This is a genomic window from Leptolyngbya sp. CCY15150 (assembly GCF_016888135.1).
Classification (GTDB): Bacteria; Cyanobacteriota; Cyanobacteriia; order RECH01; family RECH01; genus RECH01.
The window spans coordinates 346,028-430,339 of record NZ_JACSWB010000207.1 but is presented as its reverse complement, the minus strand read 5'-3'; the positions used below and the strand labels follow the sequence as shown (position 1 = coordinate 430,339).

Below are 84,312 nucleotides of genomic sequence, written 5' to 3'. Positions count from 1 at the left end.
CGTGGGACAGGTCATCTCAATGGTCATGGGTCTGACTCCCTTCTAATCGCAATGGCGTAGTCTGATTTTCCTCCGTCCCGTACATTAATGCACTACCATGTGATGGAACACCTGCAGGGTGAGAGCTTGAGTGAAGTGCTGAGTCATCAGCCGATTGTGTTGCCGCGCTTCTTAAGCTTGACGCGACAAATTTGCCTCGGCTTGCAGTGCGCTCATCAAGGGATCTTGGTTGATCAAAACGTATATCCGATTGTCCATCGTGATATCAAGCCAAGCAATATCATGATCACCCAAGACGAGAGTTTAGGTGAGTTAGCCAAAATTCTTGATTTCGGGATTGCTAAGCTACTGCAGGCAGATGTTGGTCAAACCAACTGTTTTATGGGCACTCTCGCCTATTCATCCCCCGAGCAGATGGAGGGACGTGAGCTGGATGCTCGATCTGACATCTACAGCCTAGGCGTGATGATGTTTCAGCTATTGACTGGCAAGATGCCATTGCAAGCTGATACGCATACGTTTGGTGGCTGGTATCAGGCCCACCAGTTTCAGCCTCCCCGAAGCTTTGAAATTGCCAACTCCAACATTAAGGTGCCCAAGGCACTAGAGTCATTGGTGATGAGCTGTCTGGCAAAGTCACCCAATGATCGCCCTCAAAATGTAGCAGAAATTCTCAAAGCGCTGGAACCCTTAGAACAGCGTTTTGGTGCTGGGCAACGTCTAGGGCGACGGATTAATGATGCCCTGGTGAAGCTGCCGGTGAAGGCATCACCCAAGGCAGGTAGCCACGTCACGATTGATGATCTGTGTAAACAGGCTTCTTGGCCGAAAAACATGCCCATCGCGGATATTGTTTTTCCCAAACCTATGCGGGCTAAGCAAGATATGTTACCAACGCTCTGGGTGATGTTGCCTGTATCAGAGATCAAAAAACGTCTTGTCTGTAGCCGCTATAATCGGTTTTTATTTCTAGAATCACCCCATCCGATGATGCTGTGGCTAACCGTGTTGTATAACCCGGATTATGGCCCTCGTTGGTTGCCCTGCTACCTGGATCTAAAGACCAGTCAGGGTAGCCAAATGTGTCGATTGTTAGGCAAGGTTCAGCAGTATCGCCTGCTGTTTTTCTCCCATGAAAATCCGCAGCACTGTATGACGGTGATGAACTCTACGATCGCTGAGGCCCAGTGCCGTATGTTTCAACAATGGGCTAGCATGGCGCAGTCGGTGCGATCGGCAGGACAATCGGCAACCAGCAAAAATATGCTGAAGACAGAGCTAGAAAACCTTAAGCCTAAGATTCTGACAAAGCTAGAGTCTTTATACAATAGTGGAAATACAGATATTTCTGGTTAGGATAAGAATCGCTGGTATCCTGTCAACTGACGTGCTCAAGGTGCTTTGAATTGAACTGCTTATAGCTAACTCAAAAGCACCTTAAGCCGTGATCTACTGCCACACTGAGCTGAGAGGTTACAACGTTAGTGCTGCTGTGCTGATTTCATCCAAGGCATCTATCGCTTTTCGGGTGGGAAATAGAGCACAGGGTGCCAACTGCGCCGAAGAATATCTTCAGCAAAGCTTGGGATAGACCAACCTACCAAGCGATTGGTGGGACTGGAAGAAATGGCGATCGCTGTGATATCTCGCTCTAGTGCTGCTTCCAGCAGTTCATTCATGGGGCTGCCTTCCCGCACCTCAACATCAATGTCTAGGCCAAGCTTCACCAGCTCGGCTTTAACGGTATTGAGCTTTTCTAGAGCGGAGTCTTTGTCGTAGTCTCTGGGCAAACTGCGGCGGTTTTGCTCCTCTAGTACCCAGCACAGCAGCCCTCGTTTGAGAGAGCCCTCGGGGTATTGTTGAGCGATCGCTTGCACCCTTTGTACTAAATAATCAGCCGAATCACTGCCATCGTAGGGAAGCAGCAAATCTTGGAAAAGATGACGACAGCGCAAATCCAGCTCTTCCGTTGTGTAGGTGGAAATGAGCTGGGGACGCAGGGTCATGATGGGCAAAGGAGTGCGCTGACAAAGCCCCATGGTGGTGCTGCCAAACAGCTTTTCGTTGAGCAGACCACGGCCTGCCATGCCAACCATGATCAGGTCTACGCCATTGCTCTTGCTCACCTGCAAGATGTTGTCAATCGGCTTGCCAGACTGAACCTCAATGTTCACCTCTACGCCAGCAGGCACATCGCCTAAACTAGCCGAGAGGCGATCGCGTATGGCTTGTAAGGATTCTTCATCGATCCGTGGAACTTCACGATCTTGCGAAATAGCAACCGTATGGAGAAACGTGATCTGCTGTAGACCACTAGCAGCTAGGCTTGGTACAAAGCGAACCAAGCGGTGTAAGCCATCGGAGAAGTCGGTGCAAATGAGGGAGTGCCGGAACATGGGTGAAAATGGTAAGCCTAGCTCAGTAATTATAGAGAAATGCCTCTATACTCTTCAAGCCTAACACTGCCCAGCCCTATTGCGGGGGCAGTAGAGAAAGAACAACTATAAGACGTTTGTTGGGTAGTGCTCAAAATTGGTAATGATAGGGGAATGAAACCTCTGATTCTTAAGGTTTCTAGTGATAGGCAGCATTACATCTTGAGCACCATCGTTTGTTGATGCTGTAACTGCATGGCTGCTAACATGACGCAGATTTTAAGTCATGCGCGGATATACTAGTCAGGTTACTCAACAAGCTTTTTAAGACCGTAGGCTGCCATCCCAACTATTACTCCGGCTCCAACAAGTGGAGCAGCGCCAATTGCAATACCACCAAAACCTCCAACCAAGCCCATATTCCCAACCATAGCTGCGATGCCAGCTCCTGCCACACCGCCACCAGCAGCAAACCCTGCTGCTTTCTTGAAATCCTTACCTTTGTCAGTCTTCATAATGCTGCTTTCAATGATTAAGCTTGTACAAGCTAGCCTAACCTTTTACCTACAGCAAAGTAAGTAGAAGTAGGGATAGCCGAACCTTATGGTGGTTAATCATAGTGGTGAGATGTACAGGCTAATAAGGTTTTGTGTTGAACGTTGTTTCATGTCATGCTGCTGGGTCTCATCGGGAATAAGATACATAGCCCGAATCAATTTTTTGCTGGATAATAATTAACGACATTAAGAGTTGTGAGACTCGATTTACTTGATATAAGGAAGAAATAGCTTTGAATCTAGAGTTGTAACGAAATAAGCTTAATCAGTCAAAAATTTACCAAGTACAAGTATTTGAGGTGATACCTAAACATAGTCAGCGAAGTTGACGTCCCAACACCACCAGCTCGGTTCTCCGTTAAGAACAAAGCAAGAGGAGGAGCTCGCCATCTCACTGAGGGCTTGAACCTAGAGGTCTGCTTTTTTCATCAGGTCTCGAATGACGTTATCTTTGATCATTAAGGTCTTCGAGACTTGAAGCAGTAAGTCAAGAGCTTGGTCGCGATCCATGTCCTGCACTTCTTGGCGAATGCGTTGAACTTCGAATTTTTGCTCCAAACTCAAATCAAATGACATAAAGTCCATATCTGTGTCCTCCAAAGTAGAGAAATGCGATCGCTAACCTTCAAAGCTAAAGCTTTTGAGCGGTGTGCGTTGCAGTAGATTGCGGATGACATTATCTTTGACCATCAGAAGCTGAGAAGCCTGCACCAGCAGATCTAGGGCTTGCTCTCGGCTCATCACGTTGGCTGATTCCTCCATCAACCGCATTTGAAACTGTTGCTCGATCGTTAGCTCGTAGGTGTTAGGGTCTACCATGGATCCTCCATGACTGAGAGTGCAATGTTGAATGCTGTAACCGGTTCTTGGTGTCGTCTGCTAGAGCTTGGATGGAAGCTGTCACGGGCTTCGACCTCTTGCAGGACTGGTATCTGGAGACGGTAGGCGTGAATCTAAGCTCTAATCCGAACGTTTGGGAGACGTTACGGGGGGGTAGATTCAGGTTTCCCTATTCGCCATACAAATCCGTCTGATATATATTACAAATTATAACAAGGGTTTGACAAGATGACACCAATTTCTCCTTGTGTGTTGTGAAATGATGAGCATTTTTGCGCATTGGATTAGGCTAGTTTTAGCAACACCGTCTTGAGTAGACTGCTCAAGATGAACGAATTCAGGTTGATTTTCGCTGGCGCTGGGGTAGAACGCGGGTATCCAGATGAGCGGCGGGGCGATCGCTTCTCCTGTCCTCCATTGTTTTGGAACGACAAAAGCCACCTGTGAAGATGCAGGTGGCTGGCCTCATGAGTTGGAGGGGTGCTTTAGGCGAGATAGGCGGCCCAGGTGGGGATGATGTCGGGGCTGCCATACCAGCGCTTGCCGGGTCGGGGCGAATGGACGACCTGATCCAAGATCAGGTTTTCGGCACCTTCTAGGTGGGCGGCGGAGATGGGGGTAATTTCGTCGCCCCAACAGGCTCCGTTGCCGCAGGTGAGTAGGTAGCTGTTGTAGGTGAACCAGCCTGCTAGGGAGCGATCGCCCAAGACGGCTTTGCCAGCCACGCAGACGTAGCGCACCGTGGGATGAAATGCGCCGGGATAGTTATCGTTAACGAAGTTGAGGTTGCGCAGCGTCCAGCGTTCTTGGCTAACGTGGGGGGTGCCTAGGGTCATCAGGGTGGCTACGGAAGGATGCGCTTTCCAGAGCATGGGCTTGCCGGTGTCTTTGGCGTGGATAGTGTAGGGAATTTCGCCGAGGTAAATCCGCGCAATCCAGCCGCCAGCGGAATGGCCGATGAGATTGATGCGATCGCTGCCTGTGGTTTCCATCACCTGGTTCACGGTTTGATCGAGTTTTTCGAGAATGCCTCCCATCGACCGTCCGCCCACCGTGGGTACCCAGTCCCAGCGAGACAGGGGCACGGTGACGCTGGGAAAGCCTAGCTCTGCCAAGGTTTTCTCCATGGTTTGGTAAGGGGCCGCACCGGCGAAGTAGCCTGGCAAAATCACGGTAGGGTATCCCATCGATGTCTCCTTGGTGCTTAGGTTTAGGAAAGGGTTAGAGGGTTGGCGGTAGCGGTTGCCGGCGAGGATAGGGATAGTCGCGGTAGGCGATGTTTGAAGCCACAAAGAATTTCCCAGGAGATCGTCCCGAGGGTGTCGGCCCAGTCGTCGGCGGAGATGCTGGCGTCCTGATCGTGCCCCAGTAGGGTAACCACATCACCCTCGTGGACTTCGGCAAGGTCGGTCACGTCGAGCATGAGCTGATCCATGGTGATCGCGCCAATTTGAGGAACGAACTGTCCTCGTAAGAGAACGTTCATGCGGTTGGACAGCAAGCGGGGCACGCCATCGGCATAGCCAATGCCAACAACGGCTAGCCGGGTTTCTCGCTGGGTGACAAATCGATGCCCATAGCTAACGCCGGTGTGGGGCGGCAGGGTTTTCACTTGGGTGACGCGGGCTTTCACTTGAAGCACGGGTTTGAGAGCGATGCTGTCCCGAAAATGGGGGGCGGGATAGAGCCCGTAGATGGCCAGCCCGACCCGGACTAGGTTGTAATGGAGGCTGGACTCAACTAGGGTGCCGGCGGAGTTGGCTAGGTGCAGCATGGGCGGAACAATGCCATGATCGCCTAGGGTTTGGATGACCTGCTGGAAGCGATCGCGTTGGCAATGAAGGGTTTGCAGATCAGAATCATCCGCTGTTGCAAAGTGGGAGTAGAGGCTGGCCAGGTGGAGATGGGGCGATCGCTGAATCTGCTGGGCAAGGGGCAGCGCTTGCTGCCAGGCAACTCCTAGGCGCGACATGCCAGTATCAACGTTGATGTGAACTGGGAGCGGCTGGGTTGCAGAGTCCATGACCTCGGCAAAGATCAGAGCCTGTTTTTCGGTGCAGAGCGTTGGCTGCAACTGCCAGTGAGCGATCGCCCGCACTTGCTCGACGGTATTGGTGGCCCCCAGCAGGAGGATGGGAGCCTGGATGCCTGCTTCCCGCAGTTCGATGCCTTCGGGAATGGTGGCCACGCCTAGCCAGGTGGCCCCAGCCTGGAGGGCGGTTTGGGCAATAGTCACCGCCCCATGACCATAGGCATCGGCTTTCACCACCGCCATTAGGTCTGTGCCTGGAGCCAAGAGAGCTTGAATGGCTTGGATGTTATGGGTTAGGTGGCTGTGGTTAATCTCAACCCACGCCCGCTCGCGGCCCATGGTAGACAACGTTGGCCGATGATCCCAACTCAACATGGCGTGACTCCTTTCCCCACGGGTTTATGCCAGACGTGATGTTCACTCCAGACTAGACCAGAGACTAAGGGTTGAAAAGGGCGATCGCCACCTTTCGGTCTCGGAGTCATGCTAGTGCAGATTCCGGGAAGCGATCGCGCTAGTCAGACTGCTCATTGGAGACAATCACGATGGTAATATTATCGCGGCCACCCTTGCCTTTGGCTGCATTGACCAGGGCGCTGGCGGCTTGGTCACAGGCGCGAATGGATTTGAGGTGAAAGGCAATCAGGTGATCGGATAATTCTTCCGTGAGACCATCACTACAGAGAATGAGGCGATCGTTGGGTTCTAGCTCAAAGGTCTGCACGTCGATTTGGCGCACATCATCTCGCCCTAGGCATTTCGACAAAATATGTCGCCAGGGATGGAGACGGGCTTGATCGGTGGTTAATTCTCCAGACTTCAGCGCTCGTCGTACCCAGGTGTGGTCTTCGGTAATTTGATCGAGCCGAGAACCTCGTAGACGATAGAGGCGTGAGTCGCCGACATGGGCGCAGGAGGGCTGGTCATCGCGAAAAAGCACTACCACTACAGTTGTGCCCATATCCGATCGCTCCGGATGGTCGCGCTGATCTTTCAAAATGGCGTGGTTAGCTTTCAGCAGCGCTTCTTCCAGCAACTGATGGGACTTGGCTGGAAAGCTCCAGTGGGTTTCTAAATACTCACGAATCGTATCCGTGGCTAAGCGACTGGCTTCCTGCCCGCCCGCATGGCCACCCATGCCATCGGCAACCAGGCAAAACCGACCGTCGGGGTCAATGTAGTACGCATCTTGATTGACAGAGCGCACTAGCCCTGTGTCTGTTAGCCCCGAGAAAATCCGTTTCATACAGCGTGGCGCTACCCAAGGAAAACATCAAAACATACGATCGTAGCGATCTAGACGCATTAACAGGCGGAGAAGAGCGATCGCTGCCGCTACGGCAAGAATTGCCATCACGATAGCCAAGACCACGTACTCGCTGACGAGCAAAATTGTGGCGGACAGGGTGAACGTGCCAGCCAAAATAGTATAGTTCATTCCCAGGTTTACGGTACTGATTCGCCGCAGGAGGCGATCGCTCTCAATGGAGCGCACCCGTACCCGAATATCTCCCCGCTCTAACTTGTCGATGGTATCGTCAATGCGTCGGGGTAAGCCGAGGGCTGTACTACTCATTTGCGCGGCCTGCCGGCCAATTTCCCCCAGCAGTCCGTCGGTTTCTAGGGATGAACGTCCGTCGGTCATAAGCTGCATTGCAAACGGTTTTGCAACCTCCATAAAGTTAAAGTCTGGATCGAGACCCTTGCCAACCCCTTCTAGGGTCGAAAATGCCCGCATCACAAAGGTGAAGGTGGCGGGAAATCGGAAGGGTTGATTATAGGCAATATCATATAGGTCATCGCTGATGGCTGCGACGGACTGGGTTTCAAAGGGCTGATCCATGAAGTTGTCCAGCATGTACTGCACCGATCGCCGCACCGGGCCCATATCCTCGGCAGGTGCTAGGGCTCCCAGTTCTACCAAGGATGCCACCACTTGTTCGGCGTCTTTTTGGGCAATCCCAAAGAAGGTGTTGAGCAGTTTCTCGCGGGTGATGGCTGGCACCTGACCCATCATGCCGAAGTCATAAAAGATCAGCGCTCCGTCTGAACTCACGGCAATGTTGCCGGGGTGGGGGTCGGCGTGGAAAAATCCATTGTTGAGCAGTTGGTGCAGATAGGCGCGGGCTCCCAGTTGGGCCAGGTTTTTGCGATCGAGCCCGGCTGCTTCAATGGCGTCGTAGTGGCTGATCTTGATGCCCGGTAAATATTCTAGGGTGAGTACTCGCGATGAGGCATAGCGCCAATACACCCGAGGTACGCGCACCCATCCTTCATTGCGAAAGTTCCGTCGGAAGGTGTCGGCATTCCGCCCTTCGCCCAGATAGTCAATTTCTTCCCAAAGAATTCGGCAGCATTCTTCATAGATGCCCATCCAATCGCGTCCCCGTCCCCAGTCGGGATGGTTTTGGAAGTAGCGGGCGATGCCTTTGAGGATGGCGAGGTCAATAGTGAACAGCTTTTTTAGACCCGGCCGCTGGATTTTTACCACCACTTCTTCGCCGCTGTGGAGCTGGGCCCGATGCACCTGCCCAAGGCTGGCGGCAGCTAGGGGGATGGGGTCGAAGCTTTGATACAGTTCAGGAATCGTTTTGCCAAGGTCTTGCTCGATGATGGCTTCAACCTGTTCGTAGTTGAAGGCTGGCACCTTGTCCTGTAGCTTCGACAGCTCTTCCACGTATTCGCTAGGAAAGAGGTCGGCCCGCGTGGAGAACAACTGCCCAACTTTGATAAAAGTGGGCCCCAAATCTAGCAGCGTTTCTCGAATCCATACTGCCAAGCGCCGCCGTCGCAGGGCCTGCTTTTCGTCGGTCATGCCGCCGGCATAGCTCCAGGACTTGCCATAAAGCCATTGGGATGCCAGTAGCCTGAGGACAAATGTCCAGATATCCACATAGCGACGTTGCCGAGAGTAGCGCTCACGGTTCCAGCGGTATTTTTTGCTTGTATGCAGTTTGGAGCGATCGCTCACGGTTATGCCCCGATGTTCTGACGGATTAGACAATAGACCAGAGGGCACAGACGACCCGACTGGAGACGGGATAGATTCAGATGCGGCAGCATCACGACTGGGACGATCAGGCAAGACGGTCACTCGCGCTTCAATCCAGGAGTTCTAAACAGCTTTTTCTATTATGGTTCCCTTTCTAGGGAGATCGGGCAACCCAGGGGCATGGATTTTTCCAAGCTGTTGAGAGCGAGGCAAGACCGGATGGCTTACGGGGCAGAGTTGCGGTGGCGCTGCAGGGTGGCGCGCAGGTGGGCAATTTCAGCGCGCAGTTCATCTAGCATGGTCTGCAAATCGGAGGTAGACCCGGCGGCCGGGGCATCCGCAGCGGGGCGATCGCCCATGGCAGAGTCTTCAGACTGCTTGGCTCGGTCTAGCACCTCTTCTGTAAACTGACGCAAGCGCTCGCGCTGCTCCGCATCAAATTTGCCTAGGTCGCTCAGGGTGTGGGTGACGGTGGATTCAAACTGCTCGCTCAGCAGTTCTGCTGCTGCTCGTCCCACGAAAAAAGCCTGGACTAGGGGATTACTCATTCGCAACGCCTACATACATACTCCGTCAAGATTATAACTTGCCTCCTTTTGGTCTGCGGCAGTGAACTAGAATTACTGCGATCCCTGGGGGCTTCGCCCAGCCCTCGGCTAGGATGGAGGCAAATCTGGAGAAGCGTGGATGCGACAAACAAAGGCATGGTCAGATTGGCTTGAAACTCGTTGGGTGTCTCCGTCCTATGGCGGCTGGCTGCTGCTGGGGTTGGCTGTATTTTTCTTTGCGGCGGCGACCAACACCATGGCTGGCTGGCTGTATGTGATCAGTGGCGGTATGTTGGCGATGCTGGCGATCGCTGCCCTCTTGCCGCCGCGATCGCTGAAGCATGTGCAGGTGAGCCGGATGCCCATCTATCCCATCAGCGCTGGCGATGCCCTGCAGGTGGAACTGCGGATTGATAATCCCACGCCCCAGGCTCGGGGACTGCTCGAACTTTCTGATCTACTGCCGTTTGTGGTGGGTGCGCCAGAACGGGCGGCCTTGGAGACCTTGCCGGCCCAAGGGCAATACCGCTGGGCCTATAGCCGAGTGATGGAACAGCGGGGGGTCTACCGTTGGCATACGGTGCATCTGCGGACGGCGGCTCCCTTTGGTCTCTTCTGGCGGCGGCAGGCGTTCACTCAGCCAGCGATCGCTGTGGTCTATCCCCAGGTATTGCCGCTGTCGTCCTGTCCCTTGGTGGATGAGCAGGGAGCCGATGAGCAGAAAGAGCTGCAAAGTATTCAACGTCCCGATAGCGCTAGCGAAGGCATGACCCGGGCCCTGCGGCCCTATCGCTGGGGGGATCCGATTCGCATGGTGCATTGGCGATCGAGCGCTCGTTATGGCGATCTGCGGGTGCGGGAGTTGGAGGTGATCACCGGCGGTCAGGCCTTGGTGATTGCCTTGGATAGCGGCATAGCTTGGCCGGCGGCAGCCTTTGAAGAAGCGGTGATTGTGGCAGCGTCGCTCTATTTCTATGCCTTGAAGCAAAAACTGCAGGTGAGCCTCTGGACAGCAGGGACGGGGACGGTGGACGGGCAGCAGCAGGTGCTTGAAGTTTTGGCGGCCACCCAGTCCGATGAAGATCCTCGGCCGATCGCGGGTCAGCGTCCGGATCTGCCCTTGGTTTGGTTGACCCCGAGGGGCGATCGCTTGGAAGATTTACCGGCGGGTAGTCGCTGGATGCTTTGGGATGAGACGGGGCGATCGCCCTCCACAACTCAGCGTTTGGGTGTGCTGCGCCAGCCCGAGGATCCGTTGCAGATTCAACTGCAGCGATCGCTCTAAGTTCACCGATGTTTTAAGGTTAGTGATGGATGCCGGTGATAACGCCTGCTCTCGCAGGTTGGCTTAATCCAGCCCCAGCTCTCGCTTCAAGACCTCGATGGAATCCATACCCACATAGTTATTGCTGGTAATTACTTGGGGTGGACGAATCAGATCATTGCGCGCTTCTTGGATCGCAGCTTTCACCCGAGGAACACTCACCAGATCGCAGACAATCACTTGGGTACTGCGCACAATCGAGCTGAGCTTGTAGGCATCATCTGTCTGAGCCGTCATCACCAGCAGATCCTCACCCCGCAGACTGTGGATAATCACCTCCGCTGCTCTGAGGATGCCGCTGCTGAGACTGACAATGCCCAAACAGCTACCCGTGGGCAGTTTGGTCAGCAACTGCATTTCTTGGGCGTAGTCGTAAATATCAACCGGAATCACGCGTACCGAACGCGGGGCAGCGATCGCCTCGGCTTCACCAATAAAGTAACGGCTGGTGACCACGGTGCCCGATCGCGCCTGATCCAGAACCTGCTCTAGTTCTTCCAGGGGTACCAACTGCACCGGAATCTTCAGCGCCTGTTCTAGCTCTTGCACCATCAACTGCCCTGCGCCAATGTCTTGGCTTGGTGAAGTGACCAACACGCGGGCGCTGCAGCGCAACCGCCAGTCAATTTCTGCTAGAAATAGTTCCCGCGCCTGACTGAGGCTACAGCCCTGGCTCAACAGCTTATCAACACTTTGCTGCACCAGTTTGTTGGCTTCGGGGTATTGGGCCAGGAGCGGGGAGCCGGTTTTGGCAACGCCTTCGTCGCCCTGAGCCCGCACAAAAATGCCAGCCCCAGCCCGAGCATCCACCACCCCAGCATCTTCGAGCTGGCGGTAGACTTTGCTAATCGTGTTGCGATGCAAACCCGTTTGCATAGCCAACTGCCGGGTGCTGGGCAGCCGATGCCCCGGTGGAAACTGCCGCGAAGCGATCGCAAAGCGTATTTGGTTGTAGAGCTGAGTAGACGCTGGGATCTCGCTATCGGGTTGAATGTGAAACTGAACCATAGACCAGAGCCTCCGCCATGCGCTCGATGAGAACTAACGACCAAGATAATCTTGAAGCCGTTAAAAAACCTGTGTTAAAACCCTAACTGGATGGCCCGTTGAGGGATGCTGAGACGCTAACCTGCGATGCCGGATTGAGGCGAATGCGATGGTATGGGCAATCATAGCTGACATGCTGGCACAAGGGTACATGCTCGCCCCCGCTAGTCTTCAGGATGGCTAGCACTATCTTCGCACGCTTAGGTATCCGGGCTCACTAGAGGAGTATGCGATCGCCACCATGCCCCACGGTCATCCATCATGTTCCGTACCCCCGTTGTCTTAGGAATCTACTTATGAGCCATTCGGATCTTCAAACAGGCCATGTCCAGATTAACCATGATGGCTTGGCGATCGATGCCTATATGGCCCAGCCCGCTGCCGACGGTCTGTATCCTCCCGTGGTCGTTGTGCAAGAAATCTTTGGGGTGAATGCCCACATTCGAGATATCACAGAACGCATTGCCCGAGAAGGTTACCTTGCGATCGCCCCGGCTCTCTACCAACGGTTAGCCCCCGGCTTTGAAGCTGGGTACACCCTAGACGATATCAAACTAGGGCGACAGTATAAAGACCAGACCCATGCGGATGAGCTATTGGGCGATGTGCAGGCGGCCATCGATTTTCTGAGCCAACAGCCGGCTAGTAAACCCGGTGGGGTGGGCTGTATTGGATTTTGTTTTGGTGGGCATGTGGCGTTCCTAGCTGCCACTCTGCCATCCGTCGCTGCGACCGCGTCGTTTTATGGGGCTGGATTGCCAACCTGGTGTCCGGGCGGTGGCGACCCCACCTTGAGCCGCACAGGAGATATTAACGGCACCCTCTACGCCTTTTTTGGCATGGAAGATCTGAGCATTCCCCCTGAGCATGTGGAGCAACTTGAAGCAGCCTTAACGGCGCATCACGTCCCCCACCAAATCTTTCGCTACCCCGAAGCCGACCATGGCTTTTTCTGCGATCGCCGCGCTAGCTATCATGAGGCCGCTGCCGCCGATGCTTGGGTGCAGGTAAAAGCTCTGTTTCAGCAAGTCCTCTAGGAGCATTCTGCCCTCCATCCCTAGGCTTGCGTCGGTCTGGGGATGGTCTGGGGATGGTCTGGGATGTCCCGCGAATGTCCCGTGAATGTTACGGAGCGTTACTCGTTGCCAGGAAACTTGAGGATTTAAGATAAATCCGTCTACGATTGGGCAAGGTTTAGTGTTGAGGGGCGATCGCTCCCTGCAAATCATAGATGTGCGTTCAAGGCCTTTTAAGATGGCTGCTTGTTGGGATGCATAGTTGGGATACATAGGGGTGGTGCGTCATGGCTCACGCCCAGCCCCTTTGGATACGATGGTGCGATAGATTGCTAGGCTGCCATGCCCCCTTAAGGCTCTAGCGATCGCTGGTTTTTGCTTCACAGAGCAAGTTCTCTGTTTAGGTCACCCTAGGTAGGCTATAACGTAGAGGTCATACCTGGGAGATGCTAGGTTGGCTTTACGCTTGGGCGTAAACCATTGGGTGGGTTGGGTAGTTCGCTGCATCAACTCATGGACTCTGATTTAGCGATCGCCCTGTTTTAACGTTCAGTAGTTGCCTAATGTCTCTGCACTTGCAACGATGAAATCTTTCCCAACCCCAGATCCTTTCCAATTAAAGTTTCCCAATGGGCATACGGCGGTGGCTATTCAACTGCACCGCTCTACAACTCGATCTAAGATTGCGCCGCTCCTGACCCAACTGGGGTTGCCCATGGCGCGGCCAACGCTGGTGGTGGTGGGAGGAGCTAGCGGTATTTCTGAGGAAAGCTTTTGTCAATTGCGATCGCTGTTTACGGAGGTGTTAGCACCGGTGATCCAATCCCTAGATGGGGTGGTGATTGATGGCGGCACGGACGCTGGTGTGATGAAGCTGATGGGCGAGGCCCGCCAAGCCACAGCCAGCACCTTTCCCTTGGTGGGCGTGGCAGCGATCGGCACCGTGATTTTGCCCCAGAGCCCCACCCAGCCTTCGGATGATCAGGCTCCTCTCGAACCCCACCATACCCATTTTGTGTTGGTGCCAGGAGGGCTTTGGGGGGATGAAGCACCGTGGATTGCTAACGTGGCGACGGTTTTGAATGTTGATGCACCATCGGTGACGGTGTTGGTGAATGGTGGTCGAATTGCCTGGCAAGATGCGTCCAATAGCGTACGGGTGGGGCGGCCGGTGTTGGTGATTGCCGGTAGTGGACGCACGGCGGATGAGCTAGCGGCGGCTGTTCGGGGAGAACTCAGCAGCGATCGCGCCACGGATTTAATAGATTCAGGGCTGGTTCACATTGTAGATTTGTCGAGTGACCTGCTGTTTGTCCGCAGCGTGGTGCAGTCGATGTTGTCCCATACCCATCAACCCAATGCCGTTTGATGGTGGTGTGTTGACGCTCATACCCAAGGGCTGGGCATTAGCGGAACGTGCTGCACTCTTGGCCAGATAGCGACACAGCAGACGAGTAGGTCATGACCTGCCTAAAAGGCGGAGGTCATGTCTTGCAGAATTTTACCGACGCTATTGAGATCACCCACCACCCGTTTCACCGGCTTGGGCCAGATGCGCACTAGGGTCGGCGTTGCCGTAATTTGATTGAGCTCGGCAATCTCTGGATGCTTTTTCACATCGACAATTTTTAGGGTGTAGGGGCGCTGCAGCGATCGCTCTAAGACCTGATGGAGGCTTTGCAAAACTTGCTCGGTGACTAGACTCTGTCCGCTGACAAACAGGCGAAACACATAGCCTTGGGGAGAACTGGGGGTGGGGTTGCTGGATAGCCAGGGTTCTGCCTGAGGGAAGCGCGATCGCCTTAGGGAATCATCGAGCTTGACGACTAGATCGTGGGATTGCCAAAGTTCTGGAAAGCGCGATCGATAGGTCATCAAAACAGCCGGATCACAGCCTGGCCCAGGATTCGGCAAAACCGACCATTGCAAATCCAAGCTGTAAAACAGCATATTCAGTAAGGGCTGGTATCGCTGCACCATGGGCGACATCTCTGCCGCTTGGCAGCGAGTTTGGCTTCTAGGATCCAGCCAGCAGTCAATGGTTGCCGTAAAACAAGGCACCAAGAAGTGAGGCGGCTCTGGCAACCCCAGCAGCTCCTGCAGCGCAGCACAAAGCTGCAAGTGCCACCGATCTTGCTTATGTTCATCGATGGCATAGATGACGTCTCCTCCGGGCGTAAACAGGACAATTCCCTTATACGACGAAGGAATAATGGACTCCTGCAACCCCACCAGCTTAGACTCGACCTCTGAGAATCTGGGCCATTTCGTTGGGCTTGGGCGACATTTCTAGGGCCGTTTCTTCCGTAATTCGCCCAGCTTCGTAGAGCTGATAGAGCGACTGGTTCATGGTACACATGCCGTCAAAGGTACAGCGCGGCACCATAGCTTCCACCTCGTCTAGATCGCCTCGACGCAGGTAGTCACGAATAGCATCGGTATTCAGCAAGATCTCATGGAAGGCAGCCCGCTTACCATCCGTGGTGCGGCATAGCCCTTGGGCAATCACCGCCACCAAGGCTTCTGCCACCGAGATTCTGACCGGCTCCTGCTCCGCTGGATCATAGAGGTTGAGAATCCGCTCAATGGTTTTCACGGCGCTGTTGGTGTGCAGGGTGCCGATGACCAAGTGTCCTGTCTGCGCTGCCTTGAGGGCGGTGCTGATGGTTTCCTTGTCACGCATTTCCCCCACCAGGATGATGTCTGGATCTTCCCGCAGGGAGGCTTTCAGGGCGTTGTCAAACTTCAAGGTGTGGATGCCTACTTCCCGCTGCTTGATCAAGGCTTTACGGCTTTGATGCACAAACTCCACCGGGTCTTCAATGGTGATGATGTGCTTGGGCATCTCCTTGTTGATGTAGTCAATCATGGCGGCCATGGTGGTCGATTTCCCGGAGCCTGTGGGCCCGGTCACCAAGATCAACCCTTTGTGATAGTGACAAATATCCTTGAAGACCGGCGGCAGATTGAGCTGCTCCATGGTCAAGATTTTCATGGGAATGAGTCGCATGACCATGCCTGGCCCGCGAATTGAATCAAAGATATTGATCCGCACCCGAGCGAAGTCGTACTGGGCAGCTCCATCAAAATCTAGGGTGTCTTTAAAGCGTTGAATCTCTTGATCCGAGAGAACTTCGCTCAGCCAACTGAAGAAAGTATTTTCGTCGGTGACCGGGTATTCCGTCGTGTCAATTTCGCCTCGGTTACGGAAGCGCGGCGTCTCTCCCACGCCCACGTGAATATCCGAGAACCCTTTATCGAAGGCCTCTTTCACCAACTGGGCCAGGGTCGGTGAACCGGGGCTGATGCGACTTTTCGCCGGCATACGCATGGGGGGTGGTGCAGCAGGGCGATGACCTGCCGGCGGAGCCGGTGGGGCGCTGGGCGGCTTGGGCGGTGCTCCAGTGCGAGGGGGCGCGCTGGGCGCAGATGGCATGACCATGGTCTGGGGCGAGATGGGTTGGGTGGCTTCACTCGCAGGCGCACCCGCTCGCGGTGGCGGTGGTGGTGCGGGTGGCATGGGCGGGCGGGGTGGGCGTTGGGCGTCGGTCATAAGCCACTTCCTGTCATTACAACGTCGAGATTAGGGGAAGGTGTTGGCGCTTGACCCCAGCGTGAGCCCTGAGGCTTGGGGAAGGGTTTCACGGGCAACACCTAGACCGGTCGATGGACGGGGCGATCGCAAAACGACCATCCCTAGACTAACTAATGTCTAGATTAACTGATGTCTATGAAATAGTGTCGAGTCATGAATTGTGACGTGATCGACGTGGCTGCAGAGGTGCAGGGCCGATGGTGTAACACTCTTGGTTCAGGTTGCCCAAAGTTTGTCCTATCGGTATCAGTACGTTTGCTCAACACAGGGGGCTGACGTATGTGGGGAGTTGCAGACGAATAGGGTTTATGAGCGCCTACCTGGTGCGATCGCTCTCCGTACTATTCATGTAGATATGAGGATAGGTCGCCGCTCCCATAGGAAAACCTGTTCATCAATATTAATTTAAGTAATACTAAATTAAAGAAAACGCTGCATTGGTTAACTATTAAGCTCACCATTAGGCTCAAATTTGATGCCTCTAAATGCCTAACGGTCATCTCCTGTCCTTTAAAGTCTGTTCAAAACAGACGTGGGGGCGAGGGTAGATCCCAAGGCGATCGCAGTCTCTTCTGCTCCCCACCACTCAAGATTTGCCGCTGGAACAGGTTTTGATAAGCAGGTTCAGGCGCGAGTTCTAAGCATTCCATGGGAGATTGACAAACGAACCTCCTGCTTCAGCGCTCACGCCCCCAGATTGCACTAGAGTGAAATAACCAAGGCTCCGTTTAAGAACTTAACAAGGTAAAGGTAAATTCCTATGCACCTCAGTGAATTGACCCACCCCAATCAACTGCATGGTCTGTCGATTCATCAATTGAATCAAATTGCGCGCCAGATTCGCGAAAAGCATTTAGAGACCATTGCAGCGAGTGGTGGGCATCTTGGGCCGGGGCTAGGCGTTGTTGAACTAACGCTGGGTCTCTACCAAACATTGGATCTGGATCATGACAAGGTGATTTGGGATGTGGGTCATCAGGCTTATCCCCACAAGCTGATCACCGGGCGTTATGGTGATTTTCATACGCTGCGCCAAAAGAATGGTGTGGCTGGATATCTCAAGCGTTGTGAAAGCTCGTTTGACCATTTTGGTGCCGGTCATGCCTCCACCAGTATCTCCGCTGCTCTGGGGATGGCCATGGCCCGCGATGCCAAGGGAGAAACCTTTAAGGTGGCGGCCGTGATTGGCGATGGGGCGTTGACTGGTGGCATGGCCCTAGAAGCCATCAACCATGCTGGACATTTGCCCAAGACCAACCTGATGGTGGTCTTGAACGACAACGAAATGTCAATTTCCCCTAACGTGGGTGCAATTCCTCGCTACCTCAACCGGATGCGTCTCAGTCCCCCGGTGCAGTTTCTGTCAGAAAATCTGGAGGAGCAATTTAAGCATCTGCCGTTTGTGGGCGATTCCCTCTCTCCAGAAATCCACCGCATCAAGGAAGGGATGAAGCGGCTAGCGGTACCCAAGGTGGGGGCGGTGTTTGAAGAGCTAGGATTTACCTACATGGGCCCGGTCGATGGTCATAACCTAGAAGAACTGATCGCCATCTTCCGTCAAGCCCATCAGCATCCGGGCCCTGTTTTAGTCCATGTGGCGACGGTTAAGGGCAAGGGGTATGCGATCGCTGAGGCCGATCAGGTGGGCTACCATGCCCAGTCGCCGTTTAACTTGACCACTGGCAAGGCGGTTCCTGCCAGTAAGCCCAAGCCTCCCAGCTACTCCAAGGTGTTTGCCCATACGTTGGTGAAGCTCGCGGAAAATAACCCCAAAATCATTGGCATCACCGCCGCTATGGCTACAGGCACCGGGCTCGACAAGCTCCAGGCCAAGTTGCCCAACCAGTATATCGATGTGGGGATTGCTGAACAGCATGCGGTGACTCTGTCGGCGGGGATGGCCTGCGAGGGGATGCGTCCGGTCGTTGCCATCTACTCCACCTTCCTGCAGCGCGCCTTCGACCAGATTGTCCACGATGTTTGTATTCAGAATCTGCCGGTGTTTTTCTGTCTCGACCGAGCTGGCATTGTTGGGGCAGATGGCCCCACCCACCAAGGGTTGTATGACATTGCCTATTTGCGCTGCATCCCCAACATGGTGTTGATGGCTCCTAAGGACGAGGCAGAACTCCAGCGGATGGTGGTGACCGGGGTGAACTACACCGATGGCCCGATCGCTATGCGCTATCCCCGAGGTAATGGGCTGGGCGTGCCGCTGATGGAAGAAGGTTGGGAACCGTTGCCCATCGGCAAGGGCGAGGTGCTGCGTCAGGGCGATGATCTGCTGCTACTGGGCTACGGCTCGATGGTGCAAACGGCTATGCAGGCAGCAGAAATTCTCAGCGAACATGGTGTGGAAGCCACTGTGGTCAATGCTCGCTTTGTGAAACCCTTGGACACCGAGCTGATTGTGCCCTTGGCGCAGAAGATTGGCCGAGTGGTGACCTTGGAGGAAGGCTGCACCATGGGTGGTTTTGGCTCCGCTGTAGCTGAAGCGTTGCTGGATCATGATGTAACCGTGCCGATCACTCGCATTGGGATTCCCGATGTATTGGTGGATCATGCGAAGCCGGATGAGTCTAAGACGGATCTGGGGATTACCGCGTCGCAAATCGCCGATCAGATCTTGGCAAAGGTGCGACCCCAGGTTGAGACGCTGAGTCAAACGCGCGCTTAGGGGCGATCGCTGCTGCTGGAGTTAAGAAGGGCAACTCAATGGGGTTGCCCTTTATAGTGGCGGCCTGTTTTGATAATGGATGCGGGGAATGGGTCACGCTCCCTTGGTTCCATCGTCAACGCCCATAGCTAGGCTATGGGGCAACGTCTCGGGCAACGTCTCGGGCAAGAAAGAGCGATCGCGTTGGATGGATACACAGCAGGGATTATTGTGCAGGATTTAGTCTTGATTGGGGGTGGTCATAGCCATGCGATCGCGCTGCGGCAGATGGGAATGCATCCCATGCCGGGGGTAAGGCTGACCCTGGTAACGGATGTATGGCATACGCCCTATTCAGGCATGTTGCCGGGGTATGTGGCAGGGCATTACGAGTTTGACCAATGTCATATTGACTTGCTGCCCCTAGCCAAGTTTGCCAACGCCCGCTTGATCAGCGATCGCGCCATCGGTCTTGATCTCGATAGGCAACAGGTTCACTGCGCCAACCATCCCCCCATCTCCTTTGACCGATTGTCGATCAACATCGGCAGTACCCCAGCAACCACCGTGCCGGGTGCGGCAGACCATGCCATTCCAGCGAAGCCCATTTCCCAGTTTTTACACCACTGGCACGCCATTCTGGATCAGGTGCGCCAACGACCGGAGCAACCCTTGAGCTTGGCCGTTGTGGGCGGGGGAGCCGGCGGGGTAGAGCTAGCATTGTCGATTCAGACTCACCTGAGTCGCCTCTATCGAGAGGCGGGACAGCCGCCGCAGGTGCAGGTGCATCTTGTCCATCGCGGGGCAGAGATTTTAGAAGGGCGCGATCGCTGGGTGCGACGACGGATGCTGCGGATCTTGCAGCAGCGGGGTATTCAGGTTCACTTGGGCGTGACGGTGGATCAGGTGTTGCCCGGACGGCTCGTCGGTTTAGGTGGCTTTGCGCTGAATTGCGATCGCATTCTCTGGGTGACCCAAGCGTCAGCGGCCTCCTGGCTAGCCCAGGCGGGCTTGACCACGGATGAACGAGGCTTCCTCCAGGTGAATGCTTATCTCCAGTCCTTGTCCCATCCCCATGTGTTTGCGGCGGGCGACATTGCCACCCAAATCGACCATCCGCGCCCCAAGGCAGGGGTGTTTGCGGTGCGTCAGGGGCCGCCCTTGGTGAACAATCTGCGGCGATCGCTGCTGGGGCAATCTCTCCAGGCCTACTATCCCCAGCGGGAATTTTTGATCTTGATTGGCACCGGAGATGGGCAAGCCGTGGCTTCTCGCGGGCGCTGGGGGCTGGGGCCATACCGCTGGCTGTGGCGCTGGAAAGATCACATTGATAGGACGTTCATGGAGCAGTTTGCCCAGTTTCCGGTTGCATCCATGGGGCGATCGCTGGATGCTGCAAGGGATGAGGATGACATGCGCTGCCTGGGCTGTGGCGCGAAGGTGGGGGGCGCAACCCTGGGGCGATCGCTGGCCCGCTTGCGCCAAACCTATTCCTTGACTAAGCCAGAGACGGTGCAGGTAGGTCTAGGAGCAGATGATGCAGCGGTGATCCAGATTCCTGCCGATCGCCTCCTGGTGCAAACGGTGGACTACCTGCCGGCGCTGGTGGATGACCCATTCCTCGCTGGCCAGATTACCGCTCACCACTGCCTCAATGACCTCTGGGCCATGGGAGCTACTCCTCAATCTGTGTTGGCGATCGCCACCCTACCGCCCCTGCCACCGCAACAGCAGGAAGAAACGCTCTATCATCTGCTAGCTGGGGTAGTGACGGTTCTCAATGGTGCTCAAGCGTCCTTGATCGGCGGTCATACTAGTGAGGGCGATCGCCTAGCGCTGGGATTGACCTGCAATGGCCTAGCGGTGCATCAAGATCTCTGGCGTCATCAAGGACTACAGCCAGGGCAAGCGTTGATTCTCACGAAGGCGCTGGGTACAGGCTTGCTGTTTGCGGCGGATATGCGCCGACAGGCTAAGGGGCGCTGGATTGAAGGGGCGATCGCCTCCATGCTGCAGTCCAACCAGAGTGCGATCGCGGTCTTCCGCCACCATAGCGTGACCGCCTGCACCGACGTCAGCGGTTTTGGTCTGGCGGGGCATCTGCTCAACCTTGTCCAAGCCTCTGAAGTGGCAGTGGAACTGAACCTTCACACCTTGCCCTGCTTGCTGGGGGTGGAAGACCTGCTGCTCACCCAAATTCGTAGCTCGTTAGATGCCCAAAACGTCTGGGCTGTCTTGCCCTACCTCCAAGTGCATGACATGGCTACGGACGATAGAATGCCTCTGTTGTTTGATCCCCAAACCTCAGGAGGGCTGCTGGCGGCATTGCCCGACCAGCAAGCGATCGCCTGCGTGGAGGCGTTGCAAGCCATGGGCTATGCTTCTCGCTGCATTGGTCGAGTCCTGCCCCGATCAGAGCAGCCGCCGATTACGGTACATCCCTAGGTTCAACGGTTGCCTTTGCCATGCCCCATTGTCTAGATGTCCATGCTTTTCTCCATGCGCCTGGGCCGATCCTGGATGTGCGTAGTCCCGCTGAGTATGCTCAGGGTCATATTCCCGGTGCTGCCAGCCTGCCATTGTTTTCCAATGAGGAGCGGGCCCAGGTGGGCATCTGCTATAAACACCAAGGTCGGGATGCTGCGGTGGAACTGGGGTTGGCGATCGCTGGCCCCAAGCTAGCGGCGTTGGTGGCCGCGGCCAAACAGCTCGCCCCCGATCGGGTAGTGCAGGTGCATTGCTGGCGGGGCGGAATGCGCAGTGGCTCCGTCGCTTGGCTGCTGGAAACGGCAGGTTTCCAGGTGGCGACCCTGGCCTTGGGCTATAAGGGATTTCGTCACTGGGCCCAGACCTACTGCGCTACAGCGCGACCCATCATTCTGCTGGGCGGCATGACCGGGACAGGAAAAACTGATAGTCTGCAGGCGATCGCCCGTCGAGGTGAACCGGTGCTGGATCTGGAGCATCTAGCCAGCCATCGGGGCAGCAGCTTCGGTTCCCTAGGGCTGCCAGCTCAACCGTCCAATGAACAGTTTGAAAATCGGTTGGCGATCGCCCTACAGCAGCTTCCCCTGGATCGCCCCATCTGGATTGAAGCCGAAAGCCGCCGGATTGGTCTCTGCCGTATTCCCAACGAGTTGTTTGAGCAAATGCTCCGGGCTCCAATGCTGCAGGTGGAGCGATCGCGGGATGAACGGGTGGCAATCTTGGTGGCGGTCTATCAGGTGGCTCCCATTACCGATCTGATTGCCGCGACTGAACGCCTGCATAAACGGCTGGGCGGTCAGCGTACTCAGGCTGCTGTTGCTCATCTCCAGAGCGATCGCTTGCCCGAAGCCTGTGAGGTGATCTTGGACTACTACGATCGCACCTATGCCCATGCGCTCAAGCGCCATCTCGGGCCAGTCTACACGGTAGATGTCACCGGACTGTCTGCGGATGATAGTGCTGCGCTGATGCTTGATGTTGCATCAAAGCTATAGCCAGCACAACTTCAGAAGCTATGCTGGCTGAGCCGTTTGTCCTGAGGACAGGCTACGCCAACGTGAAACGTCTTCCTTCGGGAGCAAGCCACAACCCACCCAGCCTTCCCTGAGCGAAGCCGTTGGCGTAGGGAACGCCAGAGCAGAAGTAACCCGCCTAGTTGCTAAAGCAGGAAACCTTGTGTGTTCTGAACTTCCTTTTCGTTCTTCTGTCTTCGTTCTTCTATCTTGCGGTACTAGCTAGCTGGCCCCACCAACACCTCACCTTTCAACATCCGCTGAGCTGCATCCAGCAGCGCTTCTTCTAGGTAAGGCTTGGTGAAGTAGCCCTTAGCTCCGAGGGTGATGGCCATCTGCCGGTGGCGATCGGCTCCTCGGGAGGTCAGCATGGCGATGGGCAGGTCTGTGAGGCTGGGGTCTTTCTGGATGCGGGAGAGAAGCTCTAGCCCATCCATGCGCGGCATTTCAATGTCGCAGAATACCAGGTCGCAGGGCAGCCCCGATCGCAGTTTTTCCCAGGCTTCTTGCCCATCGCGGGCTTGCTCAACCCGATAGCCCACCTTGTTAAAGGTCATGGACAGCAGCTCGCGGACGGTAATCGAGTCATCCACAATCAGCACCGTGGGCTCACTCTTACTCGGCGTTGTATCTGGCGTGGTGAGGTCGTCCTTCGTCCAGAGGGAGCTGCCCGAATCGCGGCGGATGCGTCCCATGGAGAGATCAATGAGTTCTAGCACATCGGCAATGGGCATAATCCGTCCATCCCCGAGCACTGTCGCCCCGGCAATCCCCACGGGCTTAGGCACCGGCCCTTCCAGTTGCTTGATTACAATTTCCTGTTCGCCTAGCACCTGATCAACCTGGAGGGCGAGGAAATTGCCAGAACTGCGCAGTACAATCACCGACACCATTTCATCTTCCTGACTACCGCCGTAAACACTGCCACGTCCTAAACTGCGGTTATGGCTGAGCAGTTCTGAGAGCGGCTGGAAAGGCAGCAGCATCTCCCGCCAGGTGATGCAGGAGCGGCCTTCGCTATCGGTTTGGATGCGATCGCGGGGTACATCCAGCATGTCTTCCACCCCGTCCATCGGGAAGGCAATGCGGGCGCGATTGCTAATGCAGCATAGGGCTTTCGAAATGCTGAGGGTGAGGGGCAGGCGGATGGTAAAGGTTGTGCCTTGGCCAAGGGTTGAGTCGGTGTTGATGGCTCCTCGAATTTCCGTGAGGTTGGTGCGCACCACATCCATCCCTACCCCGCGTCCAGCAAAGTCATCGGCCTTATCGCGGGTGCTAAACCCAGAATGGAAGAGCAGGTCATACACGTCCAGTCGGGTCATCTCCCTAGCTTCTTGAGGGGTGACTAAGCCTTTCTGCATGGCCTTGGCTTTCACCCGCTCCGAGTCAATGCCTGCCCCGTCATCACTAATCGAGATCACCGTTTGGTTGCCTTGGTGGAAGGAGCGAATGGTGATGCGTCCAACCGGAGGCTTGCCCGCTGCAACGCGTTCTGCCGGGGTTTCAATACCGTGGGTGATGGCATTGTTGACCAAGTGGGTCATGGGGTCATACAGCGACTCCAGGATCATCTTGTCGATTAACGTGTCTCGACCTTCCACCACCAGCTCTGCCTGCTTGCCACATTTCAGCGAAATATCCCGTACGGCGCGAGGCAGGCGATCAGCGGTTTGGGCAAAGGGCACCATGCGAGAGCGGGTTAGCCCTTCTTGCAGTTGGGTGGTGACTTGGCGGAAAGTGCGGGTAATTTGGTCGCTTTCATCCACCACAAAGTCAATATCTGACGCGGACTCCCGCACCCGGACAATCAGTTCGATCATTTCCTGGGAGAGGGTATGGAAGCCCGTGAAGCGATCCATTTCCAGGGCGTCAAAATTTGCCCCTGTGGCATGTTGAGCCTCATTTTGCGGTGCGGCTGCCCCGCCACCAAAATGTCCCTTGCGGCTGGAGAGGAGGGAGCTTTCGAGCAGCGATCGCTCGTAGAGATCCCGCATTCGTTGTCCCACGTCACTTAACTGCTGCACTTGGTAGAGCAGATTGTCGAGAAACTGCCGCAGCCGTTCTTGGGTTTGTTCTAGGCTGTTGCGGTTAACGACCAGTTCCCCGATGAGGTTATTGAGGTTATCGAGATTTCTGACCGAGACCCGCATGGTTTGGTCGCTCTGACCCCGACGCACGGTTCGGCGGCTGGTGGTTGCGGGAGACGAACGGCGAACGCCTTTGCTGGTGGGCGGCCCTCCTAGGGTGTTGTCTGCATCTTCGAGGAGTTTTTCGAGATCATCGAAGTCGCTGAAGTCATCATCACCGCTCTCGGTCGCGCTTTCGATGGATGGAGTATCGAGGGCGTCATCATTTAAGAGAGCATCCAGGTCAGCAAAGTCATCGGCAAAGTCGTCTTGGCTTGCTGCCGGAGCATCGGGGATGACTGTGGGCGTGTCATCTAGAAGGGCATCTAAATCGGCAAAGTCATCCTCATCGGTGGCCGATGTAAGAGGTTCGTCGTCCAGCAAACTGTCTAGGTCTGCAAAGCTGTCGTCTGGGATGTCGGTGAAGGCATCGGGTTCGTTGTCGTCTAAATCGAAGACATTGCTGAGATCAAGGTTATCTTCAGCGATCGCTTCTGGAGGGTTGGTATAGTCCTCTGGTTCTGATGCCTCGTCGTCTAAAAACTGATCTAGAGCATTGAGATCTAAGTCATCGTCCTCGGTGGATGCTGCTGCACCGGGCACGGTTGGCATCTCGAAGCTGAAGGGATCATTTTCCTCTGCTTCTGCCTCATCGCCAAAGGTGCCGAGATCAAAATCCAATTCTGCCAAATCGAGGTCGTTCTCTCCTGGGAAGGCACTCGTGTCCGTGGCGCTCAGGTCATCCTCATTGCTAAACAGATCGGCCACAAACGCATCAGGATCAGCGTTGACTGATTCCTCAAACCAGTCCATGCCTGCTGTCTCCTCGGCTGCCTCCTCAGGGGCGATCGCCTCTGAAGATAGGTCAACGTCTAGATCGAGACCGTCTAGATCGAGATCCAGTCCATCGGCCTCTGGTTCATGGGTATTGGTTAGCTCATCAGGCAGTTCATCATCAAGGTCAACCGCCAACCCGTGGTCACTGTCGTCTAACAAGCCTGCCAGGTTAGAGTCACCGTCTTCTGTGCCTGACTCAGTGAACCAGTCGTCAACCTCACTGGAGGGCTGATCACCTTGGGACGCCTCATCTGGGAAGGCATCACCTGGGAAGGCATCTACGCCTTGGTCGAGATCCAGTCCATTGTCGTCCTCCATCGAGGCAGGGGTAGCGTCGGAGGATTCTTCAGAGGGTGCTGTAATCCAGAAATCTGTCTCTGCTTCTGATGCAGACTCGTCGGTTTCGTCAAATAGGTTGTCTAGACCTTCTTCGGTCAGCTGATCGCCGGTGTCTGCGAAGCCTAGGTCATCAGGGAGGCGGTCACCGTCAAAAGATGGGCCTGCCCCTTCCGCGTCAGTTAGCGATGCGTCGGCACTCGCATCTTCGTCAAGGTTATCGTCAAGAAAATTGGCTAACAAGGCGTCATCGTCGTTGTCTGTATCGCCGTTCATGTCGCCCCACAAATCCGTTTCGAACGAGGGGGCGTCACCCTCTGATGAGGTTTCGTTGAAGATGGCGTTGAGATCACCCATCTCATCATCGAGCGTCGATAAAACTGGCGGCAGGGTGGAGGCGTCATCTTGACGATCCGGCTCTAGCGCATCAGGTTCGCTGGTGCCATCGTCGGCAAGCAGATCGTCTAAGCCCAGGTTGAGATCATCGCCTAGCTGGTCATCAAGCCCGTCAAGGAAGCCTAAGTCTGCCTCGCCAGATTCGTCAGAGTCTGCACTATCGGATGGGTTCGAGTCGCCAAATAAATCAACGTCAGACGAGCTGTCGGTATCAGACGTGCCAAATAAATCAAGGTCAAAGGATTCGTTATCCTCATCGTCAGTGAGGTCGCCGAAAAGGTTCATGGATGAGTCTGATGACGCATCATCAGCACTGCCGCCCATGCTCAGATCCTCGTCTTGAGCATCGCCTTGGATGAACGTAGCATCAAAATTAGGTAGGGCGTTAGAGGAGGAATCAGAGCTGTCATCTGCGATTGCCCCTAATTCTATGGAACTGGCATCCTCTGAGTCTGATTGATCAAATAACAGATCAGAAAAGTCGCTAGAGGGCTCTGGTTCTAGGGCATCTTCAAACCCCACATCTGTTGCCACAACCTCTTCCTGCCACCCGAGGTCAATGGATTCTCCTTCAAACAAGTCTGCCAGGGTGTTGAGTTCTGCCGCTCCCACCTCAGGGCCAGCCTGCTCAACAGGACGGAGAGCATCGGGATCGTCGTCTAGGGCATCAATCAGATCTAAGCCATCGCCAGGCTGCCCATCAGCGGTCAGCGATGCGGGGGGCTCGGCCGTCTCGCTCGGCTCGATAGTCTCTGTGAACCAGTCATCGTCCCCGCTGGTGTCTGTGGAGGATGAGTCTCCCAAATTCAGATCCGACATGTCATCAAAGGACAAGAATCCGGATGACGACGGTAGGGTATCTGTCGCAGTGAGGAAATCCAGGTCGGCCGATTCGGTAATATTGCCAGGCTCGTTGTCTGCAAAGAGGCTGTCAAGATCGGCGTCAATATCAATCTCTTCCCCAAAGTCTAGGTCTAGCTCTGGTAGGGTGGCCGGTATGAGATCGGCCAAAGCATCGCTGCAGGTGATCTGCTCCGCCCGTCCGGTGAGCACCAGCTCTTGGGCCTGCTTTAACTCTTTAATTAAGATGGGAGCTAGGGTTCTATAGGCGTTGTCTGTATGGGCGATCGCTCGTCTCGCATGATCCAGAAGCTGACACCAGGCATTCAGGTCAAACTGCTCACCAGCTTGGGAGAGCGTGCGACACATACCCTGGAGCGCTTGGCGACTGTCGGATTGATCCGGCTGCTTGAAGAGTTGCAGCATGGAGCGCAAATGAACCGGGATATCGCTTTGGAAGACCAGTTGTAGGGCGCTTTCCTCTTGCGGGGCCGCACTCCGTTGCGGGGCTGGAGCTGGGGCAGCAATGGCTCCGATGGATAGATCAACTTCCTCGGGAGGGGCTCCACCACTAGCACTCACCAGGGCGTTGAGATGTTCATTCAGAGCTGCGAACACCGGTTCAACATTGGCCATCACCTCATCGGACTTATCTTCCGTGAGACCAAAGGGGCCCTGCAGTTGGTCGATCAGCTCCTGTAGGTTGTCAAAAACTCGTAGGAACAGGCTTTCAAGTTTTTGGTCAACTTGAACGGGGCATTCCCGTAACACTTTGAAATAATCTTCTAGGCGGTGGGATGTCTTTTGGATACTGCCCAGCCCTAGCATGGCAGCTCCCCCCTTGACGGAGTGGGCAGCCCGAAACACTTCATTGACCATCTCGGAATCTGCGATGGTCGTTTGCAGATTCAGCAAACCCGTCTCAATCGTATTGAGGTGATCCTTGGCCTCCTCAATAAAGTAGCCCATGATCCGCTGCTGCTGTTCAGACTGCATACTCATAGCAGTATTCCTCTAGACTATCTGGCGGTGGTGACAAGAAAATCAGGGTGGCGATCGCTCAGCTTCCCCTCGTTGTTGACCGAGGTGGCCCGAGGAGAAAAAACTGAGTCAAATAAAACTTATTGGCTTTAATGTACCCGATCGCCCCTGAATCGACATCAGGGGGAGTCTTGTAGTACATGACATAGATGCCAAGAAACCTGTGCATCTACGGGGACGAGGTGAATGGGTCTAGGGCCCAGCCTCTGTCCTGCTATTCAACCCGGAATCGTTCAACAGAATTCAGGAGATCTCGCGCCACACTCAACTGGCTTTGCAGAGAGGCAGACACCCGCTGGGCTTCCTGAGACGTTTCCTGGGCCGTTAGCTCCACCGATTGCATCACCTGAGCCACGGCTCGGGAGGTTTCGGTTTGTTCCACCGTATCGGCGGTAATCGATCGCACGAGGACATCAATCCGGTTGGATACCTGAATAATGTCCTCAAGAGCCCGCTTGGCCTGTTCCGCCAAGCGCGTTCCTTCAATCACCTGCTGGGTGCCTTCCTCCATGGCGGTCATCACCGAGCCGGTTTCACTTTGAATTTGCAACACGATCTGTTCAATCTCTTTCGAGGCTTTGGCTGCCCGATCCGCCAACTGTCGCACTTCATCTGCCACAATCGCGAATCCACGACCCGCTTCCCCGGCTCGTGCCGCCTCAATACTGGCGTTCAATGCCAAGAGGTTGGTTCGCGAGGCGATCTGAGAAATCAACGCCACAATTTTGGAAATTTCCTGGGATGATTCTGCTAAGCGCTTCACTTTGCGGGTGGTTTCTGCTACGGTTTCCCGAATTTGCAAAATACCAGCCACCGTACGTTCCACCGCTTCCCCACCTTTCAAGGCGGTTGCCGATGCTGAGCGCGCCACTTCCTCCGCTTCTCGGGCGCTTTCTGCCACCCGCTGAATCGAGTCGGTCATCACCTGCACCGAGTTGAGGGTCACCGCCAGTTCCTCTGCCTGCCGTAAAGCATCGGAGGAGAGCGATCGCGCGAAAATTTCGTTTTCCGTCGATCCCTTGTTCACCTGTTTGGCGGCGGCCTTCACCTGCTGCACAATGTCTCGCAGGTTTTGAATCGTCAGGTTAAAGGAATCTGCCACTGCGCCGAGCACGTCTGCGGTCACCTCAGCTTGGACGGTCAGGTCACCCCGCGCCGCTCCTTCCACATCATCCAAGAGGCGAATCACCTGGCGTTGTAAATCTTCCTTGGCCTGTTCCTGCTCTTCCGCCTTGCGCTGCGCCTCACTCGTGGTGGTGAGAATCACCCGTGCCATTTGGTTGAAGCCGTTGGCCAACTGCCCAAATTCATCTTCGGAATAAACGGTTGCCCGCGCATTGAAGTTACCTTGGGACACGGAGTGAAATTGCTTGCGCAAGTCATCCACCGATCGCTCAATGGGTTTATTGGCCGCGCCCGATAACACCATCGATACACCGAATCCTGTGGCACCCCCCACCAGCGCCATCACAAGCCCGCTCATGCGCAAGCGCCCCGTGGCAGAGGAATCAGCGTCTTGGATAACGGTTGCGGTGATAAAGGTGGCGACTGCAACGGCAAAGGCAGAGGCGGCACCGGTCAACCCGGACACCAATAAGCGCTTACTGGGGATCGATGCATTTTCTAGGAAGGCGAAGGGCCCCTGCTCAACGCTGACTTCGGCCTCGTCGCCCTGGCTATCTCCCGTAAAGGTCGGCAGTTGCTCGGAGGTGCCAGCGATGCTAAAAATCTCGTCTTCTTGGATGAGGGACTGGTCTTCACCGCTGTCAAAGTCAAAGGCAGTACCGCTGATGGACGACGGGGTGCCACTGCTAGACAGACCAAAATCAGCACTACCGATCGATGGACTGGTGAGCCCGGCGGAGTTGTCGTCTAGGTCGAAGTCTGGAATGCTGCCCAGATCGTCAAACTCGTCAAACTCATCTAAAAAGTCAATGCCACCGCTCATGCTGCCAGAGGATCGCCCCGATGCTAGGGGATCATCGCTGGTGGGAAAGTCACTCCCCTCCATGTCGCCAATGGTAAACCCACCGGTTTCTGAGGACACAAAGGTGCGCTCATCGTCGTAGTCGGGGGTATTGCCATAGCCAGAGGGGGGAGCCTCATAGTCATAGGATGGTTCTACCCCAAAATCGTCGTTTAAGTCGTCTGCGGATCCCATAAACAGGGTTTCATCATCCGAGCTTTGGGGCAAGGGCATACCGCCGCTGGAGTCCATTCTGCCGCTAGAGTAGCTGTCTGAACTATCCACGTGGGGTGGAATAAAGGTGTCGTCTAGGCTGGGGTGGGTGTCGTCACTGCGATCGCCCATCTCGCCTCCAAAGGGATCGGCAAAATCCGATGCACTGCTGCCCACCCCAAAGGGATCGCCACCCGTGGCAAAGGGATCGGCAAAATCCTGTACTTCTCCAGGTTCAAACCCGCCTGACTCAAAGTCAGCGGCCCCCTCGTCGTCTAGTCCAGCATTGCCGAGGGAGTCAAAATCTACCGAATCAAAGCTGAAGCCTTCTTCTGAATCTGAGTCAGCATAGCTCGCACTGCCATTGGTTTCCGTTGCATAGGACAAGGGCTCTTGAACTGTGCCAGAAAAGTCGCTATCAATATCATCAAACCGTGGATCTGCTGCGCTGCTGCTCACCTCATCGACAAACTGGCTGGCATAGGCCAACCCGTCGTTTGCGTAGTCCATATACTGTTGGTCAGAGGTGAGACCTAAGACAGATTGATATTCCTGCTGAGCGACATCATAGCGCTGGAGCCCATAGCAATAAATATGGCCGCGCAGCAGCAGTACGTTTGGATCTTCGGGATAATCGACTGCCAGTTGATCGATAATATCGGCCGCATCTTGATAGCTACCCTGTAAGTATGCTCGCTCAGCGCGTTGATATGCCTGCGCGTAATCAGTACCTGATCCCATGTGCCTTCTCCTGCCCGTGCAAGTGTCAAATAATCGACTGGTTTATGCTGCCCATCGTGCTGATCGCAGAATTGCAATCTGATCGAGTAATCGAAGCAACCGGTTGCTATCCCCCTCCGTCATCCATTCCCCTCGCAGGAAGGGGGCCATGCTGTCAGGAACATTGGTTGGCATCTGTACTTCGTCAATGTCTAGCCAATCCATGCCAATGATTTTGTCAACCGCTAAGCCTAGCATAGTGTCTTGGTCTTCAACTGCAATGACATGAATTTCTGAGCGGTCAGTACTCAGGGGCGCAGAATCACCCAAAAACTGACCTAAGTCAGCAACCCAGATGACACGCCCTCGCACGTTGAGGGTACCTAATAGTAGGGGAGAAACGTTCGGAATGGGGGTAATGCGATCGGGAGACGTGGAAATCACCTCCCGAATGCCAATGGCGGGGAGGGCAAATTCGTCGCCGGATGTCACATAAAACTTAAGGTGAAGCTCACCTTCGGGGCTTTCCAGCTCCTGGAATTCAGGAACTTGGTCTTGATCTTGTCCTCTACCCGTTAAAAAGTCTGGGTTGCTGATCATTGCACTTGCCTAATGTTTCGCGTGACTTACCCTCGCAGCAATTGCTTCACCGTGCCAACCAACTCGGTCGGTTGAAAGGGTTTGGCAATGTATGCATCTGCTCCCTGTTTCATGCCCCAGTAGCGATCGAACTCTTCTCCTTTAGATGAGCACATCACAACGGGCACATCCTGTGTTTTTGGATCGGCTTTCAGACGGCGACAAACTTCGTACCCATTCATTCGCGGCATGACAATGTCTAGCACCACTAGATCCGGACGATGCCCCTGAATTTGTTCGAGTGCTTCCACGCCATCGCTTGCGATGGTGACGTTGAGACCGCTGCCTTTGAGAAGGTCAGTAATCATTTCTCGTTGGGTCACACTATCTTCCACCACCAAAACTGTACTCATTATGTTTCCCTATCGGCTAACCGCGAATGCTAAAGGGAGGGATTCCTTTAGTTATGATGTTTGCTACCTCGTAAGACTACGATAATGCAATTTTGATAATGATCATGCAAGTTTACGGGCGGGATGGTGCGGAGGCAGACTGAGTTAGGTCGATGTCTAGTTCATCTTCCACAGCTTCCGCTAGTAGTTCCTGAGGATCAGGGCGATCGGGTTGCCCAAATCCTACATATTTTTCGACGATGGTGGTTAGTTCGCTGGCCCCGAAGGGCTTGGTGAGGTAGTCGGTGGCCTCGACGATACGAGCTTTCACCCGATCAATGAAGCCATCTTTGCCGGTCAGCATGACAATGGGCGTTTGCCGGAAGGCGGTGGACTTGCGCAGCATGGCGCAGATCTCGTAACCATCCAGCTCTGGCATGGCAATGTCACACAAGATCAGATCGGGTTTCAGTTGAAACACTAAGCTCAGGGCCTTGATAGGATTACTGATCCCTGTTGCTTCGTAGCCTTGATGATTCAGGATAAATTCCACAGCTTTACGAATCGTAGCACTGTCATCAATGCAGACAATGCGGGGCACATGCCGATCGTCTGGCAGCGATAGCTCGCCCTGCTTGGTTTTGCCAGCAACGGGTGGGTTGATTTGCACAAACCCCCGTTTGACGTAGGGATAAATGGCGCGGGCTACATGGAGAATGTCGCGGTTGAGGTAGCGAGCCATTTGCCGAATCGAGGTTTTGCCATCAACCCAGGTGGTGAGCAAGCGGAGGGTTTGGGGCTTGAGGGCGGTGCGCAGTTGCTCTAGTTCGATAATGGCCGGGCATTGGTCGGGGGATTGAATATGGGGGCTAAACTGCTTCCATTCTTGGATTTGCTTGATGGTGTCGGCCAGGATGGAGCTGACTTCAATGGTGGTGAGCTGGGGGGAGAGCGGCGGGCTAATTTCGAAGGTGAACGAGCCTTGGTGGAGGCTCAGCAGATCGAACAAGGTTTCCCGAATCATGCTTTGGACGATGCTGCGCCCTTGGGCAGGGGTGAGGGCTTGGCGTTCGAGCAGGGCCCAGACATGGCCATATTCGGGAGCATTCAGGGTGGCGATCGCTGAAATGCCGATGGTGTCGATTAGGTGTTCGAGGTCGTAGCGACGCAGATAGTCTCGCAGGCGCGATCGCCCGGCGCTATCCCCGGCGTAGATAATTTGACCATTTTGGAAAAAGACAAACCAAGATTGCGCACAAATCTTTTTGGGAGATGGCTCAGACGTGCTCGACGTCGTTGTGCCGTAGGCCTCAACAAACAACTCACCGGTTCGCTGACCCAGTTCGATGAGTTGCATGATGCTGCGGATGTCAATTTCGTTTAGCTTGCCTTGCATGCAACTTGTGACGTGCCTGAAACAAAGTGAACAGGGAACAAAGGGAGCGATCGCCCGTGCTCAGCTAGCATACCCACGGCCGGTTTCAGAGTTTCGGCCAGCTTGCTGGGTTGAGCCGGTTTGTCGATGTCTGCTTGAATGTTAACCCATGATTGTTCATGTATTGTGCCCAAGGACGCGATCGCCCCAGGGAGTTCGTTACAAGATGTTGAAATGGGATTCTCTGGGGAGCTGTGAGATGCTGCTCTGTAAGAATGGGCACTTTTGGAGCTGACTGGGCTTCTAGGGATGGCAAGGGGGTATTGGTTAGCAAGCTGCTTGTGGATCCGTGGCGATCGCTTAAAAAGCATCCTATACTGACAACCCTGACCCATGATAGAAAAGCTATCTTGGCTAAGATCTGTATCCATTTCTGGTTAAGCTGAAAGATAGTCAGGTTGTGAGGTGGGTTGGCTCTGTTGGGAAGGCTCTGTCGGGAAGGGGTTGTTTGCAAGGGATGCTTAGGTCTACACCTGCCCTGATGATGGAGAACTCGTGATCGGGGCCTGTCAATTGATAGGTCACCGTTGCCATAATTGAGGATGACGGTCTTCACCTATGGTTCACCTCTAGGGCTTACATCTAGGGCTCCCATCTATGGGTTATCTGTGGATTGAGGGTGATTGATCCGGAAGCGATCGCCCGCGTCTCTTGTCTGAGCAGGAGATAACTAGATGTCCTATCGTCCTGTATGCAAGGGATTGGGCAGTCTAGATCACAGCAGGCTCAATGGGGATCCTTGTAGCCTATAGATTCTCGTAGCCCATCATTGGGGGACATGAACGGAGAGGCCATCAAGGATGGGTAAACGATTCACGTGGGAATGTGAGTTCCCTGATCGTGGGTAGCAAGCCTGAAACTAGAGACATGCGTTCAAGGGGAGCATTTTGACGCGACCTAGCATCGTTGAACAACCTAGAACAACCTAATCGAGTGGGTTGACACAAAAAAGCATACATTGGGTCACAGTAAAACCGTTGTCTGCATTGCGAAATCTCCATCGAAAGATTCGCTAGACTGTTAGCTAAAAGATTGGGTAGGATTTGGGGCATGGCTGCGCGTTCTTCCACGCACCGACAGAGATGATACAAGACCTATCCTGTATCACGCTGGCAGAAAGACACACAGTTCAAACCTTGGGATCGGGCACAAAAGAAGAGGATTATCGGCGTGCTGTATTTAGCTGAAGTACAGAAACAGAAAAGTGGCTTTATGGGCGGCGGCGGTAAGGCAGAGTTTAAGCTCATTGCCTGCCAGCGTTCTGAGCAAAGTTGGAGCGCCTATGATGAAACCATTGCTGCTCCAGATGACGTGACCTATAACGCCGGAGCCATCGTGATGGTGGAATTAACCGGTGCCAAGCAGGTGCGGCGACATTTTGAAGCGGGTCGTCAGCTTGTCAGCATTTTGCAAAACTTTTCTAAGCTCCAAGAAAAATCCAAGACCCAAGAAGAAGAGATTGAGCAGTGGAAGCAGTCGCTGACGTATCAAAGCCAAGAGCTGAATCGCCGGGAAATGGAAATGGAAGCCCGGCAAGAGCAACTCCAGCAGATGGAAGAAGACTTTGAACGGCTTGACCAACAGCGCCAAGACATTGAAGATACCCGCCAAGAGGTTGAAAACCTGCGCGAGGAGTTTGAGCGCAAAAGCCAAGAGCTAGAAGGGGCATGGGCCCATCTCAATGGGGAAGTGCGCCGTTTTGAGGAACGGCAGGCAGAACAGCAGCAGTCAGCAACGTTAGATGATGAAAAGGCGACGACGCTACGGGCGCTGCTCGATCAGATTTCTGGAGCCGTTGCACCTACAGAGTCTGTACGCGAACAGCTCCATCAGTCGTTTGAAATTTTAGACAGGCAGCAGCAGGCACTTCAGCATCACTGGCAGGGTTTGGAAGGCAGCCGCAGCTCAGCCCAGCAGCGACAGTCGGAGTTGGAACAGCAGGCCCAGACGATCCGTGATGCTTGGCAGGCTTGGTATGACGCCCAAGAAAACTTGGAACATCTCAAGGCGGAGTTGCGATCGCAACAACAAGCTCTCAGCCTCAAGCAAGACTACGTGAAAGCTCTAGAAGCTCAAATTAAAGCCCAAGCGGATCTGCATCGCAATGTGTGTTTTCTGGCTGATGGGTCGGATTCAATCACCATTGGCGTATCGATTGATCTGCAAGCTTTAGAGGCTATGCCGCTGGATGATTTGCAGCGGATTACCCAAGACTTGGAGTCGGAGCTGGAGAAAAACTCCAAGTTTGTGAATAGCCAAGAAGAAGAGCTGACCTACAAGCAAGAAGAAATTGATGAAATTCAGCGCCGCATTGATGAAGCCAATGACTTCGATCGCTTGCAGCTTGAAAACGAGTTAAAAGATGAGCAAGACGGCTATGAAATGCTCAACGAAACGCTCGTCGGGCAGCGTCGCAATCTACGGGAACGGGAAGCCATTCTCAAGCAGCACAAGTCCATCCTCGCTCGGCGACAAGGCCATGCGGTGGGTGAAGGTGAGCCAGGGGAAATTGACTTGAAGCCAGTGCTCAATCAAATTGAGGCCCATCGTCAGGCTATGCAGGATGAGCTTAGCCAGGTGCAGGCAACGATTCAAGACATCCATGGTCAACTTGAACAACTGCAGACCCAGGTAGATCAGCAAACCAGCCATCAAATCGCCCAGCGGGAAGAGGTACGGCAACTAGAAGCTAACCTCAGCGATCAGCGAGCGGCGGTGGCAGAACTCTGGGGCAAGGTCTACCTCTATGAAGAACTGCTCCAGCCGACCCAAGACGGCTACGATAGCCTCCGGCAGACGGTTCAGTCCATTGGTGATCTTATGTCTCAGTTCCAAGAGGCCAGCGACTATCAGCTCCAAGGCATTACGGAAATGCAGCAGATGATTGAGCAACTCACCAGCCAATCGGCAGAACTGGCGGCATCGTGAGCGGTGCTCTAGGGGGTCGCATCTCTCGATGTGATCACAATCCACGGATGCTCCACGCGGGCGATCGCCCCTCCAGGTAGGGGATCGGTCTGGCTGCGGTTGGGAGCCCAGATCAGCGCCACTAGTTTTTCAATCTGGTGGTAGCTGGGGGCCGGGATCGACAGAGCCTGTAAGTGTAAACGCATCACCCGTCGTTGCAGCGCTAGGGGAGATGCTTGCAGTGTCGTGCGATTTAGTCGAGCCGCTCGCCCCTGTTCATCTGCTTCCCGAGCCTGGTGCCAAAGCTGTTCAGCTAGATGGGATAGGTACTCTACATCGGCGCGCAGCAATTCTGCCGTTTGGGCTAGGTGACCTTCGGCTTGAGCATTGATCTGCTCTGTGAGTAGGGGCAGTAGGGTATGGCGGATGCGGTTGCGGGCGTAGTGGAGATCGCTGTTGCTGGAGTCTTGCCAGATCGGCAGATCTCGCTCGTGACAAAACCGGGCAGTTTCCTCACGGGTCATAGCCAGTAGGGGGCGTACCAGTTGGATGCGATCGCTGAGAGGACGACACCAGGTCAAGGCCTGCAGTCCATCCATGCCGGCCCCCCGCACCAGGTTATAGAGCAATGTTTCAGCGCGATCGCTGGCCGTATGTCCGGTCGCCACCTGGGTGTAGGCATGATCCTGGGCGATCGCAGTCAGTTGGTCATAGCGCCAGGTGCGTGCCGCTGCTTCGGTGGGCGGTAGGGTTTGGGTGGCAACCCCGTAGTAGGGAATCTGCCACTGATGGGCTAAAGCCTGCACATGGGCGGCATTTTCATCCGCATCGGTTCTCCAGCCATGGTTGCAGTGGGCTATGGCTATCTCCCAGCCCCACTTGGTCTGGAGATCCAGCAGCAGGCGAATCAGGCAAAGGGAGTCTTGCCCGCCAGATACGGCAACTAAACAGCGATCGCCCGCTGGCAACAGGGAGCGATCGCGCAGGGTTTGGTGCAGGCGAGCGTGGAGGATAGTCCAGGGTAGGTTGATCCCCATAGAGAGCGGGGGATGAAGCTAGAAGAACTAAAAGAACCAGCCGTAGCTATGCAGGCCTTTGCCGAGGATGTTTACCCCTAGGTAGCAGATCCACACGACGAGGAAGCCGGATGCCGCCAAAATAGCCGGGCGACGACCTTGCCAGCCCCGAGTAATGCGGGCATGGAGGTAGGCGGCAAACACCAGCCAGGTAATCAGGGCCCAGGTTTCCTTGGGATCCCAGCTCCAGTAGGAGCCCCAAGCTTCGTTGGCCCAGACGGCTCCGGCAATGATGCCGATGGTCAAGAGAGGAAAGCCTAGTCCAATAATTCGATAGCTGATGTTGTCGAGGGTGTCCGCTAGACTTAGGCGCTGAGGGGAGAGGGCAGCTTGGGCTTGGACAGGAGCTTCCAGCACAGCCGTACTGCCTGCGCTGTAGGCAGGGGTCGCTTCAGGTTCAGGACTGCTGCTTGAGCGGCGAATGCGAAACTTGGCATCCCGATAGGCCCCGGTGCCCACCGAACTACCGCGTAGCTCCACGGCTTGTCCGCGGGTGACCACCAAGAAGGCGATCGCCATCAAGGCTCCTACCATCAGGGCCGAGTAGCTAATCAGCATGACGCTCACATGCATCATCAGCCAATTGGATTTCAGGGCTGGCACTAGGGGTTCGGAAACCTGCATTTGGGAGGGGAGAGACAGGGCCGCGAAGGCGGCAATGCCCATGGCTACAGGCGCGGTTACCGTACCGACTAGGCGACTGCGGCTCATATGTTCGGCAAACAGGTGAACAGCCGTGATCCCCCAAGCCAGGAAAAACAAGGATTCGTATAGGTTGCTGAGGGGAAAGTAGCCCGCATCAACCCATCGAGCCGTCAGCAGGGCCGCCATGCTCAGGTTGGCGATCGCCATGCCTAGGGTGCCGAGCCCCGCTAGGTAGGGGATGGTTGGAAATGCTGCGCCACACCAGTACAGCAGCATGGTCAAAAACAGAATGGCAAACGACCCATTGTCTAGCCAACCCTGAAGAGTCACCAAATCCATTTCAGACCTCTCCCAACAAATAGATAACAGGTATACCAGAGGACAAATCGAGGTCAATCTTGTCGTGCTGCAGCCATTCCGGAACGGAATGGAGATCTGCCTAGCGATTTAGACCCGTGCTTGACCGATTCCTCTGGGAGCTGCTGGGTTCACCAAGACCCTGGGGATCGCCGCCAGCGATCGCTTCCGGATGAGCCACCCAGGTAACCAGCTCCACCCTCTATCCTAGCGAGTCTTGGGGATCCCGCGACCGTTTACGGTAAAAATCTTTGGGTGGGCCTACGGGGTTGCGCCGTCTTGGTCGTCTGCTGGGGATGTTTCCTTGGGGGTGTCAGGATCGGTGGCAGCGGGTGAGGCAGATGCATCCACCTCAGGTAATGGGCCTGGGGTTCTGCCTTGTTTCAGCATGACGTAGATGTCGTACAGCGTGCTTTGTGGGGTTTGCGATCGCGTGGTGACGCCAATAGCCTGAAGTGCCGAGACATATGGGGTGTAGCGATCGGGCGTGGGCGGAATGGGAAGACCTGCTTGAGGGTTGAGCAATTGCTCAACATTCACAAAAAATTGTCCGTTGGTGCGGGCGTCGTTGGAGGTCAGGGTTTGGTAGAGGCTGCTGTCGGCGAGGGTGCTTTGGGGCTGGGGCACTACGGTGTCGGCTACCGCCCCGCGAATGGCTAGAAAGGCGCGATCGCCCTCCAACCATCCCCGCACAATCGTCAGCCCGGAAAAGGGCTGAGTCCATGTGGTTACGGTCTCGCCGCTTACGTTGGCCTCGCTCACGTCAAAACGGTAGCGGCGGTTCATCACGTCATCTAGGGATGCCAGGGTTTGTTCGGCGGCTGAGCGATCGCTAGCCTTGGCAATCACGAGCACCCCGGCGCTGGTTTGATCAGGGGCTGTGGGATTGGCAATGGGGATGACACCCAGGGCAAATTCTCCGGTCATCCAGCTCATGAAGTCTTGATCGAGATCTAAACCCACAGCAGCCTGTAGCCCTTGGCGTAGGGCATCGGGATGGAGAATGTTGGGCGATGCATTGGGCTGGTCGGGGGGAGCCTCCGGCTGCTCTTGGCTATACTGCTGCCAGACGGCTCGGAGGTTACTACCGCTCAGCATCAGGATAGTGGTGTCGGGCAAGGCCTTAGCAATGTCGGTTATTTCGTTGGTAATGGTGGGGGTGGCTTGCTCTGCACTGCGCCAGAGCTGGGTTTGGATGCGAATGCCTTGGTTTTCTAGGGTGAGTGTTGCAGCCAGTCCTTGGTTTTGGCTGAGCGACGAGAGCCCTGCTGACGGTAGGGGTGAGGGATCTCCAGTGGCGGCGATCGCTTGCGCCTCGGGAATGTTGACGTAGAGCCGCAGGAAGGGTTGCTCAACACCAGTTTGACTTAGGGCATCTTGGTAGCCGACAACCGTATCAATACCGGCATTGGCTTGATCCGCATCCACTAAGGTTTGCAAAACATCCAGGCTGGGAGCGATTGCAATAAACTGATTCTCAAAAACTGCAGCGGCATAGGATTGTCCTGTTTGGCTGACAAACTCCTGAAGCGTTACGCCTCGGTAGACCTGTTCCTGTTGCGGCTCTGTATCGCTCAACCGATCGGACAGGGTCTGCTCAGCCTGCAGCGGATCGATAATGGGCAAGATGGCGACTAAAACGGAGTCGTTCTCGATGCCGTTCTCCACCGGGCTGTCGGGGCTCGATCCAGGTGATGGGTCTGGATCGGGGGATACCGATCCGCTAGCCGCAGGAGCCTTGTTAGGGAGAACCGCAACGGTCATTTCTGGCCCAATCCAGGCCTGGAGATCCCGCGGAAAATCGAGATCATAGGCAGATAGCCAGCGATCGCGCCATCTGGCTAGGAGCTGATCTACCTGCTCTTGGGATTCAGGGGTGCCAAAGGAGCGCAGGGTTTGCCATTGTTGGGGACTGGTAGATACAGAGAAGGTCATCAAGGCATTTTGGGGAATCACCTCGATGCCAACGGGCAACGATGCCGGCGATTGCAGCCCCGATTGCCCCCTGAGCCACCAGTAGGCTACGCTACCCCCGGTGATAAAGGCGATCGCCGTTCCTAACGTTAACAACAGAGCAGGTTTACGTTTTGCCACAGCCGCTTGCTCCTTGCAAAGGTAGGGATCAGGGAAGTGCGATCCTACGACAGCATAGCAAGTTCTCATACCGACCCAACGGTATTTTCATGGGAAGCCCCCGCTCTCTCAATCGATCGCGCCAGAATGGATGATGGAATTAGCTCAGATCCAATCGACTAATCCAACCTGCTGTTCAACCTGCTATCCAATCCGCTAGAGGATTTGAGAGAGGAATTTTTGGCTGCGCTCTTCTTTGGGATTGTTGAAGAACTCTTCCGGCGTGGCCTCTTCCACCAAGACCCCATCGGCCATCAAGACGACGCGATCGGCCACTTCCCGCGCAAAGCCTACTTCATGGGTGACGCAGACCATGGTCATCCCTTCAGCGGCTAGGGTGCGCATGGCATCTAGCACTTCCCGCACCATTTCTGGGTCAAGGGCCGAGGTGGGTTCATCAAAGAGCATAATCTTAGGCTGCATGGCCAACGCACGGGCGATCGCCACCCGCTGCTGCTGCCCGCCCGAGAGCTGCCCCGGATATTTGTTGGCTTGCTCTAGAATGCCCACTCGTTCTAGCAACGTCATCGCCACTTCCTCCGCCTTGGCTTTGGGCCATCGCCGCACCCAGATGGGGGCCAGGGTGACATTCTTGAGCACCGTTAGGTGAGGAAATAGGTTGAACTGTTGAAACACCATACCCACCTCACGGCGGATGGTTTCAATGTTTTTCAGATCATGGGAGATGCGAATGCCGTCAATATCAATGGTGCCTTTTTGGTAGGGCTCTAGGGCATTGAAGGTGCGGATAAAGGTGGATTTACCGGATCCTGATGGCCCCATGACCACCACGACCTCGCCTTTATTCACCGTGAGGCTGACCCCGCGCAGGACGTGAAAGTTGTTGTCGTACCACTTCTCTACGTCTTGAGCAATAATCACCGGCTCGTTGACCGGTTGAGAATCTCGCATTGTTCCGGTTTGTGGCTGTGTCATGGCCCCTATTCTCCAAATCGTGTTCTCAAGTCCTTCAGCACATCTAGGGTGCAGCGATCGCATCCTAGAGAGCCGTATTCACTAGTGAGTCGTATTCAACTGTTTCTCTATCTTGCGACTTCCCAGTGCCATGGCGTAGCAGAAGAACCAATAGAGTACGCCAATAAAGGCATAGGCTTCTGCATAACGCCCCAAATAGCTGGGGTTAGATAGGGCGGTATTGGCCATTCCCAACAGTTCAAGTAGCCCTAGGGGAGCTAGGAGGGTGGTGTCTTGAAACAAGCTAATAAACTGTCCCACGATGGCAGGGATTGCCGTTTTTAAGGCTTGGGGTAGGACAATCAGAATTAGCGTTAGAGGTTTGTTCAGCCCTAGGGACACCGATGCTTCCGACTGACCTCGCGGCACCGATTGCAGGCCGGCTCGGATGTTTTCGGCTAAGTAAGCGGAGCTGAAAATGGTCAGGGCGATGATGGCGCGCAGGATGCGATCGGGACGAATACCCTCCGGCAGGAATAACGGAATCATAACCTGACCCATCACTAGGATGGTAATCAGCGGAACTCCCCGGACTAACTCGATGTAGGCAATGGAAAGCGATCGCACAATAGGTAGATCACTGCGCCGCCCCAGAGCCAAGGCGATACCAAAAGGAAAGCAAAGCGCAATACCGGTTACGGCCATCAGCAGGGTGAGCACCAAGCCTCCCCAGTTTTCGGTGCGCACCGGCTCTAATATCCCCAAGCCGCCGCCAATCAACCAGATTGAGGCTAGGTACACCAAGAACCACCCAGCGGTCAGCCAATTGCTTAGGGCTGGCAAGCGCTTACCAGCCTGTTGTCCTACCCAGGCAATGGCGACCGTCAGCACGACCATGCCAAAGAGAATTGGGCTATGGGGACGGGTCAAAGGAAAGAGGATCACCGCCGCTGCGATCGCTCCAATGCCAATGAGGACACTACGCCCAAACAGATGCTGTTGGTTGCGTCCTAAAATACCCCACGATAAGCCACTTAGGGTTAAAACCAGCCCCATGATCACCCACATCCGCCAATACTGGTCTTGGGGATATAAGCCGGTCATCATAAAGCCCAAGTTGTTCTCCACAACGGGCCATTGGGCCTTAGAAAAGATCCAAGTGACTAAGCCCCAGCCGCTCCACAGTAAAACGGCGGCAACCACAACGGTGAGGATGCTGTTAAACCAGTCACTGAAGAGATGCTTGCGCGCCCAGGCCAGTGGCCCTGTTTGGGCAAGCGGGGGGCGAGTGGCCGCGGGAGGCGTAATACTGGTCATGGTTTAGCGCTCCTTAAGCTGAACTAGAGCATTAATCTGGTTCATGCCCACTGAAATGAGTAGGTTGAAGATCAGGTAGATAAACATGATGAGGACGATCATTTCAACAGCTCGCCCGGTCTGGTTCAGGGTGGTGAAGGACACCGAGAATAGGTCAGGATAGCCGATGGCGAACGCCAACGTTGTATTCTTAGCCAAGTTCATATACTCGCTATTCAGCGGCGGAATAATCACCCGTAAGGATTGGGGAAAGACCACCAGCCGCATGGCAAGACCCGAGGGCAATCCTAGGGAGCGTGCTGCTTCCCACTGCCCCTTCGAGACGGATTGAATACCAGCGCGGACAATCTCCGCAATAAAGGCCCCGGTGTAGAGCACCAAACCACTTAGGGCTGCAGCATACTCCAGCGATAGACGCAGTCCACCGCTAGCTCCGCCTCCTTCCTGAATGGTTGGGGGTTGCCAGCCAAGTCCGAAGAGGAGAATCACCACAAAGACGGCTACAAGACCTCCGATCGCCATCAGTTGGGGTTGCCCAGAGGTGCCTTGTTCAACCATCAGGCGAGTACGCTGTTGCCATAGCAAAAAGGCGGCGATCGCAATCGCCGCCATTCCTAAGAACCAGATGCCTACACCCACCGGCAGGCTATTGGTTTCGCTGTCTTGAGGGGAGACTAAGTAGCCTACGCCGCGAATGATCAGCCAGATCTCTAGCCCAATGACACTGAGAGCAACCAGACCATTGATTCCCCGATAGACGAGGCCTCGGAAACTGCGATCGCCTTGGCGAATATCACTGATCAACTTCCAGAGCAACGCTCCAAGTAAGCCTGCTCCCATCAGAAGCAACAGCCCTAGCCAATTTTGATCCGTTAAAGAGGGCCCTGGCAGGTAGATACCCCGCTTACTCATGACCACCCAGCCCATCTCAAGCTGGTCTTGCACTGGCGGCAACGCAAAATAGACGGCGAAGTACCAGAAGAAAAGCTGGAGCAGGAGCGGCACGTTGCGAACCAGTCCTACGTAGGCTCGACTGATCTTGTAGACGAGCCAGTTTTCTGAAAAGCTTGCTACACCGGCCACAATTCCCGTAATCGTTGCCAGGATGATGCCGACAACGATTAGCCGAAACGAGTTAATTAATCCGGCGTAGATGACCTTTTGGTATTGATCTTGGGGCTGATAGTTGACGAGGTTTTCCCCGACACTAAAGCCCGCTTGGTTACTTAAAAACCCAAACCCAAATCGCAAACCCAACTGGGCTAGGTTGCGATTGAGATTGGTGATGAGAAGTGATAAAACTGCAACCACCACGACGAGGGTGATGATTTGAAATGCTATTTTCCAGAAGCGTTCATCCCGCCAAATGGGAATGCTGCCTTGTGTCGCTGGGGTCATGATGTGATTGCCTGTTTGTCATCGACGCTGATCCAAATCAAGCGGCGATCGCTCCGGATTAGCCAGATAACCATGGGATCTATACCCCTAAGTAACCTAGCTCATCGACCTGCCAATGCAGGGGGCGATCGCTGTCATCAGCAAAGAGATAATTTATAACTTAATGCAAAGTGGTTTGATTTTTCGTGCCATGGGGCACGAAAAATCAAACGTTATAAAAAACCCCTAGGTGCAACTAGCGCACCAGTGGATCACGTTAGCGGAAGGGAGGGGAGTAAAGCAGACCGCCATCTGTCCACAGAGCATTTTGACCGCGCTCAAGTTCAAAAACGGAGTCTTGACCCAGATTCCGCTCAAACACCTCACCATAGTTACCCACATGGCGAATGATCCGTTGCGTGAAGTCATTGGGTAGCCCCATTTCTGTGCCAAGTTCACCTTCCAATCCTAGGAAGCGGCGGACACCAGGATTTTCATCCTGTAAGCGTTCTTCTAGATTGGCTTGGGTAATGCCCAGTTCTTCTGCTTCGATCATGGCGTAGGTGGTCCACTTGACCGCATCAAACCAAGCAGAATCGTTGTTGATGGTCACAGGGCCCAAGGGCTCCTTCGACATCGTGACTTCAAGCAAAACATGCTCCTCAGGGTTGGGCAAGGTGCTGCGTCGAGCCACGAGCTGTGACTTGTCGGAGGTCATGCCTTCGCAGCGACCTTCTGAGTAGGCAGCGTAGGCAGCATTGGCATCCTGGAAGACCACAGGCTCAAAATCGACGCCGAGGTCGCGCATTTGATCGGTAAGGTTAAGCTCTGTGGTGGTACCTGTTTCAACACAAACAGAGCGACCTGCAAATCCTTCTAGATCCGTGATGCCGCTTGCTTCCCGAACGAGCATACCTTGACCATCGTAGAAGGTGGTGGGAGCAAACTCTAGACCTGCGGATGTATCTCGGCTGATCGTCCAGGTGGTGTTACGAGCAAGCATATCAACTTCACCACCGACCAAAGCCGTGAAGCGTTCGGTAGAGTCTAGGTTGCGATACACCACCTTTTCTGGATCATCGAACAGTGCTGCTGCAACTGCCCGACAGGTGTCTACGTCCAGTCCAGAGTAGGTGCCGGTATCATCGACAAAGCTAAAGCCTGGGATATTGCCTTCCACACCGCAGACAAGTTCACCACGGTCAATCACCGTTTGTAGGCGGCTGGTAGGTGTCCCGGTTGTGCTAGAAGCACCCTCGGTGGTTTCTTCGGTTGACCCATTGGAAGCCGGTTCGGCACAAGAGGCCAAGGGCAAAGCAATGAGAGCAGCTGCACTCAGCAGAAAACTCCATTTACGCATAGTTAATGTCTGGTCTCCTAACACATCACAATAAAACAAATGACAATCAGTGTTCATGCAGTCCGTAGGTTGGTTAACCCACGTAAGCATTCATGTTGGATACAGGCGATCGCTAGGGATACCTTAAAGCAAGATGCTTGGCAGTACCCATCGACCGACTGCAAAATAGCCACTGAACAGGTTCGGGTATGACCTTTGAATTGTCTATCAACGGTGGGCACTAACGCTATGGCATTGCTCTATCCTGCAACCCACCCGATCGGACTGGGGAGCCGGGACATCGTTACGGATGCTTTGCCCCATGGATAGTGAGCTATCCTGCTGCTGGAACAAGAGCAGCGCCATTTTTGGAGTGCCTACCATACCCGAAGGGGGCTACTTCTACCTAACACTCCACTGGTTTTCAGTTTGTGTTTGTATCCTATGTCACAGTTTTGCGAAATCCAGCAGGAGATGAACCGTGACGCATCGTTCTGTAGGGGGAGTTGAGCCCTGAACCTCAAACACCTTCGGTTGAGAAAGTTGCGAATTTCTCAACCGAAGGTGCTACCAGTCACGAAAATGACAATATTGGGTGAAAGTGAATGAGTGAGAGCGATCGTTCTCTAGGGAGTATCTAGGAGATAGAAGCGCTTTTCTAGAGACACGGAGTGAAGAGGTTCGTGCGACCTGAGTTGAGCTCCGACCCGTGATTAGGAGGGCGGCGATCGCTTGATGAGGATTGATCGTAAAACGATAGATGGTGACCGAATACTTGGGATCATCCGGGGTGCAGGTGCGACAACCCAAGCCAACCAGGACTTATCAGAAGGGTTGGGCTAGGGTAACGAAGGCGAGGCAGGACGTGCCGGCTGCACGGATGCTCATTGCTGTTAGCGCGCATCAGCGATGTCTCGAATCAGAGACAGTCTGGACGAAATGTAGTGATTGAGGGTGTCAACCTCACAGTGGTTCAGAGAAAATTCCATGCCAAGTTGGCGAGTGAGCCATTGGATAAGGGTTTGATCATCTAAGCTCAACAACGTCTTGGACTGCGTTGCTTCGATTAAGGACCAAAATTGTCTGAGGAGTAAGGGAGTCATATAAGCTCTCCGCTAGTCTTAATCTTCTTTTCATTTTCTACTTTATCGGTTGAGCGGATGATTGGGAAAGCAGACATACAACACTCAACAAGAGTTACAAAAGTCTAAACACAGCGATGAAAATCTTGACCTAATCTGACATATCTCGTGATGTAAGCCAGTAAAGCGCCACAGTCTGGTAGAGAAGATAGGCACAGGATTGCTCCCATGCAAGCATTAGGGTCTTTTCATCAAGCCATCGTAAGGGTGTTTGCTCAGCGCTAGTTGGGAGGACATCAGGATGGTGTCTAGGGGAGCGATCGCGATCGCCCAGGGAGTCGCGATCGGAGCGTAGGTCTGGATCGGCAAGAGAGGAACGGTATTATAGGGGTGCTCTCTCGCCCAGGGACTCTGCCCTGACCTGATTGGATGACTCTTGACGTAATTTTTGATGGGGCAAACGTGTTTGTCTTGCCCTTCTGGTTGCTGATGATTGTGCTGCCCAAATGGGGCATTACTCAGCGAATTATCAACTCGACGGTGCCCTTTGCCATCCTAGCGGTTGTTTATATCTATCTCTTTATTACTGGGCTTTCTCCCGAGACGGCAGAATCCTTTGCCAATCCCACCTTGACCGATCTGGCACGCCTGTTCTCCGATCCCCAGATTACGGCGACCGGCTGGGTGCATTTCTTGGTGATGGATCTGTTTGTGGGGCGCTGGATTTATCAAGAAGGTCTACGCACCGGGGTGTGGACGATTCACTCCCTCCTCCTGTGTTTGTTTGCCGGGCCCATGGGCTTGTTGTCCCATCTGGCTACTCGGTTTGTGGTGCAGGCGGTGGCAGGGCGCGGGGCAGATGCTCCAGCGGAGTCGGTGCCGGAGTCGCCGTAGGTGCCATGCGTCCTAGAATTATTGCCGTGGGTAAGGTGAAGAAAGGCTGGATTCAGCAAGGTATCCAGGAGTATTGGAAGCGGTTGCCGGAGTTGAGCATTACGGAAATTAAGGACTCGACGCCGGCGAAGGAGGCCCAAAAGGTGCGATCGCTCCTCCAGTCTCAAGACAGGGTGATTGTGCTATCGGAATGGGGCAAGGGCTACACCTCGTTAGAATTTGCTGACTTCATTCGCCAAGCCGGAGCCACGCCCCTCGCCTTTATCATCGGCGGGCCGGACGGCGTTGGAGAAGAGATGCGAGCCCAGGCCGATCACCTAATCAGCCTATCGCCCATGACCTTTACCCATGAGATGGCGCGGTTATTTTTGGTCGAACAACTCTACCGAGCTAAAGCTATTCTCAATAACACCGGCTACCATAAGTAATTCTTTGCCTAGAGACGCGACGATCGCGACACATAACCATGCGCATTCCATTCTTCACCTTGATTACCCCTCTGTCTGTCGTAGCAACCTTGGCCCTGGCTGCCCCCGTCCAGGCGGCCCCTTCTAAGCTAGAGCGATCGCCCCTTGGGCTGGATGGGCCAACGGTTGGGCAAATGCTTGAGCCCGTCGTTAAAGCTAGTCGAGGACGTCTAGCCCCGCTATCTATCCCGATCTCTGAAGAGATGAACTCAGGGAGAGCGATCGCCCTAGAGGCTGACTTGCGGAAGCAGGGGGAGAGCAACACAGCCGTGCTGCTCGATCAGCAGGGATCCCTGGATGACAATGACGAGCCTTCCCCGGTGGATGGGGGTGTGTATGATGTCTATTCCTTTGTGGGCCGAGCTGGGCAGTCTATCAATCTCAGTCTCACCAGCCCAGACTTTGATACCTACCTGGTCTTGATTGGCCCCGACGGCACCCTGATCGCCGAAAACGACGATATTAATTCGTCTAACTTCAATTCCGCTATCAATACCTCCTTGCCTAGCAATGGAGACTATATCGTGGTGGTGACATCTTTTGCCCCTGGAGAGCGCGGTGTCTATCAGGTGCGGATGACCACCGTTCTGGGGACTGGCGATCTACAAGCCACCTTGCGCTGGGATAGCACCCATGATCTGGATCTGGCGGTGATGGATCCGGATGGAAACATTGTGGCGTTTGATAACACACCGGTCTCCAGCGGTGGGCAACTGGATGTAGACGCTAATGCTCTCTGTGAGGGGGTTACGAGTGCGCCGGTGGAAAATATTTTTTGGCCGGCTGGGCAGGCTCCGGCTGGAGAATATGTGGTTGCAGTGAGTCTATACACCCGATGCAATGAGACCGTGGGGACGATTCCCTTTACCCTAACTCTCACGGTGCAGGGCAGTACGGAGACGCTCACCGGCGTAGTAGATGAGACGAATGATCTGGTGACCTTTACAACCGCAATTTACTAAGCCTAGAGGATCGGGGGGGGCTGGGGGTGTGGTTGTGGGCGATCGCACCCAGGAGATTCCCCATCAGCCACCCCGGATCCCGGTGCGAGGGTTGATATACTAAAAGCTCTAAACGTTTTGATTAAGCACCGTCTGGGTAGACTATGCAGCCAACTGATCCCAATAAGTTCACCGAAGAAGCGTGGCAAGCCATTGTCAGTTCTCAAGATGTGGTGCGTCGTTTTCGCGGGCAATATCTTGAAATTGAACATGTGCTGATTGCCTTGCTTGAACAGGAGGGACTAGCAGGCAAGCTGTTAGCCCAAGCCAGCATTGAGGTTGAAGGTCTCAAGCAGGTTCTCGAAGCCTTTATTCAGCGGCAAGGCCGTGCCTCGGATACCAGTCAACTGTACCTTGGGCAAAGCACCGACCAAGCTCTAGACCAAGCTGAACTGTCTCGCAAAACCTGGAAAGATGACTACATCGCCGTGGAGCATCTGCTGCTAGGCATTGCTGAGTATGAGCGGGTCAATCGGCGAATTTCGCGCATGGCGCTCGATTCTCGACAGCTTGAGGCGGCTATTAAGGCCACCCGAGGCAGCCAGCGCGTGGAGGATCGACGGCCGGAGTCTCGCTACAATGCCCTCGAACGCTTTGGTCGAGATCTGACGGAGCAGGCCAAGGCCGGCAAGCTGGATCCGGTGATTGGGCGGGATGAAGAAATTCGTCGGGTGGTGCAGGTGCTGTCGCGCCGCACTAAGAATAATCCGGTGTTGATTGGGGAGCCGGGGGTGGGCAAAACAGCGATCGCTGAAGGTCTGGCGCAACGGATTATTAACGGTGATGTGCCCGAATCCCTGAAAAATCGTCAGCTCATTACCCTCGACATGGGCTCGTTGATTGCGGGGGCCAAGTATCGTGGCGAGTTTGAAGAACGGCTGCGATCGGTGCTGCGGGAGGTGACCGGGTCGGATGGACAGGTGATTTTGTTTATCGATGAACTACACACCGTTGTGGGCGCTGGCGGCAGTCAGGGCACCACGGATGCCAGTAATCTGCTCAAACCCATGCTGGCTCGGGGTGAGCTGCGCTGTATTGGCGCGACGACGATTGATGAATATCGTAAGCATATTGAAAAAGACGCGGCCCTAGAGCGGCGCTTTCAGCAGGTGATGGTGGGGCAGCCCAGTGTGGAAAATACCATCTCCATTCTGCGGGGGCTGAAGGAGCGCTATGAAGTCCACCACGGCGTTAAGATTTCCGACTCGGCCCTAGTGGCGGCGGCGACGTTGTCTGATCGCTACATCAGCGATCGCTTCCTGCCAGACAAGGCCATCGATTTGGTGGATGAAGCCGCGGCCAAGCTGAAGATGGAAATCACCTCCAAGCCCGTGGAGCTAGAAACCATTGAGCGCCGCTTGATGCAGCTTGAGATGGAAAAGCTGTCTTTGGAGGGGGAGGGCGATCGCCTCGGGGTTGCCTCGCGGGACTATAAATCATCCCAAGATCGGCTCGAACGCATTGACAGCGAAATCTCAGACCTGACGGTGCAAAAAGATGGTCTGAGTTCTCAGTGGGAATCCGAGAAACTTATCCTCACGGAAATTAACCACCTCAAGGAAGAAGAAGAGCACCTGCGCCTGCAAATTGAGCAGGCAGAACGAGCCTACGACTTGAATACCGCCGCTCAGCTGAAGTACGGTCGGCTGGAAACCGTGCAGCATGATCTGGAAGCCAAGGAAGCCGTCCTGATTGACATCCAGTCTCGGGGAGAAACCATGCTGCGTGAGCAGGTCACCGAGGCCGATATTGCCGAAATTGTGGCCAAGTGGACGGGCATTCCGGTCAATCGTTTGCTGGAGTCGGAGCGGCAAAAGCTGCTGCAGCTCGAATCGGTGCTTCATGAACGGGTGATTGGTCAAGACGAGGCGGTGGCGGCGGTGGCGGCGGCCATTCGTCGGGCCCGGGCGGGCATGAAAGATCCGGGGCGACCGATTGGCTCGTTCCTGTTCATGGGCCCCACGGGGGTGGGTAAAACCGAACTAGCGCGCACCTTGGCTGAGTCGCTGTTTGACACGGGCGAGGCCCTCGTGCGGCTGGATATGTCGGAATATATGGAGAAGCACTCGGTGTCTCGCTTGGTGGGAGCGCCTCCGGGCTATGTGGGCTATGAGGAAGGTGGGCAATTGACGGAGGCCATTCGCCGCCATCCCTACTCGGTGCTGCTGCTGGATGAGGTGGAAAAGGCCCATCCCGATGTGTTCAACATCTTGCTGCAGGTGCTGGATGATGGGCAGGTGACCGATTCCCAGGGGCGATCGGTGGATTTCTGCAACACTGTGATTGTCATGACCAGCAACATTGGTTCCCAATACATTCTGGATGTATCTGGGGATGATGATAAGTATGACGAGATGCGATCGCGTGTTTTGCAGGCGTTGCGATCGCACTTCCGTCCTGAATTTCTCAACCGAGTGGATGACATTATCCTGTTCCATCCGTTGACATTGAAGGAACTGCGGAAAATTGTCAGCATCCAGATGCGCCGCATTCATCGCCTCTTGGCCGATCAAAAGCTCAGCATCGAACTCACGAACGCAGCGGAGCAATATATTGCCGATGTGGGCTACGATCCGGTCTACGGGGCGCGACCGCTGAAACGGGCCCTGCAGAAGGAGTTGGAAAACCCCTTGGCCACCCAAATTCTAGACCTAACCTTTACCGAGGGCGATACGATTTTGGTAGACGCTGGCAGCCAGGGCTTAACCTTCTGTAAAAAAGACGTCGTTGTGGCAGAACCGGTTGCTGTAGAGTGATGCGGCCGCGGGTAGGGAAATCCGCATCCGGCCCGGTAGGGCTATCCCGCTATGGTGGATCTAACCGTGAAGGGGAGCGATCGCCCACTATTAAAGAGTTGCTGCACGCCAGTTGAACCTAATTGAACATCTGAACGAGTTGAATGGTTGTTGACCCATGGGTTAAACCAACGGTTGTCACCATGGTTTGAACCGTCACTCTATGGCTTAGATGCTGTCCTGGCTGTTTCCAATGCGCGGACTATCCAGGCCCACCCTCCCTATTCTTTTACCGTACTTTGACGAAACCATGACCACCATCCTGGAACAGGGAAACATCAGTATCCATACTGAGAATATTTTCCCAATTATCAAAAAATGGCTGTATTCCGACCACGAAATCTTTCTGCGTGAACTTATTTCCAACGCGGTAGATGCCATCAGCAAGCTCAGCATGGTCTCCCGTCGTGGCGAATATTCGGGGGACATTAGCGAACCCAAAATTCAGATTTCTATTGATAAAGACAACAACACCCTATCGGTCACCGATACCGGCATCGGCATGACCGCCGATGAGGTGAAAAAGTACATTAACCAAGTTGCCTTCTCCAGCGCCGAGGAGTTTGTCCAGAAGTACAAAGATGCCAACGATCAGCAAATTATCGGTCACTTTGGTCTAGGCTTTTACTCCTCCTTCATGGTGGCCTCGAAGGTAGAAATTGATACCCTGTCCTACCAAGACGGTGCCCAAGCGGTGCATTGGTCCTGTGATGGCAGCACCCAGTTTGAACTGAGCGAATCCACCAGAACCGATCGCGGCACCACCATCACCCTGCACTTGCTGGAAGAGGAGAAGGAGTACCTAGAGGATTACCGCATTAAGCAGTTGGTGAAAACCTACTGTGACTTTATGCCGGTGCCCATTCTCTTGGGCGACGAGCAAATCAACAAGCAAAAAGCACCCTGGAAAGAATCGCCGAGCAACCTTACGGATGAGGACTACCTAGAGTTCTACCGCTATCTCTATCCCTTCCAAGACGAGCCATTGCTTTGGGTGCATTTGAATACCGACTATCCCTTTGTGGTCAACGGGATTCTCTACTTCCCCAAGCTCAAGCCCGATGTAGACATCACCAAGAGCCAGATCAAGCTGTTCTGCAACCAAGTGTTTGTCAGCGACAACTGCGAAGAGGTGATTCCCCGCTTCCTGCTGCCCCTGCGCGGCGTGATTGACAGCGTGGATATTCCCCTCAACGTTTCCCGCAGCTTCCTGCAAAACGATCGCACCGTGCGGCGCATTGCCGACTATATCGCCAAAAAAGTGGGCGATCGCCTCAAGGAACTCTATCGCGATGACCTGCTGGAATATGTGCGCTGTTGGCAAGACCTAGGCACCTTCGTCAAGTTTGGCTCGTTGAACGACGACAAGTTCAAGAAGCAAGTTGAAGATATCCTCATCTACCGCACCACGGCGGATCTCAGCCCTGACCCAGCGTCAGAATCCGTCGCGGTTGAGGTGCAAACGGCTGACGGTGATGTGTGGGAAACCCCTGCCAATGATAATGCTCCAGTGGTTGCTAAGGATGGGGCAGGACAGTTCTACACCACCCTCAAGGATTACCTAGAGCGCAACCAAGCGAAGCATGAGAATCGAGTGTTTTACTGCACCGATCCGGCAGCCCAGGCTACCTATGTAGAACTGCACAAGAGCCAAGGGCTAGAGGTGCTGTTCTTCGACTCCTTCATTGATACTCACTTTGTCGGCTTCCTAGAACGGGAATATTCTGACCTGAGCTTCTCTCGGGTTGATGCGGAACTGGATGACTCCTTGCTGAACAAGGACAAAGAAGCGGAAATCGTCGATCCCAGCACCAACAAAACCCGCAGTGAAGTGGTGAAGGAGCTATTTGAGCAGGCCTTGCAGAAGCCCAAGGTGACCATTCGTACCGAAGCGCTCAAGTCTGATGATGCCAAAACGCCGCCGGCTATGGTTCTGCTGCCGGAAGCTATGCGTCGGATGCGGGATATGACGGCCATGTTTGAACAGAAAACGGCGGAATTCCCCGATGAGCACATTCTGTTGGTGAACACCGCCCATCCGCTGATCGACAACCTCCTGAAGCTGCAGCAAGGAGCGATTGTCACCAGCGAGGGCGATTCTCCCTCGGCGCAGTTGGCTACCATGCTCTGCCACCATGTGTATGACCTAGCGCTGATGGCTCAGAAAGGTTTTGATGCTGACGGTATGAAAGACTTCGTGGCGCGATCAAACCAAGTGCTGACGCAACTCACTAAATAGAAACTCACGAGTCGATGATCATCCGGCGGGCCCTGCCCGCCTTTTTTGTGGGTATATCCCAGACGATGACTCCAACGTGAACGCTTGAGCTTGGCGCGACTTCAGCACGATTTGACCGAGGGCGATCGCTCCCCATAATGTAACAAAGCAGACATATTGAGTGAACTGCTTACTTCAGCCTTCTTGAAGAACCATGAGGTTCTTCTAAGGATTCGTTACGTTTCTTTGGGATAAAAGCGATCGCTGATAATCTCAAAACACAATCGATAACATTCCTGATTAACCAGGGTTTATAACGTATGAAATCTTCAAATCACCTAGGCCAGTCCCTCTCATTAGCAGGTCTTTTGCTGGTGGTCAGCATTGGCATTATCGGGTTGATGACGCTGCAAAGTGGTGGTCTCCAATAGAGAGACCGCTTGGGTGATGGCGGTGGAACGCTTGTCCCTGACCTATCGTTGTCTTGAGACTGGGTGTGGTCGCTGACCGGTTGAGCCCAACACAATCAGGATGAATCGATCTAAACTTGCTCTAGCTGTTGTCTATTTATTATGTGCTTAGATGCCCTCAGACTGGTTTGCACCATCTGGGGGTTATTTTTGTGCCATGGACGGGGCTAGATCCGCTGCAACAGGCTGAGTCCATGGGTATCTGTACCGCCGGTTTTCAGCAAGCCATATTGGTTGGCTAGGTCTTGAACCAGCTGAGTTTGGCGAGGGCTGGGCGTCCAAGGGCTAGGGTTATTGTAGGCGTAGAACACCTCAACGCCGTCAATGCCCAAGGTGGCGGCGGTGTCGATCAAGTCTTGGGGCGATCGCCGATAGCGATCTGGATGGGCCAAGACGGCAAGCCCGCCCGCTTGATGCACGGCGTTAATCACCTGGGTGGCTTCGTAGTCCAGTCCTCTAGGGGTTCTCTGTTGCAGGTAGGGCTTCAGGGCGGTGTGGCTGGGATCAAAGCCGTAGCAGAGAATATGGACTTCGTTGTCCAAAAGACCGGCACTAATTTCCATTCCTGTCCACAGTCGGGGCTGGGAATCGGCGGGCGCAACCTGGGCCAAATAGGCTTGAGCTTGGTCGTATCCACGAACGGAATGGTGATCGGTGATGGCTAGACCTTTTAAGCCCAAGGCGATCGCTTGATCGATTACCTGCCTGGGACTCAGCCGTCCATCGGAGCAGGTGGTGTGCAGGTGAAAGTTGTAGCTTCGGGGGCAACTGGTGGCCGTGAAATGCTCAAAGACCTGCCTTAACGCATCGATATCTTGGGCTGCCCGATGATCGGTGGATTCGTACACAACGTTAACAGCCATGGTTTATGCCTTAAGAGGGATGATGTATTGCAGCATGGGTAAACTCGTTTCTACTATAACGAACTGAACCCATGACTTGTCACACGTTGTAGTACATCCAGGTAGTCTAACCTGGCAATCTATAGGAACTGGCATCAGGAACGCTGCTAGGCCCGGTTCATGGCCAGCCAGGTGGGTTGGAGACGAGACCACAGCGATCGCTCCCTGCGATGCTGCTGCCAGGCTTGGGCGATCGCGCCTAGGGCCGTTGAGGGCGATAGGGCCAGGTGGTGGAAACGATGGTGATGCTGGAGGGCGATCGCTAGGGCGGCCACATCGGTATGGTTGCCTACGCCATGGACGCCAATGATTTGTCCATCAGGCTTGAGGATCACTTTCACGAGGCTGGTGGTTTGCCCGAGGGCGCGATCGGCGTCGCTAGGGAAGGGATTGATGCCCACCCAAAGATCGTCCCCGTACCGCTGCCGGGCCTGGGGTTCGGTCAGGCCAATGCGGGTGATGGTAGGACTAGTCTGGATCGTGATGGGGATGTGGTGGTAGGGTACGGTGCGCTGGCCGGGGTGACAAAGGTTGTACAGCAGCAGGTCGGCCTCGGCTTCGGTGATGGAGGGTAAGGCATAGCCGCCCAGCCCGTCCCCGAGGGCATAAATCTGGGGATGGGTGGTGCGCAGGTGGGCGTCGGTAATGATGCTATTCTGCGTCCACTGCACGCCGACGGCCTCTAGGTTGAGCGATCGCACTTGGGGTTGCTGGGTATCGACCAGGAGGCGATCGCCTTTGTAGATCTGACCGTTGACCTGCAGGCGACAAGCCTGGGCATGGCCGTCAACCTGTTCTGGATGACCTAAGACAATCTCGATTCCTTCAGCTTCTAGCTGGGCGGCTATTAAGGCTGCGATCTGAGGATCTTCGGCGGGCAGGAGGCGCGGGGCGGTGATCAGGGTGACGGATTGCCCTAGACCGTTCAGCGCTTGGGCCAGCTCCACGGTTTGGGGACGATGGCCGACGATCAGCCAATGGATGGGAGTAGACGGTAGCGGTTGGTGCCAGAGCGATCGCACCGTTGTGTAGGGTACGGCGTCGATACCGGGGATCTGGGGAACTGCATCTTCCATGCCGGTGGCAAGACCATAGGCCCGCGATCGCAGAATTCGTCCCCCTGCCACCACCGCCACGGGTCGCCGCCGAAACTCTGCTGGCCCCGCTACCACATCCACCCCCAGTTCTGCCAAGCTGGCTAGGCTGCTGGAGGGGAGCTGCTGTCCCCAGGTTTGTAAATCACGGAGCGCGGGACGAGGAGCGATCGCCCATCCCTGTTGCGCCTGCTGCTGGGCCAAGCGAGCTGCCTGCACCAAGGCAGCATGGCTACCTTGAGCCGTTTGCTGTAGACGATCCACCTCGGGCCAGCCGTCTACCAGGGCAACTCGTAGGCCCCGTTGCACGGCCCGTTGCGCCATGCTGCGTCCGGCTGCACTACCCCCCAAAATCACCAGATCGTAGTCTATGGTCATATATCCCTTCCAGCGCCTCACTTATCTTAGACGTCTCTTAGGCGTCTGAGCGGCTAGGAGGCTGTACCCATCGCTGTAATGCGCTGAAGCTGATCTCTGCTCCCAAGGACAGAATCGCCACCGGCACGGCTCCCACCAAAAGCACCGAATTATCGTAGAGGGCGAAGCCTAGGACGACGAAACTGCCGAGACCACCAGCTCCAATGAAGGCCGCTAGGGTAGCGCTGGCGATCGCTTCCACCGTCGCGGTTTTGATGCCCGCAATCACCACCGGCAGAGCTAAGGGAATTTCAATGCGGCGCAGCACTTGGGGAGCTGGCATACCCATGCCTCGGGCTGCTTCGCGAATGGCGGGATCAATGGTGCGAAAGGCGGCATCGGTGCTAATCAAAATCGGCGGGATCACCAGAATCGTCAGGGCGAGCATGGCAGACTGCGTACTCAGCCCTAGGTAGGGAATAGCCAGGAAAAGAATAGCCAAGCTAGGAATCACCCGTAGAGCATTGAACCCATTGATAAACACGACCGACGCCCAGGGCGATCGCGCTGTCCAAAACCCAAGGGGCAATCCCAACCCCATGCCAATGATCAGGGGCACCAAGACCAGCAGCATATGCTCCTGCAGGGCTGACAGCAAGCGATCGGAGTTCATGACGGCATACTGAAAGGCATCTGTTAAAAGAGTCACACTAACCAACCCGTTTCATCTTGATCTTGGCGGCGACGCTGGGCCTCAAAGGAATTGTGGGCGCGAGCTTTCATTTGGCGATCGCACCAAGCTGCGAGGGCATCTTCAATAGCCACATCACGATCTGGAGTGAGTCGATCGACGGCGGCTAATAGATGAGTATCAATGTATACAGAAACTTGCTGCTTGGTCATAGGCTTTTGTAACAAACCGTTTATCACTATTTGTAACGTCCTGAGTATCAACCCTGATGGCTCTCACGAAATACTGAGACTTAACGGCGATCGCATCCAGGGAATTTCTCAGATCCATGTTACAAATTATCCAAAGTGTTGAGAAATACATCGAACTGATGCTCAACGGAAGCGACTAGGGCAATCTTGAATATAGGACAGTCAAACATGAGTTCTCAACCACGGTATCGTTCCCAATGGTGCAGTGGTTCAGCAGGATCGTTGACCCATCTCGCCCCTTGATGTCCAACCGCCTGGTTCTCGTTCCGTTTGATGTTGTCTGTGATTGGGATAACTGCATCACCTGTCTACAGATCCACTCATCTACCCTGCATGACTGAGCATCTAAGGCGCTGTCGTTTTCTAGGCTCGTCATGGTTTAGATTCCTGGCAACCACCTGATTGGGTAGGCAACAGCGCTAAGAGTCTACCATCTAATATCCTCAGGAGTTGGGTCAGGTCGTGATCACGCTGGCATGTATGCCAATCGAGAGGGGTGCTTACTTCAGTACGTTAGCAGCATAATGGGCGCGATCGCCCTGATGGTTGTTGAACTGCCTTGATGTTGATTCATTTATCCCTGTACTCTCATTTCCCAATATTTGCCATGTACGCCATCAATCAAACCCTGGAAAAGAGCATTATCGAAGCTGATGGACGCTATCTTGATACGGCTGAGCTGGCCCCGTTAGAAGCGTATCTGCAAAGCTATGCCAATCGGGTGAATGCCTACGAGCATCTGCGGGAACATAGCGCCAAGATGGTGCTGCAAGCCCTACAGAAAATGGCGCAGTCTAACCCAGAGATCATTAAGACCCATGGCAAGCGCTGTCAGTATGATATGAGCGAAGTTCTTCGCTACACGGCTTTGGCTATCCTGCGTGATGATGAGGTGTTTTTCAACGAGCAAATGATGTCGTGGCTAGATACGATTATTTTGGCCTATCGACGCACCCACCATTGCTCCACGGCCTATCGTTACTTGCAAGATATCGTGAACCATACCCTGCCACCGGCAGAGAGTGATTTGATCCGTCCCTATTTGGATAGCGTGATTTCTACGCTCCAATCCCACGCGTAACAACCCAGGGCTGGGGGTGTCGCTCCCAGCCCTAGCCATTCGCAATCGTGAACGATTCCCCCGTCGTAAGCCGAAGGTTTTGATTGCTCCAGGTTGAAGGTTTGTCCGGGGCGATCGCTGCCCAAACAACCAGTAGATATCACTGACCCAACCAGTTGATCTGATGCACAACGAGGGATCTGCCTTGATTCAGATCTATGGGGTCAGCATTCAATCGCGATGCATCGCCTGTTTCAGAAATTTTGGAGACTTGAGTGATGAATGAATTTCAGCCGATTACGGTCAGCCGTCGGTCTTCGCGGGAAGAGCGGGAAATTGCGTTGATGCAGATTTACCGCCAAGTTCTAGAACGGGTTCCCTACAGCTATGAACGCAAGGCCATGGCGAAAGCCGAGCGTGATTTTCTCTCCGACAAAATTGGCGTGCGCCGCTTTTTGAAGGAACTAGGCCATTCCCGTGTGTACCTTGATTCCTTCTACTACAGTTCGGCCAACCTGAAGTTTTTGGAACTCTGTTTCAAGCATTTCATGGGACGGGCACCACTCAATCGCGATGAAATTCGCGACTATTGCGACATTCTGATGAAGCAAGGTGTTCATCATGTGATTACCGCCATCTTGGACTCCGAAGAATACCGCAAGGTGTTTGGTTGCTTTACGGTTCCCTATGCGCGGCAGACCAAATACTACGAGTCGCCCAAGGCCTATCTGGAGTCTGACATTCTCAACCATGAGCACGTTGCCCAGCGGGGTCGGGCCGTACCCACCCTCTACTGGCATCAGTTGGGTCTCAACTGTGAGGGCGGCGTTTGTATAACGATTGAAGGTGAAAATCCAGCTCTCCAGAACTACCATCCTGAGATGAAGGAAGCGGAAGCTCCTCAAGGAACGAGAATTCAGCAAGAGCTGCTGGAGTTGCTCCATGGTCTGGATGCCGTTGAGGCCCAGCGCTTAGTGGCATCCCTGCATCGCAAACAGGATCGCGCTTAGGTCATTAGACGGCAATCCGTCACCATGAGTCGGGGTAGATTAGACAAAAGCTGCCCCGATTTTTGTCCTGATTTTTGTAGGGATGAGGTTATGAGCTGGTTGACTGACCAACCTTGTTGCCGAGGCTAGGTGGAGCAACGTAAAACCCAGCACCAGCTTAGATTTCGTTGGGTTACGCTGACGCTAACCCAAGCTACGAGAGAATCAAGCTCGCAGGAGTGTTGTTTGCCAATCATTATGAGTGGAAATCTGGCGTTCTTATAGCCATTCAATGATTGGGACTGAATGGCGAGGTTGTCATCCTTGCGCCGTGGATTCCACCCGTAGGTTTACTAGGTTTACATGGATGCCGGGAGCAGGTCACCGGCGACGCACTTTGCTGATCATTTTCTGAGAGAAGCGCAGATTTAGGGCTTCCTGTTCTGACCAATCCTGCAGGATGCGGTAGAAGTTTTGCCGGTCTTCGGCCTGCAGGACAGCAACTTGGTCGGCAGTTTCAATCACATAGGGATAGCCGCTGCCGATCACCACCTCACCGCGCACCCAGTCCATCACTCGGTTTACCAGACCGGGCTCTTCGTGCATCCAGATGGGCATCTCTAGGCGGGCTGGGTAGCCTTCTCGGGTGGTTTTGAGGTAGGTGAAGGCAATGCGATCGCTTTGTTCGGCATAGACGCTCAGAATGCCGGCTCGCTGACAGCGGAATAGAGCGGTGCGATCGCCCCACTGCATAAATTGATTCAGAACTTGGGAGTCGTGGATGTGGTTGCAGTCGGGTAAATGGAACAGGCTTTTCAGCAGTACGGTCAGGTCATCGGCGGCGGAGGTGGCGATATAGGCTATCAGCGGCACGCGATAGGTTTCGCTCGTTCGCAGCAGTTCCAGTAAGCAGTGGACGTAAAAGGCCCGGCTGTCGGCATCAAACACCTCCGCAAAGGATGCCACCAGGGAGCCGTCCAAAAATACCAGGCAATCTTGGTTGTGGGCATGGGCCTTCATATACTGCACCAGCTTTTGGGTTTCCATTTCAAAGCGGCGCATGTTCACTTGGCGATCGGCGGGGCTACCATCCCCCATCTGTAATTCTTGGGGCGTCATGATATCTAACTCGATATCTTTCTCATAATCGCCGGTGGGCAAATGCAGGTTCTCAAACCAGCCCACCTGCACCAGCGCTACGGGAATAGAGAGATCCTTGCTGGGGTAGATTTGTGAGCCATCTACGGCAAAAGTAGCAATACCCGTGAGGCGATCGCGCACCCAAGATAAGCTCTGCTCACGGTTTTTCCAAACCAGGTTACAGTGCTGCACGCAATGATCCGACGATGCTAAATCTTCCAGCGGCCGGGCACCCACATCCCCGTCGGCCGTACTCAGCTTGGAGTCAAGATCGTCCGGCGGCAGGGCGGCCAGGTCAGCCAGTGCTGAGCGGTAGCGCTGCAACTGCTGTAGCGTTTTGCGATCGAAGCTGCTAAAATTTTCCCGTTTTTGGTCAAGAATTCGGCGAATACGAGACGGCTTTAAGGACATGGGCGTCATCTAAACGATTGTGTTACCAATGGGCTGGTTAAAACTACCTGCCCCTCACGAGCGGCGATCGCTACACCAGGATCGACCGTCATCACTTTTATCAACACCAAGCTCTCGATGCCGAATAGCGACCAGCACGACACAACCCTGGAACTTGCCTCACCGAGAGCGCTCATGTGCCTCCAGAAATCCACCAGTTGTCATGCCAAGATTTATTGTAGCCTCAGTTTGCAGTCCCAGCTTGGAGAACCAAGACTGAACTCTATCCTAGACATTTGGGAGCTGTTCCATGGATGAGGGCAGCTCCCTCGATCGAGCCCGCCAGCCTCACACCTCAGATCGGAGATGCTTGGTTTAGACATCTGCTATCAAAGGATAGGGAAATCCTTGGGCAAGGATTAGATAACGTCAATGCTAAACCCCTGATTCTGCGCCGATTTTCTGTATTTGATGTAGATATGTTAAGGTCTGTTTCATTTCGATTACATCTCCCCGGATGACCCAGCAGCGCCTTAATCTTCCGTGATAGTATCTTTGCCGACGGCTTTTAGAGATTGGGAGAAAACCTTTGGCATTACGGGTTGCTGTTGTTGGATCCGGTCCGGCAGGTTCCTCCGCTGCTGAGACATTAGCAAAAGCAGGTATTGAAACCTATTTATTCGAACGCAAATTAGACAACGCCAAGCCCTGCGGCGGTGCCATTCCGCTCTGCATGGTGGAAGAATTTGATTTGCCTCCGGAAATTATCGATCGCCGCGTGCGCAAAATGAAGATGATCTCACCCTCCAATGTTGAGGTGAACATCGGCAGCACGCTTAAGGATGACGAATATATTGGCATGTGCCGTCGTGAAGTGATGGATAGCTTCATGCGGGAACGGGCAGCAAAGCTAGGAGCCATTCTCATCAATGGCACCGTTCATAAGCTAGAGATTCCCTCAAACAACACGGATCCCTACGTTCTCCACTATGCAGACCATTCCAATGGCAGCCTAGAAGGGGAAAACAAGACCCTCAAGGTAGACCTAGTCATTGGGGCAGATGGCGCTAACTCACGGGTTGCCAAGGCCATCGATGCGGGCGATTACAACTATGCGATCGCTTTCCAAGAGCGGATTCGCTTGCCCCAAGACAAGATGGACTACTACGAAGAGTTGGCGGAAATGTACGTCGGTGATGACGTTTCCCCTGACTTCTACGCTTGGGTGTTCCCCAAATACGACCACGTGGCCGTGGGCACCGGCACCATGAAGGTGAACAAAACCAAGATCAAGCAACTGCAGGCGGGCATTCGGGCTCGGGCTGCGAAGCGCTTGGAAGGTGGCGAAATCATCAAAGTGGAAGCTCATCCCATTCCCGAACATCCCCGTCCTCGCCGGGTCGTGGGTCGGGTGGCCCTCGTGGGTGATGCCGCTGGTACGGTGACCAAGTCGTCGGGTGAAGGCATTTACTTTGCCGCTAAGTCGGCGCGCATGTGTGCGGAAACCATTGTGGAATTTTCCAACGGTGGTCAGCGGGTGCCGACGGAACATGAGCTAAAAATCTACCTGAAGCGCTGGGACAAGCAGTATGGCATGACCTACAAGGTGTTGGATCTGCTGCAAACGGTATTCTACCGTTCCGATGCTACTCGGGAAGCCTTTGTGGAAATGTGCTCGGACATCGACGTGCAAAAGCTCACCTTTGATAGCTACCTCTACAAAACGGTTGTACCGGCTAACCCCTTGGTGCAACTGAAGATTACCGCCAAGACCATTGGTAGCTTGCTACGCGGTAATGCTCTAGCTCCCTAGAGACGCTGCGTTCAACATTGTCAATTGGAACCCACTTCCCGCGATCGCTCCCCTGTGGACGGCGATCGCGTTTTTTATGGATGGTTGAGGTGCCAGGCTCCTAGGGCTGGCATTCTAGTACTCTGAGGGGTAAGTAACCCGCCTATGGCTGAGGCGGGAAACCTTGTTTTTCCTGGAATTCCTTTTCGTTTTTCTGTCTTCGTTCTTCTGTTTTCGTTCTTCTATCTTCGTTCTTCTGTCTTACGGTACTAGGAATGCTCCAGCAGGTGCCAGCACTCTTGAGCGATCGCCCAATCTTCCTGGGTTTGAATAACCAGCACCGGCACGGCGGAATCTGGGGTGGAAATGAGGGCATCGGCAGGACTCTCTTGATTGCGATCGCCATCCAACCTGACGCCGAGGAAGCCAAGGGACTCACAAACAGCCGCTCGTACCTCGGGCGATCGCTCCCCAATGCCCGCCGTGAACACCAGACCATCCAGCCCCCCCAAGCTCATGAGCATAGCGCCTACGTAGTAGCGCAGGCGATGGATATAGACATCCAGGGCAAGCTGGGCCTGCTCGTTGCCGGTGGCGATCGCGGCTAGAACATCGCGCATATCAGACGAGACTCCGGAAACGCCCAACAAGCCGGATTCGCGATTCAGCAATCGATCCAAGTCATCCACGCCATAGTCTCCTTGGCGCAGGAGATGAATCAGGAGACCGGGATCCACCGAACCCGAGCGACTGCCCATCATCAAGCCTTCTAGGGGCGTGAAACCCATGGTGGTATCCACGCTGTGCCCCTGGGCGATCGCCGCCAGGGATGCCCCGTTGCCCAAGTGACAGGTGATCAACCGCAGGCTGTCTAGGGGCCGTTCTAGCAATTGGGCAGCTCGCTGGGCGCAGTAGCGATGGCTGATGCCGTGGAAACCGTAGCGCTTCATGCCTTGCTGGGTGAGGGCGTAGGGAATGGGATAGGTGGCGGCGGCGGCGGGCATTTGGCGATGGAAGGCGGTATCAAACACGGCAACTTGGGGCAGGTCGGTTCCAAGAATCTCCTCAATCGCGGTGATGCCCTTGAGATTGGCGGGATTATGGGCCGGCGCGAGGGGAATCAGACGGGCGATCGCCTCCTTCACCGCCTTGGTCACCCGTACACTTTGGCTGTAGTCCTGCCCTCCATGCACCACCCGATGCCCCACGCCATCAATCGCGCTGGCATCGGGCAAGACGGCCTGCTCGCCCTGCCAGATCGTTTGCAGCATGATTTGGGTGCCCTCGCTAGGCGATGTCTGAAGTTGCCAGCGCTGCACACCAGCCGCTCCCTGCACCTTCAGATCCACCAGGCCGGGCTGGCGACCCCAATCCAGTTGCGCTGTCCACATGGGTTTAGGCGGATCCTGGGGCAAGGGGGCTGTTAAATCATACAGACTGCTTTTCTGACTGCTGGAACCGGCATTGAGCACCAAGATTTTCATAAGCCCTGGGAAATCGTTGTTGGTCTTGTACCCACTCCTGCAGGCGATCGCTGGCCCTTGGAGTTACAGATGGATGCACAGATAGAGCTACAAATGGAGCTACAGATAGAACTGGGAGAAAGCGATCGCCCATGGATTAACCCCCTAAGTGTGAGATGATAATCCCGCGCCGTTCTGCCCTCTAACGAACATTTTGATCGCCGATCGCGCCGGGAGCATTCGTCAACGGCTTTGGGCTCCAGCATCGACGCTCTAGATTGGATGCATGGTGCAGTCTACCCACTGCGATCGCCTGTTTGCAAACCTAGGTTGATGTTACGATGATGCCCCGTAGTTTCCAACTGCTCTGTTCCCCCCTGTATGGGCTACTGTTTCTAGCCCTAGTTGGCCTGTCGAATGACCTGTCGCCTCGGGTGCTGGCCCTGTCGCAACCCATGCTAGCCCAGGCTCAGGCGTCACCACCCTCGGGGCAAACCTCACCCAAGTGGTTTTGGGGCATTGTCGCAGTGATGCCCATTGGCTGGCTGGCCCTAGGGCTATGGCGCAGGCGACAGGAACAGCAGGTGGCAGCAGCGGAACGTACCCATCCTGATGCACCACCCTCGGGAGCAGCGATCGCCACCCAACGAATTGGTACCGTGGTAGCGGCCGATCGAGCTGGACGCCTAGGAGCAGCGACCCCGGTTCAGCCGCAGCCAGATGTTGCAAGAGTTCCAGATGTCGCCCCGGTCGATACAGATCTGACGCCGTTGGTGCCCAACCGTAGCCGTCTCAGCCTGACGCAGCAGCAGGATTGGGCTCATGCCGCTTGGCAGCTAAGCACCCAGGATCAAACAGCATTACAGAACCATGGATCCCTAGCGCTGCGCCTCTACGACGCTACCGATCGCGATCTAGACCGACAAAATCCCCATAGCCTGCAGCAGTTTGACTGTGCTGGTCAGCAAGATTATTGGATGCCTCTACCGATGGGCGATCGCGATTATGTGGCCGATATCGGCTACCTGACTGGCGATGGGCAGTGGGTGACTCTGGCGCGATCGCCCGTGCTGCGTGCTGCTCCGACCCCGGCACCAGCCTCCCTGACTGAGCAACACCACGACGCCGTCCAGCCGGTGATCCACGAACAGCTTTTTCACTTAGCTACCGCCGGTCTAGAGACGATGACCGACTCCATTGCATTATCCGGGGGAGGGGGATGGATGCTGCCGACCCCGTCGGGTATGGGATGGTCGGGCATTCAATCTGGGGCATCGGGAATTGGGCTGACCGCCTCCATGCCGCCGCAGCGATCGCGTCGTTTTTGGCTGGTGGCCGATGCGGAACTGATTGTGTATGGATCCACCGAGTCGGACGCCCATGTGGCGGTGAATGGTCAACCCAAACTCCTCCAGCCCGATGGCACTTTTCAATGGCAGGTACCGTTTCCCGATGGACAGATTCGCTATGCAATTCGAGCGATCGCTGCTGACGGTGAGCAGGAACGCCTGATACGCTTAGAGTTTGAACGCACCACGCCGACGGATCAAACCCATGGGCAAGACCTAGAAGAGGATCCATGGTTCTAGTGCCGTAAGACAGAAGGACGAAGATAGAAAAACGAAGACAGAAGAACGAAAAGGAATTCTAGGAAAACCAAAGTTTTCCGCTTTAGCAACTAGACGGATTACTTCGTCTCAGAGTACTAGGCCCCAGAATGACAGCGCCCGAGCCAGACTCATCGCCAACCGCCCTTGTGGGATAGACATATTTCGTAGTGGCCAGAGCTGGATAGAGTCGTTATTATATGGACAACATAAGGGGGCGATCGCCCGCTATTAGGAGGCTCCCATGGCTGATATAGAACCATCGGTTATCCAACACAGTGACCTGCTCGGTCGCCTAGTCATCGATCGCAACACAACGGATGATCTGGGGCGAGTGGATCAGGTTTGGCTAGCCCATAAAACCCACCAAATCGTTGGACTGAGCTGCAAATCTGGGCTGTTGGGACGCAAGCATACGGAGTTTGCTTGGGGACAAATTGAGACGATTGGCCAAGAAAGTGTTTTGGTCAGCTATGTTGCGGGTACTGAAACCCAGCGGCCGCCAGATACGGAGCTGATTATTGGTCATGAAGTGTGGACAGATGGCGGCAATCGGGCCGGCACAGTTGTCGATTATCAGTTTGATGTGGCCACCGGCGCGGTGGTGGATTACCTGTTTGTGTCCAACGGCTGGCAGGGCAGGCTGGATGGCGTCTATCGCTTGAGCCCAACCGCAGTGATCAGTGTGGGCAGCAAGCGCATGATTGTGAACAAGACGGCGGTGGAAGAGCCGGAGCAGGTGTCTGCCGGGTTGGCAGATCGGGTCACCAAGATGAAGGAGTTTCTCAAAGACGATTTGTCCCGAACAAAGGACGATATGAAAGCGGCGCTGGAAGGCACCCAGGCGATCGCTTCCCAGGTGCAGTCTCAAGGGCAAAAACTAGCTGATCAGGCCCAGGAAAAGGTTGCCGATTTGGGCGATCGCTTCCCTGGTAACCCATCAGCGACCGATGCAGAGCCTACTCCTGAAGCCTCTAGCACGGAAGAACCTGCGGCAGATTCGACCGATTCTCCGACAGACGTTCCGACAGAGACCGATCCGAAGGTTTAGGCTTGTTAGTCTCAGATTGATTCCTGGTTAACAGACAAACCTTGAAGTCCCTCACCCCAAACCCAGAACGGGCGAGGGTTGAAAGCACATAAACTTTCCTGCTCCCCTGCTCCCCTTGTGGGAGAAGGGGCTGGGGGATGAGGGGAAAACGATGGGTCATCAGTCCATCAGGATTGATGCTCAGGCGCGCTGTGCTTCGACTAAGCGAACTCGGTTACGACCGCGTTGCTTGGCGTGGTCGATGGCGGCTTGGGCCTGCTGAACGAGCTGATCGGCATTGATCCCGTCGGGGGGATGGGCAATCACGCCACCAATGCTCACCTCAACGGTGGTGGAGGTGCCGTTGATCATCAATGGGGTTTGAGTCAGGGCCTCCCGCAGGCGATCGCCAAATTCATGGGCGGCTTTGACGTTCAGGTCGGGGGTGAGGCAAGCAAACTGAGCGGTGCCATCGGTAAATAACCAGCTATGGGCCGGCTCTTGGCTTTGCAGGCGATCGGCCATGGCCAGGTAAAGCGCCTGTTGATCCGTGGGATTGGGGTCGCTGGCTCGTCCTTCCAACAGGTAGAGACAAAGGGAGGATGGGCTATCGGTAGAGGTTGCCCGCTGCTTTAGCCAATACTGCACGCCCGGAGAAAGCCAGTCTTGCTTGAGCAGACCCGTTCGGGGCTCAGCGATCGCCAAGGCGGTAAGCAGATTTTGGTGAGCGGCTTTCAGGGCCAAGCGATCGCGCCGAGCTGTCGCAAGCTGAGTCTCTCGCTCTTGATCCTTATCTAGCAGTTGCTGCGAGAGGCTCTCCACCTGATGGGTTTGGCGAGATAAACTCCAGCTTCGCCGCACTACGGCTGGCACCGAGACCAAAAGCCCTACCCCAATACCCAACGCTAGGGTGATCAACAAAACTAGGGCAAGGGAACCTTCAAACTGCCAAGGCAGGAAGCTGAGTGCTACCACCATCGTATTTTGTAGCGCGAACACTACTGCCAACAAGGCGATGGCGATCGCCAGCACTAAAAACAGCCGCATAGACCTTCCCGTTACATCTGCATAGTTCTCAGCTTGACTCTATCGTTTTTAGTGCTACTGCGCACCATCCGCTGGTCTGACCTAGGTGAACGGAGTGGGGTGGATTGGGTAACGAACACATGACCGTATCCCCCCTAGCCGCATTGAAATTTAGAAAGGGGCGAGGTTTACTAACACTGTGCATGACTTGGATGAGTCATGTTCAAGCTATGCCCCTAAAAACTTGCGAGAATTATTGATGCATCGATCAGTATGGATGGCTCTGGGTACAGCAGCTGTGATGGTATCTGTGTCCTATGGTTGCGCGTCAAGCAATGCTCCCTCGTCTACGACTCCAGACACGTCTGCGGTCAGTGATGCGCCCGAGACCGAGGAGGGACTGCTCCAAGTCCGCGCCAATGGGGAAGATTTTGTCCGAGAAGGATTTGTGTCTAAGGATGGATGGGAGATTGGCTTCGACCACGTCTATGTCAGTCTGGCCAATGTAAAAGCCTACCAAACCGACGCGTCGTTTGATCCAGAAGTCGATACGACTCTGGAGCCCAACCAAGATGTGATGGTGGTGGAACAGCAGACCGTAGACCTAGCGGAGGGTGAAGCCGATGCCGATCCCATTCTGTTGGCAGAGGTGTCAGCTCCAGCCGGTCGCTACAATGCCCTAGAGTGGACGATGCCGAAAGCAACTGATGGCCAGGCTGCTGGTCATGTGTTGATGCTGGTGGGCACCGCCGAGAAGGATGGGCAAGTGGTGAACTTCACCCTGCGTCTCGATCAAGAAATGCGCTACGTCTGCGGTGACTTTGTGGGCGATGAACGCAAGGGCATTCTGGAGCCAGGCAGCATGGCGGATCTGGAAGCCACCTTCCACTTTGATCACATTTTTGGGGATGGCGAGGCAGCTCCGGACGATTCCATTAACACGGGTGCCCTTGGATTTGAGCCGCTGGCAGCGATCGCCCAGGGTGACACCCTAGATGTGGATATGACCATGCTGGAAGAACAGCTTTCCCCCGAGGACTATGCCCGCCTGCAGGACACCATTGCTGGTCTTGGCCATGTGGGTGAAGGCCATTGTGCTCTGCAGGATATGACCTAATCCGCGCTACATCAATTGCTTTCCTGGAGGGCGATCGCTCTCCAGGATGTTTAATCCACGATGAGGCAACTTTTCAATGCATGTCAATCCCCTTCGATCGCTCCTCGTGCCGATAGCCACCTTATCAGGACTAGCGATCGCCCTTCCCTCCTTGGCCCATGGCACGGCGTTGGACTACACCGTCGCCCCCGCTGTTGCCGTATCTGCCCTCTATGACACGGGCGAACCCATGGTCGATGCGCAGGTGTCCGTGTTCTCGCCCGATGATGTGGCCACGCCTTGGATCACCGGCACCACAGACTCCCAGGGTAATTTTATCTTCATGCCCGACCCCTCCATAACCGGCGACTGGGAAGTGCAGGTACGCCAGGCTGGTCATGGAGAACTAGTGGTGATCCCCGTCGCGGCCCAGCCACCGGCCACCGAAAGTCCAGCCCCATCCAGTAGCTCCGAAGCAGCAACGGAGAATCCAGAAGCAGCTTCAGCCCCGGTGGATCTCAGTCCATCTGTGATGCCCATGTCGTCCCAACCTAGATCATCACAATTATCGCCGATGCAGCGCTGGACGATGATTGGCGCTATCATTTGGGGGTTTGTAGGCACAGCTTTCTTTTTTGCCTCACGCACATCAGTCTCAGATCCAGCAGGCGAAGCGTAATGCATAGCCCTAGTCTTACCGTGATTTATACCTGTCTATGCACCTTCCTGATGGTCTTCTTTCGGCTCCCGTCTGCCTGGGCGGCTATGGGCTCACCGGGCTAGCCACCTGGTATTCCCTACGGCAGATTCAGCGCGATCCGGATGTGAGCCGAAATATGCCCAAAGCATCACTGCTAACGGCAGCTTTTTTTGTAGCATCATCGATCCATATCCCCATTCCCCCGACCAGCGTGCATTTAGTGCTCAATGGTTTACTAGGGACGGTGTTGGGCTACTATGCCTTTCCAGCCATTTTGATTGGTCTCTTGTTTCAAGCGGTGATTTTGGGCCATGGGGGCATGACGGTCTTAGGGGTCAATGCCGTCATGATGGGCGTGCCGGCCTTGGTGGCCTATCACGTGTTTCAACTGCAGCGGTTTTGTCCTTGGGGTAGCGATCGCCCGCGATTAGGCATCTTCGCCTTTGTCGCCGGAGCCCTTGGGTTGGGGCTGGCCGCGCTGATCTTTTTCGCGTTGGTGATGACCAATATTCCAGCCGCGATGGATGCCCAAGCCGAGCGCACCGCTGTCTATGGGCTCACCCTGGCCCACATCCCGGTGATGCTGATTGAAGGCGGCTTTACCGCTATGCTGGTGTTATTCTTACATCAAGTTAAGCCCGATCTCCTAGGGCATCACGGCACACCATGAAGCTAGACATTGATGAATATGCCCATCTGCGATCGCCCATCCATGCATGGCAGCCACGCTATAAGCTCATCGGGCTAGGCGCACTGATGTTTGCGGTGGCGATGGTGGAAACGCTATGGCTTGTGCCGGTGGTGATGGGGCTGACGGCATTGCTCTATGGCCTGTCGCGTATACCTTGGGGCTATTGGCTACAGCGGCTGCGCTATCCAAGTTTTTTTTTACTTGGGGTGATCCTGGTCTTGCCCCTCATGTCTGGGGAGACGGTGCTATGGCAATGGGGCCCGCTGACCCTGCGGCAGGAGGGCTGCTGGGCCGTGGTCTTGATCGTGGGACGGTTTTTGTCGATCATTACCCTCAGCCTGCTGCTGTTTGGCACGGCTCCTTTTTTGCAAACCGTCAAGGCGATGCGATCGCTGGGGCTGCCCGCCATCCTCACCGATATGCTGCTGTTGTCCTACCGTTACCTCTATGAAATTGCCGATCAACTGCTGCGCATGAAGCAGGCCATGCGCCTGCGTGGATTTGGCTATGCACCCACGCGGCGGATTCCCTTGATACCCCAGCGGCGAGATTTGCAGGTGTTTGCATCTCTAGCCGGAACCCTGTTGATTCGCAGCTACGAACAGTCGGAGCGGGTCTATCAAGCCATGCGGCTGCGGGGCTATGGCCAGGCGCGCAGTCCTTTAGCTGAACGCGATCGCCCCCGCTTAGATTCCTGGAGCGCGATCGCCACGGGCTTGAGTTTAACGATGGCGATCGCCTTGGTCGCCGCTGACTATTGGATAGGAATGAAGGCATAACGCGATGGATCGTCTCAACTCTCCCACGGTTTCCCTAGCTGCTGAGCAGATGGCATTAGACGGACTCGATGAAGCGATCGCGGTGTCCCAGGTGAGTTTTTCCTATCCCGATTGCCCCGATACACTGCGGGATATCTCCTTTACCTTGCCCCCCGGTGAGCGCGTTGGGGTCATTGGCCCCAACGGAGCTGGGAAAACCACCCTGTTTATGCTGCTCTGCGGCTTGCTGCGACCTATTACGGGACAGATCACCCTGTTTGAGCAGCCGGTGCGGGTGGGGCAGTTCCATCCTGATATTGGGCTGGTGTTTCAAAATCCCGATGACCAACTGCTCGCCTCATCGGTGTGGGATGACGTGGCCTTTGGGCCCCAGAATATGGGCTTGTCTGACCAGGAGGTGGAGCAACGGGTGAGCCATGCCCTCGCCCTCACGGGGATGACGGCCCTGGCCAACCGGCCGCCCCACCATCTCTCGGGGGGCGAAAAACGCATGGTGGCGATCGCGGGCATTTTGGCCATGCAGCCTCGGGTGATGATCTACGACGAACCCTCGGCCAATCTAGACTTACGGGCGCGGCGCAGGTTGATTCAGTTTCTGCAGCGATCGCCCCAGGCCATGCTGATCTCGTCCCATGATTTGGAATTTATCCTAGAGGTATGCGATCGCGTCTTAGTCATCAACAACGGGCAATTGGTAGCCGATGGCCCTGCTGTTGACGTGATGGGCCAGGCGGAGTGGATGGAGAGCCACGGTCTGGAAAAGCCCCATTCCCTCACCCATCGTTAACCCATCTTTATCCCCTATCCCCACAAGGGTAGCAAGAACGTTCACTTGCTTTCAAAGCCCCTCGCCCGCTCTGGGAGAGGGGTTTGGGGTGAGGGTCTTCAATTTTGTCCGTCAACCAGTCCTGATAAACTGAGCATAAACAATTGATCAGATCGATCAGGATGTGACGCTATGACCTATCAAGCCTTCCCTCAGCTCCGATTTCCCCGATGGAGACTACAGCGATCGCTGCCTCGACTGCTGGGCTGGCTGCTGGCCCTTGTCATCGGGTTAGGACTGCTGCCTGGAGGGGCGATCGCTGCTCCCGCACCCACTACGGTGCATATAAATCTGGGCACCTCGGCAGATGAACTGAAGTTTGTGCCCAACCACCTAGAGTTCCAGGCCGGCAAGCTCTACAGGCTGGTGCTGGATAATCCTAGTCCTGAGAAACACTACTTCACCGCCAAAGACTTCGCCGATGCCATTTGGACGAAGAAGGTGGAGGCGGGCAATGTGGAAATCAAGGGTGCTATCCACGAGCTAGAACTGCGCCCCGGCACCCAGGCAGAATGGTTTTTTGTTGCCATGAAGCCCGGCGAGTATGAACTCCGCTGCGTGATTGCGGGGCATAGGGAAGCGGGCATGGTGGGACGCCTAACGGTTACGGAGTAGGCAGCGGTTCGCCACTGGGCTGATTCAGGCGCTCTAGCAGATCTCCTAGCTCCTGTTGATAGCGACCGTAGCTAGCCCAATCCCCTTGCTGCAGAGCGTTCTGGGCATTTTGATAAGCCGTGAGAGCATCGTCCACCAACGCGGGCAGCACGGGGGTGTCTGCTGCGCCGGTGTCAGGGCGAGCCTCAGCCACCGGAACAGGACTGCCGAAGATGGCGGCGATCGCCTCATCCAAGGACGGTTCCATGACGGTGCGATCGCCATAGGAAATGATCACCCGCCGCAGTTCTGGCAATTCGCCTTGCTCGGCCCGGAGATACACTGGCTCCACGTAGAGCAACGATTGCTGAATAGGAATCACCAGCAAGTCGCCACGAATCACCCGCGATCCTTCCTGGCTCCAGAGGGTGAGCTGCTGGGAAATCTCGGGATCTTGGTCAATCCGAGCTTCAATTTGTCGAGGCCCATAGATTAACTCCTGCTTAGGAAATTCGTAGAGCAGCAGCTTGCCGTAGTTGCTGCCATCGGAGCGCGCTGCCATCCAGGCAATCATGTTGTCGCGGTTGGTGGGCGTAAACGGCAGGATCAGGGTAAATTCAGGGCGATCGCCCCCTGGTAAATCCATGATCACGTAGTACGGCTCCATTACCTCTTGGCGGCCTTCGTAGATCTCCAAGGGAAAGCGCCACACATCTTCCCGGTTATAAAACTCCTCCGGGTTGCTCATGTGGTACACCGCATACATCTGCGACTGAATCTTGAAGAGATCCACCGGGTAGCGGAAATGGGCCTGCAGCGTTTCGGGAATTTGGTCGCGATCGCGAAACAGGTTCGGGAAGATCTGGCGATAGGTATTCAGCAGCGGATCTTGATCGTCCACCACGTAGAACTGGGGCACGCCATCGTAGGCATCAACCACCACTTTCACCGAGTTGCGAATGTAGTTGGTATTAGACTGGAGCACCTGGCTAATGTTGCTCCCCTGAAACGCCTGGGTAAAGTCTGGACTGCGGGCCACTGGTGCCGAGTAGGGAAAGCGATCGCTCACCGTGTAGGCGTCAATGATCCACTGGAGGCGACCGTCCACAATGGTCAGGTAGGGGTCATTGTCGTAGCTGAGGAACGGCGCAATCTGCTGCACCCGTTCTAGGATTGGGCGATGGTAGAGAATGCGCGACTCGGGGGTGAAATAGTTGGAAATCAGCACCGTGAAGTTGCCCAAATCAAGGGCATAGGCCAGACGGTGGAACCAGGTCGGCATGGGCACGCCCCCCAGCCCATCGTAGCGATTGGCCGCATTCTCCTCGCTGCGAGGATAGTCAAATTCATCGGTGCTGGTGCCGGTAAAAATGTAGCTATCGGTTGTTTCGCCGTAGTACAGCCGGGGCTGGGTAATCTCTAGGCTGGTGTTGGAGACCGGTGGAATATCTTGAATGAGAAATTCGGGTAGGCCATTGCGGGTGACGCGGTTCACCGGACTCATCACCGCCCCAAACCCATGGGTATATTTCAGCCGCTGGTTCACCCAGGTTTTTGCCTCCGTGGGCACGCGGCTATAGTCCAGCTCCCGAGCCGCCAGCATCACCTGCTGGTAGTCGTCATCGAGGGTGTAGCGATCCACATCGACGTCGCTGAAGCGGTAGTATAGACGAATTTCCTGGAGTTGCTGGTAGGTAGACAGCAGGGGGCGATAGTCCCAAAGGCGAATATTTTGCAGGGTGGATTGCTTGGCGGCGATCGCTGCTTGATCCAGTTGATTTTCCACCGGATAGTCTTGCCGCTCCACGGTTTCCAGATTGTAGGCCTTGCGGGTTAAGTCAATGCTATGGGCAATGTAGGGCGCTTCCTTCGTCAGTTCATTCGGCTTTACGATAAACTCCTGCTGGAACCAGGGGTATAGACCGCTGACTAAGACCAAGGCAAGCACATAGACACCCATGCCAAACACCGGCAACGCGACGCTGCGCTGCCAAAGGGAACCAATAAACAACGCCGCTAAAACCAAGGTGCTGATGCCCATAAACCAATAGGCCGAGAGCCGCGCATGGATATCGGTAAAGCCTGCCCCATAAACAACGCCATCGGCGGAATAGAGTAGCTCGTAGCGCTCTAGCCAAAAGCCCGTTGCCACCGCCAAGGCGATCGCTGCCAGCAGCAGACCCAGGTGAATTTTGGCACCGCCGGTGACCAGATGTTGCCAGCCCCGGCCGATACTCAACTCACCCTTGAGGCTATAGACCGCCACCGCGAGCACCAAACTCCACAGCCCTAGAGAAAGCACCACCTGCTGCAGCCATTGGTACAACGGCAGACGAAAGAGGTAAAACCCCACATCCTGTTGATAGATAGGATCTTGGACGGCAAAGCTGGAAGGATTCAGGTATTGCAGCACCGTTTCCCATGCGCTGCCGCTGGTGGTGGCGGCGGTGAAGGACAGAAATAGGGCTAGGGCGATCGCCACCACATTGGGCAAGGATTCACTGCGAGGATTCCAGCGCCCACTTTCCACCAAGACCCGAAAAATGCGATGGCGGGTGAGGTGCATCGCCCAGAAATAGTTGCCCAAGAGCACCACCAGGTAGAGCCCCAACAGCCCGAACCAAAGACCAACCTGCCAGGTGAGCCTCGTCCAAAAAACCTGAGAAAATCCTACAGCTTCAAACCACCATGATTCGGTAAGCACATGCACGAGGCTGGAGGCGCTGATGAATCCAAGAAACAGCGCAATGACAATCAGGTTTGAAACTGATGAATATTTCATGCTTTTTTCAACAATGTCTCAAAGGTAGACAATAGGCGGCTTTGATCCGTCTAGGGCTATTATCTCTCGGAATCTACGGGTTTTCCGCCTTCTCTCATGTTGCTTAACGGAGCTACAGTAGATATGTACCGATCAAACGACAGCTCTCGCAACATCAGTTGTTGATTGATTCTTATCCATGACCAGGAGGCAACGCCTCATGTCTACTGTTGCAAACCACGTATTTGACTGGGCTAAGGTTGAGCAAGAACTTCAGGCAGCGATCGCTCAAGCCCGCGCCATTTCTAAGCAAGGTAACGATCCCAAGGCCTGCGCCGCCGCCTGGGATGTGGTTGAAGAACTCCAAGCAGAACTCTCGCACCAACGCCACGATCATCCAACCAAGAGCCACTTTGAACAATATTGCGATGACTATCCCGATGCCCTAGAGTCTCGTCTTTATGACGTATAGACGTAAGGCAACGGCACAGCGCTAAGTTCATATCTCCCTAACGAACTGTCCCACCCCTGACGCTCATCCGTCAGCTTAATCCTCCCTCCGGGGAGGCGGGTGGGCTTTTTCGATCTAGACCACCACCACACCGGAGCGGGGTGGCAGGGTGAGGGTTTCGCCCTCCAAGGTGCCGCTGCCGTAGACGATTTGACGAAGAGCCGGTAATCCCAGCTTGGCAAGGGGCAGTGCCTGAACTCCATCCGAGGCATTTACCGCCACCCACATCTGTTGCTCGGGCAGCGATCGCTCAAATACATACAGCAGGTCATGGCTATAGAGCGATTGGTAGGTGCCCACCCGCAGCGCTTCATACTGATGGCGCAGGGCAATCAGGGCGCGGTGGCAGTCGAGCAAGTCCTGATCCCAATCGGCGGGTTCTGGAAAACTGCGCCGCGAGTCTGGATCAAAGCCGCCGGGCAGACCCACCTCATCGCCATAGTAGATGCAGGGCGCACCGGGGAACGTAAACTGCAGCAGGGTGGCCAGCTCAATGCTGGGGCGATCGCTGCCCACAATGGTCATCAATCGCGCCGTGTCATGGCTGGCCAAGCTATTCAACTGGGTGAGCTGAATTTCCCAATCGTAGAGCTCCAACAGATCCTGCATCTTCGCGGCATAGGCGGCGGCATCGAGGGCTGGGTAGGGTTCATAGGCCGGTGCTTCCACATGCTCTCGGATGACGCGATCGCCTGCCGTAAAGGCAATGGTTGGCCCGGTGAACAAATAGTTCATCACTCCATCAAACTGGGTGCCATCCAGCCAATGGCGAGAATCTGTCCACACTTCACCCACAATATAGGCTTCGGAATTGAGCGCCTTGATGCGATCGCGAAACTCTTGCCAAAATCCCGGTGTTTTCACTTCAAAGGGTACATCTAAGCGCCAACCATCAATGCCTTGGCGGATCCAATATTCTCCAATCTGCATGATATATTCCCGCACCGCAGGATGATCATGGTTGAACTCAGGCAAGGCACGATTGCCTGCCCAGCCTCGATAGTTGGCAGGCAAAGAACCATCGTAGGCAGAGAGGGGCCAGGCTTCGATTTTGAACCAATCGACCCAGGGCGAATAGGGGCCATTCTCTAAAATATCGTTGAAAAAATAAAAGCCACGGCTGGCATGGTTAAACACGCCGTCTAACACCACTTTTATCTCTCGTTGGTGGGCCGCCTGCAGCAATGCGTGAAAGGCGGTATTGCCGCCCAAAATTGGATCGACTTGGTAGTAGTCGTGGGTGTGGTAGCGATGATTGCTGGCGGATTGGAAAATGGGCGTGAAGTAGAGGGCGTTAATGCCCAGATCTTGAAGATAGTCGAGTTTTTCAATCACCCCCCAGAGGTTGCCGCCCTTGTAGCCCTGAAGCGTTGGTTCTGCCACCCATGGTTCGTAGGGGATGGGTTGGACGGTGGCCCAGGGTTGGTCGGCGTTGGTTGGGGGCGTACCTTGGGCAAAGCGATCGGGGAAGATCTGGTAAAAAACCGCGTGCTTAACCCAGCTTGGTGTCTGAATTCCCATGGAGGCTCCTGACGGGTGCTGCACTGTCATGGTACACATCAAGCCTGTTTTTTGCAGCCTTCGTTAGATTGATCCCATGATTGAAGCATTCTATGGACAATTGGACAATCTCTCATTCACGGATTCCTCAAAATCTTTAGTCTTGTCCTGCAAGCATCGCATCAGAAATTGATGCGATGCAATGCATTAACTATGTTTCATCACTTAGATTTGGTAAATTATCGGGGTTATAACCCATTTGGGTAATCCAATCGCGAAAATACTGGGATTCAGACTGGGCTAGGGCTTCGTAGTCCATTGCTTCTTTTAGATATCCCTCCATCTGTTCAAGTGCATCAAGCATCAGAGCCCAGCTTAGATCTAAAACCTGCTGATTGTCCCGATAGGCTCTACACAGCAAATAGACCAAAAGAGCTATGTTTGGTACCATATGTTTGTGCGCAATTATTGCGATTGTTCCCTGGTTTTGAGCCCGGTCGCCAAACTGTCTCAAAATCCAGGCTTTACATGGGTGACCATAGGCGTAATAGCCCATGGTCATTCTAATTTTTGGGATTGCCATCAAGTCAATGAGCAACAGTGATTCTTCCCTGGCTCATTCTAACATGTTTTTCAGGAAGCCAATAGACCAAAAAAACTGTGGTTACAGATTCCTGGTATACTCGGTAAGATACTTCTGAGTCGGTGAGTGAATCTCTCTGCATCAGTTGATGGTGACTGATGCTCAACCGATGTGCTGGTGACTCAATGTCCCTTAATTGGCCAGCGGGAAGCCGCAAACCAAAAATATCAGAATAAGATTGAATAGTAGTCATGGTTTTGTCTCTCATTCATGTGCTTATCCTAACTTGTTCTCTGGAAGGTGTAAATTGCCGGGAAGTTTAAGTCCTGTAAAATCTGTGGTTAAAGGATTTGTGGTGCCGAGTATACCCGGGAGCGCACGGAAAATCAAGAAATGTTAAGCTTCGTGCCCCTGAAATTGGTTCATTCGATAGCTGTCATCGCTCCTTGTTCTCTGGAGAAGGGATTTGCAGCAAGGGCGATATGTCGCAAGTGAGCGTTAGGCATCTTTTGAAAAGTGACGTGAGCTATATGAAGTGGGCCATGTAGACTTAGGATAGATTCAACGCGTTTTGTCCATCGCTCTTAAACATCACTAGCTTGTATGGAAGATTTTCGGGCAAAAACATTAAAAGAAGGGTTTCGGCTATGTGATGTGAACCCGCTGTCGGGGGCTGGGCTAGAGCGCTACTACGTCGATTTGACTCCGGTGCGCAAAACGGAGGCGATCGAGGGGGTGAACACAGTGCTGGACTTCCAAGAGCCGGGGGAGTTTTGCACCATTCTGTTTACCGGCCATCGGGGCTGTGGCAAAAGTACCGAACTCCAACGCATTCGCCGCCAGTGGGAAAAAGACTACTGGGTGATCTACCTGGAAGCTAACGAAGAAACTGATCCCAACGATGCGGAATATACCGATTTTTATTTAATCATCATCAAGCAGATTGAATTTGCTCTGCGGCAACTAGAGTTGCGGTTTGATGCAACGCTGCAAACAAGGGTTGAAGACTGGTTTAAAGAAATCACCCGTGAAGATGAGCGCACCGTGGAAAGCTCGGTGAGCGTGAATGCGGAGGCTACGTTGGGGGCAGAGGCTCCGTTTTTGGCCAAGCTGATGGTGAAGCTGCTAGCTCAGATCAAGGGGGCCGACAAGCAAAAAACCGTGATTCGCCAGATCCTCCAGCGAGATATTTCGCGCCTGAAGGCGGATGTGAATGCCTTGCTGCTCGATGCCTACCAAAAAGTTTCGCCTCTCTATCCCAAAGGGTTTTTGGTAATTTTTGATAACTTGGATCGCGTGCCGCCTCGGGTGGGCGATCACCTATTCTTTGACTATGCGGCTCAGTTGCAAGACCTCAACTGTACCCTGATCTACACCGTGCCAATTTCGGTGCTGTGCTCTGCCAAAAATATCATCAATACTTTTTTTGGCGAGCCCCACATTGTTTCCATGGTGAATATCTACCAATTGGAGCGTCAGCGCTGCGACCTAGACTACATGGACGAAGGGCTGACCCAGGTGTCCGAAATTATTAAACGACGAATCGATACGGAGCTGCTGTTTGCCTCCGATCAGCAGGTGCTGGACTTGGTAAAAGCCAGCGGTGGCCACGTGCGCCAACTGATGCAGATGGTGCGCAGCGCTTGCCAAACTGCTAGCACCCGCAAGCACGCTAAAGTGCAGCCGGAGGATGTGGAGTATGCCATTAAGCAGCAGCAGTTTAACTTTGAGCGCTTTGTGCCCGATGAGCACTATCCCCTCCTGGCCAGGGTTTGCCTAACCAAAAACATCACCAAAGATGAGGTGGGGCAGTTGATGCTGTACAACACGTCGGTGCTGGAATATAACGGCCTTGACCGTTGGAACTACCCCAACCCAGCAGTGCGCCAAAGCCAACTCTTTCAAGCTGCACTTCAGGAGGCTGCCGATGTCTGAAGCCCCTCCGCCTGCCCCGACATCTCCCAGCCCTTCCACAAGCGAGACCTTAGTGGAGGAAAATCAGCAGGAGTTTGCCGAGCTGTTGACGTTTATTGACTTTGCCGAAGGGCTGACCATCGGCTTTGTGGAAATCAACCAAGAGCAAGACAGAATCCTGCTGGCTGAGGCCCTGCGCCAGCATTTGGCAGATACAGAGATCCATATTGAGGTGATGAACTTCTCCCGTCAGCCCGATCTGCGCTACCTGCTAGACGAACTGCGGCAGCGGTTGGCCCAGCTCCACGCATCATCGCCCCCCAAGGCCGATCAAAAGCTAGTGCTTTATCTCCAGGGGCTAGAGACAGCGATCGGCACCGACGGGGTGGGAGCCTATCCGCCCATGCTGCAAGACCTCAACTTTGTCCGCGATGCCTACCGCGACATAGTTCCCCATCCGCTGCTGTTTGTGTTGCCCGACTATGCCCTCACCCGCATTAGCCAATACGCTCCAGATTTTTGGGCCTGGCAGTCGGGCCTATTTCGCTTCAAAACCTCTGCCCAGACGGTAGAGCAACTGCGCACCGAGGCATTTGAGCGCCCCTTGCCCTATATTGCCTCCACCGATAACCAGGAACAGATTGAGCAGCTCAAGCAGCTCTTGATGGAGCTAAACCCCACCGGCAAGCCCATCGCCCCCCAGGATCTGGCCCAGTGCTGCGAACTTTATTACAAAATTGGCTCTGCATACTACACCCAAAAGCAGCCCGCAAAAGCCAGAGACTACCTGCTGGCAGGGCTAGACCTGCTGAAGCGGCACCCCAACCCAACCCTAGAACAGGATCTTTACCGCAGGCTGGGCAATGCCTACGAAGACCTACGCCAGTTTGATACGGCTATAGCTGCCTACACCACTGCCCTAGACCTAGCCCGAGCGACCAAGCGCTCCTCAATGGAATCTACTCTACTGCATGACTTGGGTGATATTGCCTTGCAACAACGCCAGTTTGACCAGGCAAAAGCTTACTATGAGCAAAGTTTGGCACTGAAAGAGGCCCGCAATGATCGCTACAGCCAAGCGGTCACTCACCACAACTTAGGTATCGTGGCGCAAGAACTGCGGGAGTATGAGCAGGCACGATCGCACTATCAGCAGGCGCTCGATATCTACATTGAGTATGGCGATCGCTATGGTCAAGCAGACATCTACCACCAGTTGGGCATCGTGGCGCAAGAACTGCGGGAGTATGAGCAGGCGCGATCGCACTATCAGCAGGCCCTCGATATCAAAATTGAGTTTGGCGATCGCTACAGCCAAGCCAGCACATACGGCCAGCTAGGGAATCTTACAAAAAGTCTTCGAGAATATCAGCAAGCAGGAGAGCATTTTCAGAAAGCTCTTGAGATTCATATCGAGTTCAATGACCGATATAACCAAGCTCTCGATCACCATAACTTAGGCATGGTGGCGGAAAAACTGCAGGAGTATGAGCAGGCGCGATCGTACTATCAGCAGTCGCTCGATATCAAAATTGAGTATGGCGATCGCTACAGCCAAGCCCGCACCTATTCTCAGTTAGGTCTGCTGGCAGAAGAACTCAATGAGCTAGATCAAGCTAAAGCTCATCATCTGCAAGACCTACAGATTTCAGTCGAGTTCAACGACCAACACCGAATTGCTTTCGTCCTGAGAAACCTTGCCCGCCTTTACCAAACCACCCAAGACGACAGCCTGCTCACCACTGTCGCCCAGTGCCTCAACATCACCCCCGATGAAGTGCAGCAACGCTTTACCGCTGCCAGCGCCTAGAACCCGGTTTCTGAATGCGACTCTAACAGAACACCACACCATCGCGGATCGAAAAAACCGGCTTCTGCCCTCAAGGGCGAAATACACGCTCAAAGGGTTGCTTGCGGTAGCGTCGGTAAACATCAAAGTCTTTGTCTAGCGTTGCAATAGCTGCAATATGACAGCGTTCAGAAATCGCTACCAGCGCTAAATCAGAAAAATCTCCTGGCAAATCAGCATACTGGGCATTCAACTCAGCAATACGCGAGAAATCTTCAGGTAGCAATGGCTCGCAGTTGTAGATCCCACAGGACAAATGAGCCAAAAACTCATTCTGCACCCGCCAGTCTGACGCTAGCAGCCACATAACCTCCGTCACACAGCCCACCGTGGTTATCAGTTGGCTGGTGCAAGTTGCAAAAAACTTTACCACAGCGTCGTGATGGCGATCAGCAGAATCGTAGAAGGCGACCATCAGTCCCGTGTCAATCAAAATAGCCGCCTGTGCCATTAGGATCGAGCTTGATAGCGCGCCTGAATTCTTTCAGCGATGAGAGCTTGGCGGGTCTCTCGATCGGATAAGCCTCCCGTGGAGAGTAGATGTTTGGGCATACCACCCATCCGCTGCAAGATTGTTTCCTGAGCCTGTGTGGGTATAGTCGGCTCACAGCCTATGGCTACATTCTGGGGTTGGGTTGTGTCATCAACCTGGATGTGAGTTGCTTTTAGTTCTTGCTCACGCAACAGTTCCAGTGCTTTTTCGATCACCTGCGAGTGTGAGCTAAAAGCGTGGTTGTGCTGATAGTCTTCTACAAACGCCAGCAAAGACTGCGACAGGGAAATCGATAACTTAGTAACCTGCATCGGCACACATCCCATTGAGGATAGGCGTACTAATAGGATTTTTACGCCTTATATCGCCATTATGGCCCATAAAACTAGGTCTGCCCGTTCCATCTTCAACAGGCAGACCCTTATCCTCAGCCTTAGCGTCTAGCGGTCATCAGAGCGATCGCTTACGATCAGTTCAGGGGAGAGTTCAGGGCGATCGCTGCTCACCATCGCTTCACTGCCAGGAATCGACTTGCTGACCACCACCCGTTCCATCTGCTCCGGTGGAATCAGGTCTGGCTTTTGGGGAACGGGGGCAAACATGCCGACTTGGACTGCCAGGGGCATCCAGATCTCGTGATGTTTCTCCGATCGCGCTAATCCAGCCTGAAGCCCTGTCTTCGACCAGGTTTGGGCCACTTGCAGACCATCAAAACCATTGACGAAGTTGTTGAGCGCGACTTGTAACGATCCTGCTGGGTTGAGGGTGACCCAAGTACCGTTTTCTAGCTCGCGTACTTCAAAGTGCAGGTGAGGGCCGGTGGAGTTGCCGGTGCTGCCAACCCGTCCCACCACATCACCCTGGGCCACCGTATCGCCCGGCTTCACAAAGATTTCGGATAGGTGGGCATAGAGGGTTTCCTGGGTGCCGTCGTTGTGCGTCAAAACGACGGTCAACCCATAGCCTTGAAGAAACTCAGCGGTGACCACTTGTCCACTAAAGGCTGCCACCACCGGCGCTCCCATGGGCGCTCCTAGGTCAATCCCTGAGTGGAAGCGAGCATCGCCGAAGATGGGATGCTGCCGCCAGCCAAAGAGGGAGGTAATGGGAGCTGGAATGGAAAGGGGGAAAAGCAGGCTGCGATCGCCATTGCTAGGCTGGCTGATGGGGCGAGTCGTAACGTTGTAAAAGTTGTCGAAGGATGGGATGGGGTTGAGGCTGACGCCGTCTGGCCCGACTGAAACGGGGCCAAGGTTGACCGACTGCCCGCTGCTGCTAGCCGACGGCGCACATAGAGACGCTAAGTCTTGCCCGCGTTCTAGGGTCGTTTGGCAGCCGGTGGAGCGCTCGGATAGAACAACAGAGCCAACCTGGTCAGGGGCGTAGGTTGCGCCGAGGTTGTAGTCATTGGCGGTGTCAATATCACTGCCAGCCAAGCTAGGTGGGCTTTGCATCAGGTCATCAACCGACATGGGCGCTGACACATCAGCTCCATTGTCCTCAAACATGACATCCGGAGTGTTGGAGTAGACAGGTTGAGGCGCTTCGGAGACGGGGCGCTCAGCCGGCATGGGCACAGAGTCTAGCAGATCGTTGGCCGAAGGAACCTCTTGCACCTCGGTGGAATAATCAAGCTCCAGGCCTGGATCGAGATCAGCAGCGGTTTGGGCGATCGCTGCACTGTGGACCAAAAGACTTGCCCCGCCAATGAGGCAAGCGGCACCCACGCGCTGGGGAGTCCATTGAATCAGGCTAGATGAAACAGACTGAAAAGAACGTCGCTGAGTCATTGCGGATTATCACTTGGCATAGCACTGAAGAACGCGATCGAACGTATCACCTGATCTCTCATTTCAGAGAAATATTG

The 84,312-nt window shown here is 54.6% G+C and carries 66 protein-coding genes; 27 read left to right on the top strand and 39 right to left on the bottom strand.

Translation table 11 applies throughout. From position 1 onward, the window contains the following. Positions 1–87: 87 nt before the first annotated feature. Positions 88–1,356, top strand: coding sequence for a serine/threonine-protein kinase (locus JUJ53_RS15800; protein WP_239125091.1), 1,269 nt, complete (start codon positions 88–90; stop codon positions 1,354–1,356). 158 nt (positions 1,357–1,514) lie between these two features. Here JUJ53_RS15800 and JUJ53_RS15795 read toward each other — a convergent pair whose 3' ends face one another. The 9 genes from JUJ53_RS15795 to JUJ53_RS15755 all read right to left on the bottom strand — a co-directional run bounded on the left by JUJ53_RS15795 (position 1,515) and on the right by JUJ53_RS15755 (position 9,344). Beyond that, a complete protein-coding gene (locus JUJ53_RS15795) occupies positions 1,515–2,396 on the bottom strand; it encodes a universal stress protein (RefSeq protein WP_204152969.1) in 882 nt (293 codons plus the stop codon). A gap of 287 nt (positions 2,397–2,683) precedes the next feature. Beyond that, the gene (locus JUJ53_RS15790; RefSeq protein ID WP_204152968.1) at positions 2,684–2,890 is read right to left on the bottom strand and encodes a hypothetical protein; all 207 of its coding nucleotides are present in this window, start codon (positions 2,888–2,890) and stop codon (positions 2,684–2,686) included. Positions 2,891–3,340: 450 nt separating this feature from the next. Then, positions 3,341–3,517, bottom strand: a complete 177-nt coding sequence (locus JUJ53_RS15785; protein WP_204152967.1) for an NblA/ycf18 family protein — start codon at positions 3,515–3,517, stop codon at positions 3,341–3,343. Positions 3,518–3,550: 33 nt separating this feature from the next. Next, positions 3,551–3,751, bottom strand: coding sequence for an NblA/ycf18 family protein (locus tag JUJ53_RS15780; protein ID WP_204152966.1), 201 nt, complete (start codon positions 3,749–3,751; stop codon positions 3,551–3,553). Between the two features lie 506 nt (positions 3,752–4,257). Further along, positions 4,258–4,959: a lipase gene (locus JUJ53_RS15775; protein ID WP_204152965.1), complete on the bottom strand. Its 702-nt coding sequence runs from the start codon at positions 4,957–4,959 to the stop codon at positions 4,258–4,260. 23 nt (positions 4,960–4,982) lie between these two features. Continuing rightward, positions 4,983–6,179, bottom strand: coding sequence for an alanine racemase (gene alr, locus JUJ53_RS15770; RefSeq protein ID WP_204152964.1), 1,197 nt, complete (start codon positions 6,177–6,179; stop codon positions 4,983–4,985). 139 nt (positions 6,180–6,318) lie between these two features. Further along, complete coding sequence (locus tag JUJ53_RS15765) at positions 6,319–7,050, bottom strand: Stp1/IreP family PP2C-type Ser/Thr phosphatase (protein WP_204152963.1); 732 nt, start codon at positions 7,048–7,050, stop codon at positions 6,319–6,321. Between the two features lie 27 nt (positions 7,051–7,077). After that, the gene (locus tag JUJ53_RS15760) at positions 7,078–8,781 is read right to left on the bottom strand and encodes an AarF/ABC1/UbiB kinase family protein (RefSeq protein WP_343327968.1); all 1,704 of its coding nucleotides are present in this window, start codon (positions 8,779–8,781) and stop codon (positions 7,078–7,080) included. A 239-nt stretch (positions 8,782–9,020) separates the two neighbouring features. Then, on the bottom strand, positions 9,021–9,344 hold the full coding sequence (locus JUJ53_RS15755) for a DUF6825 family protein (RefSeq protein ID WP_204152962.1): 324 nt from the start codon (positions 9,342–9,344) through the stop codon (positions 9,021–9,023). Positions 9,345–9,483: 139 nt separating this feature from the next. Here JUJ53_RS15755 and JUJ53_RS15750 point away from each other — a divergent pair, with 139 nt between their 5' ends. Next, positions 9,484–10,629 (top strand): DUF58 domain-containing protein, encoded by a 1,146-nt coding sequence (locus JUJ53_RS15750; RefSeq protein ID WP_204152961.1) that lies wholly within the window; start codon positions 9,484–9,486, stop codon positions 10,627–10,629. Between the two features lie 63 nt (positions 10,630–10,692). Here JUJ53_RS15750 and JUJ53_RS15745 read toward each other — a convergent pair whose 3' ends face one another. Then, positions 10,693–11,676 carry a GntR family transcriptional regulator gene (locus JUJ53_RS15745; protein ID WP_204152960.1) on the bottom strand — a complete coding sequence of 328 codons (984 nt, stop codon included), beginning with the start codon at positions 11,674–11,676 and terminating at the stop codon, positions 10,693–10,695. Positions 11,677–12,011: 335 nt separating this feature from the next. On the opposite strand from JUJ53_RS15745, the gene JUJ53_RS15740 reads away from it, so the two are divergent. Then, complete coding sequence (locus tag JUJ53_RS15740) at positions 12,012–12,752, top strand: dienelactone hydrolase family protein (RefSeq protein WP_204152959.1); 741 nt, start codon at positions 12,012–12,014, stop codon at positions 12,750–12,752. A gap of 562 nt (positions 12,753–13,314) precedes the next feature. Further along, on the top strand, positions 13,315–14,100 hold the full coding sequence (locus JUJ53_RS15735) for a hypothetical protein (RefSeq protein ID WP_204152958.1): 786 nt from the start codon (positions 13,315–13,317) through the stop codon (positions 14,098–14,100). Between the two features lie 101 nt (positions 14,101–14,201). On the opposite strand, the gene JUJ53_RS15730 is transcribed toward JUJ53_RS15735, so the two are convergent. After that, positions 14,202–14,957, bottom strand: coding sequence for a circadian clock KaiB family protein (locus JUJ53_RS15730; protein ID WP_204152957.1), 756 nt, complete (start codon positions 14,955–14,957; stop codon positions 14,202–14,204). Between the two features lie 10 nt (positions 14,958–14,967). Then, on the bottom strand, positions 14,968–16,284 hold the full coding sequence (locus tag JUJ53_RS15725) for a type IV pilus twitching motility protein PilT (RefSeq protein WP_204152956.1): 1,317 nt from the start codon (positions 16,282–16,284) through the stop codon (positions 14,968–14,970). Positions 16,285–17,086: 802 nt separating this feature from the next. On the opposite strand from JUJ53_RS15725, the gene dxs reads away from it, so the two are divergent. The 3 genes from dxs to mnmH all read left to right on the top strand — a co-directional run bounded on the left by dxs (position 17,087) and on the right by mnmH (position 22,464). Further along, a complete protein-coding gene (gene dxs, locus JUJ53_RS15720) occupies positions 17,087–19,003 on the top strand; it encodes a 1-deoxy-D-xylulose-5-phosphate synthase (protein WP_204152955.1) in 1,917 nt (638 codons plus the stop codon). Positions 19,004–19,138: 135 nt separating this feature from the next. Further along, positions 19,139–21,427, top strand: a complete 2,289-nt coding sequence (gene selD, locus JUJ53_RS15715) for a selenide, water dikinase SelD (protein WP_204152954.1) — start codon at positions 19,139–19,141, stop codon at positions 21,425–21,427. Positions 21,428–21,447: 20 nt separating this feature from the next. Next, on the top strand, positions 21,448–22,464 hold the full coding sequence (gene mnmH, locus JUJ53_RS15710; protein ID WP_204152953.1) for a tRNA 2-selenouridine(34) synthase MnmH: 1,017 nt from the start codon (positions 21,448–21,450) through the stop codon (positions 22,462–22,464). A gap of 236 nt (positions 22,465–22,700) precedes the next feature. Here the strand turns inward: mnmH and JUJ53_RS15705 are convergent, their stop codons facing one another. The 5 genes from JUJ53_RS15705 to JUJ53_RS15685 form a co-directional block, all read right to left on the bottom strand. Next, complete coding sequence (locus tag JUJ53_RS15705; RefSeq protein ID WP_204152952.1) at positions 22,701–28,019, bottom strand: response regulator; 5,319 nt, start codon at positions 28,017–28,019, stop codon at positions 22,701–22,703. Positions 28,020–28,272: 253 nt separating this feature from the next. Then, positions 28,273–30,978 (bottom strand): methyl-accepting chemotaxis protein, encoded by a 2,706-nt coding sequence (locus JUJ53_RS15700; protein WP_204152951.1) that lies wholly within the window; start codon positions 30,976–30,978, stop codon positions 28,273–28,275. Positions 30,979–31,020: 42 nt separating this feature from the next. Then, entirely contained in the window at positions 31,021–31,557 is a 537-nt protein-coding gene (locus JUJ53_RS15695) for a chemotaxis protein CheW (protein WP_204152950.1), read from the bottom strand. Positions 31,558–31,583: 26 nt separating this feature from the next. Continuing rightward, positions 31,584–31,949, bottom strand: a complete 366-nt coding sequence (locus tag JUJ53_RS15690) for a response regulator (RefSeq protein ID WP_204152949.1) — start codon at positions 31,947–31,949, stop codon at positions 31,584–31,586. Between the two features lie 112 nt (positions 31,950–32,061). Next, positions 32,062–33,324 (bottom strand): response regulator, encoded by a 1,263-nt coding sequence (locus JUJ53_RS15685; RefSeq protein ID WP_204152948.1) that lies wholly within the window; start codon positions 33,322–33,324, stop codon positions 32,062–32,064. A gap of 1,209 nt (positions 33,325–34,533) precedes the next feature. Between JUJ53_RS15685 and hmpF the strand changes: the two genes are divergently transcribed. Beyond that, the gene (gene hmpF, locus JUJ53_RS15680) at positions 34,534–36,291 is read left to right on the top strand and encodes a pilus motility taxis protein HmpF (RefSeq protein ID WP_204152947.1); all 1,758 of its coding nucleotides are present in this window, start codon (positions 34,534–34,536) and stop codon (positions 36,289–36,291) included. A gap of 8 nt (positions 36,292–36,299) precedes the next feature. Here the strand turns inward: hmpF and tilS are convergent, their stop codons facing one another. The 9 genes from tilS to JUJ53_RS15635 all read right to left on the bottom strand — a co-directional run bounded on the left by tilS (position 36,300) and on the right by JUJ53_RS15635 (position 46,532). Continuing rightward, positions 36,300–37,307 (bottom strand): tRNA lysidine(34) synthetase TilS, encoded by a 1,008-nt coding sequence (gene tilS, locus JUJ53_RS15675; protein WP_204152946.1) that lies wholly within the window; start codon positions 37,305–37,307, stop codon positions 36,300–36,302. A gap of 27 nt (positions 37,308–37,334) precedes the next feature. Next, positions 37,335–38,330 carry a c-type cytochrome biogenesis protein CcsB gene (gene ccsB, locus JUJ53_RS15670; RefSeq protein WP_204152945.1) on the bottom strand — a complete coding sequence of 332 codons (996 nt, stop codon included), beginning with the start codon at positions 38,328–38,330 and terminating at the stop codon, positions 37,335–37,337. 279 nt (positions 38,331–38,609) lie between these two features. After that, positions 38,610–40,442 (bottom strand): DUF3352 domain-containing protein, encoded by a 1,833-nt coding sequence (locus tag JUJ53_RS15665; RefSeq protein ID WP_204152944.1) that lies wholly within the window; start codon positions 40,440–40,442, stop codon positions 38,610–38,612. Positions 40,443–40,637: 195 nt separating this feature from the next. Continuing rightward, the gene (locus JUJ53_RS15660) at positions 40,638–41,417 is read right to left on the bottom strand and encodes an amino acid ABC transporter ATP-binding protein (RefSeq protein ID WP_275415777.1); all 780 of its coding nucleotides are present in this window, start codon (positions 41,415–41,417) and stop codon (positions 40,638–40,640) included. 81 nt (positions 41,418–41,498) lie between these two features. Further along, on the bottom strand, positions 41,499–42,713 hold the full coding sequence (locus tag JUJ53_RS15655) for an amino acid ABC transporter permease (protein WP_204152943.1): 1,215 nt from the start codon (positions 42,711–42,713) through the stop codon (positions 41,499–41,501). A 3-nt stretch (positions 42,714–42,716) separates the two neighbouring features. After that, positions 42,717–44,111: an ABC transporter permease subunit gene (locus JUJ53_RS15650; RefSeq protein WP_204152942.1), complete on the bottom strand. Its 1,395-nt coding sequence runs from the start codon at positions 44,109–44,111 to the stop codon at positions 42,717–42,719. 256 nt (positions 44,112–44,367) lie between these two features. Then, positions 44,368–45,450, bottom strand: a complete 1,083-nt coding sequence (locus tag JUJ53_RS15645) for an amino acid ABC transporter substrate-binding protein (RefSeq protein WP_204152941.1) — start codon at positions 45,448–45,450, stop codon at positions 44,368–44,370. A gap of 207 nt (positions 45,451–45,657) precedes the next feature. Then, on the bottom strand, positions 45,658–45,813 hold the full coding sequence (locus JUJ53_RS15640) for a hypothetical protein (protein ID WP_204152940.1): 156 nt from the start codon (positions 45,811–45,813) through the stop codon (positions 45,658–45,660). A 509-nt stretch (positions 45,814–46,322) separates the two neighbouring features. Further along, positions 46,323–46,532, bottom strand: coding sequence for a hypothetical protein (locus JUJ53_RS15635; RefSeq protein ID WP_204152939.1), 210 nt, complete (start codon positions 46,530–46,532; stop codon positions 46,323–46,325). 408 nt (positions 46,533–46,940) lie between these two features. Between JUJ53_RS15635 and JUJ53_RS15630 the strand changes: the two genes are divergently transcribed. The 5 genes from JUJ53_RS15630 to htpG all read left to right on the top strand — a co-directional run bounded on the left by JUJ53_RS15630 (position 46,941) and on the right by htpG (position 53,907). Continuing rightward, positions 46,941–47,405: an ABA4-like family protein gene (locus JUJ53_RS15630; RefSeq protein WP_204152938.1), complete on the top strand. Its 465-nt coding sequence runs from the start codon at positions 46,941–46,943 to the stop codon at positions 47,403–47,405. A gap of 5 nt (positions 47,406–47,410) precedes the next feature. Further along, positions 47,411–47,833 (top strand): 23S rRNA (pseudouridine(1915)-N(3))-methyltransferase RlmH, encoded by a 423-nt coding sequence (locus tag JUJ53_RS15625; protein ID WP_204152937.1) that lies wholly within the window; start codon positions 47,411–47,413, stop codon positions 47,831–47,833. Between the two features lie 38 nt (positions 47,834–47,871). Continuing rightward, the gene (locus JUJ53_RS15620; RefSeq protein WP_204152936.1) at positions 47,872–48,834 is read left to right on the top strand and encodes a PPC domain-containing protein; all 963 of its coding nucleotides are present in this window, start codon (positions 47,872–47,874) and stop codon (positions 48,832–48,834) included. A gap of 143 nt (positions 48,835–48,977) precedes the next feature. Next, positions 48,978–51,629 (top strand): ATP-dependent chaperone ClpB, encoded by a 2,652-nt coding sequence (clpB, locus tag JUJ53_RS15615; RefSeq protein WP_204152935.1) that lies wholly within the window; start codon positions 48,978–48,980, stop codon positions 51,627–51,629. A gap of 289 nt (positions 51,630–51,918) precedes the next feature. Next, entirely contained in the window at positions 51,919–53,907 is a 1,989-nt protein-coding gene (gene htpG, locus JUJ53_RS15610) for a molecular chaperone HtpG (protein WP_204152934.1), read from the top strand. A gap of 616 nt (positions 53,908–54,523) precedes the next feature. On the opposite strand, the gene JUJ53_RS15605 is transcribed toward htpG, so the two are convergent. The 4 genes from JUJ53_RS15605 to JUJ53_RS15590 all read right to left on the bottom strand — a co-directional run bounded on the left by JUJ53_RS15605 (position 54,524) and on the right by JUJ53_RS15590 (position 57,612). Then, on the bottom strand, positions 54,524–55,219 hold the full coding sequence (locus tag JUJ53_RS15605) for a PHP domain-containing protein (protein ID WP_204152933.1): 696 nt from the start codon (positions 55,217–55,219) through the stop codon (positions 54,524–54,526). Positions 55,220–55,365: 146 nt separating this feature from the next. Further along, complete coding sequence (locus JUJ53_RS15600) at positions 55,366–56,730, bottom strand: FAD-dependent oxidoreductase (protein WP_204152932.1); 1,365 nt, start codon at positions 56,728–56,730, stop codon at positions 55,366–55,368. A gap of 37 nt (positions 56,731–56,767) precedes the next feature. Then, entirely contained in the window at positions 56,768–57,418 is a 651-nt protein-coding gene (locus JUJ53_RS15595; RefSeq protein WP_204152931.1) for an ABC transporter permease, read from the bottom strand. Beyond that, entirely contained in the window at positions 57,415–57,612 is a 198-nt protein-coding gene (locus tag JUJ53_RS15590) for a hypothetical protein (RefSeq protein ID WP_204152930.1), read from the bottom strand. Before JUJ53_RS15590 ends, JUJ53_RS15595 begins: the two co-directional genes overlap by 4 nt. 646 nt (positions 57,613–58,258) lie before the next feature. Here JUJ53_RS15590 and JUJ53_RS15585 point away from each other — a divergent pair. Further along, positions 58,259–58,732, top strand: coding sequence for a phycobilisome protein (locus JUJ53_RS15585; RefSeq protein WP_204152929.1), 474 nt, complete (start codon positions 58,259–58,261; stop codon positions 58,730–58,732). Between the two features lie 257 nt (positions 58,733–58,989). Further along, entirely contained in the window at positions 58,990–59,721 is a 732-nt protein-coding gene (locus JUJ53_RS15580) for a phycobilisome rod-core linker polypeptide (protein WP_204152928.1), read from the top strand. 360 nt (positions 59,722–60,081) lie between these two features. Here the strand turns inward: JUJ53_RS15580 and JUJ53_RS15575 are convergent, their stop codons facing one another. Next, complete coding sequence (locus tag JUJ53_RS15575; RefSeq protein WP_204152927.1) at positions 60,082–61,251, bottom strand: DNA double-strand break repair nuclease NurA; 1,170 nt, start codon at positions 61,249–61,251, stop codon at positions 60,082–60,084. 568 nt (positions 61,252–61,819) lie between these two features. Between JUJ53_RS15575 and chlP the strand changes: the two genes are divergently transcribed. After that, positions 61,820–63,043 (top strand): geranylgeranyl reductase, encoded by a 1,224-nt coding sequence (gene chlP, locus JUJ53_RS15570; RefSeq protein WP_204152926.1) that lies wholly within the window; start codon positions 61,820–61,822, stop codon positions 63,041–63,043. A gap of 248 nt (positions 63,044–63,291) precedes the next feature. Here the strand turns inward: chlP and JUJ53_RS15565 are convergent, their stop codons facing one another. After that, on the bottom strand, positions 63,292–64,506 hold the full coding sequence (locus JUJ53_RS15565; RefSeq protein ID WP_204152925.1) for an acetate kinase: 1,215 nt from the start codon (positions 64,504–64,506) through the stop codon (positions 63,292–63,294). A gap of 323 nt (positions 64,507–64,829) precedes the next feature. Between JUJ53_RS15565 and JUJ53_RS15560 the strand changes: the two genes are divergently transcribed. Continuing rightward, entirely contained in the window at positions 64,830–66,074 is a 1,245-nt protein-coding gene (locus tag JUJ53_RS15560) for a DUF4912 domain-containing protein (protein ID WP_204152924.1), read from the top strand. A 262-nt stretch (positions 66,075–66,336) separates the two neighbouring features. Beyond that, entirely contained in the window at positions 66,337–67,143 is an 807-nt protein-coding gene (locus tag JUJ53_RS15555) for a PRC-barrel domain-containing protein (RefSeq protein WP_204152923.1), read from the top strand. 180 nt (positions 67,144–67,323) lie between these two features. On the opposite strand, the gene JUJ53_RS15550 is transcribed toward JUJ53_RS15555, so the two are convergent. Continuing rightward, complete coding sequence (locus JUJ53_RS15550; RefSeq protein ID WP_204152922.1) at positions 67,324–68,169, bottom strand: lipopolysaccharide assembly protein LapA domain-containing protein; 846 nt, start codon at positions 68,167–68,169, stop codon at positions 67,324–67,326. A 280-nt stretch (positions 68,170–68,449) separates the two neighbouring features. Here JUJ53_RS15550 and JUJ53_RS15545 point away from each other — a divergent pair, with 280 nt between their 5' ends. The 6 genes from JUJ53_RS15545 (at position 68,450) to JUJ53_RS15520 (ending at position 72,855) form a co-directional block, all read left to right on the top strand. Further along, positions 68,450–69,265, top strand: coding sequence for a DUF4382 domain-containing protein (locus JUJ53_RS15545; protein WP_239125089.1), 816 nt, complete (start codon positions 68,450–68,452; stop codon positions 69,263–69,265). A 76-nt stretch (positions 69,266–69,341) separates the two neighbouring features. Next, positions 69,342–69,923 (top strand): carboxypeptidase-like regulatory domain-containing protein, encoded by a 582-nt coding sequence (locus JUJ53_RS15540; protein ID WP_204152920.1) that lies wholly within the window; start codon positions 69,342–69,344, stop codon positions 69,921–69,923. A gap of 37 nt (positions 69,924–69,960) precedes the next feature. Next, complete coding sequence (gene cbiM, locus JUJ53_RS15535) at positions 69,961–70,614, top strand: cobalt transporter CbiM (RefSeq protein ID WP_204152919.1); 654 nt, start codon at positions 69,961–69,963, stop codon at positions 70,612–70,614. Beyond that, the gene (gene cbiQ / locus JUJ53_RS15530) at positions 70,611–71,414 is read left to right on the top strand and encodes a cobalt ECF transporter T component CbiQ (protein WP_204152918.1); all 804 of its coding nucleotides are present in this window, start codon (positions 70,611–70,613) and stop codon (positions 71,412–71,414) included. Before cbiM ends, cbiQ begins: the two co-directional genes overlap by 4 nt. 49 nt (positions 71,415–71,463) lie before the next feature. Further along, complete coding sequence (locus JUJ53_RS15525; RefSeq protein WP_204153000.1) at positions 71,464–72,201, top strand: ABC transporter ATP-binding protein; 738 nt, start codon at positions 71,464–71,466, stop codon at positions 72,199–72,201. A gap of 171 nt (positions 72,202–72,372) precedes the next feature. After that, a complete protein-coding gene (locus tag JUJ53_RS15520; protein ID WP_204152917.1) occupies positions 72,373–72,855 on the top strand; it encodes a biphenyl 2,3-dioxygenase in 483 nt (160 codons plus the stop codon). On the opposite strand, the gene JUJ53_RS15515 is transcribed toward JUJ53_RS15520, so the two are convergent. After that, positions 72,845–75,616, bottom strand: coding sequence for a UPF0182 family protein (locus tag JUJ53_RS15515; protein ID WP_204152916.1), 2,772 nt, complete (start codon positions 75,614–75,616; stop codon positions 72,845–72,847). The two genes, JUJ53_RS15520 and JUJ53_RS15515, sit on opposite strands and share 11 nt — an antisense overlap. A 199-nt stretch (positions 75,617–75,815) precedes the next feature. Between JUJ53_RS15515 and JUJ53_RS15510 the strand changes: the two genes are divergently transcribed. After that, a complete protein-coding gene (locus JUJ53_RS15510) occupies positions 75,816–76,067 on the top strand; it encodes a Calvin cycle protein CP12 (protein ID WP_204152915.1) in 252 nt (83 codons plus the stop codon). 114 nt (positions 76,068–76,181) lie between these two features. Here the strand turns inward: JUJ53_RS15510 and JUJ53_RS15505 are convergent, their stop codons facing one another. Together JUJ53_RS15505 and JUJ53_RS15500 are read right to left on the bottom strand one after the other, a co-directional pair. Beyond that, complete coding sequence (locus tag JUJ53_RS15505; RefSeq protein ID WP_204152914.1) at positions 76,182–77,627, bottom strand: glycoside hydrolase family 13 protein; 1,446 nt, start codon at positions 77,625–77,627, stop codon at positions 76,182–76,184. Between the two features lie 190 nt (positions 77,628–77,817). Then, a complete protein-coding gene (locus JUJ53_RS15500; protein ID WP_204152913.1) occupies positions 77,818–78,204 on the bottom strand; it encodes a hypothetical protein in 387 nt (128 codons plus the stop codon). A gap of 588 nt (positions 78,205–78,792) precedes the next feature. Here JUJ53_RS15500 and JUJ53_RS15495 point away from each other — a divergent pair. After that, positions 78,793–80,124: an ATP-binding protein gene (locus tag JUJ53_RS15495; RefSeq protein ID WP_204152912.1), complete on the top strand. Its 1,332-nt coding sequence runs from the start codon at positions 78,793–78,795 to the stop codon at positions 80,122–80,124. Beyond that, a complete protein-coding gene (locus JUJ53_RS15490) occupies positions 80,117–81,913 on the top strand; it encodes a tetratricopeptide repeat protein (RefSeq protein WP_204152911.1) in 1,797 nt (598 codons plus the stop codon). The genes JUJ53_RS15495 and JUJ53_RS15490 overlap by 8 nt, the downstream gene beginning before the upstream one ends. Positions 81,914–81,983: 70 nt before the next feature. Here the strand turns inward: JUJ53_RS15490 and JUJ53_RS15485 are convergent, their stop codons facing one another. The 3 genes from JUJ53_RS15485 to JUJ53_RS15475 all read right to left on the bottom strand — a co-directional run bounded on the left by JUJ53_RS15485 (position 81,984) and on the right by JUJ53_RS15475 (position 84,235). Then, complete coding sequence (locus tag JUJ53_RS15485) at positions 81,984–82,403, bottom strand: PIN domain-containing protein (protein WP_204152910.1); 420 nt, start codon at positions 82,401–82,403, stop codon at positions 81,984–81,986. Then, complete coding sequence (locus JUJ53_RS15480) at positions 82,403–82,756, bottom strand: hypothetical protein (RefSeq protein WP_204152909.1); 354 nt, start codon at positions 82,754–82,756, stop codon at positions 82,403–82,405. Before JUJ53_RS15480 ends, JUJ53_RS15485 begins: the two co-directional genes overlap by 1 nt. Before the next feature lie 129 nt (positions 82,757–82,885). Beyond that, a complete protein-coding gene (locus JUJ53_RS15475) occupies positions 82,886–84,235 on the bottom strand; it encodes a M23 family metallopeptidase (protein WP_239125087.1) in 1,350 nt (449 codons plus the stop codon). Between the last annotated feature and the right edge of the window lie 77 nt (positions 84,236–84,312).

Bases quoted from the DNA above. Each gene is read 5' to 3' on its own strand.
- JUJ53_RS15800 (WP_239125091.1), top strand. From the start codon at position 88: ATGCACTACCATGTGATGGAACACCTGCAGGGTGAGAGCTTGAGTGAA.
- JUJ53_RS15600 (WP_204152932.1), bottom strand. From the start codon at position 56,730: ATGACCATAGACTACGATCTGGTGATTTTGGGGGGTAGTGCAGCCGGA.
- JUJ53_RS15695 (WP_204152950.1), bottom strand. From the start codon at position 31,557: ATGATCAGCAACCCAGACTTTTTAACGGGTAGAGGACAAGATCAAGAC.
- JUJ53_RS15735 (WP_204152958.1), top strand. From the start codon at position 13,315: ATGAAATCTTTCCCAACCCCAGATCCTTTCCAATTAAAGTTTCCCAAT.
- ccsB (WP_204152945.1), bottom strand. From the start codon at position 38,330: ATGGATTTGGTGACTCTTCAGGGTTGGCTAGACAATGGGTCGTTTGCC.
- JUJ53_RS15775 (WP_204152965.1), bottom strand. From the start codon at position 4,959: ATGGGATACCCTACCGTGATTTTGCCAGGCTACTTCGCCGGTGCGGCC.
- JUJ53_RS15620 (WP_204152936.1), top strand. From the start codon at position 47,872: ATGCGCATTCCATTCTTCACCTTGATTACCCCTCTGTCTGTCGTAGCA.
- JUJ53_RS15485 (WP_204152910.1), bottom strand. From the start codon at position 82,403: ATGGCACAGGCGGCTATTTTGATTGACACGGGACTGATGGTCGCCTTC.
- JUJ53_RS15580 (WP_204152928.1), top strand. From the start codon at position 58,990: ATGAATGAATTTCAGCCGATTACGGTCAGCCGTCGGTCTTCGCGGGAA.
- JUJ53_RS15685 (WP_204152948.1), bottom strand. From the start codon at position 33,324: ATGCAAGGCAAGCTAAACGAAATTGACATCCGCAGCATCATGCAACTC.
- JUJ53_RS15605 (WP_204152933.1), bottom strand. From the start codon at position 55,219: ATGGCTGTTAACGTTGTGTACGAATCCACCGATCATCGGGCAGCCCAA.
- tilS (WP_204152946.1), bottom strand. From the start codon at position 37,307: ATGGGGATCAACCTACCCTGGACTATCCTCCACGCTCGCCTGCACCAA.
- JUJ53_RS15725 (WP_204152956.1), bottom strand. From the start codon at position 16,284: ATGACCGACGCCCAACGCCCACCCCGCCCGCCCATGCCACCCGCACCA.
- mnmH (WP_204152953.1), top strand. From the start codon at position 21,448: ATGCCCCATTGTCTAGATGTCCATGCTTTTCTCCATGCGCCTGGGCCG.
- cbiQ (WP_204152918.1), top strand. From the start codon at position 70,611: ATGAAGCTAGACATTGATGAATATGCCCATCTGCGATCGCCCATCCAT.
- JUJ53_RS15790 (WP_204152968.1), bottom strand. From the start codon at position 2,890: ATGAAGACTGACAAAGGTAAGGATTTCAAGAAAGCAGCAGGGTTTGCT.
- JUJ53_RS15515 (WP_204152916.1), bottom strand. From the start codon at position 75,616: ATGAAATATTCATCAGTTTCAAACCTGATTGTCATTGCGCTGTTTCTT.
- JUJ53_RS15655 (WP_204152943.1), bottom strand. From the start codon at position 42,713: ATGACCAGTATTACGCCTCCCGCGGCCACTCGCCCCCCGCTTGCCCAA.
- JUJ53_RS15480 (WP_204152909.1), bottom strand. From the start codon at position 82,756: ATGCAGGTTACTAAGTTATCGATTTCCCTGTCGCAGTCTTTGCTGGCG.
- JUJ53_RS15590 (WP_204152930.1), bottom strand. From the start codon at position 57,612: ATGACCAAGCAGCAAGTTTCTGTATACATTGATACTCATCTATTAGCC.
- JUJ53_RS15525 (WP_204153000.1), top strand. From the start codon at position 71,464: ATGGCATTAGACGGACTCGATGAAGCGATCGCGGTGTCCCAGGTGAGT.
- dxs (WP_204152955.1), top strand. From the start codon at position 17,087: ATGCACCTCAGTGAATTGACCCACCCCAATCAACTGCATGGTCTGTCG.
- JUJ53_RS15555 (WP_204152923.1), top strand. From the start codon at position 66,337: ATGGCTGATATAGAACCATCGGTTATCCAACACAGTGACCTGCTCGGT.
- htpG (WP_204152934.1), top strand. From the start codon at position 51,919: ATGACCACCATCCTGGAACAGGGAAACATCAGTATCCATACTGAGAAT.
- alr (WP_204152964.1), bottom strand. From the start codon at position 6,179: ATGTTGAGTTGGGATCATCGGCCAACGTTGTCTACCATGGGCCGCGAG.
- JUJ53_RS15645 (WP_204152941.1), bottom strand. From the start codon at position 45,450: ATGCGTAAATGGAGTTTTCTGCTGAGTGCAGCTGCTCTCATTGCTTTG.
- JUJ53_RS15520 (WP_204152917.1), top strand. From the start codon at position 72,373: ATGACCTATCAAGCCTTCCCTCAGCTCCGATTTCCCCGATGGAGACTA.
- JUJ53_RS15755 (WP_204152962.1), bottom strand. From the start codon at position 9,344: ATGAGTAATCCCCTAGTCCAGGCTTTTTTCGTGGGACGAGCAGCAGCA.
- clpB (WP_204152935.1), top strand. From the start codon at position 48,978: ATGCAGCCAACTGATCCCAATAAGTTCACCGAAGAAGCGTGGCAAGCC.
- JUJ53_RS15690 (WP_204152949.1), bottom strand. From the start codon at position 31,949: ATGAGTACAGTTTTGGTGGTGGAAGATAGTGTGACCCAACGAGAAATG.
- JUJ53_RS15540 (WP_204152920.1), top strand. From the start codon at position 69,342: ATGCATGTCAATCCCCTTCGATCGCTCCTCGTGCCGATAGCCACCTTA.
- JUJ53_RS15660 (WP_275415777.1), bottom strand. From the start codon at position 41,417: ATGACACAGCCACAAACCGGAACAATGCGAGATTCTCAACCGGTCAAC.
- JUJ53_RS15740 (WP_204152959.1), top strand. From the start codon at position 12,012: ATGAGCCATTCGGATCTTCAAACAGGCCATGTCCAGATTAACCATGAT.
- JUJ53_RS15495 (WP_204152912.1), top strand. From the start codon at position 78,793: ATGGAAGATTTTCGGGCAAAAACATTAAAAGAAGGGTTTCGGCTATGT.
- cbiM (WP_204152919.1), top strand. From the start codon at position 69,961: ATGCACCTTCCTGATGGTCTTCTTTCGGCTCCCGTCTGCCTGGGCGGC.
- JUJ53_RS15765 (WP_204152963.1), bottom strand. From the start codon at position 7,050: ATGAAACGGATTTTCTCGGGGCTAACAGACACAGGGCTAGTGCGCTCT.
- JUJ53_RS15650 (WP_204152942.1), bottom strand. From the start codon at position 44,111: ATGACCCCAGCGACACAAGGCAGCATTCCCATTTGGCGGGATGAACGC.
- JUJ53_RS15795 (WP_204152969.1), bottom strand. From the start codon at position 2,396: ATGTTCCGGCACTCCCTCATTTGCACCGACTTCTCCGATGGCTTACAC.
- JUJ53_RS15505 (WP_204152914.1), bottom strand. From the start codon at position 77,627: ATGGGAATTCAGACACCAAGCTGGGTTAAGCACGCGGTTTTTTACCAG.
- selD (WP_204152954.1), top strand. From the start codon at position 19,139: ATGGGGCAACGTCTCGGGCAACGTCTCGGGCAAGAAAGAGCGATCGCG.
- JUJ53_RS15625 (WP_204152937.1), top strand. From the start codon at position 47,411: ATGCGTCCTAGAATTATTGCCGTGGGTAAGGTGAAGAAAGGCTGGATT.
- JUJ53_RS15585 (WP_204152929.1), top strand. From the start codon at position 58,259: ATGTACGCCATCAATCAAACCCTGGAAAAGAGCATTATCGAAGCTGAT.
- JUJ53_RS15745 (WP_204152960.1), bottom strand. From the start codon at position 11,676: ATGGTTCAGTTTCACATTCAACCCGATAGCGAGATCCCAGCGTCTACT.
- JUJ53_RS15785 (WP_204152967.1), bottom strand. From the start codon at position 3,517: ATGGACTTTATGTCATTTGATTTGAGTTTGGAGCAAAAATTCGAAGTT.
- JUJ53_RS15575 (WP_204152927.1), bottom strand. From the start codon at position 61,251: ATGTCCTTAAAGCCGTCTCGTATTCGCCGAATTCTTGACCAAAAACGG.
- JUJ53_RS15780 (WP_204152966.1), bottom strand. From the start codon at position 3,751: ATGGTAGACCCTAACACCTACGAGCTAACGATCGAGCAACAGTTTCAA.
- JUJ53_RS15750 (WP_204152961.1), top strand. From the start codon at position 9,484: ATGCGACAAACAAAGGCATGGTCAGATTGGCTTGAAACTCGTTGGGTG.
- JUJ53_RS15475 (WP_239125087.1), bottom strand. From the start codon at position 84,235: ATGACTCAGCGACGTTCTTTTCAGTCTGTTTCATCTAGCCTGATTCAA.
- JUJ53_RS15635 (WP_204152939.1), bottom strand. From the start codon at position 46,532: ATGACTCCCTTACTCCTCAGACAATTTTGGTCCTTAATCGAAGCAACG.
- JUJ53_RS15510 (WP_204152915.1), top strand. From the start codon at position 75,816: ATGTCTACTGTTGCAAACCACGTATTTGACTGGGCTAAGGTTGAGCAA.
- JUJ53_RS15700 (WP_204152951.1), bottom strand. From the start codon at position 30,978: ATGGGATCAGGTACTGATTACGCGCAGGCATATCAACGCGCTGAGCGA.
- JUJ53_RS15545 (WP_239125089.1), top strand. From the start codon at position 68,450: ATGGTATCTGTGTCCTATGGTTGCGCGTCAAGCAATGCTCCCTCGTCT.
- JUJ53_RS15705 (WP_204152952.1), bottom strand. From the start codon at position 28,019: ATGAGTATGCAGTCTGAACAGCAGCAGCGGATCATGGGCTACTTTATT.
- JUJ53_RS15560 (WP_204152924.1), top strand. From the start codon at position 64,830: ATGCCCCGTAGTTTCCAACTGCTCTGTTCCCCCCTGTATGGGCTACTG.
- JUJ53_RS15490 (WP_204152911.1), top strand. From the start codon at position 80,117: ATGTCTGAAGCCCCTCCGCCTGCCCCGACATCTCCCAGCCCTTCCACA.
- JUJ53_RS15630 (WP_204152938.1), top strand. From the start codon at position 46,941: ATGACTCTTGACGTAATTTTTGATGGGGCAAACGTGTTTGTCTTGCCC.
- JUJ53_RS15565 (WP_204152925.1), bottom strand. From the start codon at position 64,506: ATGAAAATCTTGGTGCTCAATGCCGGTTCCAGCAGTCAGAAAAGCAGT.
- JUJ53_RS15640 (WP_204152940.1), bottom strand. From the start codon at position 45,813: ATGGTAGGCACTCCAAAAATGGCGCTGCTCTTGTTCCAGCAGCAGGAT.
- JUJ53_RS15550 (WP_204152922.1), bottom strand. From the start codon at position 68,169: ATGCGGCTGTTTTTAGTGCTGGCGATCGCCATCGCCTTGTTGGCAGTA.